At 72.2% G+C, this 114,916-nt stretch carries 99 protein-coding genes, 1 tRNA gene and 4 pseudogenes (2 of these 104 only partly in view); 65 read left to right on the plus strand and 39 right to left on the minus strand.

Going from position 1 to position 114,916, the window contains the following annotated elements; all coding sequences use genetic code 11:
- From ACLGIH_RS25450 to ACLGIH_RS25465, 4 genes are all read right to left on the minus strand, one after another.
- Nucleotides 1–119, minus strand: the 5' end (the start) of a protein-coding gene (locus ACLGIH_RS25450; protein WP_416527606.1) for a transglutaminase TgpA family protein. It extends 2,272 nt beyond the left edge of the window; the window shows 119 of its 2,391 coding nt (coding positions 1–119); the start codon lies at nt 117–119; its stop codon lies beyond the left edge, outside the window.
- The gene (locus ACLGIH_RS25455; RefSeq protein WP_416527607.1) at nt 119–1,480 is read right to left on the minus strand and encodes a DUF58 domain-containing protein; all 1,362 of its coding nucleotides are present in this window, start codon (nt 1,478–1,480) and stop codon (nt 119–121) included. Before ACLGIH_RS25455 ends, ACLGIH_RS25450 begins: the two co-directional genes overlap by 1 nt.
- Nucleotides 1,480–2,553: an AAA family ATPase gene (locus ACLGIH_RS25460; RefSeq protein WP_416527608.1), complete on the minus strand. Its 1,074-nt coding sequence runs from the start codon at nt 2,551–2,553 to the stop codon at nt 1,480–1,482. Before ACLGIH_RS25460 ends, ACLGIH_RS25455 begins: the two co-directional genes overlap by 1 nt.
- Nucleotides 2,554–2,796: 243 nt before the next feature.
- Nucleotides 2,797–3,351 (minus strand): beta-class carbonic anhydrase, encoded by a 555-nt coding sequence (locus ACLGIH_RS25465; RefSeq protein WP_416527609.1) that lies wholly within the window; start codon nt 3,349–3,351, stop codon nt 2,797–2,799.
- A gap of 501 nt (nt 3,352–3,852) precedes the next feature.
- Between ACLGIH_RS25465 and rsmH the strand changes: the two genes are divergently transcribed.
- From rsmH to ACLGIH_RS25545, 16 genes are all read left to right on the plus strand, one after another.
- Entirely contained in the window at nt 3,853–4,809 is a 957-nt protein-coding gene (gene rsmH / locus ACLGIH_RS25470; protein ID WP_416527610.1) for a 16S rRNA (cytosine(1402)-N(4))-methyltransferase RsmH, read from the plus strand.
- A gap of 262 nt (nt 4,810–5,071) precedes the next feature.
- Nucleotides 5,072–5,587, plus strand: a complete 516-nt coding sequence (gene ftsL / locus ACLGIH_RS25475; RefSeq protein ID WP_416527611.1) for a cell division protein FtsL — start codon at nt 5,072–5,074, stop codon at nt 5,585–5,587.
- A 5-nt stretch (nt 5,588–5,592) separates the two neighbouring features.
- Nucleotides 5,593–7,560 (plus strand): peptidoglycan D,D-transpeptidase FtsI family protein, encoded by a 1,968-nt coding sequence (locus ACLGIH_RS25480; protein WP_416529470.1) that lies wholly within the window; start codon nt 5,593–5,595, stop codon nt 7,558–7,560.
- 194 nt (nt 7,561–7,754) lie between these two features.
- Nucleotides 7,755–9,275 carry a UDP-N-acetylmuramoyl-L-alanyl-D-glutamate--2,6-diaminopimelate ligase gene (locus ACLGIH_RS25485; protein ID WP_416527612.1) on the plus strand — a complete coding sequence of 507 codons (1,521 nt, stop codon included), beginning with the start codon at nt 7,755–7,757 and terminating at the stop codon, nt 9,273–9,275.
- A 52-nt stretch (nt 9,276–9,327) separates the two neighbouring features.
- On the plus strand, nt 9,328–10,734 hold the full coding sequence (locus ACLGIH_RS25490; RefSeq protein WP_416527613.1) for a UDP-N-acetylmuramoyl-tripeptide--D-alanyl-D-alanine ligase: 1,407 nt from the start codon (nt 9,328–9,330) through the stop codon (nt 10,732–10,734).
- On the plus strand, nt 10,734–11,825 hold the full coding sequence (mraY, locus tag ACLGIH_RS25495; RefSeq protein WP_416529471.1) for a phospho-N-acetylmuramoyl-pentapeptide-transferase: 1,092 nt from the start codon (nt 10,734–10,736) through the stop codon (nt 11,823–11,825). The genes ACLGIH_RS25490 and mraY overlap by 1 nt, the downstream gene beginning before the upstream one ends.
- On the plus strand, nt 11,807–13,237 hold the full coding sequence (gene murD / locus ACLGIH_RS25500; protein ID WP_416527614.1) for a UDP-N-acetylmuramoyl-L-alanine--D-glutamate ligase: 1,431 nt from the start codon (nt 11,807–11,809) through the stop codon (nt 13,235–13,237). Before mraY ends, murD begins: the two co-directional genes overlap by 19 nt.
- A gap of 69 nt (nt 13,238–13,306) precedes the next feature.
- Nucleotides 13,307–14,668 (plus strand): putative lipid II flippase FtsW, encoded by a 1,362-nt coding sequence (gene ftsW, locus ACLGIH_RS25505; protein WP_416527615.1) that lies wholly within the window; start codon nt 13,307–13,309, stop codon nt 14,666–14,668.
- Nucleotides 14,669–14,674: 6 nt separating this feature from the next.
- Nucleotides 14,675–15,772, plus strand: coding sequence for an undecaprenyldiphospho-muramoylpentapeptide beta-N-acetylglucosaminyltransferase (gene murG, locus ACLGIH_RS25510; RefSeq protein WP_416527616.1), 1,098 nt, complete (start codon nt 14,675–14,677; stop codon nt 15,770–15,772).
- 24 nt (nt 15,773–15,796) lie between these two features.
- Nucleotides 15,797–16,594, plus strand: coding sequence for a cell division protein FtsQ/DivIB (locus tag ACLGIH_RS25515; RefSeq protein ID WP_416527617.1), 798 nt, complete (start codon nt 15,797–15,799; stop codon nt 16,592–16,594).
- A 286-nt stretch (nt 16,595–16,880) separates the two neighbouring features.
- Nucleotides 16,881–18,083: a cell division protein FtsZ gene (gene ftsZ, locus ACLGIH_RS25520; protein ID WP_416527618.1), complete on the plus strand. Its 1,203-nt coding sequence runs from the start codon at nt 16,881–16,883 to the stop codon at nt 18,081–18,083.
- Entirely contained in the window at nt 18,080–18,808 is a 729-nt protein-coding gene (gene pgeF / locus ACLGIH_RS25525; protein WP_416527619.1) for a peptidoglycan editing factor PgeF, read from the plus strand. The genes ftsZ and pgeF overlap by 4 nt, the downstream gene beginning before the upstream one ends.
- 6 nt (nt 18,809–18,814) lie before the next feature.
- Nucleotides 18,815–19,534 (plus strand): YggS family pyridoxal phosphate-dependent enzyme, encoded by a 720-nt coding sequence (locus tag ACLGIH_RS25530; RefSeq protein WP_416527620.1) that lies wholly within the window; start codon nt 18,815–18,817, stop codon nt 19,532–19,534.
- 128 nt (nt 19,535–19,662) lie between these two features.
- Nucleotides 19,663–20,313 carry a cell division protein SepF gene (locus tag ACLGIH_RS25535; protein ID WP_416527621.1) on the plus strand — a complete coding sequence of 217 codons (651 nt, stop codon included), beginning with the start codon at nt 19,663–19,665 and terminating at the stop codon, nt 20,311–20,313.
- A gap of 83 nt (nt 20,314–20,396) precedes the next feature.
- Nucleotides 20,397–20,681, plus strand: a complete 285-nt coding sequence (locus ACLGIH_RS25540; RefSeq protein ID WP_416527622.1) for a YggT family protein — start codon at nt 20,397–20,399, stop codon at nt 20,679–20,681.
- Nucleotides 20,682–20,736: 55 nt separating this feature from the next.
- Nucleotides 20,737–21,903, plus strand: a complete 1,167-nt coding sequence (locus tag ACLGIH_RS25545) for a DivIVA domain-containing protein (protein WP_416527623.1) — start codon at nt 20,737–20,739, stop codon at nt 21,901–21,903.
- Nucleotides 21,904–22,109: 206 nt separating this feature from the next.
- Here the strand turns inward: ACLGIH_RS25545 and ileS are convergent, their stop codons facing one another.
- The gene (ileS, locus tag ACLGIH_RS25550) at nt 22,110–25,250 is read right to left on the minus strand and encodes an isoleucine--tRNA ligase (RefSeq protein WP_416527624.1); all 3,141 of its coding nucleotides are present in this window, start codon (nt 25,248–25,250) and stop codon (nt 22,110–22,112) included.
- A 549-nt stretch (nt 25,251–25,799) separates the two neighbouring features.
- Nucleotides 25,800–26,093, minus strand: a complete 294-nt coding sequence (locus tag ACLGIH_RS25555; protein ID WP_416527625.1) for a hypothetical protein — start codon at nt 26,091–26,093, stop codon at nt 25,800–25,802.
- On the opposite strand from ACLGIH_RS25555, the gene ACLGIH_RS25560 reads away from it, so the two are divergent.
- The 5 genes from ACLGIH_RS25560 to ACLGIH_RS25580 all read left to right on the plus strand — a co-directional run bounded on the left by ACLGIH_RS25560 (nt 26,080) and on the right by ACLGIH_RS25580 (nt 30,722).
- Nucleotides 26,080–26,790 carry a TraR/DksA family transcriptional regulator gene (locus tag ACLGIH_RS25560; RefSeq protein WP_416527626.1) on the plus strand — a complete coding sequence of 237 codons (711 nt, stop codon included), beginning with the start codon at nt 26,080–26,082 and terminating at the stop codon, nt 26,788–26,790. The genes ACLGIH_RS25555 and ACLGIH_RS25560 overlap by 14 nt on opposite strands.
- Before the next feature lie 94 nt (nt 26,791–26,884).
- Nucleotides 26,885–27,583: a signal peptidase II gene (gene lspA, locus ACLGIH_RS25565; protein ID WP_416527627.1), complete on the plus strand. Its 699-nt coding sequence runs from the start codon at nt 26,885–26,887 to the stop codon at nt 27,581–27,583.
- Nucleotides 27,584–27,631: 48 nt separating this feature from the next.
- Nucleotides 27,632–28,576, plus strand: a complete 945-nt coding sequence (locus ACLGIH_RS25570) for an RluA family pseudouridine synthase (protein ID WP_416527628.1) — start codon at nt 27,632–27,634, stop codon at nt 28,574–28,576.
- Entirely contained in the window at nt 28,573–29,043 is a 471-nt protein-coding gene (locus ACLGIH_RS25575; RefSeq protein WP_416527629.1) for a GNAT family N-acetyltransferase, read from the plus strand. The genes ACLGIH_RS25570 and ACLGIH_RS25575 overlap by 4 nt, the downstream gene beginning before the upstream one ends.
- Nucleotides 29,044–29,135: 92 nt before the next feature.
- Nucleotides 29,136–30,722: a Na+/H+ antiporter gene (locus ACLGIH_RS25580; protein WP_416527630.1), complete on the plus strand. Its 1,587-nt coding sequence runs from the start codon at nt 29,136–29,138 to the stop codon at nt 30,720–30,722.
- A gap of 267 nt (nt 30,723–30,989) precedes the next feature.
- On the opposite strand, the gene ACLGIH_RS25585 is transcribed toward ACLGIH_RS25580, so the two are convergent.
- Complete coding sequence (locus ACLGIH_RS25585) at nt 30,990–32,111, minus strand: mechanosensitive ion channel family protein (RefSeq protein WP_416527631.1); 1,122 nt, start codon at nt 32,109–32,111, stop codon at nt 30,990–30,992.
- 105 nt (nt 32,112–32,216) lie between these two features.
- Here ACLGIH_RS25585 and ACLGIH_RS25590 point away from each other — a divergent pair, with 105 nt between their 5' ends.
- Nucleotides 32,217–32,795, plus strand: a complete 579-nt coding sequence (locus ACLGIH_RS25590) for a dienelactone hydrolase family protein (RefSeq protein WP_416527632.1) — start codon at nt 32,217–32,219, stop codon at nt 32,793–32,795.
- 12 nt (nt 32,796–32,807) lie between these two features.
- Here the strand turns inward: ACLGIH_RS25590 and ACLGIH_RS25595 are convergent, their stop codons facing one another.
- From ACLGIH_RS25595 to ACLGIH_RS25610, 4 genes and pseudogenes are all read right to left on the minus strand, one after another.
- Nucleotides 32,808–34,478: an alkaline phosphatase D family protein gene (locus ACLGIH_RS25595; RefSeq protein ID WP_416527633.1), complete on the minus strand. Its 1,671-nt coding sequence runs from the start codon at nt 34,476–34,478 to the stop codon at nt 32,808–32,810.
- 137 nt (nt 34,479–34,615) lie between these two features.
- A complete protein-coding gene (locus ACLGIH_RS25600; protein WP_416527634.1) occupies nt 34,616–35,416 on the minus strand; it encodes a DsbA family protein in 801 nt (266 codons plus the stop codon).
- 87 nt (nt 35,417–35,503) lie between these two features.
- Nucleotides 35,504–36,207: pseudogene (locus ACLGIH_RS25605) on the minus strand (hypothetical protein).
- Nucleotides 36,208–36,274: 67 nt separating this feature from the next.
- Nucleotides 36,275–37,600 (minus strand): DUF2252 domain-containing protein, encoded by a 1,326-nt coding sequence (locus ACLGIH_RS25610; protein ID WP_416527635.1) that lies wholly within the window; start codon nt 37,598–37,600, stop codon nt 36,275–36,277.
- Between the two features lie 209 nt (nt 37,601–37,809).
- Here ACLGIH_RS25610 and dnaE point away from each other — a divergent pair, with 209 nt between their 5' ends.
- Nucleotides 37,810–41,349: a DNA polymerase III subunit alpha gene (gene dnaE, locus ACLGIH_RS25615; protein WP_416527636.1), complete on the plus strand. Its 3,540-nt coding sequence runs from the start codon at nt 37,810–37,812 to the stop codon at nt 41,347–41,349.
- Between the two features lie 85 nt (nt 41,350–41,434).
- Here dnaE and ACLGIH_RS25620 read toward each other — a convergent pair whose 3' ends face one another.
- A complete protein-coding gene (locus tag ACLGIH_RS25620) occupies nt 41,435–41,596 on the minus strand; it encodes a hypothetical protein (RefSeq protein ID WP_416527637.1) in 162 nt (53 codons plus the stop codon).
- 224 nt (nt 41,597–41,820) lie between these two features.
- Here ACLGIH_RS25620 and ACLGIH_RS25625 point away from each other — a divergent pair, with 224 nt between their 5' ends.
- The 4 genes from ACLGIH_RS25625 (at nt 41,821) to ACLGIH_RS25640 (ending at nt 45,826) form a co-directional block, all read left to right on the plus strand.
- A complete protein-coding gene (locus ACLGIH_RS25625) occupies nt 41,821–43,035 on the plus strand; it encodes an NYN domain-containing protein (RefSeq protein ID WP_416527638.1) in 1,215 nt (404 codons plus the stop codon).
- Between the two features lie 121 nt (nt 43,036–43,156).
- Nucleotides 43,157–44,131 (plus strand): ABC transporter ATP-binding protein, encoded by a 975-nt coding sequence (locus ACLGIH_RS25630; RefSeq protein ID WP_416529472.1) that lies wholly within the window; start codon nt 43,157–43,159, stop codon nt 44,129–44,131.
- Between the two features lie 134 nt (nt 44,132–44,265).
- The gene (locus ACLGIH_RS25635) at nt 44,266–45,087 is read left to right on the plus strand and encodes an ABC transporter permease (RefSeq protein WP_416527639.1); all 822 of its coding nucleotides are present in this window, start codon (nt 44,266–44,268) and stop codon (nt 45,085–45,087) included.
- 34 nt (nt 45,088–45,121) lie between these two features.
- The gene (locus ACLGIH_RS25640; RefSeq protein WP_416527640.1) at nt 45,122–45,826 is read left to right on the plus strand and encodes an AAA family ATPase; all 705 of its coding nucleotides are present in this window, start codon (nt 45,122–45,124) and stop codon (nt 45,824–45,826) included.
- Between the two features lie 39 nt (nt 45,827–45,865).
- Here ACLGIH_RS25640 and ybaK read toward each other — a convergent pair whose 3' ends face one another.
- From ybaK to ACLGIH_RS25660, 4 genes are all read right to left on the minus strand, one after another.
- Entirely contained in the window at nt 45,866–46,366 is a 501-nt protein-coding gene (gene ybaK / locus ACLGIH_RS25645; RefSeq protein ID WP_416527641.1) for a Cys-tRNA(Pro) deacylase, read from the minus strand.
- 57 nt (nt 46,367–46,423) lie between these two features.
- Entirely contained in the window at nt 46,424–47,164 is a 741-nt protein-coding gene (locus ACLGIH_RS25650) for an LON peptidase substrate-binding domain-containing protein (RefSeq protein ID WP_416527642.1), read from the minus strand.
- A gap of 11 nt (nt 47,165–47,175) precedes the next feature.
- On the minus strand, nt 47,176–48,219 hold the full coding sequence (locus tag ACLGIH_RS25655; protein ID WP_416527643.1) for a hypothetical protein: 1,044 nt from the start codon (nt 48,217–48,219) through the stop codon (nt 47,176–47,178).
- Nucleotides 48,220–48,468: 249 nt separating this feature from the next.
- Nucleotides 48,469–50,046, minus strand: a complete 1,578-nt coding sequence (locus tag ACLGIH_RS25660; protein WP_416527644.1) for an oxidoreductase — start codon at nt 50,044–50,046, stop codon at nt 48,469–48,471.
- A gap of 179 nt (nt 50,047–50,225) precedes the next feature.
- Between ACLGIH_RS25660 and hisD the strand changes: the two genes are divergently transcribed.
- The 9 genes from hisD (at nt 50,226) to ACLGIH_RS25705 (ending at nt 57,420) form a co-directional block, all read left to right on the plus strand.
- Nucleotides 50,226–51,551, plus strand: coding sequence for a histidinol dehydrogenase (gene hisD / locus ACLGIH_RS25665; RefSeq protein WP_416527645.1), 1,326 nt, complete (start codon nt 50,226–50,228; stop codon nt 51,549–51,551).
- On the plus strand, nt 51,548–52,663 hold the full coding sequence (locus ACLGIH_RS25670) for a histidinol-phosphate transaminase (protein ID WP_416527646.1): 1,116 nt from the start codon (nt 51,548–51,550) through the stop codon (nt 52,661–52,663). Before hisD ends, ACLGIH_RS25670 begins: the two co-directional genes overlap by 4 nt.
- Nucleotides 52,660–53,253: an imidazoleglycerol-phosphate dehydratase HisB gene (hisB, locus tag ACLGIH_RS25675; protein ID WP_019328035.1), complete on the plus strand. Its 594-nt coding sequence runs from the start codon at nt 52,660–52,662 to the stop codon at nt 53,251–53,253. Before ACLGIH_RS25670 ends, hisB begins: the two co-directional genes overlap by 4 nt.
- A 4-nt stretch (nt 53,254–53,257) precedes the next feature.
- The gene (locus ACLGIH_RS25680; RefSeq protein ID WP_416527647.1) at nt 53,258–53,422 is read left to right on the plus strand and encodes a hypothetical protein; all 165 of its coding nucleotides are present in this window, start codon (nt 53,258–53,260) and stop codon (nt 53,420–53,422) included.
- Nucleotides 53,413–54,057, plus strand: coding sequence for an imidazole glycerol phosphate synthase subunit HisH (hisH, locus tag ACLGIH_RS25685; RefSeq protein ID WP_416527648.1), 645 nt, complete (start codon nt 53,413–53,415; stop codon nt 54,055–54,057). Before ACLGIH_RS25680 ends, hisH begins: the two co-directional genes overlap by 10 nt.
- A gap of 2 nt (nt 54,058–54,059) precedes the next feature.
- On the plus strand, nt 54,060–54,785 hold the full coding sequence (priA, locus tag ACLGIH_RS25690) for a bifunctional 1-(5-phosphoribosyl)-5-((5-phosphoribosylamino)methylideneamino)imidazole-4-carboxamide isomerase/phosphoribosylanthranilate isomerase PriA (protein ID WP_416527649.1): 726 nt from the start codon (nt 54,060–54,062) through the stop codon (nt 54,783–54,785).
- Nucleotides 54,782–55,186, plus strand: coding sequence for a Rid family hydrolase (locus ACLGIH_RS25695; RefSeq protein ID WP_416527650.1), 405 nt, complete (start codon nt 54,782–54,784; stop codon nt 55,184–55,186). The genes priA and ACLGIH_RS25695 overlap by 4 nt, the downstream gene beginning before the upstream one ends.
- A 4-nt stretch (nt 55,187–55,190) precedes the next feature.
- A complete protein-coding gene (gene hisF, locus ACLGIH_RS25700; RefSeq protein WP_416527651.1) occupies nt 55,191–55,946 on the plus strand; it encodes an imidazole glycerol phosphate synthase subunit HisF in 756 nt (251 codons plus the stop codon).
- Nucleotides 55,947–56,151: 205 nt separating this feature from the next.
- Nucleotides 56,152–57,420 (plus strand): MFS transporter, encoded by a 1,269-nt coding sequence (locus ACLGIH_RS25705; RefSeq protein WP_416527652.1) that lies wholly within the window; start codon nt 56,152–56,154, stop codon nt 57,418–57,420.
- A gap of 20 nt (nt 57,421–57,440) precedes the next feature.
- Here the strand turns inward: ACLGIH_RS25705 and ACLGIH_RS25710 are convergent, their stop codons facing one another.
- A complete protein-coding gene (locus tag ACLGIH_RS25710; protein ID WP_416527653.1) occupies nt 57,441–58,076 on the minus strand; it encodes a TIGR03085 family metal-binding protein in 636 nt (211 codons plus the stop codon).
- A gap of 82 nt (nt 58,077–58,158) precedes the next feature.
- Between ACLGIH_RS25710 and hisI the strand changes: the two genes are divergently transcribed.
- The 11 genes from hisI (at nt 58,159) to lgt (ending at nt 67,031) form a co-directional block, all read left to right on the plus strand.
- Nucleotides 58,159–58,566, plus strand: coding sequence for a phosphoribosyl-AMP cyclohydrolase (gene hisI, locus ACLGIH_RS25715; protein WP_416527654.1), 408 nt, complete (start codon nt 58,159–58,161; stop codon nt 58,564–58,566).
- An 11-nt stretch (nt 58,567–58,577) separates the two neighbouring features.
- Nucleotides 58,578–60,068: an anthranilate synthase component I gene (locus tag ACLGIH_RS25720; protein ID WP_416527655.1), complete on the plus strand. Its 1,491-nt coding sequence runs from the start codon at nt 58,578–58,580 to the stop codon at nt 60,066–60,068.
- 61 nt (nt 60,069–60,129) lie between these two features.
- Nucleotides 60,130–60,771 (plus strand): TIGR02234 family membrane protein, encoded by a 642-nt coding sequence (locus tag ACLGIH_RS25725; RefSeq protein ID WP_416527656.1) that lies wholly within the window; start codon nt 60,130–60,132, stop codon nt 60,769–60,771.
- Between the two features lie 141 nt (nt 60,772–60,912).
- The gene (locus ACLGIH_RS25730) at nt 60,913–61,164 is read left to right on the plus strand and encodes an HGxxPAAW family protein (RefSeq protein WP_416527657.1); all 252 of its coding nucleotides are present in this window, start codon (nt 60,913–60,915) and stop codon (nt 61,162–61,164) included.
- 112 nt (nt 61,165–61,276) lie between these two features.
- Nucleotides 61,277–61,711 carry a DUF2752 domain-containing protein gene (locus tag ACLGIH_RS25735; protein WP_416529473.1) on the plus strand — a complete coding sequence of 145 codons (435 nt, stop codon included), beginning with the start codon at nt 61,277–61,279 and terminating at the stop codon, nt 61,709–61,711.
- A 117-nt stretch (nt 61,712–61,828) separates the two neighbouring features.
- Nucleotides 61,829–62,638, plus strand: coding sequence for an indole-3-glycerol phosphate synthase TrpC (gene trpC / locus ACLGIH_RS25740; RefSeq protein ID WP_416527658.1), 810 nt, complete (start codon nt 61,829–61,831; stop codon nt 62,636–62,638).
- Nucleotides 62,639–62,668: 30 nt separating this feature from the next.
- On the plus strand, nt 62,669–62,842 hold the full coding sequence (gene trpM / locus ACLGIH_RS25745) for a tryptophan biosynthesis modulator TrpM (protein WP_416527659.1): 174 nt from the start codon (nt 62,669–62,671) through the stop codon (nt 62,840–62,842).
- Between the two features lie 107 nt (nt 62,843–62,949).
- Nucleotides 62,950–64,233, plus strand: coding sequence for a tryptophan synthase subunit beta (gene trpB / locus ACLGIH_RS25750; RefSeq protein WP_416527660.1), 1,284 nt, complete (start codon nt 62,950–62,952; stop codon nt 64,231–64,233).
- Nucleotides 64,230–65,045: a tryptophan synthase subunit alpha gene (gene trpA / locus ACLGIH_RS25755; RefSeq protein ID WP_416527661.1), complete on the plus strand. Its 816-nt coding sequence runs from the start codon at nt 64,230–64,232 to the stop codon at nt 65,043–65,045. Before trpB ends, trpA begins: the two co-directional genes overlap by 4 nt.
- 87 nt (nt 65,046–65,132) lie before the next feature.
- Nucleotides 65,133–65,903, plus strand: coding sequence for a DsbA family protein (locus tag ACLGIH_RS25760; RefSeq protein WP_416527662.1), 771 nt, complete (start codon nt 65,133–65,135; stop codon nt 65,901–65,903).
- A 96-nt stretch (nt 65,904–65,999) separates the two neighbouring features.
- Nucleotides 66,000–67,031 carry a prolipoprotein diacylglyceryl transferase gene (gene lgt, locus ACLGIH_RS25765; protein ID WP_416527663.1) on the plus strand — a complete coding sequence of 344 codons (1,032 nt, stop codon included), beginning with the start codon at nt 66,000–66,002 and terminating at the stop codon, nt 67,029–67,031.
- A 42-nt stretch (nt 67,032–67,073) separates the two neighbouring features.
- On the opposite strand, the gene ACLGIH_RS25770 is transcribed toward lgt, so the two are convergent.
- The 3 genes from ACLGIH_RS25770 to ACLGIH_RS25780 are packed head-to-tail and all read right to left on the minus strand — an operon-like array spanning nt 67,074 to nt 68,670.
- Nucleotides 67,074–67,892 carry an HpcH/HpaI aldolase/citrate lyase family protein gene (locus ACLGIH_RS25770; protein ID WP_416527664.1) on the minus strand — a complete coding sequence of 273 codons (819 nt, stop codon included), beginning with the start codon at nt 67,890–67,892 and terminating at the stop codon, nt 67,074–67,076.
- Entirely contained in the window at nt 67,889–68,512 is a 624-nt protein-coding gene (locus ACLGIH_RS25775; RefSeq protein WP_416527665.1) for a CoA transferase, read from the minus strand. Before ACLGIH_RS25775 ends, ACLGIH_RS25770 begins: the two co-directional genes overlap by 4 nt.
- Nucleotides 68,509–68,670: a hypothetical protein gene (locus tag ACLGIH_RS25780; protein WP_416527666.1), complete on the minus strand. Its 162-nt coding sequence runs from the start codon at nt 68,668–68,670 to the stop codon at nt 68,509–68,511. Before ACLGIH_RS25780 ends, ACLGIH_RS25775 begins: the two co-directional genes overlap by 4 nt.
- A 234-nt stretch (nt 68,671–68,904) precedes the next feature.
- Between ACLGIH_RS25780 and ACLGIH_RS25785 the strand changes: the two genes are divergently transcribed.
- The 3 genes from ACLGIH_RS25785 to ACLGIH_RS25795 all read left to right on the plus strand — a co-directional run bounded on the left by ACLGIH_RS25785 (nt 68,905) and on the right by ACLGIH_RS25795 (nt 76,073).
- Nucleotides 68,905–69,636, plus strand: coding sequence for a VIT1/CCC1 transporter family protein (locus ACLGIH_RS25785; RefSeq protein ID WP_416527667.1), 732 nt, complete (start codon nt 68,905–68,907; stop codon nt 69,634–69,636).
- Between the two features lie 376 nt (nt 69,637–70,012).
- Nucleotides 70,013–74,617 carry a glutamate synthase large subunit gene (gltB, locus tag ACLGIH_RS25790; protein WP_416527668.1) on the plus strand — a complete coding sequence of 1,535 codons (4,605 nt, stop codon included), beginning with the start codon at nt 70,013–70,015 and terminating at the stop codon, nt 74,615–74,617.
- Nucleotides 74,610–76,073, plus strand: coding sequence for a glutamate synthase subunit beta (locus ACLGIH_RS25795; RefSeq protein ID WP_416527669.1), 1,464 nt, complete (start codon nt 74,610–74,612; stop codon nt 76,071–76,073). Before gltB ends, ACLGIH_RS25795 begins: the two co-directional genes overlap by 8 nt.
- A 131-nt stretch (nt 76,074–76,204) precedes the next feature.
- Here ACLGIH_RS25795 and ACLGIH_RS25800 read toward each other — a convergent pair whose 3' ends face one another.
- Complete coding sequence (locus tag ACLGIH_RS25800) at nt 76,205–77,110, minus strand: chitosanase (protein WP_416527670.1); 906 nt, start codon at nt 77,108–77,110, stop codon at nt 76,205–76,207.
- Nucleotides 77,107–78,036: a rhomboid family intramembrane serine protease gene (locus ACLGIH_RS25805; protein ID WP_416527671.1), complete on the minus strand. Its 930-nt coding sequence runs from the start codon at nt 78,034–78,036 to the stop codon at nt 77,107–77,109. The genes ACLGIH_RS25800 and ACLGIH_RS25805 overlap by 4 nt, the downstream gene beginning before the upstream one ends.
- 167 nt (nt 78,037–78,203) lie before the next feature.
- Between ACLGIH_RS25805 and ACLGIH_RS25810 the strand changes: the two genes are divergently transcribed.
- Nucleotides 78,204–78,923 carry a vWA domain-containing protein gene (locus ACLGIH_RS25810; RefSeq protein ID WP_416527672.1) on the plus strand — a complete coding sequence of 240 codons (720 nt, stop codon included), beginning with the start codon at nt 78,204–78,206 and terminating at the stop codon, nt 78,921–78,923.
- A gap of 48 nt (nt 78,924–78,971) precedes the next feature.
- Here ACLGIH_RS25810 and ACLGIH_RS25815 read toward each other — a convergent pair whose 3' ends face one another.
- Nucleotides 78,972–79,868, minus strand: coding sequence for a hypothetical protein (locus ACLGIH_RS25815; RefSeq protein WP_416527673.1), 897 nt, complete (start codon nt 79,866–79,868; stop codon nt 78,972–78,974).
- Nucleotides 79,869–79,979: 111 nt separating this feature from the next.
- Between ACLGIH_RS25815 and ACLGIH_RS25820 the strand changes: the two genes are divergently transcribed.
- The 5 genes from ACLGIH_RS25820 (at nt 79,980) to ACLGIH_RS25840 (ending at nt 86,919) form a co-directional block, all read left to right on the plus strand.
- Nucleotides 79,980–80,438, plus strand: a complete 459-nt coding sequence (locus ACLGIH_RS25820) for a GNAT family N-acetyltransferase (protein WP_416527674.1) — start codon at nt 79,980–79,982, stop codon at nt 80,436–80,438.
- Between the two features lie 345 nt (nt 80,439–80,783).
- Complete coding sequence (locus tag ACLGIH_RS25825; RefSeq protein WP_416527675.1) at nt 80,784–81,140, plus strand: chorismate mutase; 357 nt, start codon at nt 80,784–80,786, stop codon at nt 81,138–81,140.
- Between the two features lie 164 nt (nt 81,141–81,304).
- Nucleotides 81,305–83,815: an aminopeptidase N gene (gene pepN, locus ACLGIH_RS25830; protein WP_416527676.1), complete on the plus strand. Its 2,511-nt coding sequence runs from the start codon at nt 81,305–81,307 to the stop codon at nt 83,813–83,815.
- 180 nt (nt 83,816–83,995) lie between these two features.
- Nucleotides 83,996–85,507 carry a pyridoxal phosphate-dependent decarboxylase family protein gene (locus ACLGIH_RS25835; RefSeq protein WP_416527677.1) on the plus strand — a complete coding sequence of 504 codons (1,512 nt, stop codon included), beginning with the start codon at nt 83,996–83,998 and terminating at the stop codon, nt 85,505–85,507.
- Complete coding sequence (locus ACLGIH_RS25840) at nt 85,504–86,919, plus strand: lysine N(6)-hydroxylase/L-ornithine N(5)-oxygenase family protein (RefSeq protein ID WP_416527678.1); 1,416 nt, start codon at nt 85,504–85,506, stop codon at nt 86,917–86,919. Before ACLGIH_RS25835 ends, ACLGIH_RS25840 begins: the two co-directional genes overlap by 4 nt.
- Before the next feature lie 74 nt (nt 86,920–86,993).
- Here the strand turns inward: ACLGIH_RS25840 and ACLGIH_RS25845 are convergent.
- Nucleotides 86,994–88,804 (minus strand): annotated as a pseudogene (locus ACLGIH_RS25845) (bifunctional metallophosphatase/5'-nucleotidase).
- A gap of 151 nt (nt 88,805–88,955) precedes the next feature.
- Here ACLGIH_RS25845 and ACLGIH_RS25850 point away from each other — a divergent pair.
- Together ACLGIH_RS25850 and pyk are read left to right on the plus strand one after the other, a co-directional pair.
- Nucleotides 88,956–89,669, plus strand: coding sequence for an SIMPL domain-containing protein (locus tag ACLGIH_RS25850; protein ID WP_416527679.1), 714 nt, complete (start codon nt 88,956–88,958; stop codon nt 89,667–89,669).
- Nucleotides 89,670–89,902: 233 nt separating this feature from the next.
- Nucleotides 89,903–91,327: a pyruvate kinase gene (pyk, locus tag ACLGIH_RS25855; RefSeq protein ID WP_416527680.1), complete on the plus strand. Its 1,425-nt coding sequence runs from the start codon at nt 89,903–89,905 to the stop codon at nt 91,325–91,327.
- 24 nt (nt 91,328–91,351) lie between these two features.
- On the opposite strand, the gene ACLGIH_RS25860 is transcribed toward pyk, so the two are convergent.
- Both ACLGIH_RS25860 and ACLGIH_RS25865 read right to left on the minus strand, forming a co-directional pair.
- Nucleotides 91,352–92,131, minus strand: coding sequence for a helix-turn-helix domain-containing protein (locus ACLGIH_RS25860; protein ID WP_416527681.1), 780 nt, complete (start codon nt 92,129–92,131; stop codon nt 91,352–91,354).
- 80 nt (nt 92,132–92,211) lie between these two features.
- A tRNA-Leu gene (locus ACLGIH_RS25865) sits at nt 92,212–92,294 on the minus strand.
- A gap of 97 nt (nt 92,295–92,391) precedes the next feature.
- Between ACLGIH_RS25865 and ACLGIH_RS25870 the strand changes: the two genes are divergently transcribed.
- From ACLGIH_RS25870 to ACLGIH_RS25885, 4 genes and pseudogenes are all read left to right on the plus strand, one after another.
- Nucleotides 92,392–93,048 (plus strand): ANTAR domain-containing response regulator, encoded by a 657-nt coding sequence (locus ACLGIH_RS25870; RefSeq protein ID WP_416527682.1) that lies wholly within the window; start codon nt 92,392–92,394, stop codon nt 93,046–93,048.
- Nucleotides 93,049–93,229: 181 nt separating this feature from the next.
- A pseudogene (locus ACLGIH_RS25875) lies at nt 93,230–93,307 on the plus strand (hypothetical protein); the annotation flags it as partial.
- 34 nt (nt 93,308–93,341) lie between these two features.
- Nucleotides 93,342–93,488, plus strand: coding sequence for a hypothetical protein (locus ACLGIH_RS25880; RefSeq protein WP_416527683.1), 147 nt, complete (start codon nt 93,342–93,344; stop codon nt 93,486–93,488).
- Between the two features lie 196 nt (nt 93,489–93,684).
- A complete protein-coding gene (locus ACLGIH_RS25885; protein WP_416527684.1) occupies nt 93,685–94,020 on the plus strand; it encodes a hypothetical protein in 336 nt (111 codons plus the stop codon).
- 71 nt (nt 94,021–94,091) lie between these two features.
- Here the strand turns inward: ACLGIH_RS25885 and ACLGIH_RS25890 are convergent, their stop codons facing one another.
- From ACLGIH_RS25890 to ACLGIH_RS25925, 8 genes are all read right to left on the minus strand, one after another.
- Complete coding sequence (locus ACLGIH_RS25890; protein WP_416527685.1) at nt 94,092–94,808, minus strand: ABC transporter ATP-binding protein; 717 nt, start codon at nt 94,806–94,808, stop codon at nt 94,092–94,094.
- Nucleotides 94,805–95,713, minus strand: coding sequence for an ABC transporter ATP-binding protein (locus ACLGIH_RS25895; protein ID WP_416527686.1), 909 nt, complete (start codon nt 95,711–95,713; stop codon nt 94,805–94,807). Before ACLGIH_RS25895 ends, ACLGIH_RS25890 begins: the two co-directional genes overlap by 4 nt.
- A gap of 5 nt (nt 95,714–95,718) precedes the next feature.
- A complete protein-coding gene (locus ACLGIH_RS25900) occupies nt 95,719–97,545 on the minus strand; it encodes a branched-chain amino acid ABC transporter permease (RefSeq protein WP_416527687.1) in 1,827 nt (608 codons plus the stop codon).
- 5 nt (nt 97,546–97,550) lie between these two features.
- On the minus strand, nt 97,551–98,483 hold the full coding sequence (locus tag ACLGIH_RS25905) for a branched-chain amino acid ABC transporter permease (RefSeq protein ID WP_416527688.1): 933 nt from the start codon (nt 98,481–98,483) through the stop codon (nt 97,551–97,553).
- A gap of 112 nt (nt 98,484–98,595) precedes the next feature.
- Nucleotides 98,596–99,834, minus strand: coding sequence for a branched-chain amino acid ABC transporter substrate-binding protein (locus tag ACLGIH_RS25910; protein WP_416527689.1), 1,239 nt, complete (start codon nt 99,832–99,834; stop codon nt 98,596–98,598).
- Between the two features lie 911 nt (nt 99,835–100,745).
- Nucleotides 100,746–101,084 carry a hypothetical protein gene (locus tag ACLGIH_RS25915; protein ID WP_416527690.1) on the minus strand — a complete coding sequence of 113 codons (339 nt, stop codon included), beginning with the start codon at nt 101,082–101,084 and terminating at the stop codon, nt 100,746–100,748.
- 135 nt (nt 101,085–101,219) lie between these two features.
- Nucleotides 101,220–101,708, minus strand: coding sequence for a hotdog fold thioesterase (locus ACLGIH_RS25920; RefSeq protein WP_416527691.1), 489 nt, complete (start codon nt 101,706–101,708; stop codon nt 101,220–101,222).
- Between the two features lie 78 nt (nt 101,709–101,786).
- Nucleotides 101,787–104,078, minus strand: a complete 2,292-nt coding sequence (locus tag ACLGIH_RS25925) for an FdhF/YdeP family oxidoreductase (protein ID WP_416527692.1) — start codon at nt 104,076–104,078, stop codon at nt 101,787–101,789.
- Between the two features lie 332 nt (nt 104,079–104,410).
- Between ACLGIH_RS25925 and polA the strand changes: the two genes are divergently transcribed.
- Nucleotides 104,411–107,137 (plus strand): DNA polymerase I, encoded by a 2,727-nt coding sequence (gene polA / locus ACLGIH_RS25930; protein ID WP_416527693.1) that lies wholly within the window; start codon nt 104,411–104,413, stop codon nt 107,135–107,137.
- A 419-nt stretch (nt 107,138–107,556) separates the two neighbouring features.
- On the plus strand, nt 107,557–107,976 hold the full coding sequence (locus ACLGIH_RS25935) for a hypothetical protein (protein ID WP_416527694.1): 420 nt from the start codon (nt 107,557–107,559) through the stop codon (nt 107,974–107,976).
- On the opposite strand, the gene ACLGIH_RS25940 is transcribed toward ACLGIH_RS25935, so the two are convergent.
- Nucleotides 107,897–108,754 (minus strand): DUF4184 family protein, encoded by an 858-nt coding sequence (locus ACLGIH_RS25940; RefSeq protein ID WP_416527695.1) that lies wholly within the window; start codon nt 108,752–108,754, stop codon nt 107,897–107,899. The genes ACLGIH_RS25935 and ACLGIH_RS25940 overlap by 80 nt on opposite strands.
- A gap of 292 nt (nt 108,755–109,046) precedes the next feature.
- Between ACLGIH_RS25940 and ACLGIH_RS25945 the strand changes: the two genes are divergently transcribed.
- Nucleotides 109,047–110,927: a lytic transglycosylase domain-containing protein gene (locus tag ACLGIH_RS25945; RefSeq protein WP_416527696.1), complete on the plus strand. Its 1,881-nt coding sequence runs from the start codon at nt 109,047–109,049 to the stop codon at nt 110,925–110,927.
- 242 nt (nt 110,928–111,169) lie between these two features.
- On the opposite strand, the gene ACLGIH_RS25950 is transcribed toward ACLGIH_RS25945, so the two are convergent.
- The 4 genes and pseudogenes from ACLGIH_RS25950 to ACLGIH_RS25965 form a co-directional block, all read right to left on the minus strand.
- Nucleotides 111,170–113,668: an ATP-dependent RNA helicase gene (locus ACLGIH_RS25950; RefSeq protein ID WP_416527697.1), complete on the minus strand. Its 2,499-nt coding sequence runs from the start codon at nt 113,666–113,668 to the stop codon at nt 111,170–111,172.
- Nucleotides 113,638–113,961 carry a hypothetical protein gene (locus ACLGIH_RS25955; protein WP_416527698.1) on the minus strand — a complete coding sequence of 108 codons (324 nt, stop codon included), beginning with the start codon at nt 113,959–113,961 and terminating at the stop codon, nt 113,638–113,640. The genes ACLGIH_RS25950 and ACLGIH_RS25955 overlap by 31 nt, the downstream gene beginning before the upstream one ends.
- A 4-nt stretch (nt 113,962–113,965) precedes the next feature.
- A pseudogene (locus ACLGIH_RS25960) lies at nt 113,966–114,187 on the minus strand (SAM-dependent methyltransferase); the annotation flags it as partial.
- A 58-nt stretch (nt 114,188–114,245) separates the two neighbouring features.
- Nucleotides 114,246–114,916, minus strand: the 3' portion of a protein-coding gene (locus ACLGIH_RS25965; protein ID WP_416529474.1) for a class I SAM-dependent methyltransferase. Its footprint extends 142 nt past the window's final position; only the last 671 of its 813 coding nucleotides appear in the window; the start codon falls outside the window, past its right edge — the gene reads right to left on this strand; it ends in the stop codon at nt 114,246–114,248.

The raw sequence follows: 114,916 nt of genomic DNA on the forward strand, positions 1-114,916 counted from the left end.
CCCAGCAGGAACGCGGCCTGGAAGATCCATGTGGCCGGCTCGACCAGCGGCAGCAGCGCGCACGCCGCCATCAACGTGGCCGCCCACGCGCACAGCGTCATGCGTGCCCGCCCGCTCATCACGCGCCCTCCCCACCGCTCGCCGCCGCGAGGCCCGAGCGCTCCCGGCCCGCCTGGCGCCACACCTCCTCCATGGAGGCGCTCCGTGGCACGCTCACGGCCGTCCAGCCGGCTTCGCGCAGCATCCGCAGCCGCCCTTCCCTCCCGTCCGACGGGCCGGGCACGTCGGCCGGTTCCCGCAGCCATCCGTCGCTGTCGAGCACGAAGGCGAGCGCGCCGGCGCTGCGCTGCCGCATCCTTGCGGCCACCGCCGCCTGCTCCTCGTCTAGGTCGCCGAAGAACGCCACCAGCAGCCCCTCACCGCCGCCGCGGAGCACGTCGTACGCCCGGGACAGTCCGAGGGCGTCGGAGTGGTCGATCACCGCGAGGGTGTCCATCATCAGCCCGGCCGCGTCCGCCGTCTGCTGGCCGGCGCCCGCGAAGCCGTCGGCGCCCTCGCCGGGCACCACGCTGCCGGTGTCCGTGAGCAGCCGCACCGAGAACCCCCGCTCCAGCATGTGCACCAGCACGGAGGCGGCGCCCGACACCGCCCACTCGAAGGCCGAGTCGGGGCCCGCGCCCGCGAAGGCGACGCCCCGGGTGTCCAGCAGCACCGTGCAGCGGGCGCGCTGCGGCTGCTCCTCGCGGCGCACCATCAGCTCGCCGTGGCGCGCGGTGGAGCGCCAGTGCACTCGGCGCAGGTCGTCGCCGTAGCGGTACCCGCGCGGGATCACGTCGTCCTCGCCCGCCAGGGCCGGCGAGCGCTGCCGCCCGTCGCCGTACCCCTTGGCCTCGCCGCCGAGGCGCACCGGCGGCAGCGGGTCGACGCGCGGGATCACGGTCAGCGTGTCGTAGGTCGAGAAGGACCGGGTCAGCTCGCACATGCCGAACGGGTCGGTCAGGCGCAGCTGCAACGGCCCCAGCGGGTAGCGGCCCCGCAGGTCGGAGCGGACCCGGTAGGACACCTCGCGCCGGCCGCCCGCCTCGACGCGGTCGAGCACGAAGCGGGGGCGCGGGCCGAGCACGTAGGGCACCCGGTCCTGGAGCATGAGCAGGCCGGTGGGCAGCCGCGAGACGTTCTCGATGCGCAGGTGCACCCGGGCCTCGCTGCCCGCGGGCACCCGCCCGGGGGAGAGCCGGCGGCTGCCCGCGACGCGGTGGCGCGTGCGGTGCAGGACGAGGACGCACACCAGCGGCAGCACCGCCAGCAGCAGTCCGACCCGGAGCAGATCGCTCTGCCCGAGCACATAGGCGCAGACCCCGGCGGCGATACCGGCGGCGAGGAAGGACCGCCCGCGGGTGGTCAGGCCGGCCAGGGCGGTGCGGACGCCGCTCTTGTCGCCCCGGTCGCCCTCCGCCTGCCCCGTCCCCCCGCCGGACATCACAGCCTCCGCGGTGGCTGCTGGCCGTACGCCGGGCCACCGCGGCCCAGCCCGATGGCACCGGCCTGCTGCGGGGCGGCGGGCACCGGGGTGCGCTGCAGGATGTCCTGGACGACCTGTTCGGCGGTGCGGCGGTTGAGCTGGGCCTGGGCCGTGGGCAGCAGGCGGTGGGCCAGGACGGCGACGGCGAGGGCCTGTACGTCGTCGGGCAGCACGTACTCCCGGCCGTTCAGGGCCGCGGACGCCTTCGCCGCGCGCAGCAGGTGCAGGGTGGCTCGCGGCGAGGCGCCGAGTCTGAGATCCGGGTGGCTGCGGGTGGCGGCGACCAGGTCCACCGCGTACCGCCGGACCGGCTCGGCGACGTGGACGCCCCGCACCGCCTCGATCAGCTTCAGGATCTCGTGCGCGTGGGCCACCGGCTGGAGGTCGTCCAGCGGGTTCACCCCGCCGTGCACGTCGAGCATTTGCAACTCGGCGTCCGGCGTGGGGTAGCCGATGGAGACGCGGGCCATGAAGCGGTCGCGCTGGGCCTCCGGGAGCGGGTAGGTGCCCTCCATCTCGACCGGGTTCTGCGTCGCCACCACCATGAACGGGCTGGGCAGTTCGTAGGTCTTGCCGTCGATGGTGACCTGGCGCTCCTCCATCGACTCCAGCAGCGCGGACTGCGTCTTCGGCGAGGCGCGGTTGATCTCGTCGCCGATCACCACCTGGGCGAAGATCGCGCCCGGCTTGAACTCGAAGTCCCGGCGCTGCTGGTCCCAGATGGACACGCCGGTGATGTCCGACGGCAGCAGGTCGGGCGTGAACTGGATGCGCCGCACGGAACAGTCGATGGACCGCGCCAGCGCCTTGGCCAGCATGGTCTTGCCGACCCCGGGGACGTCCTCGATCAGCAGGTGCCCCTCGGCGAGCAGCACGGTCAGCGAGAGCCGTACGACCTCGGGCTTGCCCTCGATCACGCCTTCCACCGAAGCGCGTACGCGCTCGACCACCGCGGTCAGGTCTTCCCCCACCCCCGAATACTCCCGGGTGGGGGAACCCCCGTGGTTGGCTCGATCGTCATAGGTCGTCACCCGGCCCTCCTCGGCCCTTCCCCATGCTTGCTGAGAAGCAAGGGGTTACCCCAACTTTCCGGACCGATGCCCCTGCGCTGCGGACCGGCCCACCCCGAAACACGGACACCACACGGGAAAAGTTCCGCGTGACGCCCCTCCCGCATTCTTGCCGCCGTTACCGATTCGTGTCACTCGCCTGTGGACAACTGGCCGCGTTTTGTCGGGTCTTACGACCTTTGCGGTGCTTGCCCGGAGGCGGGATCAGGCGGTGGCGGGATCGATCTCCCGCAGCAGACCCGTCTTCACGTCGTAGACGAAACCCCGCACGTCGTCGGTGTGCGGCAGGAAGGGCGAGGTCCGCACCCGCCGCATCGACTGCCGTACGTCCTGGTCCACGTCCCGGAACGACTCCACCGCCCAGGAGGGCCGCTGGCCGACCTCCGTCTCCAGCTCGCCGCGGAAGTCCTCGGTGAGGGTCTCCATCCCGCAGCCCGTGTGATGGACGAGGACCACGCTGCGGGTGCCCAGCTTCCGCTGGCTGATGGTCAGGGACCGGAGCACGTCGTCGGTGACCACGCCGCCCGCGTTGCGGATGACGTGCGCGTCGCCGTTGCGCAGGCCGAGCGCGGCGGTCACGTCGAGCCGGGCGTCCATGCAGGCCACGACGGCGACGTGGAGAGCGGGGCGCGCCTCCAGGTCCGCGTCGGCGAACTCGGCGGCGTACCGCGCGTTCGCCTCGACGAAGCGGTCGGTGACGGAGCCGGCGCCGGCTATGGCGGACTTGGGGCCTGCGGGAACCGATGCAGAAGTCGTCATACCCATGACGTTACTGGTCACCGGTGGCCGGGGCCCGCCGTGGGCGGGCCGGGGCCGGAGCGGGAGGGGCACAAAGAAGGGGACAAAGAAGGGGACAAGGGGCAACAGGGCGCGTCAGCGTGCGCCGGTGTGAGGTAACCCACGGGGGTGATACGCCTCCCCCCGTCCGAGTGAATCCCGTGCCCGGCCGCTTCGCGCCCGGGCCGGCCCGCGACGCGCAGGCCGGTTGATTGACCGGGAGACAGGGTGGACTAAAGTGGCGCGAAGCGGGAGGCGAGGCTCTCCCTGCTGGACTGAAACACCCGGAGACCTGGGCGACGTACCCCGGATCTCCCCACGTGCGCGGCGCGTACGTACGGCTCGGCCTCCTCCCGCTCACGGTCGGCTGACGCTTCCGGCGCCGGCAGGCCTCCCCTTCTCCGGGGACCCCCCGGCCTGCCGGGGGGAGGGCGGGGGCCCGGCGGTGCGTACCACCGCGCCGGACCTGAGAGGCCGTCCCCGTTGAGCCAGAGTCGACACGTCCCGGTGATGCTCCAGCGGTGCCTGGACCTGCTGGCGCCCGCCCTGGAGGAGCCGGGGGCCGTGGTCGTCGACTGCACGCTCGGTCTCGGCGGCCACAGCGAGGCGCTGCTGGAGCGGTTCCCCGAGGCCCGGCTGGTCGCCCTCGACCGCGACAAGGAGGCGCTGCGCCTGTCCGGCGAGCGGCTCGCGCGGTTCGGCGAGCGCGCCACCCTGGTGCACGCCGTGTACGACGAGCTGCCCGGCGTACTCGACCGGCTCGGCCTCCCGCGCGTCCAGGGCGTCCTGTTCGACCTCGGCGTCTCCTCCATGCAGCTCGACGAGGCCGGCCGCGGCTTCGCCTACGCCCACGACGCCCCGCTCGACATGCGCATGGACCAGACGACCGGCATCAGCGCCGCCGAGGTCCTCAACACCTACCCGCCGGGCGAACTCGTCCGCATCCTGCGCGCGTACGGCGAGGAGAAGCAGGCCAAGCGCATCGTGTCCGCCATCGTGCGCGAGCGCGAGAAGGAGCCGTTCACCACCAGCGCCCGGCTGGTGGAGCTGATCCGCGCCGCGCTGCCGCAGGCCGCCAAGCGCACCGGCGGCAACCCGGCCAAGCGCACCTTCCAGGCGCTGCGCATCGAGGTCAACGGCGAGCTGTCCGTGCTGGAGCGCGCGATCCCGGCCGCCGTCCGGACGCTCGCCGTGGGCGGGCGGATCGCCGTGCTCTCCTACCACTCGCTGGAGGACCGGTTGGTCAAACAGGTGTTCGCGGCGGGTGCCGCCAACACCGCGCCGCCCGGCCTCCCGGTGGTCCCCGAGCGCTACGCCCCCCGGCTCAAGCTGCTCACGCGCGGTGCCGAACTTCCCACCGAGGAAGAGATCGCCGAGAACCGGCGCGCGGCGCCGGCCCGGCTGCGCGGAGCCCAGCGCATCAGGGAGGACGTCGAGTGAGGCAGCCGAGCCGGGGACGGGTGCGGGAGGCGGCCCCCGGGCCCGTCGCGCAGGGCGCGCGTGCCGCGCGACGCCCGGCATGCTCCCCCGCAGGGGACACCCCGCCCGCCGCACCGAGCGGGAGCCGGGTGAGCCCGGTACGAGCCCTCGGCACGTCCGGTACGAGTGCTTCCGGGCGGCACACCGAGAGCACGCACCGGACGTCGCGCGGCCGCTCTCCGGGCGCCGCTTTCGTCACCGGCTCCGGCCGCGAGGAGGGCGAGTGAGCAGGAAACCCGAACTGAAGGGCAGGGCCGCGCGGCTCGCCCGGCTGCTCCCGGCGGGCCGGGCGCGGGCCGCCCGGACGCCCTTCGTGCTCCTCGTCGTCCTCCTGCTGGGCGGCGGCCTCATCGTGCTGCTGGTGCTCAACTCCGCGCTGAGCGAAGGCTCGTTCCAGCTCGGCGACCTGAAGGAGGAGACCAAGAGCCTCACCGACCAGGAGCAGGCCCTCCAGCGCGACGTCGACGCCTACTCCGCCCCGCAGGCCCTCCAGCGCCGGGCCCGCGAACTGGGCATGGTGCCCGGCGGCGACCCCGCCTTCCTCACCCCCGACGGCACCGTCAAGGGCTCCCCGGGCCCCGCCTCCGGCCCGGTCACCCCCCTCGTCATCGCCCCGGAGGCGCTCATCGAGCCGCCCGTCACCACGACACCGGGCACCGCCCCGACGCCGAGCACCGCCCCGACGCAGCCGCCGGCCACGACGCCCACCCCGACCCCGACCCCGACCTCCGGCAGGTGACCGAAGTGGATGGCGATTTCGGCAGGCAGAAGCGCGGCCGCCGGGTGCCCGGACCCGCCCGGCCCGCCCGCCCCGGCAACCAGCGGCGGCCCCGCCCCGGCGCCCGCCCGGCCCGCCGCTCCGGCCCGCCCCGGCCGCCCGCGCCGCGGACCATCCGGCTCGGCAGCCCGCGGCCCCGGCTGCGCCTGATCGGCCTGGCCCTGACCCTGGTGCTCATCGCCTTCACCGTACGGCTGCTCCAGGTGCAGGCCGTCGACGCGAGCACCTACGCCTCCCGGGCCGAGCAGAACCGCTACGTCGTGCACACCCTCCCCGCCGAGCGCGGCGGCATCACCGACCGCAACGGCGTGGCCCTCGCGACCACCGTGGACGCCTACGACATCACCGCCGACCCCACGATGTTCACCCGCGAGCAGCTGAAGGTCGGCGACGGCCCCGAGCAGGCCGCGGCGCTCCTCGCCCCCATCCTCGGCGCGGACCAGGAGGACCTGGCCGCCAAGCTCCGCCCGGAGAACAAGGAACTGCGCTACGTCCGCCTCGCCCGCAGCCGCACCCCGCAGGTCTGGAACCAGATCAAGGACCTGAAGACCGCCCTCGCCACGAAGTCGAAGACGGACAGGTCCACCGTCAACGTCCTGGCGGGCGTCTTCGCCGACCCCAGCAGCAAGCGCCTCTACCCCAACGGCACCCTCGCCGCCGGGGTCCTGGGCTGGGTCAACTCCGAGGGCAAGGGAAGCGGCGGCCTGGAGCGGAAGCTGGACAAGACGCTGGCCGGTGAGGACGGCAAGATCCGCTACGCCCAGTCCGGCGGCCTGCGGGTGCCCACCGTCGGCTCCACCGAGACCCCGGCCGTGCCCGGCAGCGACGTCGAGCTGACCATCGACCGGGACATCCAGTGGGCCGCCCAGCACGCGATCAGCGAGCAGGTGAAGAAGTCCGCGGCGGACGGCGGCTACGTCATCGTCCAGGACACCCGGACCGGCGAGATCCTCGCCATGGCCAACTCGCCCGGCTTCGACCCCGGCGACCTCGCCCACGCCGACCCCGAGGCCCTCGGCAACCCCGCCCTGCAGGACGCCTTCGAGCCCGGCTCCACCGCCAAGGTGATGTCGATGGCCGCCGTGCTGGAGGAGAACGTCGCCACACCCATGACCCACGTCACCGTGCCCAACCGGCTGCACCGCGGCGACCGGCTGTTCAAGGACGACGTCGACCACCCCACCTGGTACCTGACGCTCAACGGCGTACTCGCCAAGTCCAGCAACATCGGCACCATCCTGGCCACCGGCCAGCTGGGCGAGAACCAGGCGGAGTCCAACCGGGTGCTCCACTCCTACCTGCGCAAGTTCGGCCTCGGCGCGTACAGCGGGCTCGGCTTCCCCGGCGAGACCAAGGGCATCCTCGCGCCGCCCGACCAGTGGTCGACCTCGCAGCAGTACACGATTCCTTTCGGCCAGGGCGTGTCCGTCAACGCCCTCCAGGCGGCGTCCGTCTACTCGACGATCGCCAACGGCGGCGTCCGGATCGAACCCACGCTCGTACGCGGCACCAAGGGCCCGGACGGACGCTTCGCCGCCGCCCCGGAGCCCAAGAAGACCCGAGTGATCAGCGAGAAGACCGCGAAGACGCTCGCCCGCATGCTGGAGTCCGTCGTCGACGACGAGGAGGGCACCGGCACCAAGGCCCGCATCCCCGGCTACCGGGTCGCGGGCAAGACGGGCACCGCCAACCGAGTGGATCCGGCCACCGGCAAGTACAAGGGCTACACCTCGTCGTTCGCCGGGTTCGCGCCCGCCGACCAGCCCCGCGTCACCGTCTACTGCGCCATCCAGAACGCCACCAAGGGGAGCTACTTCGGCGGCCAGATCTGCGGACCCATCTACAAGCAGGTGATGGAGTTCGCCCTGAAGACCCTCCAGGTCCCGCCGACCGGGGCCGGCCCCGCCGCCATCCCGGTCACCTTCAAGCCCTGATCAGCACCGTGCAGTACCGAGCCACCCAGGAACCACCCGTGACGACGATCACCCCCGACCCCGGGAACCACAGCCGCCCCGGCACCGACCACGCTGCGCGTGGGCCCCTTTTTAGCCCGCAGGCGGGTGCGCCCGGTACGCTCACCGCCGTGCCACAGCCTGATCAGTCCCAAACCACCCAGAAGGGCCAACCCGTGACATACCCGGGACCGCCCCGGCCGACGCAGGTCTCCGCCACACCCCTCGCGGACCTTGCCGACCAGCTGGGTGTCACCGCCCCCGAGGGCACCGCCGAGGTCACGGGCATCACCCACGACTCGCGCGCCGTCCGCCCCGGCGACCTGTACGCCGCCCTGCCCGGCGCCCGCGCCCACGGCGCCGACTTCGTCACCCAGGCCGCCGGCCTCGGCGCCGCCGCCGTGCTGACCGACCCGTCCGGCGCCGAGCGCGTCGCCGAGACCGGTCTGCCGGCGCTCGTGGTCGACAACCCGCGCGCGCGGATGGGCGAACTGGCGACCACGATCTACGGCCACCCCGGCCGCGATCTGCTCCAGATCGGCATCACCGGCACCTCCGGCAAGACCACCACCGCCTACCTCATCGAGGGCGGCCTGCGGACGGCGAAGTCCACCGGCCTGATCGGCACGGTGGAGATGCGCATCGGCGACGAGCGCATCAAGTCCGAGCGCACCACGCCCGAGGCCACCGACCTCCAGGCCCTCTTCGCGGTCATGCGCGAACGCGGCACCGAGGCGGTCGCCATGGAGGTCTCCAGCCACGCCCTCGTGCTCGGCCGGGTCGACGGCTGCGTCTTCGACGTCGCGGTCTTCACCAACCTCAGCCCGGAGCACATGGACTTCCACTCCGGCATGGAGGACTACTTCCAGGCCAAGGCGCAGCTGTTCACACCGCTGCGCAGCAGGCTGGGCGTGGTCAACGTCGACGACGAGTACGGCCGCCGGCTCGCCAAGGAGGCCACCGTCCCGGTGATCACCTACTCCGCCGAGGGCCACCCCGACGCGGACTGGCGTGCCGAGGACGTCGAGGTCGGACCGCTGGACTCGACGTTCGTCGCCATCGGCCCCAAGGGCGAGCGGATCAACGCCAAGTCGCCGCTGGCCGGGCCCTTCAACGTGGCCAACACCCTCGCCGCCGTGGTCGCCCTGGCCGCCGCCGGCCTCGATGTGCAGTCCGCCGCCGACGGCGTCGCCGCGCTGCCGGGCGTGCCGGGCCGCCTGGAGCGGGTGGACGCCGGCCAGCCGTACCTCGCGGTGGTCGACTACGCCCACAAGACCGACGCGGTCGAGTCCGTCCTCAAGGCGCTGCGCAAGGTCACCGAGGGCAAGCTGCACGTCGTGCTGGGCTGCGGCGGCGACCGGGACACGACCAAGCGCGAGCCGATGGGCGCCGCCGCGGCCCGGCACGCCGACACCGCCGTGCTGACCTCCGACAACCCCCGCTCCGAGGATCCGCTCGCGATCCTCGCCACCATGCTCCAGGGCGCGGCGTCCGTGCCCACGTACGAGCGCGGCGAGGTGCAGGTCTTCGAGGACCGGGCCGCCGCCATCGCCGCCGCGGTCGCCCGCGCCGAACCCGGCGACACCGTGCTGGTCGCGGGCAAGGGCCACGAGCAGGGACAGAACATCGCCGGGGTGATCCGGCCCTTCGACGACCGCCAGGTGCTTCGCGAAGCCATCCAGAAGTCCCGGGGATGAGAACCCTCAACGACCCAGGGATGAAATTCCAGAAGATCCAGGGGATGAACTTGTGATCGCCCTCTCCCTCGCCGAGATCGCAGAAGTCGTCGGCGGGCAGATGCACGACATACCGGATCCGTCCGTCGAGGTCACCGGGCCGGTCGTCCGGGACTCCCGCGAGGCGGGGCCCGGCAGCCTCTTCGTCGCCTTCGTCGGCGAGCGCGTGGACGGCCACGACTTCGCCCCGGCGGTCGTCGAGGCCGGTGCGGTCGCCGTGCTCGGCTGCCGCCCGGTCGGCGTGCCCGCGATCGTGGTGGACGACGTGCAGTCCGCCCTCGGCGCCCTCGCCCGTCATGTCGTACGGCGCCTGGGGGCCACCCTCGTGGCCCTCACCGGCTCCGCCGGCAAGACCAGCACCAAGGACCTCATCGCACAGGTGCTGAGCCGCAAGGCGCCCACGGTGTTCACGCCGGGCTCGCTCAACAACGAGATCGGGCTGCCGCTCACCGCCCTCAGCGCCACCGGGGAGACCCGGTTCCTGGTGCTGGAGATGGGCGCCCGCGGCATCGGCCACATCCGGTACCTCACCGAACTGACCCCGCCGCGCGTCGGTCTGGTCCTCAACGTCGGCTCCGCGCACATCGGCGAGTTCGGCGGCCGGGAGCAGATCGCGCAGGCCAAGGGGGAGCTGGTGGAGGCCCTGCCGGAGGACGGGGCCGCGATCCTCAACGCGGACGACCCCTACGTACGGGCCATGGCCTCCCGGACGAGGGCGAAGGTGATCCTGTTCGGAGAGTCCGGCGAAGCGGACGTTCGCGCCGAGAACGTGCGACTCACGGACACCGGACAGCCGGCCTTCAGGCTTCACACACCCTCCGGTGCAAGTGATGTGACCATGCGCCTGTACGGTGAGCACCACGTGTCGAACGCGCTCGCCGCGGCCGCCGTCGCCCACGAGTTGGGCATGTCCGCAGACGAGATCGCCCACGCGCTCTCCGAGGCGGGCTCCCTCTCCCGCTGGCGGATGGAGGTCACCGAGCGCCCGGACGGCGTGACGGTCGTCAACGACGCCTACAACGCGAACCCCGAGTCCATGAAGGCCGCCCTGCGCGCGCTGGCGGCCATCGGCAAGGGGCGCCGGACGTGGGCGGTGCTCGGCAAGATGGCCGAGCTCGGGGACGAGGCGCTCGCCGAGCACGACGCGGTCGGACGGCTCGCCGTCCGGCTCAACGTCAGCAAGCTCGTCGCAGTGGGGGGCCAGGAGGCCGCCTGGCTGCAACTGGGCGCATATAACGAGGGTTCGTGGGGTGAGGAGTCGGTGCACGTGTCCGACGCACAGGCGGCGGTCGACCTGCTGCGCAGCGAGTTGCGCCCGGGGGACGTCGTACTCGTGAAGGCGTCCCGTTCGGTGGGGCTGGAGAGCGTCGCGACGGCGCTGCTCGAGCCCGGCGCCGAGGGTGAGGTCGCCGCCCGATGATGAAGCAGATCCTGTTCGCAGGAGTCATTGGCCTCTTCCTCACCCTGATCAGCACCCCGCTGCTGATCAAGCTCCTGGCCCGCAAGGGCTACGGCCAGTACATCCGCGACGACGGACCGCGCGAGCACGCCAGCAAGCGCGGTACGCCGACGATGGGCGGCATCGCCTTCATCCTGGCGACGGTCGCCGCCTACTTCCTGGCCAAGGTGATCACCAGCTCGCTCGACCCCGAGGCGGACGCGGCGCCGACCTTCTCGGGTCTGCTGGTGCTCGGGCTGATGGTCGGCATGGGTCTGGTCGGCTTCCTCGACGACTACATCAAGATCGTCAAACGGCGTTCGCTGGGCCTGCGGGCCAAGGCCAAGATGGCCGGCCAGCTGATCGTCGGCATCGCCTTCGCCGTGCTCTCACTGCAGTTCGCGGACAACCGCGGCAACACCCCGGCCTCCACCAAGCTGTCGTTCATCACCGACTTCGGCTGGTCGATCGGGCCGGTGCTGTTCGTGGTCTGGGCGCTGTTCATGATCCTCGCGATGTCGAACGGCGTGAACCTCACCGACGGCCTCGACGGTCTGGCCACCGGCGCCTCCGTCCTGGTCTTCGGCGCCTACACCTTCATCGGCGTCTGGCAGTTCCAGGAGTCGTGCGCCAACGCGCAGACCCTGCCCAACCCCAACGCCTGCTACGAGGTGAGGGACCCCCTCGACCTGGCGGTGGTCGCCTCCGCGCTCATGGGCGCCTGCCTCGGCTTCCTGTGGTGGAACACCTCACCGGCCAAGATCTTCATGGGCGACACCGGTTCGCTCGCGCTCGGCGGTGTGCTCGCGGGTCTGGCGATCTGCTCCCGCACCGAGCTGCTGCTCGCCATCCTCGGCGGTCTGTTCGTCCTGATCACCATGTCCGTGGTGATCCAGGTCGGCTCCTTCCGCCTCACCGGAAAGCGGGTCTTCCGGATGGCGCCACTCCAGCACCACTTCGAACTCAAAGGCTGGTCCGAAGTCCTTGTCGTGGTCCGGTTCTGGATCATCCAGGGCATCTGTGTGATTGTCGGACTGGGTCTCTTCTACGCGGGATGGGCAGCGCACAAGTGACCAACTGGCAGGGAAAGCACGTCACCGTCGCCGGGCTCGGCGTCTCCGGCGTCCCGGCGGCCAAGGTGCTGCACGGGCTCGGCGCGATCGTCACGGTCGTCAACGACGGCGACGACGAGCGCGCCCGGGCCCAGGCGGACGAACTGGAGACCCTCGGCGTCACCGTGCGCCTGGGCGACGGCGACACCCTGCCCGACGGCACCGAGCTGATCGTCACCGCACCCGGCTGGAAGCCGGACAAGCCGCTGTTCGCGGCGGCCGAGGCGGCCGGCGTCCCGGTCTGGGGCGATGTCGAGCTGGCCTGGCGCCTGCGCGGCCGAGACGGCAGGAAGGCCGCCCCCTGGCTCGCGGTCACCGGCACCAACGGCAAGACCACCACCGTCCAGATGTTGGCGTCGATCCTGAAGGCGGCCGGCCTGCGCACGGCCGCCGTCGGCAACATCGGCGTCTCGCTGCTGGACGCGGTCACCGGCGACGAGGAGTACGACGTCCTCGCGGTGGAGCTGTCCAGCTACCAGCTCCACTGGGCGCCCTCCCTGCGCGCCGACTCCGCGGCGGTGCTCAACCTCGCCCCCGACCACCTCGACTGGCACGGCTCCATGGAGGCGTACGCCCGCGACAAGGGCCGTGTCTACGAGGGCAATCGCGTCGCCTGTGTCTACAACGTGGCCGACAAGGCCACCGAGGACCTGGTCCGCGAGGCCGACGTCGAGGAGGGCTGCCGGGCCGTCGGCTTCACCCTCGGCACCCCGGCGCCCTCCCAACTCGGCGTCGTGGAGGGCATCCTGGTCGACCGCGCCTTCGTCGCGGACCGGCACAAGAACGCCCAGGAGCTGGCCGAGGTGTCCGACGTCCGCCCGCCCGCCCCGCACAACATCGCCAACGCCCTCGCCGCCGCCGCCCTCGCCCGCGCCTTCGGCGTGCCGGCCGCGGCCGTACGGGACGGGCTGCGGGCCTTCACCCCCGACGCCCACCGCATCGCGCACGTCGCGGACGTGGACGGGGTGGCGTACGTCGACGACTCCAAGGCCACCAACACTCACGCGGCCGAGGCGTCCTTGGCGGCGTACGACTCGATCGTCTGGATCGCCGGCGGACTCGCCAAGGGCGCGACCTTCGACGAGCTGGTCGCGGGCGCCGCGAAGCGGCTGCGTGGCGCCGTGCTCATCGGCGCCGACCGCGCGCTGATCCGCGAAGCCCTGGCGCGACACGCCCCCGAGGTACCCGTCGTCGACCTCGAGCGGACCGACACTGGGGCGATGCTCCAGGCCGTCCAGGAGGCGCGGCGGCTCGCGAAGCCCGGCGACACGGTGCTGCTCGCCCCGGCCTGTGCCTCCATGGACATGTTCACCAACTACAACACGCGCGGCGACGCGTTCGCCCGGGCCGTTCGCGAACTCGGCGCGCGGTAGACCCGGCCGCCTGCGCCGGGCGACCTCGGGAGGGACGCGTGGGACGCGCGAGTGACAGCGGAGGCGCCGATGCCCGTTAGCCGCACCGGTCGGCCGCCCGTGCAGCGGGCACCCCGCCGCCCCGCCGCCCCGCCGCCCCCGGGCGAGAACCCCGTCGTACGCCTGCACACGCGCGTGCGCCGCGCCTGGGACCGGCCGCTCACCGCGTACTACGTGATCCTCGGCGGCAGCTCGCTGATCACCGTGCTGGGCCTGGTGATGGTCTACTCGGCCTCCCAGATCACCGCGCTCCAGCTGTCGCTGCCGGGCTCGTACTTCTTCCGCAAGCAGTTCCTGGCCGCCCTGATCGGCGCCGGGCTGCTGCTGCTCGCCATGCGGATGCCGGTGAAGCTGCACCGGGCGCTGGCCTATCCGATCCTGGCCGGTGCCGTGTTCCTGATGGCCCTGGTGCAGGTGCCGGGGATAGGGATGGCGGTCAACGGCAACCAGAACTGGATCTCGATCGGAGGACCCTTCCAGCTCCAGCCCAGCGAGTTCGGCAAGCTCGCCCTGGTGCTGTGGGGCGCCGACCTGCTCGCCCGCAAGCAGGACAAGCGGCTGCTGACGCAGTGGAAGCACATGCTGGTGCCGCTGGTGCCGGTCGCCTTCCTGCTGCTCGGGCTGATCATGCTCGGCGGCGACATGGGTACGGCGATCATCCTGACGGCGATCCTGTTCGGCCTGCTGTGGCTGGCCGGCGCCCCGACCCGGCTGTTCGCCGGGGTGCTGGCCGTCGCGGCGCTGCTCGGTGCGATCCTGATCAAGACCAGCCCCAACCGTATGGCCCGGCTCGCCTGCATCGGCGCCACCGACCCCGGACCCGACGACTCCTGCTGGCAGGCCGTGCACGGCATCTACGCCCTGGCCTCCGGCGGACTGTTCGGTTCCGGGCTCGGCGCCAGTGTGGAAAAATGGGGCCAACTCCCCGAAGCACACACCGACTTCATCTTCGCCGTCACCGGTGAGGAACTGGGCCTGGCGGGGACGCTGTCGGTGCTCGCCCTGTTCGCGGCTCTAGGCTATGCGGGTATCCGCGTGGCCGGACGCACGGAGGACCCCTTCGTGAGGTATGCCGCGGGAGGCGTGACCACCTGGATCACGGCCCAGGCCGTGATCAACATGGGTGCGGTGCTCGGTCTGCTGCCGATCGCCGGCGTCCCGCTCCCGCTGTTCTCCTACGGAGGATCCGCCCTGCTGCCGACCATGTTCGCCATCGGGCTGCTGATCGCCTTCGCGCGCGACGAGCCTGCTGCGCGGGCGGCGCTCGCGGTGCGGCAACCTCGCGTTGGTAGAAAGCGGGGGACCGGGGGCACCGGGTCCAAGCGGAACCCCCGGAGTTGGAACACGATGCGACGGCGTGCCTCGGCGGCGCGCTCGTCCGGAGAGCGGTGAATTTCGGTGCATGTCGTACTCGCCGGCGGAGGAACCGCGGGCCACATCGAGCCCGCGCTCGCCCTCGCGGACGCCCTGCGCAGGCAGGATCCGACCGTGGGCATCACGGCCCTGGGCACGGAGCGCGGCCTGGAGACCCGCCTGGTGCCCGAACGCGGCTACGAACTGGCGTTGATCCCGGCCGTGCCGCTGCCGCGCAAGCCCACCCCCGAGCTGATCACCGTCCCGGGCCGGCTGCGCGGCACGATCAAGGCCGCCGAGCAGATCCTGGAGCGCACCAAGGCCGACGCCGTGGTCGGCTTCGGCGGCTATGTGGCGCTGCCCGGCTACCTCGCCGCCAAGCGGCTCGGTGTGCCGATCATCATCCATGAGGCCAACGCCCGCCCGGGCCTGGCCAACAAGATCGGCTCGCGCTACGCCTCGCAGGTCGCCGTCGCCACCCCGGACAGCAAGCTGCGGAACGCGCGCTACATCGGCATTCCGCTGCGCCACTCCATCGCCACCCTCGACCGGGCCGCCGCCCGCCCCGAGGCCCGCGCGATGTTCGGGCTCGACCCCAACCTGCCGACGCTGCTGGTCTCCGGCGGCTCGCAGGGCGCCCGCCGCCTCAACGAGGTCGTCCAGCAGGTCGCGCCCTGGCTGCAGCAGGCCGGTATCCAGATCCTGCACGCGGTCGGCCCGAAGAACGAACTGCCGCAGGTGCAGCAGATGCCGGGAATGCCCCCGTACATCCCGGTAAGTTACCTGGACCGGATGGACCTCGCGTACGCCGCGGCCGACATGATGCTCTGCCGCGCGGGCGCGATGACCGTCGCCGAACTCTCCGCCGTCGGCCTCCCGGCCGCCTACGTCCCGCTGCCCATCGGCAACGGCGAACAGCGGCTGAACGCCCAGCCGGTGGTCAAGGCCGGCGGCGGACTGCTGGTCGACGACGCGGAACTGACGCCCGAGTGGGTGCAGCAGAACGTCCTGCCCGTGCTCGCCGATCCGCACCGGCTGTACGAGATGTCCCGCGCCGCCGCCGAGTTCGGCCGCCGGGACGCCGACGACCTGCTCGTCGGCATGGTGTACGAGGCGATCAACGCCCACCGTGCACACCGCTAGGGCCCTGTGACGGAAGGCAGGAATGTGGCCGGACCGACGACCGCGGAGCGCGGTGAACGCCAGCAGGACTCGTCGTCCGGCCCGCCTCCCGCGCGCCGCTTCCGGCTCCCCCGTCTTCGTACGATCGTCGTCCTGGCTCTCGCCGTGGTGCTCCTCGCCTCCGGGTCGATCTGGGTGCTCTACGGCTCGAACTGGCTGCGCGTGGAACGTGTCTCGGTCTCGGGTACCCGCGTCCTGACGCCCGCACAGGTGCGCGAGGCCGCCGACGTCCCGGTCGGGGAGCCGCTGATTTCCGTCGACACCGAGGCGATCGCGGCCCGACTGTCCCGGAAATTGCCCCGAATTGACGCCGTTGACGTCGTCCGCTCCTGGCCCCACGGAATCGACCTGAAAGTGACCGAGCGCACTCCGGTCCTCATTGTGCAAAAGGGCGAAAAGTACGTCGAAGTGGACGATGAGGGTGTCCGATATGCCACGGTTTCCCGCGCCCCCAAAGGCGTCCCCGCGCTGAAATTGACGCTGTCCCGCAAGGGTTCCGCCGCCGCGAGCCTGCGTCGCTTCGGCGAGGACCGCCTGGTCCGCGAGGCGGTACGGGTCGCCGCCCGGATTCCGGCCGCGGTCGCGCGCGAGACACGGACCGTCAAGGTCCGTTCGTACGACGACGTCACGCTGGAGCTGAGCGGGGGCCGCACCGTGGCCTGGGGCAGTAGCGAGAAGGGCCGCGACAAGGCCCGCGCGCTCACCGCGCTGAGGAAAGCCGCGCCCGATGCGCGGCACTTCGACGTAAGTGTCCCCAGCGCGCCCGCGTCATCGGGGAGTTGACGCACATCCGCGCAGGCCAGCACCCTGGTTGGGCAGCGCTACGGCTGATCACATAGGGTGAAAAGAAAAACGGGAGGTTCGGCGTGTTCGTTGAACGCGCGCCACGTGTCGACTTAGTGTCCTGTTCAGAAGACTTCAGGGAACAGACACACTGGTAACCCTAAACTTCAGCGTTAGGGTTCGGGTCGGCGCTACGGACCGTCCCATTCGGCATCAGTCGTCGGTCGCGGGGCACCAGTGCCTCGATGAATCGACGACACGTAACTCGAGGCGAGAGGCCTTCGACGTGGCAGCACCGCAGAACTACCTCGCAGTCATCAAAGTCATCGGTGTCGGCGGCGGTGGTGTCAATGCCATCAACCGGATGATCGAGGTCGGTCTCAAGGGTGTCGAGTTCATCGCCATCAACACGGACGCACAGGCGCTGTTGATGAGCGACGCCGACGTCAAGCTGGACGTCGGCCGCGAACTCACCCGCGGACTCGGCGCCGGAGCCAACCCGGCCGTCGGCCGCAAGGCCGCCGAGGACCACCGCGAGGAGATCGAGGAGGTCCTCAAGGGGGCCGACATGGTCTTCGTGACAGCCGGTGAAGGCGGCGGCACCGGCACCGGCGGCGCGCCCGTCGTGGCCAACATCGCACGCTCGCTCGGTGCCCTCACCATCGGCGTGGTCACGCGCCCGTTCACCTTCGAGGGACGGCGCCGCGCCAACCAGGCCGAGGACGGCATCGCCGAGCTGCGCGAAGAGGTCGACACCCTCATCGTCATCCCCAACGACCGGCTCCTGTCCATCTCGGACCGCCAGGTCAGCGTGCTCGACGCGTTCAAGTCCGCCGACCAGGTCCTGCTGTCCGGTGTGCAGGGCATCACCGACCTCATCACCACGCCGGGCCTGATCAACCTGGACTTCGCCGACGTCAAGTCGGTCATGTCCGAGGCCGGTTCGGCCCTCATGGGCATCGGCTCCGCCCGCGGCGACGACCGCGCGGTCGCCGCGGCCGAGATGGCGATCTCCTCGCCGCTGCTGGAGGCGTCCATCGACGGCGCCCGGGGCGTGCTGCTCTCCATCTCCGGCGGCTCCGACCTCGGTCTGTTCGAGATCAACGAGGCCGCCCAGCTGGTCAGCGAGGCCGCCCACCCCGAAGCCAACATCATCTTCGGCGCGGTCATCGACGACGCCCTCGGCGACGAGGTCCGGGTCACCGTGATCGCGGCCGGCTTCGACGGGGGCCAGCCGCCCGCCAAGCGGGACAACGTCCTCGGCTCCTCCTCGGCCAAGCGCGAGGAGCCCGCCCCGGCACGGCAGACCGAGAGCCGCCCCTCCTTCGGCTCGCTCGGCAGCGTCAAGCCGAAGGAGGAGCCCGAGCCGGCCGCGCCGGAGCCGGCCGCCGACCTGCCGCCGGTCGCCCCGCCGCCCCCGGTCCCGCCGTCGCGGAGCTACTCGGACAGTGCGGCCGAGGAACTGGATGTGCCGGACTTCCTGAAGTGATAGGACAGCGCGACACCGTGGACGGCGCGCACTTCGCCTTCACCGACAGGTGGGGCGGGGTGAGCGCCGTTCCGTACGAAGAGCTCAATCTCGGCGGCGCGGTCGGCGACGACCCCGCCGCCGTCACGTCCAACCGCGAACTGGCCGCGAAGTCGCTCGGCATCGACCCGGCCCGCGTGGTCTGGATGAACCAGGTGCACGGAGCGGACGTCGCCGTGGTCGACGGTCCCTGGGGCGAGAGCCCGGTACCGCAGGTCGACGCGGTCGTCACCGCCCGGCGCGGTCTGGCCCTCGCCGTCCTCACCGCCGACTGCGTGCCCGTCCTGCTCGCCGACCCCGTCGCCGGCATCGCCGCCGCGGCCCACGCGGGCCGGCCCGGCATGGTCACCGGCGTGGTCCCCGCCGCCGTACGCGCCATGACGGAACTCGGCGCCGAGCCCGGCCGGATCGTCGCCCGCACCGGACCCGCCGTGTGCGGCCGGTGCTACGAGGTGCCCGAGCGGATGCGCGCCGAGGTGGCCGCCGTCGAGCCGGCGGCGCACACCGAAACGAGCTGGGGCACTCCGGCGGTCGATGTGACCGCCGGAGTGCACGCTCAACTGGTGCGCCTCGGGGTGCGCGACCGGGCGCAGTCGCCGGTGTGCACCCGGGAGTCGCAGGACCACTTCTCGTACCGTCGCGACCGCACCACCGGGCGGCTCGCGGGCTATGTCTGGCTGGACTGATGAGGCATGACGGACCGTAAGGACGAACTCGCCGGAAACCTGGCGAAGGTGGAGGAGCGCATCGCCGCCGCGTGTACGGCGGCCGGGCGCCCCCGCGAGGACGTGACCCTGATCGTGGTCACCAAGACCTACCCGGCGAGCGATGTGCGGGTCCTCGCCGAACTCGGTGTGCGGCACGTCGCCGAGAACCGGGACCAGGACGCGGCGCCCAAGGCCGCCGACTGTGCGGATCTGCCGCTCAGCTGGCACTTCGTCGGTCAGTTGCAGACCAACAAGGTGCGCAGTGTGGTCGGCTATGCCGATTTCGTGCAGTCCGTGGATCGTCCCAAGCTCGTCACGGCTCTGTCGAAGGAGGCCGTGCGGGCCGGCCGCGAGGTCGGGTGCCTGATCCAGGTCGCCCTCGACGCGGGGGAGAGCGGGCGCGGGGAGCGGGGCGGCGTCGCGCCCCGGGGAATCGAAGAGTTGGCCGATCTCGTCGCCGGTTCGCCGGGGCTCCGGCTGGGCGGGCTGATGACCGTCGCCCCGCTGACCGGGGAGTACGCCGGGCGCCAACGTGCGGCGTTCGAGCGCCTCATGGATTTGTCGACTGACCTGCGCCGCGCTCATCCGGCTGCGAACATGGTCTCCGCAGGGATGAGTGCGGATCTCGAAGAGGCCGTTGCCGCCGGAGCGACACATGTGCGCGTCGGCACTGCGGTACTCGGAGTCCGCCCCAGGCTCGGGTAACGTCGCCAAGAAGTCGGACCACAGCAGAAAATATGGTCATTACCGTCGAAAGGCGGACGAACGACCTCGTGGATCGCAGGCACTTGGCAGTCGTCAGCCGATCCACCACAGAGCGGAGGACTCAGAGCATGGCCGGCGCGATGCGCAAGATGGCGGTCTACCTCGGCCTCGTGGAGGACGATGGGTACGACGGCCGGGGGTTCGACCCCGACGACGACTTCGAACCGGAACTGGACCCGGAGCCCGAGCGGGACCACCGGAGGCACGAGCCGTCGCACCAGTCCCATGGTTCGCACGGTTCACACCAGTCCCAAAGGGACGAAGAGGTACGAGTCGTACAGCCGCCCGCGCCGCGCGAGCCGGTCTCCCGTTCCGCTTCGCTGGCCGCGGAATCCGGGCGTCCGGCGCGCATCGCGCCCGTGGCATCCATCACACAAGAACGCGCAAGCCTGGAAAAGAGCGCACCGGTCATCATGCCCAAGGTCGTGTCCGAACGAGAGCCCTACCGGATCACCACGCTTCACCCCCGGACCTACAACGAGGCCCGTACCATCGGGGAACACTTCCGTGAGGGCACACCTGTGATCATGAATCTCACTGAGATGGATGACACAGATGCGAAGCGACTTGTCGACTTTGCGGCCGGTTTGGTGTTTGGTCTTCACGGCAGTATCGAGCGGGTGACGCAGAAGGTGTTCCTGTTGTCGCCTGCTAACGTCGATGTCACGGCGGAGGACAAGGCCCGCATCGCAGAGGGCGGGTTCTTCAACCAGAGCTGAGACGCACCACCGGTGAGAGCACGGATCGGGGAACGGATCCAAGCGATGAAAGCGATGGATCAGGGGAGAGGGAAGCACAGGTCATGAGCGTGTTTCTGGATGTCGTGTACATCGCGCTGATGTGCTTCCTCATCGTGCTCATCTTCCGGTTGGTCATGGACTACGTCTTCCAGTTCGCCCGCTCGTGGCAACCCGGCAAGGCGATGGTGGTCGTTCTGGAGGCCACCTACACTGTCACCGATCCACCGCTGAAGCTTCTGCGGCGGTTCATTCCGCCGCTGCGTCTCGGGGGCGTGGCGCTCGACCTGTCCTTCTTCGTACTACTGATCATCGTCTACATCCTGATCTCGATCGTGAGCCGGCTGTGAGCGATGAGAGAACTACGGGCTTGCCGAATGCCGACGACAACGTTGAGGTGAAGAGATGCCGTTGACCCCCGAGGACGTGCGGAACAAGCAGTTCACGACCGTCCGCCTCCGAGAAGGCTATGACGAGGACGAGGTCGATGCCTTCCTCGACGAGGTCGAAGCCGAACTGACCCGCCTGCTCCGTGAGAACGAGGACCTGCGTGCCAAGCTGGCCGCGGCCACGCGTGCGGCCGCGCAGAACCAGCAGAACATGCGCAAGGGCCCCCCGGAGCAGCAGCAGGACGGTCAGCAGGGCGGCATGCCTCAGCAGGGCATGCGAGGTCCCGGCGCTCCGGTGCCCGCCGGCATATCGGGCCCGCCGCAGCAGCAGCAGATGGGCGGCCCCATGGGCGGCCCGCCCCAGCTGCCGAGCGGTGCCCCGCAGCTGCCCGCCGGTCCCGGCGGTCAGGGTGGCCCCCAGGGTCCCGGCCCGATGGGTCAGGGTCCGGGGCCGATGGGCCAGGGCCCGGGTCCGATGCAGGGCCAGATGGGCCACGGTCCGATGGGCGGCCCCATGGGCGGCCCGCAGGGTCACGGTGGCCCGGGCGGCCCCGGCCTGCCCGGCCAGGGCGGTCCCGGTGGCGACAGCGCCGCGCGCGTTCTGTCGCTGGCCCAGCAGACCGCCGACCAGGCGATCGCCGAGGCCCGGTCCGAGGCCAACAAGATCGTCGGTGAGGCGCGTTCGCGTGCCGAGGGTCTCGAGCGCGACGCCCGTGCCAAGGCCGACGCCCTGGAGCGGGACGCGCAGGAGAAGCACCGCGTCGCGATGGGCTCCCTGGAGTCCGCCCGCGCCACGCTGGAGCGCAAGGTCGAGGACCTGCGCGGCTTCGAGCGCGAGTACCGTACGCGGCTGAAGTCGTACCTGGAGTCGCAGCTGCGTCAGCTGGAGACCCAGGCCGACGACTCGCTGGCCCCGCCGCGCACGCCCGCGACGGCGTCCCTCCCGCCGTCCCCGGCGCCCTCGATGGCTCCGGCCGGCGCGAGCTCCCCGTCGTACGGCGGCAACCAGTCGATGGGCAGCGGGCCGAACCAGTCGTCGTCCGGGCCGTCCTACGGCGGTCAGCAGCAGATGTCGCCGGCGATGACCCAGCCGATGGCGCCGGTGCGCCCGCAGGGGCCGTCGCCGATGGGACAGGCGCCTTCGCCGATGCGCGGGTTCCTGATCGACGAGGACGACAACTGACGGCGGGTGCCGGTCTGTGACGACCGGTAGTACGGCGCTGTAGTCGGCAGCGTTCAGGGCGGGCCCCGGGTTTCTGACCCGGGGCCCGCCCTTTTGCTGTGCGGGTCGGGGGAGGGGATGCTCCCCCCAGAAGGTGTGGGCTCGGTGGGCCGTACGTACGCCAGGGCCCGGCTTCCCATGCGGAAGCCGGGCCCTGGTGGGTCGGGTTACGCCTTGCGCAGGCGGAACGTCAGGGTCAGGGGCTCGTCCGTGAACGGGGCCCCGTACGTGTCGTCCGCCTCGCCCCGGGCGAAGTCCGTGGCGAGGACCTCGTCGGCGATCAGCGCCGAGTGGTCGGTCAGGGCGGCGATCACCGCTGGGTCCGTCGCCGTCCAGCGCAGGGCGATGCGGTCGGCGACGTCGAGGCCGCTGTTCTTGCGGGCCTCCTGGATCAGGCGGATCGCGTCACGGGCGAGGCCCGCGCGGCGCAGCTCCTCCGTGATCTCCAGGTCCAGGGCGACCGTGGCGCCCGAGTCGGAGGCGACCGACCAGCCCTCGCGCGGGGTCTCCGTGATGATGACCTCGTCCGGTGCCAGGGTGATCGTCTCGCCGTCGACCTCCACCGATGCCGTGCCTTCGCGCAGGGCGAGGGAGAGGGCGGCGGCGTCCGCGTTCGCGATGGCCTTGGCCACGTCCTGGACGCGCTTGCCGAACCGCTTGCCGAGCGCGCGGAAGTTGGCCTTGGCCGTGGTGTCGACCAGGCTGCCGCCGACCTCGCTCAGCGACGCGAGCGACTCGACGTTCAGCTCGTCCGTGATCTGCGTGTGCAGCTCGGGGGAGAGGGCGGCGAAGCCCGTCGCCGCGATGAGCGCGCGCTTCAGCGGCTGGCGGGTCTTGACGCCCGACTCCGCGCGCGTGGCACGGCCCAGCTCCACGAGCCGGCGGACCAGGACCATCTGCTGCGACAGCTCCGGGTCGATGGCGGACAGGTCCGCCTCCGGCCACGAGGACAGGTGGACCGACTCCGGCGCGCCGGGGGTGACCGGCACGACCAGGTCCTGCCAGACCCGCTCGGTGATGAACGGGGTCAGCGGGGCCATCAGCCTGGTGACCGTCTCGACGACCTCGTGCAGCGTGCGCAGCGCCGCCTTGTCGCCCTGCCAGAAGCGGCGGCGGGAGCGGCGGACGTACCAGTTCGACAGGTCGTCGACGAACACGGACAGCAGCTTGCCGGCGCGCTGGGTGTCGTAGCCGTCCAGGGCCTGGGTGACCTGGTCGGTCAGCGCGTGCAGCTCGGACAGCAGCCAGCGGTCCAGCACGGGGCGGTCGGCCGGGCCCGGGTCGGCCTCGCTCGGGGCCCAGCCCGCGGTGCGGGCGTACAGGGCCTGGAAGGCGACGGTGTTCCAGTACGTCAGGAGCGTCTTGCGGACGACCTCCTGGATGGTGCCGTGGCCGACGCGGCGGGCCGCCCAGGGGGAGCCGCCGGCCGCCATGAACCAGCGGACCGCGTCGGCGCCGTGCTGGTCCATGAGCGGGATCGGCTGGAGGATGTTGCCCAGGTGCTTGGACATCTTGCGGCCGTCCTCGGCGAGGATGTGGCCCAGGCAGACCACGTTCTCGTAGGACGACTTGCCGAAGACCAGCGTGCCGACCGCCATCAGCGTGTAGAACCAGCCGCGGGTCTGGTCGATGGCCTCGCTGATGAACTGCGCCGGGTAGCGGGACTCGAACAGTTCCTTGTTCTTGTACGGGTAGCCCCACTGCGCGAACGGCATGGAGCCCGAGTCGTACCAGGCGTCGATGACCTCCGGCACGCGTGTGGCCGTGTTCGCGCACTCGGGGCACGCGAAGGTCACGTCGTCGATGTACGGGCGGTGCGGGTCCAGGCCGGACTGGTCGGTGCCGGTCAGCCCGGTCAGCTCGGCGCGCGAGCCGACGCAGGTGAGGTGGCCCTCCTCGCAGCGCCAGATGGGCAGCGGGGTGCCCCAGTAGCGGTTGCGGGACAGCGCCCAGTCGATGTTGTTGTTCAGCCAGTCGCCGTACCGGCCGTGCTTGACGGTGTCGGGGAACCAGTTGGTCCGCTCGTTCTCCGCGAGCAGCTCGTCCTTGATCGCTGTGGTGCGGATGTACCAGGACGGCTGTGCGTAGTAGAGCAGCGCGGTGTGGCAGCGCCAGCAGTGCGGGTAGCTGTGCTCGTACGCGATGTGCCGGAAGAGCAGCCCGCGCTCGTCGAGGTCGGCCGTGAGCTTCTCGTCGGCCTTCTTGAAGAAGATGCCGCCGACCAGCGGGACGTCCTCCTCGAAGGTGCCGTCCGGGCGGACCGGGTTGACGACCGGCAGGCCGTAGGAGCGGCAGACCTTGAGGTCGTCCTCACCGAAGGCGGGGGACTGGTGGACCAGACCCGTGCCGTCCTCGGTGGTGACGTACTCGGCGTTCACCACGAAGTGCGCCGGCTCCGGGAACTCGATCAGCTCGAAGGGGCGCCGGTAGGTCCAGCGCTCCATCTCCGCGCCGGTGAAGGTCTGGCCGGTGGCCTCCCAGCCCTCGCCCAGGGCCTTGGCGAGCAGCGGCTCGGCGACGACGAGCTTCTCCGCGCCGTCGGTGGCGACGACGTAGGTGACCTCGGGGTGGGCCGCGACGGCGGTGTTCGACACCAGCGTCCAGGGCGTGGTCGTCCACACCAGGAGCGCGGCCTCACCGGCCAGCGGGCCGGAGGTCAGCGGGAAGCGGACGTAGACGGAGGGGTCGACGACCGTCTCGTAGCCCTGGGCCAGCTCGTGGTCGGACAGGCCGGTGCCGCAGCGGGGGCACCACGGGGCGACGCGGTGGTCCTGGACCAGCAGGCCCTTGTTGAAGATCTCCTTCAGTGACCACCAGACCGACTCGATGTACTCGGGCTCCATGGTCACGTACGCCTCGTCGAGGTCGACCCAGTAGCCCATGCGGGTGGTCAGCTCGGCGAAGGCGTCGGTGTGGCGGAGCACGGACTCGCGGCACTTGGCGTTGAACTCGGCGATGCCGTACGCCTCGATGTCCTTCTTGCCGGAGAAGCCCAGCTCCTTCTCCACCGCCAGCTCCACGGGCAGGCCGTGGCAGTCCCAGCCGGCCTTGCGGGCCACGTGGTAGCCGCGCATGGTGCGGAAGCGGGGGAAGACGTCCTTGAAGACCCGGGCCTCGATGTGGTGGGCACCGGGCATGCCGTTGGCCGTGGGCGGACCCTCGTAGAACACCCATTCGGGGCGGCCTGCGGACTGCTCCAGGCTCTTGGCGAAGATCTTCTGCTCGCGCCAGAAGTCGAGCACGGCGTGCTCGAGCGCGGGCAGGTCGACCTGGGCGGGTACCTGGCGGTACTGCGGCGGGGTATTCAACGGGCTTCCTCCGGCGGACGTGCTGCCTTCCGTCGGAGGGACGAGAGCAACGTGCTCCCGCGGTACCACCCTCCTTGGCTCCCGGTGCCTGGGGTGCGCCGGTGAGCCCCCTCATTGGGCTCGCGATGCCGGTTCTACTCGACGCGGAATCCGCTCCGCGGCTTTCTTCCGGCGGCTCCGGGGTGATCTTCACGTCGCGCTCGCCCCCGGGCTCCCACCGTCCCCGGGTCGCTCTGGGCTGCGTACGCCGCTACTCGTCCCCATCCACGCTTTTCGCTCCGCCCAGTGTACGGCGCCGGACGGACAGTGGCCGACCGGTTTTCCCTCCCGGCGGGGCCGGAGTGCCGTACGGCATGGCGTGCCCCGAATGGCGCGGTACGCAGAGGCGGAGTCCGGGCGGGGCGGTTGGGCGGAATACCCGGCGGGGAGCTGGGCACAACGGATGCAGGTTCGCCGAGCGGCATCCGCGAGGCGGGCGAATCGGGCGGTGTGCCCCGTTGCCGCGGGACTCGAGTCGATTTATCGTCCCAGCACGATTCGCGAGCAAGATCACAATATGTGAAGGGGCCGCGGCATGGTGGCGAAGAAGACGGCCGTACAGCAGTCGGCGTCCGGCGGGGCCACAGGTGCCAGTGCCTCCGGCGGTGCGGCCCATGGGTCCGGCGGAGGGAAGGGGGCGGGCGGGTCGAAGGCGACGGAGTCCTCGGCGGCGCCCGCCGAGGAGCCGACGGTCCGGAAGGCATCGGCGAAGGAGGCGTCGGCGAAGAGGACGACAGCGAGGAAGGCGACAGCCAGGAAGGCGACGGCGAAGAAGACGGCGGGCGGGACGGTGGCGGGGGACAAGGCCCCTGCCGGGAAGCCCCCGGCCGAGAAGCCCCCCGCCGAGAAGGCCCCCGCCAAGAGGGCGGCCGCCAAGAAGACGGCGGCGAAGAAGACGGCGGCGAAGAAGACGGCAGCCGAGAAGGCCGCCGCCGGGAAGACCGTCGCCAAGAAGGCGACGGCCCGCAAGAGCACGGCCAAGAAGGTGGGCGCGGCGCAGGCCGCGGAGCAGACGGGAGCCACGACGGTGGTTGCGAAGAAGACTCCTGGCACGGCCACGGCGGCCAAGACCGCCGTACCCAAGGCGCGAGGCGCGGCGGAGCCCGGCGACCTGGCGGTGCGCCCCGGTGAGGATCCCTGGACGCCGGAAGAGGTCGACGAGGCGCGCGGTGAGCTGCAGTCCGAGGAGGCCCGGCTGCGCGCCGAGATCGACTCCTCCGAGCGCTCCCTCGCCGGCCTGATGCGCGACTCCGGGGACGGCGCGGGCCACGACGAGGCGGACACCGGCAGCAAGAACATCACGCGCGAGCACGAACTGGCGCTCGCCGCCAACGCACGCGAGATGCTCACTCAGACCGAGCGCGCCCTGGAACGACTGGACGCGGGCACGTACGGACTGTGCGAGAACTGCGGCAACCCCATCGGCAAGGCCCGCATGCAGGCCTTCCCCCGGGCCACCCTGTGCGTGGAGTGCAAGCAGAAGCAGGAGCGCCGGTACTGACCGTCCCCGTCCCCGTATGCCTCCTGAGCGCGTGCGGGGCGCAGGGTGTGCCGTACCCTCGTCCTCAGTCAGGTACCTAGGTCGAGGGACTCACGTGGCAGAGGCGGAGCGCATCATCGGTACGCCGGACACCCCGGACGCGGCGGGGGACGGGCAGCAGCGGCCCGACGCCGAGCAGGCACGGCCCCCGGCCGCCGGTGACGGCACCCCCGCGACCGCCGGTGACGGCACCCCCGCGGCCGCCGGTGACGGCGTTCCCGCGGCGGGCGAGGGCGCGGCCGCCGGTGGCGCGGCCGGGCGGCCCCGCGGCAAGCGGCGGATCGCCGTGCTGTTCGCGGTGGCCGGTTTCGCGTACGCCCTGGACCTGATCAGCAAGATGATCGTGGTGGCCAAGCTGGAGCACCACGAGCCCATCGAGGTCATCGGGGACTGGCTGAGATTCGAGGCCATCCGCAACGCGGGCGCGGCCTTCGGCTTCGGCGAGGCGTTCACCGTGATCTTCACGGCGATCGCGGCCGTGGTGATCGTCGTGATCGCCCGGCTCGCCCGCAAGCTCTACAGCCTGCCCTGGGCGATCGCGCTGGGTCTGCTGCTCGGCGGCGCGCTCGGCAACCTCACCGACCGGATCTTCCGCTCGCCGGGCGTCTTCCAGGGCGCGGTCGTCGACTTCATCGCGCCCAAGCACTTCGCCGTCTTCAACCTGGCCGACTCGGCGATCGTCTGCGGCGGCATCCTGATCGTGCTGCTGTCCTTCAGGGGCCTCGACCCGGACGGCACCGTCCACAAGGACTGAGCCACCGCAGGTGAGGTGCTGTCGGACCCGTCCGGCATACTCGACGGGGTGAGCACCCTTCCCGAGATCCGTACCCTGCCCGTGCCCGACGGCCTGGAGGGCGAGCGCGTCGACGCCGCCATCTCCCGCATGTTCGGCTTCTCCCGTACCAAGGCCGCGGAGCTTGCCGCGGCGGGCAAGGTGCAGGTCGACGGCGCCGTGGTCGGCAAGTCCGAGCGGGTGAGCGGCGGCGCCTGGCTCGAGGTCGAGATGCCGCAGGCGCCCGCGCCGGTGCAGGTCGTCGCCGAGCCCGTCGAGGGCATGGAGATCGTGCACGACGACGAGGACGTGGTCGTGATCGACAAGCCGGTCGGCGTCGCCGCCCACCCGTCGCCGGGCTGGACCGGCCCGACCGTCATCGGCGGACTGGCCGCCGCCGGGTACCGGATCTCGACGTCCGGTGCCGCCGAGCGGCAGGGCATCGTGCACCGGCTGGACGTGGGCACGTCCGGTCTGATGGCGGTCGCCAAGTCGGAGCGGGCGTACACCTCGCTCAAGCGCCAGTTCAAGGAGCGCACGGTCGACAAGCGCTACCACACGCTGGTGCAGGGACACCCCGACCCGACCAGCGGCACCATCGACGCGCCCATCGGCCGGCATCCCACCCACGACTACAAGTGGGCGGTCACCGCCGACGGCAAGCCCTCCGTCACGCACTACGACCTGATCGAGGCCTTCCGCGCCGCCTCCCTGCTGGACGTGAAGCTGGAGACCGGCCGCACCCACCAGATCCGGGTCCACATGGCCGCCCACCGCCACCCCTGCGTCGGCGACCTGACCTACGGCGCCGACCCGACGCTCGCCAGGCGGCTGGGCATCACCCGCCAGTGGCTGCACGCCGTCCGGCTCGGCTTCGAGCACCCCGGCACCGGCGAGTGGGTGGAGTACGCCAGCCACTACCCCGAGGACCTCCAGCGGGCCCTGGACCAGGTCCGCGAGGAAACCTACGGATGAGCACCCCGGCCTACGACGTGCGCGTCGCCGAGGACCCCGCCGACCGCGAGGCGTGCTTCGCCGTCCGCAAGGACGTCTTCGTCGCCGAGCAGGGCGTCCCCGAGGACATCGAGTACGACGCACACGATGCCGACGCCGTGCACGTCCTGGCGGTCCGGGCGGACGGCGTGCCGCTCGGCACCGGGCGGCTGCTGCACGGCGCCGCCGCCGCGGCCAGGACCGGCGGCGGCCCGGCCGTCGGCTCCCTCGGGCGGCTCGCGGTGACCGCCGCCGCCCGCGGTCTCGGCATCGGCGCCGCGCTGGTGCGGGCGATCGAGGACGCGGCACGCGCGCGCGGGCTCACCGCGGTCGACCTGCACGCGCAGACCCACGCGCTCGGCTTCTACGAGCGGCTGGGCTACGAGGCGTACGGGCCGGAGTTCCCCGACGCGGGTATGCCGCACCGGGCGATGCGGCGCGCGCTGTGACTCCGAGGTGCCGAAGAGGCCGGCGGGGCGGGTGACGTGGCAGGCTTGACGCCTGGCCGCGTGCACGCCGAGACCCCACCGGAGCACTGACCGTGGATCAGTTGGCCCTGCTCTTCCTGCTGTTGCTCGGGGCCGTGATCAGCGTTCCGGTCGGCGACCGGCTCGGGCTGCCGGCGCCGGTGCTGATGACGGTCCTCGGCATCGTCCTGGCGCTGCTGGAGTTCGTGCCGAACGTCGACATCCCGCCGGACCTCATCCTCCCGCTGCTCCTGCCGCCGCTGCTGTACGCGGCGGTGCGGCGGACCTCCTGGCGGCAGTTCGCGGCCAATGTGCGGCCGATCCTGCTGCTGGCCGTGGCGCTGGTGTTCGTCACCATGCTCTGTGTCGCCGCCGTGGCGCACACCGTGGTGCCCGGCCTGCCGCTCGCCGCCGCCTTCGCCCTGGGGGCGCTGATCGCGCCGCCCGACCCGGTCGCGGCGACCGCCGTCGCGGGACAGCTGGGGCTGCCGCGCCGCCTGGTGTCCATCCTGGAGGGCGAGGGCCTGTTCAACGACGTGACGGCCATCGTGCTCTACCACGTCGCCATCGCCGCCGCGGTCAGCGGCACCTTCTCGCCCTGGCGGGCCGGGCTCGACCTGGTGCTGTCCGCCGTCGTCGCGCTCGCGGTGGGACTGGCGCTGGGCTGGGGCACCAACAAGCTGCTCGGCCTGCTGGGCGACGCCACGCTCCAGATCGGGCTGACGCTGCTGGTGCCGTACGCCGCCTACGTGCTCGCCGAGGAACTGCAGGGCTCCGGGGTGCTCGCCGTGCTGGTCACCGCGATGTTCCTGGCCGAGTACGCCACCGACGCCGACGACGTCATGACCCGGCTGGCCGGGCACACCGTGTGGGACGTCGTCGACACGCTCGTCACCGGCGTCGCGTTCGGGCTGATCGGGCTCGAACTGCACAACGCCGTCCGCACCGCCTCCGGACGCTGGGCCGAGCTGCTCGGCTGGTCGGCGGCGGTCGTCGGGGTGGTCGTCCTGGTCCGGCTGCTGTGGCTGCTCCCGGCGACCTGGCTGACCAAGCGGCTGCACGCCCGGCGCGACCAGGACGAGGACATCCCGACGAGCTGGCGGGAGACCGTCATCATGTGGTGGTCGGGGATGCGGGGCGTCGCCTCGGTCGCGCTGGCGCTCGCCATCCCGCTGGAGACGGACGCCGGGGCTCCGTTCCCGCACCGGGACGAGATCATCTTCATCGCGTTCGGCGTGATCCTGGCCACCCTGCTGGTGCAGGGGACGACCCTGCCGTGGCTGGTCAACCGGCTCGGGGTGCGGGCCGACACCGAGCGGGAGAAGAAGTACGAGAAGGAGCTGGCCCTGCGCGCGGCGAAGGCGGCCAAGCGGCGGCTGCGGGAGATCGAGGCGGTCGAGGAGCTGCCGGAGGAGGTGTCCGAGCAGATGCTGCGCCGGGCCTTCGACATCGGCGTGCGGATCAGCCCGGACATGGCTGACGAGGAGCGGCGGGAGGCCTACGAGCAGCGGGCCCGGCGGGCCGGGCGCATCCGGCGCATTCAGCAGGACATGCTGAGCGCCGCCCGGCACGAGGTGCTGGCGGCGCGCAGCGAGCCCGGCGCCGACCCGGAGATCGTGGACCGGGTCCTGCGGCATCTGGACGTACGCAGCCTGCGCTGAGCCAGGCGCCCCCGGCGGACCCGGCACCCCCGGCGGACCCGGCGCCCCTGGCGGGCGCGGGGACGTGGCGGAGCCCCTCGGCGGACCCGGCGGAGGCGGCCGACCCGACCGACGTGGGTCGTGGCCGGCCGCCCGGCGGCGGCCCGAGCGGGTCGCCGCCCTCCCGGGGCCTCGCGGGGAAGGCGCCCGGGGCCCGGCCGCCGCCGCTCCGGTGACCGCCGCCGCGTGCTGCCCCGGCCCACCGCGGGGCCCGGCCGCCCCGGCCGGTCACAGACCCTTGGCCGGATGCGGCGGGATGCGGCGCGCCGCACCGTCGCGCGAGTGCTGCCGGGGGAAGCCGTCGCGGCTCGGCGGCAGGGCCGCGTCCGCCGTGTTGACCCGCGGGAGGGCGTAGGGGTGCTCGGCCGTCAGCCAGCGCAGCATCTGCTCGCGCACCGTGACCCGGACCGTCCAGATGTCGTCCGCGTCCTTCGCCGTCACCAGGGCACGCACCTGCATGGTGGTCGGCGTGGTGTCGGTGACCGAGATGTTGTAGTCGCGGCCGTCCCAGGCGGGGCACTCGCGCAGGATGTCGCGGAGCCGCTCGCGCATCGCGTCCAGCGGCGCCGAGTGGTCGAGGTGCCAGAAGACGGTGCCGGTCATCTGCGGGCCGCCGCGCGACCAGTTCTCGAACGGCTGCGACGTGAAGTACGACACCGGCATGGTGATCCGGCGCTCGTCCCAGGTGCGTACGGTCAGGAACGTCAGCGTGATCTCCTCGACCGTGCCCCACTCGCCGTCCACCACCACGGTGTCGCCCATGCGCACCATGTCGCCGAACGCGATCTGGAACCCGGCGAACATGTTGCCGAGGGCCGACTGCGCGGCGATGCCGGCCACGATGCCGAGGACACCGGCCGAGGCCAGCAGCGAGGCACCCGCCGCCCGCATCTCCGGGAACGTCAGCAGCCCCGACGCCACGGCCACCACGCCGACCACCGCGGAGACCGCGCGCATGATCAGCGTCACCTGGGTGCGCACCCGCCGCACCCGGGCCGGGTCGCGCTGGGCGTGCGCCTGGGCGTAACGGGAGTACGACGCCTCGACGACCGCCGAGGCGATCCGGATGACCAGCCAGGCCGCCGAGGCGATCAGCACCAGGGTCAGGCTGTGGCCGATGCCGACCCGGTGGGACGGGAACAGCCGGGCCTCGACGTACGTCCCTCTCAGCAGTGCGGCGAAGAGGACGACCTGGTACGGGACGCGGGCCCGCCGCAGCAGCCCCCACAGGGGCGTCTCCGGGTGCCGGGCGTCGGCCTTGCGCAGCAGCAGGTCGGTGGCCCAGCCGATGAGCAGTGGCAGGACGACCGAGCCGCCGACCACGATCGACGGGCGGAGTATGTTCTCCATCCCTCGAACGTAACCGCCGCCGGGCGGAACTGAACATGTGACATTGAGGACATAGCGGGTTGAACGCGGGATCGTGTTGTCGTACCCGGCTGGCACCATGGCCTCATGAACATCCTGCTCTTTCACTCGACCTTCGGTCTGCGCCCCGCGGTGCGGCAGGCGGCGGACCGGCTGCGTGACGCCGGTCACCAGGTGTGGACGCCCGACCTCTTCGAGGGCCGGACGTTCGACACGGTGGAGGAGGGCATGGCACACCAGGAGGAGATCGGCCGGGAGGAGCTGCTGAAGCGGGCCGTGCTCGCCGCCGCCCCCTACTCGGAGCGCGGGCTGGTGTACGCCGGATTCTCGCTCGGCGCCTCGATCGCCCAGACCCTCGCCCTCGGCGACCACCGGGCGCGCGGCCTGCTGCTCCTGCACGGCACTTCGGACATCGCGCACAACGCCTCGGCGGACGATCTGCCGGTCCAGCTGCACGTGGCCGAGCCGGACCCGTTCGAGACCGACGACTGGCTCAGCGCCTGGTACCTCCAGATGGGCCGGGCCGGTGCCGACGTCGAGGTGCACAGATACGCCGGGGCCGGTCATCTGTACACCGACCCCGGCCTGCCGGACTACGACGCGGAGGCTGCCGAGGCCACCTGGCGGGTGGCGCTCGGCTTCCTCGACTCCCTGGACGAGTCCTGAGGGCTCCCCGGATCAGACCGGGTCGTAGGTGCGCTCGACCTTCTGCGTGCCGCTACGGGTGCGGTAGGAGCGGGCCCAGGACGCGGAGCTGTCCGGGTCCGTCTTGTCGGCCAGCACGTAGTAGTCCATCTGCGCGCGCTCGGCGGTGATGTCCAGCACGCCGTAGCCGTGGCGGTCGGTGTCGACCCAGTGGACGTGCCGGTTGGCGGCGCGGATGGCCGGCGAGGCGATCGCGGAGACGGTGCCCTCGGGGACCTTCACGAGGTCGTCGAGGTTGTCGGAGGTCACCGAGGTGACCACGAACTCCGTGGCGGCCGAGCGGGACAGCGGATAGGTGGCGGCCTTGTACGGCACGTCGTTGGCCCACGCCATGTGGATGTCGCCGGTCAGGAACACCGTGTTGCGGACGGAGTGCGCCCGCAGGTGGTCCAGCAGCTCACGTCGGTCGTCGGTGTAGCCGTCCCACTGGTCGGTGTTGAGGGCCAGGCCCCCCTTGGGCAGCCCCAGCAGCTCGGTCAGCGGCCCGAGCAGCTCGGCGGGGAGCGAGCCGACGGCGAACGGCGAGATCATCACCGAGTTGCCGACCAGCCGCCAGGTGGTGTCGGACGCCGCGAGACCGGCCTTGAGCCAGTCGAGCTGGGCCCGGCCGGTGAGCGTGCGGTCCGGGTCGTCGACGCCGCCGTTGCCGAGGGCGACCTGCTGGGAGCGGTAGGAGCGCAGGTCGAGCAGCGACAGGTCGGCGAGCCTGCCGAACCGCAGCCGGCGGTAGGTGGTGCCGGCGATGGCGGGCCGGACCGGCATCCACTCGAAGTACGCCTGCTTGGCGGCGGCCCGTCGGGCCGACCAGGTGCCCTCGGCGCCCTCGGTGTGGTTCTCGGCGCCGCCCGACCAGGCGTCGTTGGCTATCTCGTGGTCGTCCCAGATGGCGACGACGGGCGCCGCCGCGTGCAGCGCCTGGAGGTCCGGGTCGGTCTTGTAGTGGGCGTGCCGGACGCGGTAGTCGGCGAGGGTGAGGATCTCGTGGGCGGGCGTGGTCGGGCGGACGACCTTGCCGCGGGTGCCGTACCTGCCGTTGCCGTATTCGTAGATGTAGTCGCCCAGGTGCAGCCAGGCGTCCAGGTCGCCGCGGGCCGCGAGATGGCGGTACGCCGAGAAGTGCCCGGCCTCCCAGTTGGAGCAGGAGACCACGCCGAGGCGCAGGCCGGTGACGTTCGCGTCGGCGGCGGGCGCGGTACGGGCGCGGCCGGCGGGGGAGTCGGTGCCGCCGGCGGAGAAGCGGAACCAGTAGTCGGTGGCGGGGGCGAGGCCCCGGACGTCCGCCTTGACGGTGTGGTCCGCGGCGGCGGTCGCGGTGGTGGAGCCCTCGGCGACGACCTGGGTGAACTCCCGGTCGGTGGCGACGGTCCAGCTCACCGCGGTGTCCGGGCCGACGCCGGAGCCGGGTATCGCCTCGGGTGTCGGCGTCACCCGGGTCCACAGCAGGATGCCGTCGGGCAGCGGATCGCCGGAGGCGACGCCGTGCAGGAAGGCCGGGGCGGCGGTGGCGGCACCGGCGGGCAGCGCACCGGCGAGCGGCGCGGCCAGCACAGCGGTGGCCGCCGCGGCCTTGACGACCGTACGGCGGCTGGGGGCAAGGGAGTTGGCCGGGTGGGCGCTCTCGGATGATCTGTGTCGACTGGTCACGAGCGATCAGATTACTGATCGGTATGACCGGAGAGCGGGCGAACTCCCAAAAGTTCGCCCGCTCTTGTGCACGGCTTTCCTACGGCCTCATCCGCCTACGAGGGTCAGGATCCGCGTACGGGGCCGGGCCGACGGGGTCACTTGGTGACGCCCGCCTCCTTGAGCGCCTTCTCCCAGTCGGCGACGCTGCTCGGGTTGGGGACCACCTTGCCGTTGATCTTGATGGTCGGGGTCGAGGTGACGTCCTCGGCCTTCTGGAACGAATCGCCCATCTTCACCGCCCAGGCGTCGTAGGTGCCGTTCTTCACCGCGTCCTGGAACTTCTTGTTGTCTTTCAAGGCGTCCACCGTGTTCGCCACCTTGATCAGGTAGTCGTCCTTGGCGAACTCGTCGGCCGACTCCGACGGGTGGTACTCCGAGGAGTAGAGCGCCGTCTTGTAGTCGATGAACGCCTCGGGGCTGACGTCGAGCGCCGCGCCGAGCGCGCTGAGCGCGTTCTTCGAGCCCTCGCCCCCGGCGTTGTTGTCGATGAAGGTGCCGATCGTGAAGGAGAGCTTGTACTCGCCGTCCTCCATGCCCTTGTTGACGGCCTCGCCGACGGTCTGCTCGAAGGAGGCGCAGGCCGGGCAGCGCAGGTCCTCGTACAGGTGGACGACGTTGTCGGACTTGGAGTCCCCGATGGTGACCGTGGTGCCGTCCTTGCCGGAGGCGTTGGCCGGGGCCACCACCTTGGCCTCGGCGGCCTTCTCCCAGCCCGAGGGCTTGTTGGCCTGGACGACGGCGTAGCCGATGCCGCCGGCTATCGCCAGCACACCGACGATGGAGCCGGCGACGATGACCTGCCGCCTGACCTTGTCGCGCTTGGCCTGGCGCTCGCGCTCCTGGCGCAGCCGCTCACGGGCCGCCGTCTTCGCCGCCTGGCTGTTCCGCTTGCTCATGGTGAGGGATCTCCGTGGGGACGCGCACACGTGTGTGTGCGGGGATGGGTTTCGAGGGACTGCCGATGTCCGGCCGGGTCGCGTGGATCACGCGAGAGCGGCCGAGCACGGCGGTCCCCGCCGTCCCAGGGAGTGCGTGAGGATCCGGTCGCGGGCGGTGACACCGGCCCGGACCGGGGCGCCGGACGGCGCACCGCCGGGGCCGGGCCCACGGTGACCGCCGCCACGGCCAGCAGCAGCGGCCGGAACGTGGTCGCGGCGACCGCCCGCAGCAGCTGGGCCAGGGCCCGCTCGCCCCGGCGCAGCCAGGCCGCCGCGGCGAGGCCGACGCCGATGTGGGCGCCGAGCAGCAGCCAGGCGGTGGCGGGGTCGGACTGGGCGAGCAGCACGGCGAGCCGGTCGGTCTCGGCGCCGGTCATCCGGGCCAGCGGGGTGGTGACGCCCGCGTGGACGCCCGTGCCGTCGCCGCACAGCACGTCGAGGCCGACGGAGCGCAACGGGCCCGTGACCGGGCCGCCGGCCCGGCCGTAGCAGACGTGCTGGCCGGTGGTGAAGACCGTGTCGGCGGCCAGCTCCAGCGGGATCAGCAGGGCGGCGATCCGCCCGAAGGAGCGCTCCCGGCCCGCCAGGGCGTACGCCAGGACGAACACGGCGGCGCCGACCACGGCCACCGTGGCCAGCGGCAGCGGGACCCCGGACAGCAGCACGTGCGACGCGGTGCTGAGCGTCACGACCAGTGCCGTGAACAGCGCCGCGCGTACGGCTCTGAGTGGGGTCCGGGATATGTCCATACCGATAGGAGAGTGTGTCACGCGGGCCGGTAAAGGGCCCCTAAAGCGTTGCTGTGCGTGGTCGACGTTACAGACCCGGAATCCGTCCGTTGCGGAACAGGTCCACGAAGATCTGGTGGTCGGCACGCGCGCGTGCGCCGTAGCGGTGCGCGAAATCGACCAGAAGCGGGGCGAAGCCCTCCTCGTCGGCCGCGATCGCCGCGTCGATGGCCCGCTCGGTGGAGAACGGCACCAGGGACTCGCCGGAGGTGTCGTCGGCCGCCGCGTGCATCGCGGCCGTGGCCCGGCCCAGGTCGGCGACGACCTCGGCGATCTCCTCCGGGTCGTCGATGTCGCCCCAGTCCAGGTCGACCGCGTACGGCGACACCTCGGCGACCAGCTGGCCCGCGCCGTCCAGCTCGGTCCAGCCCAGCCACGGGTCGGCGTGCGCCTGGAGGGCGCGCTGGGAGATCACCGTGCGGTGCCCCTCGTGCTGGAAGTAGTCCCGGATCGCCGGGTCCGTGACGTGCCGGGAGACCGCCGGGGTCTGGGCCTGCTTGATGTAGATCACGACGTCGTTCTCCAGCGCGTCGCTGTTGCCCTCCAGCAGGATGTTGTACGACGGCAGCCCGGCCGAGCCGATGCCGATGCCCCGGCGCCCGACGACGTCCTTCACGCGGTAGGAGTCCGGGCGGGCCAGGGACGACTCCGGGAGCGTCTCCAGATAGCCGTCGAAGGCCGCGAGCACCTTGTAGCGGGTGGCCGCGTCCAGCTCGACGGAGCCGCCGCCGGGTGCGAAGCGGCGCTCGAAGTCACGGATCTCCGTCATCGACTCCAGCAGCCCGAACCGGGTCAGCGAACGGGCCATGCGCAGCGCGCCCAGCAGCGCGCCCTGGGCGGTGTCCAGGGTGAACGGCGGCACCTCGTCGCTCTTGGCGCCGGTGGCCAGGGCGTGGATGCGCTCGCGGTAGGCGCCGGCGTAGACGCTCACCAGCTCGGTGATCTGCTCGTCGCTGAGCGCCTTCCCGTACCCGATCAGGGCGACGGACGCGGCGAAGCGCTTCAGGTCCCAGGTGAAGGGGCCGACGTACGCCTCGTCGAAGTCGTTGACGTTGAAGATCAGGCGGCCGGTGGAGTCCATGTACGTGCCGAAGTTCTCGGCGTGCAGATCGCCGTGGACCCACACGCGCGAGGTGCGTTCGTCCAGATACGGTCCGTCGCGCCGTTCGGCCGCCAGGTCGTGGTAGAACAGGCAGGCCGTGCCCCGGTAGAAGGCGAAGGCCGAGGCCGCCATCTTCCGGAACTTCACGCGGAACGCGGCCGGGTCGGCGGCCAGGAGCTCGCCGAAGGCGGTGTCGAAGACGGCGAGGATCTCCTCGCCGCGGTGCTCGTCGCTGAGCTGCGGGACCGACATCGCTGGGTGCCTCCTGGTGCGGGTGGTACGTGACGGGTGGGCATGGCCTCCACCCGGATCAACGTTCGACGGGCCGCGGAAAGTGCCCGCGACCCTCTCAGGAAGGTACGCGGGGAAGTCCTCGGAGTGTCAGTGCCGAGGCATAGACTTCGGGGCTGTCCCCCCGGACTGACCGCCATCCGTCGCCAGCCCTTCCCAGGAGGCCGAACGTGTCGAAACCGCCGTTCACGCACCTGCACGTCCACACCCAGTACTCGCTGCTGGACGGTGCCGCGCGGCTGAAGGACATGTTCAACGCGTGCAACGAGATGGGCATGACACACATCGCCATGTCCGACCACGGCAACCTGCACGGGGCGTACGACTTCTTCCACTCCGCGCAGAAGGCCGGCGTCACCCCGATCATCGGGATCGAGGCCTACGTCGCCCCCGAGTCGCGGCGCAACAAGCGCAAGATCCAGTGGGGCCAGCCGCACCAGAAGCGGGACGACGTCTCCGGTTCGGGCGGTTACACCCACAAGACGATGTGGGCGGTGAACAGGACCGGGCTGCACAACCTCTTCCGGCTCTCCTCCGACGCGTACGCCGAGGGCTGGCTGCAGAAGTGGCCCCGGATGGACAAGGAGACCATCGCCCAGTGGTCCGAGGGCATCGTCGCCTCCACCGGCTGCCCCTCCGGCGAGGTGCAGACCCGGCTGCGGCTCGGGCACTTCGACGAGGCCCTCAAGGCCGCCGCCGACTACCAGGACATCTTCGGCAAGGACCGCTACTTCCTGGAGCTGATGGACCACGGCATCGAGATCGAGCGCCGGGTCCGCGACGGCCTGCTGGAGATCGGCCGGAAGCTCGGCATCCCGCCGCTGGTGACGAACGACTCGCACTACACGTACGCGCACGAGGCGCAGGCGCACGACGCCCTGCTGTGCATCCAGACCGGCAAGAACCTCTCCGACCCGGACCGCTTCAAATTCGACGGCACCGGCTACTACCTGAAGTCCACGGACGAGATGTACGCCATCGACTCCTCCGACGCCTGGCAGGAGGGCTGTGCCAACACCCGCCTGATCGCGGAGATGGTCGACACCACCGGCATGTTCGAAAAGCGCGACCTCATGCCGAAGTTCGACATCCCCGAGGGCTACACCGAGGTCACCTGGTTCCAGGAGGAGGTCCGCCGCGGCATGGAGCGCCGCTTCCCCGGCGGCGTCCCGGAGGACCGCCAGAAGCAGGCCGAGTACGAGATGGACGTCATCATCTCGATGGGCTTCCCGGGCTACTTCCTCGTGGTCGCCGACTTCATCATGTGGGCCAAGAAGCAGGGCATCGCCGTGGGTCCCGGCCGGGGCTCCGCGGCCGGCTCGATCGTCGCCTACGCCATGGGCATCACCGACCTCGACCCGATCCCGCACGGACTGATCTTCGAGCGGTTCCTCAACCCCGAGCGCGTCTCCATGCCCGATGTCGACATCGACTTCGACGAGCGCAGGCGCGTCGAGGTGATCCGGTACGTGACGGAGAAGTACGGCGCCGACAAGGTCGCCATGATCGGCACGTACGGCACCATCAAGGCCAAGAACGCGATCAAGGACTCCGCGCGCGTGCTGGGCTACCCGTACGCGATGGGCGACCGCATCACCAAGGCCATGCCCGCCGACGTCCTCGGCAAGGGCATCCCGCTGTCCGGCATCACCGACCCCGAGCACCCCCGCTACTCGGAGGCGGGCGAGGTCCGGTCGATGTACGAGAACGAGCCGGACGTGAAGAAGGTCATCGACACCGCCCGCGGTGTGGAGGGCCTGGTCCGGCAGATGGGCGTGCACGCGGCCGGCGTGATCATGTCCAGCGAGACCATCACCGAGCACGTCCCGGTCTGGGTCAGGCACACCGACGGCGTGACCATCACGCAGTGGGACTATCCGAGCTGCGAGTCGCTCGGCCTGCTGAAGATGGACTTCCTGGGCCTGCGCAACCTCACGATCATGGACGACGCCGTCAAGATGGTGAAGGCGAACAAGGGGATCGACATCGATCTCCTCAGCCTCCCGCTCGACGACCCCCAGACCTTCGAGCTGCTCCAGCGCGGCGACACCCTCGGCGTCTTCCAGTTCGACGGCGGCCCCATGCGCTCCCTGCTGCGCATGATGAAGCCCGACAACTTCGAGGACATCTCCGCCGTATCGGCCCTGTACCGGCCGGGCCCGATGGGCATGAACTCGCACATCAACTACGCCCTGCGCAAGAACGGCCAGCAGGAGATCACGCCGATCCACAAGGACCTGGAGGAACCCCTCAGGGAGGTCCTGGACGTCACCTACGGCCTGATCGTCTACCAGGAGCAGGTGCAGAAGGCCGCCCAGATCATCGCCGGGTACTCGCTCGGCGAGGCCGACATCCTGCGCCGGGTGATGGGCAAGAAGAAGCCCGAGGAGCTGGAGAAGAACTTCGTCATCTTCCAGGAGGGCGCCCGGAAGAACGGCTACAGCGACGAGGCGATCCAGGCGCTGTGGGACGTGCTGGTCCCGTTCGCCGGCTACGCGTTCAACAAGGCGCACTCGGCCGCGTACGGACTGGTCTCCTACTGGACGGCCTACCTCAAGGCCAACCACCCCGCCGAGTACATGGCCGCGCTGCTCACCTCGGTCAAGGACGACAAGGACAAGTCGGCGGTCTACCTCAACGAGTGCCGCCGCATGGGCATCCGCGTGCTCCCGCCCAACGTCAACGAGTCCGAGGCCAACTTCGCCGCCCAGGGCGACGACGTGATCCTCTTCGGCCTGTCCGCCGTGCGCAACGTCGGCACCAACGTCGTCGAGGCGATCATCCGGGGCCGCAAGACCAAGGGGAAGTACGCCTCGTTCCCCGACTACCTGGACAAGGTCGAGGCGGTCGCCTGCAACAAGCGGACGACGGAGTCGCTGATCAAGGCGGGCGCCTTCGACGAGATGGGCCACACCCGCAAGGGCCTCACCGCGCAGTACGAACCGATGATCGACAACGTGGTCGCGGTCAAGCGCAAGGAGGCCGAGGGGCAGTTCGACCTCTTCGGCGGGATGGGCGACGACAGCGGCGGCGAGCCGGGCTTCGGGATGGACGTGCAGTTCTCCGACGAGGAGTGGGACAAGACCTACCTCCTCGCCCAGGAGCGGGAGATGCTCGGTCTCTACGTCTCCGACCACCCGCTGTTCGGCCTGGAGCACGTCCTGGCCGACAAGGCCGACGCCGGCATCTCCCAGCTCACCGGCGGCGACTTCGGCGACGGCGCGGTCGTCACCATCGGCGGCATCATCTCCGGCCTGCAGCGGAAGATGACCAAGCAGGGCAACGCCTGGGCGATCGCCACCGTCGAGGACCTGGCCGGCTCCATCGAGTGCATGTTCTTCCCGGCGACGTACCAGCTGGTCTCCACCCAACTCGTCGAGGACGCCGTGGTGTTCGTCAAGGGCCGGCTCGACAAGCGCGAGGACGTGCCGCGACTGGTCGCGATGGAGCTGATGGTCCCCGACCTGTCGAACGCCGGCACCAACGCGCCCGTGGTCCTCACCATCCCGGCGACCAGGGTCACCCCGCCCATGGTCAGCCGCCTCGGCGAGATCCTCACCCACCACAAGGGCGACAGCGAGGTGCGGATCAAGCTCCAGGGCCCGACCAAGACGACGGTGCTGCGCCTGGACCGGCACCGGGTGAAGCCCGACCCGGCGCTGTTCGGCGACCTGAAGGTGCTGCTCGGCCCGTCCTGCCTGGCCGGCTGAGCGGCGGGAGGACGCGTCAGGGGCGCGCCCGGCTTCGGGCGCGCCCCTCGCATGTGCCCGGGCCCAACGGCCCTCCGGGCGGGTGTCAGTTGTGGCCGAAGCGCTTCTGGCGCTTGCGCGTGGCGACGTCGCCGGGCATCACCTGCGGGGCCTGCGGCTCGTCCTGCTCCATCGCGGACGGGCGGGCCGCCTGCGAGGCCCGCTCGGCCTGCGGCTGCTTACGGTCACGGTTCTTGTTCTTGGCCATGGTGATCTGCCTCCTGTGGGGGATCTAGGGGCCAGGGCCGGGATCAGATTCACACAGGCCGATAAAGAACGCATGTTGGACAATTACCGTCTGTGACAGGGTTCGTCGGGCCGTGCGGCCGGCAAACGCCACGCCGAAGATCGAGTTCCGACCGTTAACCCCCGCGCGGTCGGGCAGACTCGAAGGAAGCCCGAAGCAAACCTCCCGGAAAGAGGGTGGATCGCGTGGACCGCTGCATCGTCCTGGTGGACGCCGGGTATCTGCTGGGGGCCGCCGCCAGCCTCCTCGCCGGTGAGCCCTCGCGGTCCCGCATCCACGTCGACCACGCCGCCCTCATCCAGGGACTGCGCGAACGCGCCGAGGCCGACACGCAGCAGCCCCTGCTGCGCATCTACTGGTTCGACGGTGCCCCCGACCGCGTCCCGCAGCCCGAGCACCGCCGGCTGCGCGTCATGCCCCGGGTCACCGTCCGGCTCGGCGCGCTCACCCGCAGCGACGGCCGCTGGGCGCAGAAGGGCGTGGACGCGGCCATGCACGCGGAGCTGACCGAGCTGGCCCGCAACCGCGCCTGCTCCGACATCGTCCTGGTCACCGGTGACGGCGATCTGCTGCCCGGCATGATGGCCGCCAAGGAGCACGGCGTCGCGGTCCACCTGTGGGCCGTGCAGGCCGCCGACGGTGACTACAACCAGTCCGAGGACCTGGTCGCCGAGGCCGACGAACGACGCGTCCTGGACCGTACGTGGATCACCAAGGCCGTCCGCGCCAAGGAGCTGACCGGCGTGTGCGCACCGCCGCCCGTGCCCCGGCCCGAGATCGCCGCGATCCTGTCCGCGCCGCTGCCCGAGTCGGCGCTCTCCGCGGCGGCAGAACGGGCGGCCGAGGAGCAGCCGCACCCGCCCCCGGCCGCCACCGCCCGCAACGGCACCGAGGAACGCGGCACCACCGCCCGGGGCGTCCCCACCCCCAAGGACCTCGCCGCCCTGCGCGCCCAGGGCGCCCAGCCGGCGCAGCACCCCACGACCGCCACCCTGCGCTGGTCCTCCGACAAGGGGTGGGTCGACCGGCCCGTCGCCGAGTCCCCCGAGGCCGCCTCCCTGCCGACGCTCGCCCAGCTCACCACGGCCGAGCAGCGGTGGGCCGACCGGGAGGAGGACATCACCACCGTCGGCGGCGACCCCTACGAGGTGGGGCAGGTCTTCGCCCGCCGCTGGGTGGAACGTCTCGGCGACCAGAGCCACCTGCCCAGGCTGTCGGCCATGTACCCGCGCGTCCCGCACCGCATCGACGGCGAACTGCTGCGCTACGCCGCCCGCTTCGGCCTGCTGGCCCACAAGGACGACCAGATCGACGAGCACGACCGGTACGCGATCCGGGCCGGGTTCTGGCGGGAGATCGGCGTCACGACCACCACCGAACACACGTCCGCCGGAGAGTGAGGCTCCCCGCCGAATCGACGCATATGGGCCGACCCGAGGGCAGCGCCACGGGGCGGACCCCGTAGTCTCGTCCCTTGTGAGTAAGCGCGCGGCACAGACGTTTCGACACGGTGACGAGGTCGTGTGCGTCGTGCGCGGGCTGACCAAGACCTACCCGGCGGTGCGCGGCCGGCGCGGCACGCCGGGAACGCCCGAGGTCCGGGCCACCGACGAGGTGACGCTGACCGTCCGGCGCGGCGAGATCTTCGGGCTGCTCGGGCCCAACGGCGCCGGCAAGTCCACCCTCGTACGCCAGCTGACCGGGCTGATGCGGCCCGACGCCGGCAGTGTCGAGATCCTCGGCCACGACATCGTGCGCCACCCCGAGCGGGCCTCCCGCATCCTCGCCTACCTCGGGCAGGAGTCCACCGCGCTGGACGAGCTGACCGTGTCGCTCGCCGCCGAGACCACCGGACGGCTGCGCGGCCTGGACGCCCGCGTGGCTCGCGCCGAGCGGGACGCCGTCCTCGACGAACTCGGCCTCACACCGATCGCGGGACGCCCGCTGAAGAAGCTCTCCGGCGGGCAGCGGCGGCTCGCCTGCTTCGCCGCCGCGCTGGTGGGGGAGCGCCCGCTGCTGGTCCTCGACGAGCCGACCACCGGTATGGACCCCGTCGCCCGGCGGGCGGTGTGGGCGGCCGTCGACCGGCGCCGCGCCGAGCACGGCACCACCGTCCTGCTGGTCACCCACAACGTCATCGAGGCCGAGACCGTCCTCGACCGGGTCGCCGTCCTGGACCGCGGGCGGGTGATCGCCTGCGACACGCCTGCCGGGCTCAAGGAGCAGGTCGCCGGCGAGGTCCGCGTCGACCTGGTGTGGCGTGAGACGGCCCCGCTGCACGTTCCCGAGGTCGCCGCGCTGCGCGACCGCACCGTCGAGTCGGGCCGCCGCTGGACACTGCGGCTCGCCCCCGAGGAGGCCCGCGCGGTGGTCGCCACCGTCACCGGCGGTGCCGCCTTCGCCGCCCTGGACGACTTCACGCTGGCCACGCCCAGCCTGGAGGACGTGTACCTGGCCCTGGGCGGCGCCGCGCGCCAGGGGCTGGTGAGAACGTGAACCCGCCGGCCGTGAACACCCCTGGCCCGGCCGCCTCCGCCGCGAACGCCCCCGCCGTGAGCATGCCGGCCCCCGCATCCGTACCGAACAGCGCGACCGTCTCCGAGGATCCGAACGAAGGGGAGCAGCGCGACGTGAGTGTCGTACCCGCCGATGTCCTGCCGGGCGGTGCCCTGGCCGCCGAGGAGCGCACCGCCGGCGCCGCCGAGCTGGGGCCGCGGGCTCGGCTGTGGCCGTCGCTGGTGGCCGTCTACCGGGCGCAGCTGTCCCGGGCGCGGGTCGCGCGGATTCCGCTGCTGTTCGTGGCGACCTTCCAGTCCATCGGCATCATGATCCTGATGCGCGGGGTCGTGGACGGCGGCGGCGAGGCGCAGGCCGTGGTCGCCGGGTCCTCGGTGCTCGTCGTGGCGTTCGTCGCGCTGAACCTGCTCGCCCAGTACTTCGGCCAGCTGCGGGCCAGCGGCGGCCTCGACCACTACGCCACCCTGCCGGTGCCGCCGGCCGCGGTGGTGCTGGGCGCGGCGGGCGCCTACGCCTCCTTCACCGTGCCGGGCACGGTGGTGACGGCGGTGTTCGGCTGTGTGCTGTTCGGGCTGCCGCTCGCCCACCTGTGGGTGCTCATCGCGGTGATCCCGCTGGCCGGCGCCGCGCTCGCCGGGCTGGGCGCGGCCCTGGGCCTGCTCGCGCCCCGGCCCGAGCTGGCCACGCTGCTCGGGCAGCTGGGCATGTCGGCGGCGCTGCTGCTCGGGGTGCTGCCGGCCGACCGGATGCCGGAGGCGGTGCGGTTCACCCGCGATCTGCTGCCGTCGACGTACGGCGTGGAGGCCTTCGCGCGGACCTTCGGGGAGCGGCCCGACTGGGCCTTCGTCCTCGGCGACCTCGCGGTGTGCGGCGCGGTCGGCATGGTGTCGCTGGCCGTGGCCACCTGGGCGTACCGCCGGGCCGCCGTCCGGTGACGCGCCGTACGGGCGGGCCTGGCACGATGGCAGGGTGACCGCACCGCTGACTCCACCACCGCCACCGCACGAACACTCCTCGGCGCACGCGTCGCACGGAGCGGGGCCGGTGCCGCCGCCGGTCGGCGCCCATGCGGTGGGCACCGCGTACGACCGGCACGGCGAACAGGAGGGCCCCGCGTTGAGGACGGAACTGCGCGAGGCCGCCGTGACCGTGGTGGCGGTGGCGCTCTGCGGAGTACTGCTCGGGGGGCTGTGGTGGTGGCTGGCGCCACGGGTGCCGCTGGTCGGTGACGTGGTGGACGACAGCTGGGTGGTCTACCTCAAGGAGTCCGAGGGCGAGCACTCCGTCGGCGTCGACGGAACGTTTACGCTGCTCGCCCTGGCCTTCGGGGCGCTCACCGCACTGATCGTCTTCCTGCTGCGGCGGCGCGGGGGCGTGCCGCTGGTGGTCGCGCTGTGCGTCGGCGGACTGCTCGGGTCACTGCTGGCCTGGCGGTTCGGGGTGTGGCTCGGTCCCGCGCAGGACGTGATCGCCCACGCGCGGGAGGTGGGCAAGGGCGTGACCTTCGAGGCACCGCTCAAGCTCGGCGCCAAGGGCGCGCTGCTGGCGTGGTCGGTGACGGCACTCGTCGTCCACCTGGGCCTGACGGCGCTGTTCGGGCCACGGGACCCGGAACCGCAGTACCAGCAGTACCCCCAGCACCAGCCCGGGCCGTACGGGGGGAAGTCCGCCTAGCAGGGCTCCCCGGACGGCACACCTGGGCCGGCCGCGGGTTCACGCCCGCCCGATCGGGGCGAGCACCGCGTCCGTCAGCATGGCCAGGTCCTCCGGCGCCAGTTCCACCTCCAGGCCCCGCCGCCCGGCCGAGACGCAGATCGTGGCGTGCGCCGACGCCGAGGCGTCCAGCACCGTCGGGAGCCGCTTGCGCTGGCCGAGCGGGGAGATGCCGCCCCGGACGTAGCCCGTGGTGCGCTCGGCGAGCGCCGGGTCGGCCATCGTGGCACGCTTGCCGCCGGCCGCGGCCGCCAGCGCCTTCAGGTCCAGCTGGCCCGCGACCGGCACCACCGCGACGGTCAGCGTGCCGTCGACGTCCGCGACCAGCGTCTTGAACACCCGCTCCGGTGAGACCCCCATCGCCTCGGCCGCCTCCTCGCCGTACGAGGGGTGGGCGGGGTCGTGGTCGTAGGAGTGGACGGTGTACGTCACCCCGGCCGCCGTCAGCGCCACCGTCGCGGGCGTTCCGCCCGGCTGCTGCTTCTTCGCCTTCTTCGCCATCGAGCGCCGTTCTCCAGGTCGTACGTCGGCCGGGGCCGTCGGGCCGTCGGCCGTACGTCAGTTCAGACTCGTCGGGCCGTGCGTCAGGTCGGACGCCGGCAACGACGGCAGCGTACGGATGACGGCCGTCTCGGTGCGAAGGAGTTTCAGCTCGTCGCGCAGGCGCGAGGCGGTGTCCGGGGCCTGGAGCAGGCGCTGCTTGGCCGGCGTGTCCAGCATCATCGCGGCGGCGACCAGGTAGGAGACGACGCCCGGCTCGTCGGGCAGGTCGGTGCCGGTCGCCAGCGACCGCTCCCGCGCCCCCGCCAGCCGCTTCTGGTACTGCCTGAAGGCCCGCAGCACGCCCTCGGCCAGCGCCCCCGCCTCGTCGCCGGGCTCCTCGGGGAGCGGCTCCAGCTCGGCGGTGAGGAACGGGCCCGAGGCGTCCACCGACAGCAGCCGCATCCGGGTCGTGCCGGTCGCCAGCACCTCGAAGGTGCCGTCGGCCCGCTCCCGGACCGTGGCCGCGTCCGCCACGCAGCCCACCTTGTGGAACGCCTTGGCGGGGTCGGGGCCGAACCCGGCGGCGGGCCCGCGCTCGGGCACGGCGGTCGGGTCGGGCAGGCCGGGAGAGCTGGGCGCCACCTCGTGGCCGTCGCGGATCGCCACGACGGCGAACCGGCGCGGTTCGTCCTCGGGCGTTTTCAGCAACTCGCGCATCATGGCGCGATAGCGCTCCTCGAAGACATTGAGCGGGAGCACCAGCCCCGGGAACAGCACCGAGTTCAGGGGGAAGAGCGGGAGCCGGACGGTGGTCACGACGCAGAAGCCTAATGGTCGCCGGGGGTGGCGCGACCACCCTGCCCACGTGGTGGATGGCCGGAGCCCGTCCCCGGCACCCCGGCGGCCACCGTCGCCCGCACTCCCGCACGCACCCGGAGGAACCGGCCGAGCGGGTCCTCCGCGTCCCGGCCCCAGGGGAAGGACGTGACGTACGGGCCGGTCAGCCGCAGCTGCTCCAGGGCGTCCGGCCAGCGCTCCAGGCGCACGAGGACGTAGGCCAGCAGGTTGCGCAGCTCCGCCGGCCACGGGTCGGCCGCCGGCTGCGCGGCCGACAGCGCGACCGCCAGGTCGGCCGCCGCGTCCAGCCGTGCCCGCGGGACCGCCGCCGCGCCGTCGTCCCGCAGGCACGCGAACGCCGCCAGCAGGGGCAGCGCCCGGACCTCGGCACCCTCGGGGGCGTCCTGCGCGGCCGTCTCGGCGAAGTCCAGACACGCCGGGTGGGCGGCGGGCGAGGCGTCGGCCAGGTACTCCAGGGCGGCGACATGGCAGCCGTAGTGGTGCGGGGCGCGGCGCACCGCCTCGGCCCACAGCCGCTCGAAGTCGGTGTGCCCGGCCCGGGTGCCCCGCGCCGCGTCCAGCGCGATCCGCCAGGGCACCGGGTCCCGCCCGGCCTCCTCGGCCACCGCCAGGACCGGCGGGACCGCCGGGCGCAGCAGCTCGGCGCGGGCCGGCGAGTCCCAGTGGCGGTCCACGGCCAGCCGGGCGGCCACCAGCAGGGCGTCCGGGTCGGCGGGGGCGGCGGCCCGCCACCGCGTCAGCCACTCGGCGCGCGAGCGCGCGAAGGCCGCCAGCCGGGTCGCGTACCGGTCGCGGTGCTCCCACTCGGCGTTCTCCCGGGTGCCGGCCAGCAGTCCGGCCGCCGGTTCGTAGGCGCCGTGCGCCGCCGCGACCAGCGCGGGACCGAGGCGCTCGTCGGGTGCGTCGAGCAGCACCTCGTCACCGGGGCAGGGGGCGGCGGCCGGGCGCGGCGACGTCCCGCGCACCCGGGCCGTACGGAGGAGCACGCGGAGCCGAGCCATGGTGCCGACCATTGAAAGACCGCAGGTCGAGGGCGCGCCAGGGCGTACACAGAACCTCTGGAAAGTTGTACCCGGATCGGCAAAGCCGCGGTAAAACGTGAAGGAATTTCTCCTTCCGCGGCACGCCGGGCGGCCTCGGGCGCGGTCGGGCAGCGCCCGAGGGGCGTGGGGCCGCGGCGAGCCACGGCCCGGCCGCGGGAGCGACCGGCCGCGCCGCGCCCGCGGGCGGGCGAAGGCCGCGCCCGGCGCCACCCCGGCCCCTCAGCCGCGCCGCAGAATCCGCGTCGCCCCCGCCGCCACCGTCGTGGCCAGGACCCACCCCAGCAGAATCAGCGCCACCGCCAGCCACTGCCAGCCACCCCGCAACTGCCAGTGCCCGACCTGCCCCAGCTCGACCACCGGCAGCAGCAGGTCCAGGGCGAACAGCGCGGGGCTCCAGCCCGGATGCTCGCCGCGCTTCAGCGGCTCCAGCTCGGCCTGCGCGAAGACGAGCGATCCCGCCGCCCACAGCACCGCCATCCACACCGCGGCCCGCCCCGGCCGGTAGCCGTAGGCGACCGTCCAGTCCTGGGCGTACCCCCACAGCTTGGCGGCGATCGGCAGGCTCTCCCGGCGCCGGCGCTGCTTGGCGAGCAGCACCTCACGGGCGTCCTCGTCCTCGCCGCCGGACCGCAGCACGGTGGCGAGCAGTTCGTACGGCTCCGGGTTGTACTCGGCGGTCGCGGCGGCCACCCAGGCCAGCCGCTCGGTCAGCGGGAACGGCCCCCGGGGTACGAGGTTCTCGTAGGTGAAGCCGCCCATGTGCAGCCGGCCCGCCCCCGGCCAGCTGTCCGCCCGGTCCATCAGGTTGACCACCCGCGCCCCCGACAGCACCACCCGGCCCCGCTCCGGCCGCTCCCCGAGGAAGCGCAGCTCGGGCGTCTGCACCCGGCGCAGCGACAGCTCCTGCTCCTCGGTCATGGCGAACCGGGCCCGCTCGAAGTCGACCGCGTCGCCGAACCGCCCGTCGTCCAGCCGCATCCCGCCCCGGCACTCGAACCGCTGGATGCGCGTCCCCGCCGCCGGGGTCGTGCCCCGCAGCAACTGGCTGCCGACGCCCGCCGGGGTCAGGTACAGGGTGCGCTCGACGGTGAGCTGCGGGGCGTTCAGCGCCAGCCGGGCGTACGGATTGTGCAGCCGGGCCCCGCGCAGGCTCAGCGAGACGCCGACCGTGGCGCTGCGCAGGCTCAGCTCACCGTGCGTCTCCAGCATCTCCGCCTGTAAGTCCTGCCCGACCGTCAGCCCGTCCGCCGTGATGGCCCGCCCGCTGCGGTCCCGGTGCGCGACCGCCTGGTTGAGCAGCAGGTCGGTGCCGATCTGGGCGTCGGTCAGGCGCACGCCCCGGTGGAACCTGCAGCGCGGCAGATGCAGATCACCCTCGGTGTGCAGCCGGGCCGCCTCCAGGCGCGGCACCGAGCAGTTCACCAGCCGTGCGGTCGTGAAACGCGTCTCGGGCAGCAGGACCTCGTGTTCGAAACGGCAGCCGCGCAGCTCGACGTACGGCACCACCGTGCCGCCCGCGAGGTCCATCGTGCCGCTGACCTGCACTCCGACCAGCTTCAGCGACGAGACCCGCCCGGCGAGCGCGGGCGGCCCGTCGAGCAGCAGCCAGCACACGACGCGGGCCCGCACGGTCCGCTCCGGGCCCCACGGATGGCCGCCGTGCGGATCGTCGACGACGGTGTCCCCGCTGCTCAGGTCGTACACGGTGCCGTTGCGGAAGGCCTGCCACATGCCGGCCTCGGTCGCGGTCAGGTCCTCGGGCGGCTCCCCGGCCCGGCGGCCGGCCCCCTCGGTCACGGTTCTTCACTTCCTCCCCCGCTACTCGCCGGTCAGTACCTTCGTACACCTGTTCATGCCCGGTGGGTGACCAGCTGAACACTCAAGGTGACGGGGATCTTCCGCCGGGTCCGGCCGGCCTGTATCAGCCATTGATACGCGCGGACGATCCGCGACGCGGGTCTGAGAGAATTGGTTCCGTGATCTCCCGAATCGATCTGCGCGGCGACGCCCTTCCCGAGGGCCCCGCCCTGCGCGACCTGCTGCCCCGAGCCGACTTCGACGTTGCGGCCGCCCTGGAGAAGGTGCGTCCGATCTGCGAGGCCGTGCATCATCGGGGCGACGCGGCGCTGATCGACTTCGCCGAGCAGTTCGACGGCGTCAGGCTCGACCAGGTGCGGGTGCCGGCCGCGGCGCTCACCCGTGCCCTGGACGAGCTGGACCCGGCCGTCCGCGCGGCCCTGGAGGAGTCCGTCCGCCGCGCCCGCCTCGTCCACCGCGAGCAGCGCCGCACCACGCACACCACGCAGGTGGTACCCGGCGGCACGGTCACCGAGAAGTGGGTGCCGGTGGAGCGCGTCGGCCTCTACGCGCCCGGCGGCCGGTCGGTCTACCCGTCCTCCGTGGTCATGAACGTCGTGCCCGCCCAGGAGGCCGGCGTCGGCTCCATCGCGCTCGCCTCGCCCGCCCAGGCCGGGTTCGGCGGGCTCCCGCACCCGACGATCCTCGCCGCCTGCGCCCTGCTCGGCGTCGACGAGGTCTACGCGGCCGGCGGCGCCACCGCCGTCGCGATGTTCGCGTACGGCACCGAGTCCTGCCCGCCCGCCAACATGGTCACCGGCCCCGGCAACATCTGGGTCGCCGCGGCCAAGCGCTACTTCACCGGAAAGATCGGCATCGACGCCGAGGCCGGCCCGACCGAGATCGCCGTCCTCGCCGACGGCACCGCCGACCCGGTGCACGTCGCCTCCGACCTGATCAGCCAGGCCGAGCACGACCCGCTGGCGGCGGCCGTCCTGGTCACCGACTCCCCGGCACTCGCGGACGCGGTCGAGCGGGAGCTGGAGCCCCAGGTCGCGGCCACCAGGCACATCGACGACCGGATCGTCCCCGCCCTCAAGGGCCGCCAGTCCGCGATCGTGCTGGTCGACGGCATCGAGGAGGGCCTCCGCGTGGTCGACGCCTACGGCGCCGAGCACCTGGAGATCCAGACCGCCGACGCCGCCGCGGTCGCCGACCGCGTGCGGAACGCCGGCGCGATCTTCGTCGGCCCCTGGGCGCCGGTCTCCCTCGGCGACTACGCGGCCGGGTCCAACCACGTCCTGCCCACCGGCGGCTGCGCCTGCCACTCCTCGGGCCTGTCCGTCCAGTCCTTCCTGCGCGGCATCCACATCGTCGACTACACGCGCGACGCCCTCGCCGAGGTCGCGCACCACGTGGTGACGCTGGCGGAGGCGGAGGACCTGCCCGCGCACGGCGCGGCGATCAAGGCGAGGTTCGACTGGAAGGTGCCGGAGAGCAAGTGAACGTCCGGATCGACGATCTCCCCGTACGGGACGAGCTGCGCGGCAAGTCCCCCTACGGCGCGCCCCAGCTGGACGTGCCCGTACGGCTGAACACCAACGAGAACCCCTACCCGCTGCCCGAGCCGCTGGTCGAGCGGATCGCCGAGCGGGTCCGCGAGGCGGCCCGGAGCCTGAACCGCTACCCGGACCGCGACGCGGTCGAGCTGCGCACCAAGCTCGCCGAGTACCTGACGCAGACCTCCGGGTCCGCCGTCGACGTGCGCAACGTCTGGGCCGCCAACGGCTCCAACGAGGTCATCCAGCAGCTGCTGCAGACCTTCGGCGGCCCCGGCCGCACGGCGATCGGCTTCGAGCCGTCGTACTCGATGCACGGCCTGATCGCCCGCGGCACCGGCACCGGCTGGATCTCCGGCCCGCGCCACGAGGACTTCACCATCGACGTCCCCGCCGCCGAGCAGGCGATCGCCGAGCACCGCCCGGACGTCGTCTTCATCACCACCCCCAACAACCCCACGGGCAACGCGGTCCCGCCCGAGACGGTCCTCGCGCTCTACGAGGCCGCGCAGGTGGCGAAGCCGTCCATGGTGGTGGTGGACGAGGCCTACATCGAGTTCAGCCACGGCGACTCGCTGCTGCCGCTGCTCCAGGGACGCCCCCACCTGGTCGTCTCCCGCACGATGTCCAAGGCGTTCGGCGCGGCGGGCCTGCGCCTCGGTTACCTCGCCGCGCACCCGGCGGTCGTCGACGCCGTCCAGCTGGTACGGCTGCCGTACCACCTGTCGGCCGTCACCCAGGCGACCGCCCTGGCCGCCCTGGAGCACACCGGCACGCTGCTGAAGTACGTCGAGCAGCTCAAGGCCGAACGGGACCGGCTGGTCGCCGAGCTGCGCGCGATCGGCTACCGGGTGACCGAGTCCGACGCCAACTTCGTGCAGTTCGGGCACTTCCCCGACGCCCACGAGGCCTGGCGGAAGATCCTCGACCGGGGCGTCCTGGTCCGGGACAACGGCGTACCGGGATGGCTGCGGGTCACCGCGGGAACCCCGGCCGAGAACGACGCGTTCCTCGATGCGGTACGCGACTTGAAGAAGGAACAGGAGCAGAGCGGATGAGCCGCGTCGGGCGCGTGGAGCGCACCACCAAGGAGACCTCGGTCCTCGTCGAGATCGACCTCGACGGCACCGGCAAGACCGACATCGCCACCGGCGTCGGCTTCTACGACCACATGCTCGACCAGCTCGGCCGGCACGGTCTGTTCGACCTGACCGTGAAGACCGACGGCGACCTGCACATCGACTCCCACCACACCATCGAGGACACCGCCCTCGCGCTGGGCGCCGCCTTCAAGCAGGCCCTCGGCGACAAGGTGGGCATCTACCGCTTCGGCAACTGCACGGTCCCGCTGGACGAGTCCCTCGCCCAGGTCACCGTCGACCTCTCCGGCCGCCCCTACCTCGTGCACACCGAGCCCGAGAAGATGGCGCCGATGATCGGCGAGTACGACACCACGATGACCCGGCACATCCTGGAGTCCTTCGTCGCCCAGGCGCAGATCGCCCTGCACGTGCACGTGCCGTACGGGCGCAACGCGCACCACATCGTGGAGTGCCAGTTCAAGGCGCTGGCCCGGGCGCTGCGGTACGCATCCGAGCGGGACCCCCGCGCGGCGGGCATCCTGCCGTCCACGAAGGGCGCCCTGTAGAGCCATGACCGGCCTGTCTACTCTTCTGATCGTCGTCGGTCTCTTCCTGGTCGGCGGGATCATCTCCTTCGTCAAGCAGCAGATGCCCAAGGGGCTGATCGTGCTGCTCTCCATCGGCGCCGCGATGTGTCTCGTCGCGGGCGTCATGCGGCTGGAGGTGTGGAATTGAGCACCAAGAGCGTCGTCGTCTTCGACTACGGCTTCGGCAACGTCCGCTCCGCCGAGCGCGCCCTCGCCCGCGCGGGCGCCGACGTCGAGATCACACGTGACTTCGACAAGGCGATGAACGCCGACGGGCTGCTGGTGCCCGGCGTCGGCGCCTTCGCCGCCTGTATGAAGGGCCTGCGCGAGGCCCGCGGCGACTGGGTCGTCGACCGGCGGCTGTCCGGCGGACGCCCGGTGATGGGCATCTGCGTCGGCATGCAGATCCTGTTCGCGCGCGGCATCGAGCACGGCGTGGAGAGCGAGGGCCTCGACGAGTGGCCCGGCACGGTCGGCCCGCTCGAGGCCGACGTCGTGCCCCACATGGGCTGGAACACCGTCGAGGCACCGGACGGCTCACAGCTCTTCGCCGGCCTGGACGCGGACGCGCGGTTCTACTTCGTGCACTCCTACGCCGTCCACGACTGGAACCTGGAGACCCACAACCCGGCCTTCGCCGCCCCGAAGGTCACCTGGTCCACGCACGGCAAGCCCTTCGTGGCCGCCGTCGAGAACGGCGCCCTGTGGGCCACGCAGTTCCACCCCGAGAAGTCCGGCGACGCCGGAGCCCAGCTCCTCACCAACTGGATCGAGACCCTGTAGAGATGAGCAAGCTCGAACTCCTCCCCGCCGTCGACGTCCGCGACGGCCAGGCCGTCCGCCTGGTGCACGGCGAGTCCGGCACCGAGACCTCCTACGGCTCCCCGCTCGAGGCCGCCCTCGCCTGGCAGCGGTCCGGCGCCGAGTGGCTGCACCTGGTCGACCTCGACGCCGCCTTCGGCACCGGGAACAACCGCGAGCTGATCGCCGAGGTCGCGAAGGCCATGGACATCAAGGTGGAGCTGTCCGGCGGCATCCGCGACGACGACACCCTCGCCGCCGCGCTCGCCACCGGCTGCACCCGCGTCAACCTCGGCACGGCCGCGCTGGAGACCCCCGACTGGGTCGCCAAGGTCATCGCCGAGCACGGCGACAAGATCGCGGTCGGCCTGGACGTACGGGGCACGACCCTGCGCGGCCGGGGCTGGACCCGCGACGGCGGCGACCTCTACGAGACGCTGGAGCGCCTCAACCAGGAGGGCTGCGCCCGCTACGTCGTCACCGACATCGCCAAGGACGGAACCCTCCAGGGCCCCAACCTGGAGCTGCTGAAGAACGTCTGCGCGGCCACCGACCGCCCGGTGGTGGCCTCCGGTGGCGTGTCGTCCCTGGACGACCTGCGCGCCATCGCCGGACTGGTGCCGGCCGGTGTCGAGGGCGCCATCGTCGGGAAGGCCCTGTACGCGAAGGCGTTCACCCTGGAAGAGGCCTTGGAGGCTGTGTCGTCATGAGCGAAGCCGTGCGGCGTGTGCAGAGCGGAAGTCCCTGGGAAGACACCCTCGGTTGTGCACGCGCCGTCGCGGCGGGCGACCGCGTGCTGGTGGCGGGCACGACCTCCTTCAAGGGCGACGTCCTGTACGGCGAGGGCGACCCGTACGAGCAGGCCAGGACGGCCTTCGCCGGCGCGCTGGAGGCGATCGCGGAGTTCGGCCTCGGCGTGGAGTCGGTGATCCGCACCCGCGTCCACCTCGCCCACGCACGGGACGTCGACGCGGCGGGCCGGGCCCACAAGGAGCTGTTCGACTCGGTGCGCCCGGTGACCACGTTCCTGGTCGTCGACGGCTTCGTCGACTCACGCGTACTGGTCTCCGTGGAACTCGAAGCATTCAGAGGAATTACGAAGGAGCCGTGACTTCATGACCCTGGCGGTCCGAGTCATCCCCTGCCTGGACGTGGACAACGGCCGGGTCGTCAAGGGCGTCAACTTCCAGAACCTGCGCGACGCGGGTGACCCCGTCGAGATGGCCAAGGTGTACGACGCCGAGGGCGCCGACGAGCTGACCTTCCTGGACATCACCGCCTCGTCCGGCAACCGCGAGACCACCTACGACGTGGTGCGCCGCACCGCCGAGCAGGTGTTCATCCCGCTGACCGTCGGCGGCGGCGTGCGCAGCCCCGAGGACGTCGACCGGCTGCTGCGGGCGGGCGCGGACAAGGTCGGCGTCAACACGGCGGCGATCGCCCGTCCCGACCTGATCCGCGAGATCGCCGAGCGCTTCGGCCGCCAGGTGCTGGTCCTGTCGGTCGACGCCCGGCGCACCGACTCCGGTTCCTTCGAGGTGACCACCCACGGCGGCCGGCGCGGCACCGGCATCGACGCCGTCGAGTGGGCGCACCGGGCCGCGGAGCTGGGCGCCGGCGAGATCCTGCTGAACTCGATGGACGCGGACGGCACCAAGGACGGCTACGACCTGGAGATGATCGCGGCGGTCCGCAAGCACGTCACGGTCCCGGTCATCGCCTCCGGCGGCGCCGGCAAGCTCGCCGACTTCCCGCCGGCCGTCGACTCCGGCGCGGACGCCGTGCTGGCAGCCTCCGTCTTCCACTTCGGCGACCTGCGCATCGGGCAGGTGAAGGACACGCTGCGGGAGGCGGGGCACCCCGTCCGCTGAGGCCCGGTTGCGAAAGTGGCGCCGTCGCCCGGAGGGCGGCCGCGTGCCGGGCGTCGCGCGGCACGCGCCGACTTTCGCAACCGGCCCCGGCTCCGACCGTCCCACCGATCAGTGAGCGAGGCCGAACGGCTCGCGGATGTCCGCGGCGACCGGCCGGCCTCGCCGAGACCGCCCGTGCCCCCGCGCGACCGGGCCCGGTGACCCGATGACCGACACCTCCGGCACAGCCCCGGCGCCGCCGCGCCCCACCGCCGAGCGCCCGGCGCACCGCGACGGCAACGTCCTGCGCTGGGTGGCCGCGTACACCTTCTCGATGCTCGGCGACACGGTGTTCTTCCTCGCCCTGTCCTGGGCCGCCGTACAGGCCGGCAGCCCCGCGCAGGCCGGGCTCGTCACCGCCGTCAGCGCCGTGCCGCGCGCCCTGCTGATGCTCGGCGGGGGAGTGGTCGCCGACCGGCTCGGGCCGCGCCGGGTGGTCATCGGCAGCGACGCCGTGCGCTGCGCCGCCGTCCTGGCCGCCGCCGCGCTGCTGTTCGCCACCAGCCCCGGCCTGTGGCCGCTGGTGCTGCTCGCCCTGGTCTTCGGCGCCGTCGACGCCGTCTTCCTGCCCGCCGTGGGAGCCCTGCCGCCCCGGCTCACCGGCAAGGCCCAGCTCGCCCGCGTCCAGGGCATGCGGGGCCTGGCCATCCGCTTCGCGAGTGTGGTCGGGGCCCCGCTCGGGGGCCTCGGTGTCGCCGTCGGCGGACCGGCCGCCGCCTTCGCGCTCGCCGGCCTGCTGATCGCGGCCTCCGTGCCGCTGCTGGTGTCCGTACGGATGCGGGAGCTGCCCCCGGACGACGAGCACCCCCCGGCCGCCGGCACCACCACCGCCTGGCGGGACCTCGTCGACGGCCTCGGCCACATCCGCCGGCACCCTGTCCTGGCCCCGCTGCTGGTCGTCATCGCCCTCGGCGACCTCGGCTTCGTCGGCCCCCTGAACATCGGCCTGACCCTGCTCGCCGACCAGCGCGGCTGGGGAGCCTCCGGCGTGGGCTGGGTGCTGGGCGGGTTCGGCGCCGGCGCGGGCGTGGCGGCGCTGCTGCTGACGGTGCGCGGCCGGGTGCCGCACGCCGGGTACGCCGTCGGCGGCGCGATCATCCCCGGCGCCGCCGCGATCGGCGCGCTCGCCCACGTACCCGGCCTTGCCGCGGCGGTCGGCACGGCGGTGCTCGTCGGGCTGCTGACCGGGCTCAGCGGCGCGCTGTGCGGGGCACTGCTCCAGACCCAGGCGGCCCCCGCCTACCTGGGCCGGGTCAGCGCCGTCGCCGGCATCGTCAGCCTCGGCGTCACCCCGCTCAGCATGCCGCTGTCCGCCGCCGCCATCGGCGTCTGGGGCACGGGCCCCGTCTTCGCCGTCAGCGCCGTGGTCTGCGGACTCGGCGGCGCGGTCGCGCTGTGCGCACCGGCCCTGCGCAACGCCGAGCTGCCGAAGTAGCGCCCGGCCGCCCGAAGCCGTCAGATGCCGAGCTGCTTCGTCTCCCGCACCTTCGCGATCGCGTCCGCGTCGCCCTCCAGCTCCACCCCGGCCGCGCTCTGCCGGCCGTAGGCGAACAGCAGCAGCTCCGACGGCTCACCCGTCGCCGTGACCACCGGGGTGCCGCGGTGGGCGACCGCCGTCTGGCCGTTCGGACGGCGCAGCACCAGCCCGGTCGGGACACCGCGGCCCATCAGGCGGGCGGCGCGCTCCAGCCGGGACCACAGGGCGTCCTGGAAGACCGGGTCCAGCTCCCGCGGCGTCCACTCCGGCTGCGCACGGCGGACGTCCTCGGTGTGGACGTAGTACTCGACCGTGTTCGCCGCCTCGTCGACCTGCTTGAGCTGGAACGGTGAGAACCGCGGCGGGCCGGTGCGGATCAGCCGGATCAGCTCCTCGTACGGCTTCGCGGTGTACTCCTCCATCACCCGATCCAGCCGCGGTGCCAGCTGTTTGATCAGGGTCCCTCCGGCGGCGTCGGGCCGGCGCTCGCGGACCACCACGTGCGCGGCCAGGTCCCGGGTGCGCCAGCCCTCGCACAGAGTGGGGGCCTCCGGGCCCGCCGTCTCCAACAGGTCGGCGAGCAGAAGTCGTTCACGCTTGGCGAATGTCGACATGCAGTCAGCCTACGACCGCCGCCGCCGTCCGCACAGTGAACGCGGCCGGGCCACGCCGCCCGCGCGCGGCACAATGGTCGGCATGACCAGCACCTCCTCCCGGCCCAGCCGGCTCGACCCGGAGATCGCCGCCCGCCTCAGGCGCAGCCCCGACGGTCTCCTGCCCGCCATCGCCCAGCAGTACGACACCGGTGAGGTGCTGATGCTCGGCTGGATGGACGACGAGGCGCTGCACCGCACGCTGACCACCGGCCGCTGCACGTACTGGTCGCGCAGCCGCCGGGAGTACTGGGTCAAGGGCGACACCTCCGGCCACGTCCAGTGGGTGAAGTCCGTCGCCCTGGACTGCGACGCCGACACCGTCCTCGTCAAGGTCGACCAGGTCGGCGCCGCCTGCCACACCGGCGCCCGCACCTGCTTCGACGCCGACGTGCTGCTCAAGGACGGCGAGGGCGGCGGCGAGTCCGGCGCGCCCGCCGCGGATCAGTAAGGTCTGCCGCCATGGACCTCGAGACGTTCCGCAAGCTGGCCACCGACCGCCGGGTCATCCCGGTCACCCGCAAGCTGCTCGCCGACGGCGACACCCCGGTCGCGCTCTACCGCAAGCTCGCCGCCGAGCGACCGGGCACCTTCCTGCTGGAGTCCGCGGAGAACGGACGCTCCTGGTCCCGGTACTCCTTCGTCGGCGTCCGCTCCGCCGCCACCCTCACCGAGCAGGGCGGCCAGGCCCACTGGCTCGGGACCCCGCCCGTCGGCGTGCCCGCCGAGGGCGACCCGCTGACCGCCCTCCGCGCCACGGTCGAGGCCCTGCACACCCCGCGCGACCTCGCCCACGACCTGGGCCTGCCGCCCTTCACCGGCGGGATGGTCGGCTACCTCGGCTACGACATCGTGCGCCGCCTGGAGAAGATCGGCCCCGGGGAGCGCGACGACCTCCGGCTCCCCGAGCTGACCATGCTGCTCACCAGCGACCTCGCCGTCATGGACCACTGGGAGGGCGCGGTCTGGCTGATCGCCAACGCCATCAACCACAACGACCTCGCCACGGGCGTCGACGAGGCGTACGCCGACGCCGTCGCCCGCCTGGACGCCATGGAGGCGGACCTGACGCGCGCGGTCGCCCAGCCGCCGGCCGCGCTCCCGCCCTCGGAGCTGCCCGAGTACACCGCGCGGTGGGGCGGCACCGACTTCCAGGAGGCCGTGGAGGACATCAAGGAGCGCATCCGCGCGGGCGAGGCCTTCCAGGTCGTCCCCTCGCAGCGGTTCGAGACGCCGTGCACGGCGACCGCCCTCGACGTCTACCGGGTGCTGCGGGCCACGAACCCGTCCCCGTACATGTACCTGTTCCGCTTCGAGGGTTTCGACGTCGTCGGATCGTCCCCCGAGGCCCTGGTCAAGGTCGAGGACGGGCGGGCCATGCTGCACCCCATCGCCGGCACCCGGCACCGCGGCGCCACCCCGCAGGAGGACCAGGCCCTCGCCGACGCACTGCTCGCCGATCCCAAGGAGCGCGCCGAGCACCTGATGCTCGTCGACCTCGGCCGCAACGACCTCGGGCGGGTCTGCGAGCCCGGCTCGGTGGAGGTCGTCGACTTCATGTCCATCGAGCGGTACTCGCACGTCATGCACATCGTCTCCACGGTCACCGGACGGGTGGCGGCCGACCGCACCGCCTTCGACGTGCTCACCGCCTGCTTCCCGGCCGGCACCCTCTCCGGCGCCCCCAAGCCGCGGGCCATGCAGATCATCGACGAACTCGAACCGTCCCGCCGGGGCGTGTACGGCGGCTGCGTCGGCTACCTCGACTTCGCGGGCGACTCCGACACCGCCATCGCCATCCGCACGGCGCTGCTGCGCGACGGCACCGCCTACGTCCAGGCGGGCGCCGGCGTCGTCGCCGACTCCGACCCGGTCGCCGAGGACACCGAGTGCCGCAACAAGGCGGCGGCGGTCCTGCGGGCGGTGCACACCGCCAACCGGCTCGGAAAGTAGGGCGCTTCTCACGTCCCGCGGACGGCCCCCGGGTGACGCGTCACCCGGGGTTCGGGCGATAGTGGAGTACGTGACTGCTGTACCTCACCCCCGTTCCGAAGCCCCCCGCCCCGCGCGGGCCGGCCGCCGGAGTCTCGCCCTCGCACTGCTGTCCGGTGCGCTGGGCGCGGCCGTCGCCCTGCTGGCCACCCGCCGGCAGTGGGCGCAGGGCACCGCGACGGTGGCCGGCGGCGACTTCCCCCTGACCGCCAGAGGCAGCGACGTCACGGGCGTCCCCGCGGCGCTCGCCATAGTGGGCCTCGCCGCGCTCGTCGCCGTCTTCGCCGTCCGCCGCGCCGGGCGGCTCGCCGTCGCCGGACTGCTCGCGCTGTGCGGTGCCGGCACGGTCGTCGCGGCCCTGCGCGGCGCGTCCGACGGCTCCGCGCTCGACGAGCAGGCGGCACGCGCCGCCGGTGACACCTCGGCCACCGTCGACGTTCTCAGCCACACCGCGTGGCCGTACGTCGCGGCCGTGGGGGGCGCCCTGATCCTGCTGGCCGGACTGCTCGCCCTGCGCTACGGCCGGCTCTGGCCCGCGATGTCCGGCCGCTACGAGCGCGGTGGCGCGGCCCGCCCGCGCCGCGCCGCCCCGGCCGTCGACCCCGACCGCCCCGAGGACATCTGGAAGGCACTGGACCGCGGGGAGGACCCGACCGGCGCCTGACCGCCCGGCGCCGCCGGCGGCGCCGGGTTCGTCCAGATCGCGGTGGGCACCCGGTACCCCCGCTCACACCGCACGCGCGCGTGCGGGACAATGACCCCGAGCGTCCTGCTCACACAGGCACACAGCAACGAGGAGCAAGCAATGGCGGGCAGCAGCCACGGTCACACCCCGGCCGCCTGGACCGGTGTCATCATCGCCTTCATCGGTTTCTGCGTCTCGGGCGCGTTCATGGTGATGGCCCAGCCGCTCGGCTTCTGGGCCGGCCTGGTGGTCGTCCTCCTCGGCGGTGTCGTCGGCGGCATCATGCGCATGATGGGCCTGGGCCAGCCGAAGGACACCCACCCGGTGCACCGGACGGCGGACGAGCGCCGGACGGCGGGCGTCGAGGGCTGAACCCCGCGCACGGCCTCGGCGAGGGGCGGTCGGCACACCGGTGCGGACCGCCCCTCGCGCGTGTGCGGCCCGCGAGGGGCACAATGCAGGCGTGGACGCCGATCTTCGGAACATCGCACGAACCGCCGTGCCGGCACCGCGGGGCGGCCGGACGGCCCTGTCCCGGCTGGCCGCCCCGGCCGGGGTGCTGGCCGCCGTGGCCGGGGCCTTCGCGTACGTCGGGACGGTGGATCCCAACGAACCGGGCCACTACCCCGCCTGCCCCCTGCTCCAGTACACCGGCATCTACTGCCCCGGCTGCGGCGGACTGCGCAGCGCCCACGCCGTCGTGCACGGTGACCTGGCCGCGGCGCTCCAGGCCAACGCCCCGGCCGTGTTCGGCTATCTGGCCTTCACCGTGCTGTGGACCGTCTGGGTGGTCCGCGCGGCACGCGGCCGGCCGTCGGCCCTCGCGCCGCCCCCGGCGCTCCTGTGGACCCTGGGGGCGTTGCTGCTGGTCTTCACGGTTGTCCGGAACCTGCCGTTCGGCGGCTGGCTCCACCCTTGATCATCTGCCGAATGTCCAGGTAGTGGGACCGGCGTCAACCGGATGCGGGGCCTTCGCCCTGCTGCGGATACCATCGCAGTGACCACCGGTTTCACCGTCAGGAAGGGGGCCGCTCGCGTGAGTGTGCTCGACGAGATCATCGACGGAGTCCGTGCCGACCTCGCGGAGCGGCAGGCGCGCGTCAGCCTCGACGAGCTCAAGGAGCGCGCGGCCAAGGCACCCGCCGCCAAGGACGGAGTGGCCGCACTGCGCGGTGACGGAGTCAAGGTCATCTGCGAGGTGAAGCGCTCCAGCCCGTCCAAGGGCGCGCTGGCCGCCATCGCCGACCCGGCCGGGCTCGCCGCGGACTACGAGGCGGGCGGCGCGGCCGTCATCTCCGTCCTCACCGAGCAGCGCCGCTTCGGCGGCTCGCTGGCCGACCTGGAGGCGGTGCGCGCCCGGGTGGACATCCCGGTGCTGCGCAAGGACTTCATCGTCACCTCGTACCAGCTGTGGGAGGCCCGGGCCTACGGCGCCGACCTCGCGCTGCTGATCGTCGCCGCCCTGGAGCAGTCGGCCCTGGAGTCGCTGATCGAGCGCGCCGAGTCCATCGGCCTGACCCCGCTGGTCGAGGTGCACGACGAGGACGAGGTCGACCGCGCGGTGGACGCCGGCGCCAAGGTCATCGGCGTCAACGCCCGCAACCTGAAGACCCTGGAGGTCGACCGCGGCACCTTCGAGCGGGTCGCCCCGGAGATCCCCGACACCATCGTCAAGATCGCCGAGTCCGGCGTCCGCGGCCCGCACGACCTCATCGCCTACGCCAACGAGGGCGCCGACGCCGTCCTGGTCGGCGAGTCCCTGGTCACCGGCCGCGACCCGAAGGCGGCGGTGGCCGACCTGGTCGCCGCGGGCACCCACCCCGCCCTCCGCCACGGCAGAGGCTGACAGCCCTGACACCCGGTTAAGCTTGCCCCGATGACCCTTCCGATCACCCTGACGGCCCGGGACCCGTACGCCCGCCTCGCGCGCGGCTGCCGGCCCCGGGGCTGCCGCGCGCCCGCGCGCAGGGTGCACGGCCGGCGAGTGCGGTACGTGATCGGTGACGAGCCGGGACAGGTGAACGGCCGTCGATGGCAGCGCGCCCTTTAGGGGCGCGGGGAACAGCGCGACAAGCCACGGACGGCCGTCGGCCGCCGAACGAAGCCCCGCCCCCACGGCGAATCGTGTCCGAAGAACACTCACCGTGAGGTTTCCGCATGCCCAGCGACTACTTCATCCCCGACCCGGAGGGTCGGACCCCCAGCGCCGAAGGCTACTTCGGCGTGTTCGGCGGCAAGTTCATCCCGGAGGCCCTCGTCGCCGCCGTGGACCAGGTCGCCGTCGAGTACGACAAGGCCAAGCACGACCCCGAGTTCGCCCGGGAGCTCGACGACCTGCTCGTCAACTACACGGGCCGCCCTTCGGCCCTCACCGAGGTCTCTCGTTTCGCCGCGGAAGCGGGCGGCGCCCGGATCTTCCTCAAGCGCGAGGACCTCAACCACACCGGCTCACACAAGATCAACAACGTGCTCGGCCAGGCCCTGCTGACCAAGCGCATGGGCAAGACCCGTGTCATCGCCGAGACCGGCGCCGGCCAGCACGGCGTCGCCACGGCCACCGCCTGCGCGCTCTTCGGCCTGGACTGCACCATCTACATGGGCGAGATCGACACCAAGCGCCAGGCCCTCAACGTGGCCCGCATGCGCATGCTCGGCGCCGAGGTCATCGCCGTGAAGTCCGGCAGCCGCACCCTGAAGGACGCCATCAACGAGGCGTTCCGCGACTGGGTCGCCAACGTCGACCGCACCCACTACCTCTTCGGCACCGTCGCCGGCCCGCACCCCTTCCCGGCCATGGTGCGCGACTTCCACCGCGTCATCGGCGTCGAGACCCGCCGCCAGCTCCTGGAGCGCGCCGGACGCCTGCCCGACGCCGCGATCGCCTGCGTCGGCGGCGGCTCCAACGCCATCGGCCTCTTCCACGCCTTCATCCCGGACGAGGGCGTCCGCCTCATCGGCTGCGAGCCCGCGGGGCACGGCATCGAGACCGGCGAGCACGCGGCCACGCTGACCGCCGGCGAGCCCGGCATCCTGCACGGCTCCCGGTCCTACGTCCTCCAGGACGACGAGGGCCAGATCACCGAGCCGTACTCGATCTCGGCCGGCCTGGACTACCCGGGCATCGGCCCGGAGCACTCCTACCTCAAGGACTCCGGCCGGGGCGAGTACCGCGCCGTCACCGACGACGCCGCCATGCAGGCCCTGCGCCTGCTGTCGCGCACAGAGGGCATCATCCCGGCCATCGAGAGCGCCCACGCCCTGGCCGGAGCCCTGGAGGTCGGCAAGGAGCTGGGCAAGGACGGCCTGATCGTCGTCAACCTCTCCGGCCGCGGCGACAAGGACATGGACACCGCCGCCCGGTACTTCGGGCTGTACGACACCGACGCCCAGGTGGCCGAGGACGCCGCCGGCACCGCCGAGATCGAGGGAGACGCCAAGTGAGCGGGAACGCGCGGCTGCTGAGCGACACCCTCGCCGCGGCCAAGGCCGAGGGCCGCTCCGCCCTCATCGCCTACCTCCCGGCCGGGTTCCCGACCGTGGACGGCGGCATCGAGGCGGTCAAGGCGGTGCTGGAGAGCGGTGCCGACGTCGTCGAGGTCGGGCTTCCGCACAGCGACCCCGTCCTCGACGGCCCGGTCATCCAGACCGCCGACGACATCGCCCTGCGCGGTGGCGTGCGGATCGCGGACGTGATGCGCACGGTCCGCGAGGGGCACGCGGCCACCGGCAAGCCGATCCTCGTCATGACGTACTGGAACCCCATCGACCGCTACGGCGTCGAGCGCTTCACCGCCGAGCTGGCCGAGGCGGGCGGCGCCGGCTGCATCCTGCCCGACCTGCCGGTCCAGGAGTCGGCACTCTGGAAGGAGCACGCCGACAAGCACGGGCTCGCCACGGTCTTCGTGGTCGCGCCCAGCAGCAAGGACGAGCGGCTCGCCGAGATCACCGCGGCGGGCAGCGGCTTCGTCTACGCCGCCTCCCTGATGGGCGTCACCGGCACCCGGGAGACGGTCAGCTCGCAGGCCGAGGACCTGGTGCGGCGCACCCGCGCCACCACCGACCTGCCGGTCTGCGTCGGGCTCGGCGTCTCCAACGCCTCCCAGGCCGCCGAGGTCGCCGGCTTCGCCGACGGCGTGATCGTCGGCTCGGCCTTCGTCAAGCGGATGCTGGACGCGCCCGATGACGCGGCCGGTCTGGACGGCGTCCGCGCGCTCGCCGCCGATCTGGCGAAGGGCGTGCGCGGACAGGCGTAGGCACGGGCGAGTCGTCCGGGGTCCCTCGAACGGGTGGACCTGGGGCCGGGGAGGCGCTCCGCGCCTCCCCGGTTCGTTCTGCGGGGTGTGAGCGAGAAGAATCGTGAGGGAAAGCGCACCGCCCGGGAGCGGCTGGCGGTCGAGCGTGAGAAGCACAAGCGCGCGGAGAGGCGACGGCGCGGGCTGATCGTGGGCGCCACCGTGGTCGGTGTCCTGGGGCTCGCGGCGGTCATCGGCGTGATCGCCGCCAACGCCGGCAAGGACGACAGCGAGGCGTCCGGCCCGGTCGTCGCGCCCTCAGGAGCACAGGGCGAGGACAGTCTCGCGATCCCGGTCGGCAAGGAGAGCGCCAAGTCGACGCTCACCATCTGGGAGGACTTCCGCTGCCCGGCCTGCGCGGCCTTCGAGCAGGCGTACCGCCCGGTGATCCACGAACTGACCGACGCCGGACAGCTCAAGGTCGAGTACCACCTGGCCACGATCATCGACGGCAACATGGGCGGCACCGGTTCGGCCAACGCGGCCAACGCCGCTGCCTGCGCCCAGGACGCCGGCAAGTTCGTGCCGTACCACGACGTGCTCTTCGCCAACCAGCCGCCGGAGCCCGACGACGCCTTCGCCCAGGACGCCAAGCTGCTCGAGCTGGCGAACAAGGTCGACGGCCTCGACACGCAGGCGTTCCGCGAGTGCGTGGAGGAGGGCACCCACGACGCCTGGGTCGAGAAGTCCAACGCAGCCTTCCGCAACGGCGGCTTCAGCGGCACCCCGACGGTCCTGCTCGACGGCAAGAACCTCTACGAGGACCGCACCATGACCCCCGCCAAGTTCAAGCAACTGGTGCAGGAGGCCAACACATAGGACGCCCGGCGGCGGGCAGCGCCGCCCGCCCGTTATGGACCCGTAGCCGGGCTGCCCGACGCGGGTCCGGTCCGGCACGGTAGCGTCGACCCTGCCATGGAACTTGCCTACATTCCCAGCCCGTCGCGCGGGGTGCTGTATCTCGGCCCCGTTCCGCTGCGCGGCTACGCGTTCTGCATCATCATCGGCGTCTTCGTTGCCGTCTGGCTCGGCAACAAGCGCTGGATCGCCCGCGGCGGGCGGGCCGGCACGGTGGCCGACATCGCGGTCTGGGCCGTTCCGTTCGGCCTGGTCGGCGGCCGGCTCTACCACGTGATCACGGACTACCAGCTGTACTTCAGCGAGGGCCGTGACTGGGTCGACGCCTTCAAGATCTGGGAGGGCGGACTCGGCATCTGGGGCGCGATCGCCTTCGGCGCGCTCGGCGCCTGGATCGGCTGCCGCCGCCGCGGCATCCCGATGCCCGCGTACGCCGACGCGGTCGCCCCCGGCATCGCGATCGCCCAGGCCATCGGCCGCTGGGGCAACTGGTTCAACCAGGAGCTGTACGGGCGGCCCACCGACCTGCCCTGGGCGGTGGAGATCACCTCGTCGGCGGACGGCAGGATTCCGGGAACGTACCACCCGACGTTCCTCTACGAGTCCCTGTGGTGCATCGGTGTCGCGCTGCTCGTCGTCTGGGCCGACCGGCGTTTCAAACTCGGCCACGGCCGGGCGTTCGCCCTGTACGTGGCGGCGTACTGCGCGGGCCGCTTCTGGATCGAGTACCTGCGTGTCGACGACGCCCACCACATCCTCGGCCTCCGCCTGAACAACTGGACCGCGCTGCTGGTCTTCCTGCTGGCGGTGACCTACATCGTCGTGTCGGCGAAGAAGCGGCCGGGCCGGGAGGCCGCGGTCGAGCCGGCGGCGGCCTCCGGCGACGGCACCGAAGCGGACGCCGATCCGGCGGCCGGGGGCCCGACCGCCACCGGGAAGGACGGCGGCACCTCCTCCGACGACGCGGACGGCGAGCAGCCGGCCAAGGACGCGGCGAAGTCCGGCGAGGACACCGAGAAGTCCGACGGGGACGACGCCGCCTCCGGCGAGGACGTGAAGGACGGCGCCGACCCGGCCAAGAAGGGCTGAACGCCGGGCGGGGCCGCGCAGCCGCGTGCGGACTGGCGCGGGTCAGGCCCGGCGTGCCGCCAGGGACAGCGTGCGCTGGGCCGTCGCCACCACCGCCGCGTCGATGAAGCGCCCGTCCGGCAGCGCCTGGGCACCCGGCTGGACGGTGGCCGCCTTGATGACCGTCTCCGCTTCCTCCAGCTCCCGTTCGGTCGGCAGATAGGCCCGCTCGATGATCGGCAGCTGGCGCGGATGGATCGCGGCCCGGCCGAGGAAGCCCAGGGCGCGCCCGTGGGCGCAGGAGGCCGCCAGGCCCTCCAGGTCCCGGGTGTCCGCGTGCACGGACTGCGCGGGCGGGGCCAGGCCCGCCGCCCGCGCCGCCACCACCACGCGCGAGCGGCACCAGTCGAGCCCGCTGTCGTCCCGCACCCCCAGGTCGGCCCGGAGGTCCGCCTCGCCCAGCGCGATCCCGCGCAGGCACGGGTGCGCGGCGGCGACCGGATGGGCCCGCTCGATGCCCAGCGCCGATTCCAGCAGCGCGTACAACGGCGGGCCACCGGTGGTCTCGGCGACGTGGACGATCTGCTCGGGGGAGGTCACCTTGGGCAGCCGCAGCCCGTGGAGGCCGGGCAGCCGGGCCAGCGCCGCCAGGTCCGCCGCCGCGAGCGGTGTGTCCGGGGCGTTCACCCGGACGTGCACCGGCACCGGCTGCGGCTCGCCGAGCAGCTCGGCGGTGGCGGCGCGAGCGTACTTCTTGCGGTCCGGGGCGACCGCGTCCTCCAGGTCGATCACGACCACGTCGGCGCCCGCGGCCAGCGCCTTGGCGACCACGTGCGGACGGTCTCCGGGCGCGTACAGCCAGGTCAGCACGGGCGCGGTCATGCGGCGCCCGCCTCGCGCAGCGGCGTCGGGCCGCCCGGGGGCAGACCCGGCCCGGTGAGGACCTCCTCGGTGTCCGCGCCGTGCGGGCGCCCCGTCCGGCGGATCGCGCCGGGTGCGGCGGACAGCCGGAAGAGCACGTGCTGCATCCGCAGCGGCCCCGGCTCGGGGTCGTCGACGGTGGTGACGGCGTCCAGGGCCCGGTACCGGGGGCCGGTCATCACGTCCCGCACGTCCTGCACCGGGGCCACCGCCGCCTCGGCCTCCTCGAACGCGGCCGGCACCTCGGCGCGGCCGTGCCGGGCGGTCCGGCCGCCGACCGCGTCGTCGAGGACGTCGGCGGCCAGCCGCCGCAGCGTGTCCCGGCCGCCGGGCGTGGACAGGTTCGGGGTGATGGTGCGTTCGCTGCGGCCGAGCAGTTTCCAGCACTGGCCGACGCCGTCCTTCGACGGGCCGTGGCCCCGGGACGGGGCGGGGCGGTCGGGGTGCTCGGCCTTGACGGCCTCGGCGCCGAAGTCGCCGAGCACGGTGGCGGCGAACGGGCCGGCGAAGAGGGTCGCGAGGTCCAGGACGCGCAGTCCGGTCAGCGGCGCGGTGGGCGCTGCGGGGGCGGGTGTGCTCATGAGGCGTACCGCTCCTCGATCTCCGTCCGGTACGGCATCGACGCCGACGCCAGGGCGTCCCCGACGGCCGGGCCGAGCAGCGCGCCGCGTGCCCGGTGGCGGAGCTGCGCGGCGCCCCCGGACTCGGGGAGCGAGGGACTGCGGGCGGTCGATGCCATGCGGCTGCTCCTCTCCCTTTGCGGAACTGTCCCCGGTGCGGAGCGCACCGCAGCCTCACTGCCGCCGGCGTCACCCGGTCGGCACCGCGCGAGCGCCGTCACGGATGCGCGTCGACCGGTAAAAGCGCAGGTAAGCGCAGCCTTTCCTTGCTGGCGGGGCAGGCGGGAGCGGCGTACATTTGTTGGCGTCAAAAGTTGGACTACGTCCAAAGAGGCGGATTTCCAGGGGGAACCGTGGCCATCATCGAGACCGAAGCGGCACTGCACGAGGCGCACCGCGACAACCACACGCACCGCGACGTGAACGGCGGCTGGCTGCGCCCCGCCGTCTTCGGCGCGATGGACGGCCTGGTCTCCAACCTCGCCCTGATGACCGGTGTCGCGGGCGGTGCCGTCAGTCAGCAGACCGTCGTGCTCAGCGGCCTCGCGGGCCTGGCCGCCGGCGCCTTCTCCATGGCCGCAGGCGAGTACACCTCGGTCGCCTCGCAGCGGGAGCTGGTCGAGGCGGAGCTGGACGTGGAGCGCCGCGAGCTGAAGAAGCACCCCGCGGACGAGGAGGCCGAGCTGGCCGCCCTCTACCAGGCGCGCGGCGTCGAGCCCGGCCTCGCCCGCGAGGTCGCCCGGCAGCTCTCCCGCGACCCCGAGCAGGCGCTGGAGATACACGCCCGCGAGGAACTCGGCATCGACCCCGGAGACCTGCCCTCGCCGCTGGTCGCGGCCGTGTCGTCGTTCGGCTCGTTCGCGCTGGGCGCCCTGCTCCCCGTACTGCCGTATCTGCTCGGCGCGACCGCGCTGTGGCCGGCGGTGCTGCTGGCGCTCGCCGGGCTCTTCCTGTGCGGTGCCGTGGTGGCCAGGGTGACGGCGCGGAGCTGGTGGTACAGCGGGCTGCGGCAGCTCGCCCTCGGCGGCGCGGCGGCGGGTGTGACGTACGCCCTGGGCAGCCTGTTCGGTGCGGCCCTAGGATAGCCCGGCCCCGGTCTTATGCGTCGGGCCGCATAAGTTTGCCGTTACTCGCTGGTTTCGAGTGCGTGACCACCGGGCATGAGCCGTAAGCGCTGTGGGCAATGAGGCCCGCCCGCGCATCCGTGGGGCGAGCGACGAAGCCCGCCCCACGCCCCCGGGCCGACCGGACACCGACCTGTCCGTCCCGGCCCTCACAGCTTCCGCCGCCGGGCGCGGCACCCCGCCCGATCCCCGTGCGGTGTCCGCATGTTGGAACGGAGTATCCGGTTCCCGAGAACCGCTCCATCATGTAGCCTGCACGAAATTTTGCTGAAACGCAGAGGGCCAACGTCGTCCCTCGGCACCTTGCACATGCCACCTGACGACGACGGGAGAGCCGATGCGTACGCCGCGCCAGCCGTCCCAGCATTCCGCGAACGGCCGGGCCGCCAACTGGCTGCCGTTCATGGATGCTCGCCCTGCTGCGCAGGGTATGTACGACCCCCGCAACGAGCACGACGCCTGCGGCGTCGGCTTCGTCGCCACTCTCACCGGCGAGGCGTCCCACACCCTGGTGGACCAGGCCCTGACCGTCCTGCGCAACCTGGAGCACCGCGGCGCCACCGGCTCCGAGCCCGACTCGGGCGACGGCGCCGGCATCCTCTCCCAGGTTCCCGACGCGTTCTTCCGCGAGGTGGCCGGATTCGAGCTGCCCGAGGCGGGCGCGTACGCCGTCGGCATCGCCTTCCTGCCGGAGGACGGCGCCGCGGAAGCCGTCGCCGCCATCGACGCCATCGCCGCCGAGGAGGGGCTGACCGTCCTCGGCTGGCGCGAGGTGCCCGTCGCCCCCGAGCTGCTCGGCGCCACCGCCCGCTCGACCATGCCGGTCTTCCGCCAGATCTTCGTCACCGACGGGGCCTCCGAGGGCATCGCCCTGGACCGCAAGGCGTTCGCGCTGCGCAAGCGCGCCGAGCGCGAGGCGGGCGTCTACTTCCCGTCGCTGTCCGCGCGGACCATCGTCTACAAGGGCATGCTCACCACCGGCCAGCTGGAGCCGTTCTTCCCGGACCTGTCCGACCGCCGCTTCGCCTCCGCGATCGCGCTCGTGCACTCCCGGTTCTCCACCAACACCTTCCCGAGCTGGCCGCTGGCCCACCCGTACCGCTTCGTCGCGCACAACGGCGAGATCAACACGGTCAAGGGCAACCGCAACTGGATGGTCGCCCGCGAGTCCCAGCTCGTCTCCGACGTCTTCGGCTCGTCCTCGGACCTGGAGCGGCTCTTCCCGATCTGCACGCCCGACGCCTCGGACTCCGCCTCGTTCGACGAGGTCCTGGAACTGCTCCACCTGGGCGGGCGTTCGCTGCCGCACTCCGTGCTGATGATGATCCCCGAGGCGTGGGAGAACCACGACTCCATGGACCCGGCCCGGCGTGCCTTCTACCAGTACCACTCCACGATGATGGAGCCCTGGGACGGCCCGGCCTGCGTCACCTTCACCGACGGCACCCAGGTCGGCGCGGTCCTCGACCGCAACGGCCTGCGCCCCGGCCGCTACTGGGTCACCGACGACGGCCTCGTCGTCCTCGGCTCCGAGGTCGGCGTCCTGGACATCGACCCGGCCAAGGTCGTCCGCAAGGGCCGCCTCCAGCCCGGCCGCATGTTCCTCGTGGACACCGCCGAGCACCGCATCATCGAGGACGACGAGATCAAGGCGCAGCTCGCCGCCGAGCACCCCTACGCCGAGTGGGTCGAGGCCGGCGAGATCGAGCTGTCCGACCTGCCCGAGCGCGAGCACATCGTGCACACCCACGCCTCGGTCACCCGCCGCCAGCAGACCTTCGGCTACACCGAGGAGGAGCTGCGCGTCATCCTCGCGCCGATGGCCAAGTCCGGCGCCGAGCCGATCGGCTCCATGGGCACCGACTCGCCCATCGCCGCGCTCTCCGACCGCCCGCGGCTGCTCTTCGACTACTTCACCCAGCTGTTCGCGCAGGTCACCAACCCGCCGCTGGACGCCATCCGCGAGGAGCTCGTCACCTCCCTGCGCTCCTCGCTCGGCCCGCAGGGCAACCTGCTGGAGCCGTCGGCCGCGTCCTGCCGCAGCGTCCTGCTGCCCTTCCCGGTCATCGACAACGACGAGCTGGCCAAGCTCATCCACATCAACGCCGACGGCGACATGCCCGGCTTCAAGGCCGCGACCCTGTCCGGCCTGTACCGGGTGCACGGCGGCGGCGACGCGCTGGCCGCCCGGATCGAGGAGATCTGCGCCGAGGCCGACGCCGCCATCGAGAACGGCGCCCGCCTCATCGTCCTGTCGGACCGCCACTCCGACGCCGAGCACGCGCCGATCCCGTCGCTGCTGCTCACCGCGGCCGTCCACCACCACCTCATCCGCACCAAGCAGCGCACCCAGGTGGGCCTGCTGGTCGAGGCCGGCGACGTCCGCGAGGTCCACCACGTCGCCCTGCTCATCGGCTACGGCGCCGCCGCCGTCAACCCGTACCTGGCCATGGAGACCGTCGAGGACCTGGTCCGCGCCGGCACCTTCCTGCCCGGCATCGAACCCGAGCAGGCCATCCGCAACCTGATCTACGCCCTCGGCAAGGGCGTGCTGAAGGTCATGTCCAAGATGGGCATCTCCACCGTCGCCTCCTACCGCGGCGCCCAGGTCTTCGAGGCCGTCGGCCTGGACGAGGGCTTCGTCGAGAAGTACTTCAACGGCACCACCACCAAGATCGGCGGCGTCGGCATCGACGTCGTCGCCAAGGAGGTCGCCGCCCGGCACGCCAAGGCCTACCCGGCCTCCGGCATCGCCCCGGCGCACCGCGCCCTGGACATCGGCGGCGAGTACCAGTGGCGCCGCGAGGGCGAGCCGCACCTGTTCGACCCGGAGACGGTCTTCCGCCTCCAGCACTCCACCCGCGCCGGCAAGTACGACATCTTCAAGCAGTACACCGAGCGCGTGAACGAGCAGTCCGAGCGGCTGATGACGCTGCGCGGCCTGTTCGGCTTCAAGTCCGGCCGGGGCCCGATCCCGATCGACGACGTCGAGCCGGTCAGCGAGATCGTCAAGCGGTTCTCCACCGGCGCCATGTCGTACGGCTCCATCTCCCAGGAGGCGCACGAGACCCTCGCCATCGCCATGAACCAGCTGGGCGGCAAGTCCAACACCGGCGAGGGCGGCGAGGACCCGGAGCGCCTGTACGACCCGGCCCGCCGGTCGTCGATCAAGCAGGTCGCCTCCGGCCGCTTCGGCGTGACCAGCGAGTACCTGGTCAACTCCGACGACATCCAGATCAAGATGGCCCAGGGCGCCAAGCCCGGCGAGGGCGGCCAGCTGCCCGGCCACAAGGTGTACCCGTGGGTGGCCAAGACCCGGCACTCCACCCCGGGCGTCGGCCTGATCTCCCCGCCGCCGCACCACGACATCTACTCCATCGAGGACCTCGCCCAGCTGATCCACGACCTGAAGAACGCGAACCCGCAGGCGCGGATCCACGTCAAGCTGGTCTCCGAGGTCGGCGTCGGCACGGTCGCGGCGGGTGTGTCCAAGGCGCACGCGGACGTGGTGCTGATCTCCGGCCACGACGGCGGCACCGGCGCCTCCCCGCTGACGTCGCTCAAGCACGCCGGCGGCCCCTGGGAGCTGGGCCTGGCCGAGACCCAGCAGACGCTGCTGCTCAACGGCCTGCGCGACCGGATCGTCGTGCAGACCGACGGCCAGCTCAAGACCGGCCGCGACGTCGTCATCGCCGCGCTGCTCGGCGCCGAGGAGTTCGGTTTCGCGACCGCGCCGCTCGTCGTGTCCGGCTGCGTCATGATGCGCGTCTGCCACCTGGACACCTGCCCGGTCGGCATCGCCACCCAGAACCCGACCCTCCGGGACCGGTACTCCGGCAAGGCCGAGTACGTCGTGAACTTCTTCCGGTTCATCGCCCAGGAAGTCCGCGAACTCCTCGCCGAGCTGGGCTTCCGCTCCATCGACGAGGCCGTCGGCCACGCCGAGGTCCTCGACGTCACCCGCGCCGTCGACCACTGGAAGGCACAGGGCCTGGACCTGGAGCCGCTCCTGCACGTGCCCGAGCTGCCCGAGGGCGCGGTCCGCCACCGGCTGATCGAGCAGGACCACGGCCTGGAGAAGGCACTCGACAACGAGCTGATCAAGCTCGCCGCCGACGCGCTCTCCGCCTCCAGCGCCACCGACGCGGCGCCGGTGCGCGCCCAGGTCGCCATCCGCAACATCAACCGCACGGTCGGCACCATGCTCGGCCACGAGGTGACCAAGAAGTTCGGCGGCGCGGGCCTGCCCGACGACACCATCGACATCACCTTCACCGGCTCCGCCGGCCAGTCCTTCGGCGCCTTCGTCCCGCGCGGCATCACGCTGCGCCTGGAGGGCGACGCCAACGACTACGTCGGCAAGGGCCTGTCCGGCGGCCGGATCGTCGTCCGGCCCGACCGGGGCGCCGACCACCTCGCCGAGTACAGCGTCATCGCGGGCAACACCCTCGCCTACGGCGCCACCGGCGGCGAGATGTTCCTGCGCGGCAAGGTCGGCGAGCGGTTCTGCGTCCGCAACTCCGGCGCGCTGGTCGTCTCCGAGGGCGTGGGCGACCACGGCTGCGAGTACATGACCGGTGGTCACGCCGTCGTCCTCGGCGAGACCGGGCGCAACTTCGCGGCCGGCATGTCCGGCGGCGTCGCCTACGTCATCGACCTCGACCGGGACAACGTCAACGTCGGAAACCTGGACGCCGTCGAGGCCCTGGACGACACCGACCGGCAGTGGCTGCAGGACGTCGTGCGCCGGCACCACGAGGAGACGGGCTCCACCGTCGCCGAGAAGCTGCTCGCCGAGTGGGACACGGCCGTACAGCGCTTCAGCAAGATCATCCCCAGCACGTACAAGGCAGTGCTCGCCGCCAAGGACGCCGCCGAGCGAGCCGGTCTCTCCGAGTCCGAGACCCACGAGAAGATGATGGAGGCGGCGATCAATGGCTGACCCGAAGGGCTTTCTGAACCACGGCCGCGAGGTCGCCAAGTCCCGTCCGGTCGAGGAGCGCCTCAAGGACTGGAACGAGGTCTACGTCCCCGGCTCCCTGCTGCCGATCATCAGCAAGCAGGCCAGCCGGTGCATGGACTGCGGCATCCCGTTCTGCCACAACGGCTGCCCGCTCGGGAACCTGATCCCCGAGTGGAACGACTACGCCTACCGCGAGGACTGGGGCGCCGCCTCCGAGCGCCTGCACGCCACCAACAACTTCCCGGAGTTCACCGGCCGCCTGTGCCCGGCTCCGTGCGAGTCGGCGTGCGTGCTCGGCATCAACCAGCCGCCGGTCACCATCAAGAACGTCGAGGTCTCCATCATCGACAAGGCGTGGGAGACCGGGGACGTCGCCCCGCAGATCCCCGAGCGCCTGTCCGGCAAGACCGTCGCCGTCATCGGCTCCGGCCCGGCCGGCCTGGCCGCCGCCCAGCAGCTCACCCGGGCCGGCCACACGGTCGCCGTCTACGAGCGCGCGGACCGCGTCGGAGGCCTCCTCCGCTACGGCATCCCCGAGTTCAAGATGGAGAAGCGGCACATCAACCGCCGTATCGAGCAGATGCGCGCGGAGGGCACCCGCTTCCGCACCGGCATCGAGATCGGCCGCGACCTGAAGGCGACGGACCTGAAGAAGCGGTACGACGCCGTGGTCCTGGCCGTCGGCGCCACCACCGCCCGCGACCTGCCGGTCCCCGGCCGCGAGTTGAACGGCATCCACCAGGCGATGGAGTACCTGCCGCTGGCCAACAAGGTCCAGGAGGGCGACTACGTCGCCCCGCCCATCACGGCCGAGGGCAAGCACGTCGTCGTCATCGGCGGCGGCGACACCGGCGCCGACTGCGTGGGCACCGCCCACCGCCAGGGCGCGGCCTCCGTCACCCAGCTGGAGATCATGCCGCGGCCGGGCGACGAGCGGGACCCGCTGCGCCAGCCGTGGCCCACCTTCCCGATGCTCTACAAGGTCACCTCCGCGCACGAGGAGGGCGGCGAGCGGGTCTACTCCGTCTCGACCACCCACTTCGAGGGCGACGAGGACGGCAACGTGCAGTGGCTGCACCTGACCGAGGTCGAGTTCATCGACGGCAGGCTCACCCCGAAGCCGGGCACCGAGCGGAAGATCCCGGCCCAGCTGGTCACCCTCGCCATGGGCTTCACCGGCACCGACCGGGACAACGGCCTGGTGGACCAGTTCGGCCTGGAGCTGGACGAGCGCGGTAACATCGCCCGCGACGCCGACTTCCAGACCAACGTCCCGGGTGTCTTCGTCGCCGGTGACGCCGGCCGCGGCCAGTCGCTCATCGTGTGGGCGATCGCGGAGGGCCGCTCGGCCGCCCGCGGCGTCGACCGGTTCCTCACCGGCGCCAGCGACCTGCCGGCCCCGATCCGCCCGACCGACCGGGCACTGGCGGTCTGACCGCCGCGAGAGACGTCCCGTACAACGGCGTACGGAACACAGACGGCGCCTGCCCCGTCCCCGACCGGACACAGGGCAGGCGCCGTCGCTTTGCGCGGAAAGCCGCGAACGGCCGCCGTAGGCTGCGGCGCCTACGGCACCCGGAACGTCTCCCCGTACATCTGCCACACCAGCGGCGTGCTGAGCTTCAGGTTCCCCTCCCGCAGGAACCGCCGCTGCGCGGTGTCGACGCGGGAGGTGTCGGCACCCGGCCTGCGCTCCAGCATCGCCTCGCGGCGCACGTCCAGGAAGGCGTCCAGGTACGCCCGCTCGGAGCCGCCCGCGGCCGGGGTCTTGGCCTTCCTCATCGCCCGCTCGCGCAGCCCGTAGAAGCCGTCCGCGTCCGTGTCCGGCCCGTGGAAGACCATCGCGTCGTAGTACACGAACTGGCCCAGCGTGTTCAGGCCGTCGAGCTTGGCCAGCCGCACGGACGGCTCGAAGTAGACACGGTCACGCTCCCGCTCCTGCGCCCTGCGGAACTCCGGCAGCTTCGCCTCGGCCTGCCAGGCCGCCGTGAAGCCGGGGTCCAGCCCCTCGTGCGAGTCCGTGCCGTCCACCTTGCGCAAGGCGGGCAGATAGCGCTCCAGGCCGTTGCCGGGGTGCGCCTCGCTGTAGCGCTCCACCAGCATGAGGAGATCGTGGGTGCCGGTGCAGAAGCCGATGATGCCGGCGGTGTAGCCGTCGCCGTGCCCGAGATCCTCGATACTGCCGTAGAGGCTGCGCCAGTCCAGGGTGGAGTTCTCGGCGCTCGCCACCAGCCGCTGCGCCAGCTCCTTCTGCTCCGGCGCGGCCAGCCCCGGCGGCAGAGCGGCGATCAACGCGTCGTCCTCCGCCCGCTCCTGCTCGGCCCGGCTCTTCGCCTCCTCGCGGGAGCCGTCGGCCGAGGCGATGGGCGGCGCCGCCGGCGGGTCGTCGGAGCCCAGCGGCGCCACGAAGTACACCGCCGCCGTCGCGACCACCGGTACGGCGGCGAAGAACAGCACACCTTTGCGTTTCACAGGGCGACCCCTCCACCCGACAGCTCCGACACCTTGACCACCGCGGCGACCGCCAGCAGCACCAGCAGCGCACCGCAGGCCCCCGCCTGCACCCGCACCCGCCGCCGGTCCCGGGGAGCGTACGCGAACGCCAGCGCCACCGCGCCGCCCGCCAGCAGTCCGCCGACGTGGGCCTGCCAGGAGGTCAGCCCCGCGGAGAGCACCAGCCACACCAGGAGCAGCGCCATGAAACGGTTGACGGGACCCATGCGGGCGCCCACGCGGCGGGCCAGCACGTAGTACGCGGCACCCAGCCCGAAGATCCCGCCCGAGGCGCCGACCGTGGCGTCCCCCGGGCCGGCCAGCAGCAGCACCAGCACCGAGCCGCCGAGCACGGCCAGCAGGTACAGGGCGAGATACCGGACGCGGCCGAGCATCGGCTCCACCGTCCGGCCCAGCTGCCACAGCGCCACCATGTTCATCACCAGATGCGGCAGCCCGAACGTGCCCACGGCCGGCGGCATGTGCAGGAACGCGCCGGTCAGCAGCCGCTCCCACTCCCCGGCGACCAGGCCCTCGGCGTGGAATCCCGCCGGGACGTCGGCCTCGTGGACGTAGCGCAGGCCCTCGGGGCCCACCATCGCCGCGGCGAGCATCGCGAACCGGTCCACGATCTGCGGACGCGCCACCTCGGCCACGTAGACGAGGACGTTCAGCGCGATCAGCGCGTACGTCACCACCGGCGTCGCCGAGACCCGGCCGCCGACGATCGTCCGGGCCCGCCGGACGGACCTCGCCCCCTCCCTCGCACACTCCGGGCACTGGTGGCCCACGGCCGCCTCACACATGCAGTCGGGGCAGATGTACCGCTCGCAGCGGGTGCAGCGGACGCAGCACTCGACCTCGGGATGGCGACAGCAGGTCGTGAGAGTGGATTCGGAATCCACGGCCGGCTCCTCGGGTGACGGGACGGACGGTGAGCGAGCCGGTGGGGGGCGGCGACGAACAAAAATAGCGAACAGCTGTGCACAGGCGGCAAGGCGGGGTCCCGCCGTGCCGTACGCTCGGCACCGGCTCAGCCGTACGACGGGGGAAGCGACGGGGGGAAGTCCGCATGGCCGCGATCAGTCTCGAGAAGGTGCGGGAGACCGCGCCCGCGCTGGTCGACCTCTACAAGACCGCCGGGGTGTCGCTCACGAAGCACGGGCTGGACGGGCTGCGGGCCGCCGTCTACCTGGTGATCGACTACTCCGGTTCCATGCGGCCGTACTACAAGGACGGCAGCGTGCAGGCGCTCGCCGACCGCGTGCTGGGGCTGTCCGCCCACCTCGACGACGACGGGAGCGTGCCGGTCGTCTTCTTCTCCACCGAGGTCGACGCCGTCACCGACATCGCGCTCAGCGGCTACCAGGGCCGGATCGAACGGATCGTGGCCGGCCTCGGCCACATGGGCAGGACCGGCTACCACCTGGCCATGGACGCCGTCATCGACCACCACCTCGACAGCGGCTCCACCGACCCCGCGCTGGTCGTCTTCCAGACCGACGGCGGCCCGAGCGACAGGGGCGCCGCCGAGAAGTACCTGTGCAAGGCCGCCCGGCTCCCGCTGTTCTGGCAGTTCGTCGGCTTCGGCGACCCGCACAGCAAGCAGTTCGACTTCCTGCGCAGGCTGGACGAGCTGCCGGTGCCGGCGAAGCGGGTGGTCGACAACGCCGGGTTCTTCCACGCGGGGAAGGACCCGCGGAGGGTTTCCGACGCGGACCTGTACGACCGGTTGGTGGGCGAGTTCCCGAAGTGGCTGACCGAGGCACGGGCACAAGGAATCGTGGGGTAGGCGACCAGCCGCGACGAACCCGCGCCCGCCGCACCGCCGGAGAACCCCCTACGTGTCGCACTCCAGCACCGTCCGGCACAGCCCGCACCGCGCCCGCACCCGCCCCCGCACCGGCACCCGGATCCGCTGGTGACAGGTCGGGCAGGGAAACGCCACCCGCAGCGGCCCGTGCCCGTCCGGCGTGAAGGAGTACGGCACCCCCTCCCCGGCACCACCGGCGTGCCGGTCCTGCGCGTGACGCCGGTCCCGGGCGTACCGGCGTCGCCCCGCCCAGCCGGCCGCGGTGAGCGGCGGCTGCTGCCCGTCCCGGCGGGCCCGGGCCATGCCCTTGGTGTACGCCGTGTACGCCTGCGCGCTGGTGAACCACACCGACGGATCCTCGCCGAACACCAGCGCCCGCTTGGCCAGGACGTACCCGAACTCCTCCGGCGTCAGATACCCCAGCTTCTGCGACGACGCCGCGTCCTCCCGGTAGGCGTCCAGCAGCAGCCACCCCGCGCCCAGATACGTCGCCGCCGTGTCCGTGAGGATCTCGTTGTCGCGGGTGCCCGGGAACGACAGCCCCAGGCGGTGCAGGTACACGTGCATCACCTCGTGCGCGAGGGCCGCCCCGATGTCCCGGCGATGCCCGCGGAAGCGGTCGTTCAACTCGACGAAGTACTCCGGACCGGCGGCCAGTTCGACGTTCGCCGCGTGCGTCATCTCCCGGAAGGAGACGATCAGCCGGGCGTCGGGCAGCCGGTAGTGCCGCACCAGCTCGCGCGCCACCCGCTGCGCCCCCAGATACAGGTCGTCGGTGTCGCAGAACGCCACGTCGGCCGGGGCCACGCTGGCCGAGAACGTCTGGATGGTGTCGCAGGACAACCGTCTGTACAGCGCGGTGATGGCCTCCCGCACCGTCTCCAGGTGTGGATAGCCGTGCTCGACCGGCCCGCCGTTCGCCACGCCCGAACCCCCAAGACGCCCTGAACCCGACTCCCACTGTACGGCGAGCGCCGCGCCCCGGCCGGAAAAATCACGGGGCGCCCTGCCCCGCCCCCTGGCAGAATCCGGGCCGTGACCAGCGAACAGCACTCCGTCGCCACCGCCGCGCTGCGTGTGGGCGGCCAGGACGACGACCTGGAACAGCGCCTCGACGACGCACTCACCGCCTTCAACACCGCCGCCGCCGACGGCGCCCGCACCGAGGCCCTCACCGTCCGTGTCACCGACGAGGACGGCGACCTGGTCGGCGGGCTCACCGCCTGGACCTGGGGCACCCTGGCCTCCGTGGACATGCTGTGGGTCCGCGAGGACCAGCGGCACGCCGGCTGGGGGAGCCGGCTGATGCGGGCCGCGGAGGAGGAGGCCGCCCGGCGCGGCTGCACCGACATGATCGTCTCCACGTACAGCTTCCAGGCACCCGGCTTCTACCCGCGGCTCGGCTTCCGGGAGCGCGGCCGCATCGAGGGCGTGCCCGGGGGCCACGAGGACGTGTACTTCCACAAGCGCATCGGAGCCGCCGCCGAGGGGTGAGCCGTCACCCGTCGCCCGAGCCGTCGCCTGTCGCCGCAGCCGTCGCCGGAGCCGTCGCCTGTCGCCGCAGCCGTCGCCGGAGCCGTCGCCTGTCGCCGGAGCCGTCGCCTGTCGCCGCAGCCGTCGCCGGAGCCGTCGCCTGTCGCCGGAGCCGTCGCCTGTCGCCGGAGCCGTCGCCTGTCGCCGGAGCCGTCGCCTGTCGCCGGAGCCGTCGCCCGAGCCGTCGCCTGTCGCCCGAGCGTCGCCCGTCGGCCGAGCCCCGGGCGGCCGCTGGGCCGGGAGGCGTCCGACGCGTAGTGAGACGGCGTGCGGTCACCGGCCGCCCTGCCCATAGGGTGAGCCCCCATGACCACCAGCAACACCGGCACCGGAGCCGATGCCGTCGAGCCCGCCGTCCGCGAGGAGCTCGCCCGGCTGCGCGAGAGCATCGACAACATCGACGCGGCCGTCGTCCACATGCTCGCCGAGCGCTTCAAATGCACCCAGCAGGTCGGCCACCTCAAGGCCCGGCACCAGCTGCCCCCCGCCGACCCGGCCCGCGAGGCGTGCCAGATCGCCCGGCTCCGCGCGCTCGCCGAGAGCGCCAAGCTGGACCCGGCGTTCGCCGAGAAGTTCCTCACCTTCATCATCGGCGAGGTGATCCGCCACCATGAGCGGATCGCCGACGACAGCGGGAACGGCGCCCCGCCCGTCCCCGACTGACTTCACCACCGGGACGAGCCCCTCCCGCCACGGGCGTGCACGGCGCACGGCGCGCCGCGCACGCCCGCGCCGGGGCGCGCGAGCCCCTCCCGGCCGGGCCGGACATCGAGCGCGTACCGGACCGCCTCTGTGCCGTACCCACACCATCAGGCAGCATGGCGTTCATGTCCGTACTGACGCGCGACGAAGCGCAGACCCGTGCCCAGCTCCTCGACGTCCACCACTACACGATCGCCCTGGACCTGACCGGTGGGGACGAGACCTTCGACTCCCGGACCACCGTCCGGTTCACCGTCCGCGGCGACCAGAACGCCACGGACACCTTCGTCGAGGTCAAGCCCGCCGAGCTGCGCGCCGTCACCCTCGACGGACACCCCCTCGACCCGGTGACCCTGGACGGCAACCGGCTGCCGCTGAAGAACCTCACCCCCGGCGAGCACGAACTCCACGTCCACGCCGCCATGCGCTACTCCCGCACCGGCGAGGGCATGCACCGCTTCACCGACCCCAGCGACGGCGAGACCTACGTCTACACCCAGCTGTTCCTCGACGACGTCCAGCGCGTCTTCGCCGCCTTCGACCAGCCCGACCTCAAGGCCGTCTTCGACCTCACCGTCCGCGCCCCCGAGGGCTGGACCGTCCTCGCCAACGGCGTCACCGAGCACACCGGCGACGGCCTCTGGACGGCCGCCACCACCCCGCTGATCTCCACCTACCTCGTCGCCGTCGCCGCCGGCCCCTGGCACTCGGTGCGCACCGAGCACCGCGGCCTGCCCTTCGGCATCCACTGCCGCCGCTCCCTGGCCCCACACCTGGACGCCGACGCCGACGAGATCCTCGACGTCACCCGGTCCCTCTTCGACCGCTACCACGAGAAGTTCGCCGAGCCCTACCCCTTCGACTCCTACGACCAGGCCTTCGTGCCCGAGTTCAACGCCGGCGCCATGGAGAACCCGGGCCTGGTCACCTTCCGCGACGAGTTCGTCTTCCGCTCCGCGGTCACCGACACCGAGCGGCAGACGCGGGCCATGGTCATCGCCCACGAGATGGCCCACATGTGGTTCGGCGACCTCGTCACCCTCAAGTGGTGGGACGACATCTGGCTGAACGAGTCCTTCGCCGAGTACATGGGCTACCAGACCTGCGCCGAGGCCACCCGCTTCACCGACACCTGGACCGACTTCGGCGTCGCCCGCAAGGCCTGGGGCTACGACGCCGACCAGCGGCCCTCCACCCACCCCGTCGCCCCCGAGAACGTCCAGGACACCGCCTCCGCGCTGCTCAACTTCGACGGCATCTCCTACGCCAAGGGCGCCTCCGCGCTGCGGCAACTGGTCACCTGGCTCGGCGAGAAGGACTTCCTGGCCGGTATCAACACCCACTTCCAACGGCACAAGTTCGCCAACGCCGGCCTCGCCGACTTCATCGACTCCCTCGCCGCCGCCACCGACCGCGACGTCCACGCCTGGGCCGACGCATGGCTGCGCACGACGGGAGTCGACACCCTCACCCCCCGCGTCACCCCGGGGGAGAACGGCACCCGCGCCCTCACCGTCGAGCACACCGGCAGCCGGCCGCACCGCATCGCCGTCGGCCTCTACGACCACGACCTCACCGACGAGGGCCGCCTCACCCTGCGCGACCGCATCGACCTCGACGTCCCGCAGACCGAACCCCGGGCCATCGGCAAGCCCCCCGCCCTGCTCATCCCCAACGACGCCGACCTGACCTACGCCAAGGTCCGCTTCGACCCCGAGTCGTTCCAGGCCGTGCTCGCCCACCTCTCCGGGCTGCCCGACCCCCTGACCCGCGCCGTCGTCTGGAACGCCCTGCGCGACGCCGTCCGCGACGGCGAACTCGCCCCCACCGTCTACCTGGAGGCCGCCCGCACCCACCTCCCGCGCGAGACCGACCTCGCCGTCGTCCAGGGCGTCCTCGCCTTCGCCCACTCCCAGATCGCCGACCGCCACCTCACCCCCGAGCAGCGGCCAGCCGCCCTCGCCACCCTCACCGCCGTGTGCCGCGACCTCATCCGCCGCACCGAGGACGGCGACCACCCCGGGCTGCGCCTGATCGCGGTACGGCACCGCATCGACACCGCCGCCCAGCCCGACACCATCGCCGCCTGGCTCGCCGACGGCATCGTGCCCGGCGGCCCCGAACTCGACCCCGAGCTGCGCTGGCGCGTCCTCACCCGGCTCGCCGTCCTCGGCGCCACCGACGAGACCGCCATCGCCGCAGAACTCGACCGCGACCCCAGCGCCGCCGGCCAGGAGGGCGCCGCCCGCTGCCGCGCCGCACTGCCCGACCCCGCGGCCAAGGCCCGCGCCTGGGACGCCATGTTCGCCGCCGACGACCGTGCCGACCTGTCCAACTACCTGTTCACCGCCACCGCACAGGGCTTCTGGCAGCCCGAACAGGCCGACCTCGTACGGGACTACGTGCCCCGCTACTTCGCCGACGCGGTCGCCGTCGCCGCCCGCCGCGGCCCCGCCATCGCCGACGCCGCCGGGCGCTGGGCCTTCCCCGCCCACGCCGTCGACGCCGAGACCCTGCGCCTCGGCGAGGAGTGCCTCGCCGACGCCGACCCGATCCCCGCCCTGCGCCGCAAACTCGCCGACCAGCTCGACGACCTGGCCCGCGCGCTGCGGGTCCGCGAGGCCGGCGGCAACTGACGCGGACGCGCGGCCGGCCCCCGGCCCGCCCGAGCACCGGCCGCGCGCACCCGCTCCAACCTGCCGTCCCCGTACGGCAGTACACCCTTTCGGGTTCCGATCGACGGGCTTTCCGGCGCGAGCGGCCAACCGCGTGGAAGCTGGAGCGGCGACCACCTCCCCGCGCCCCGGAGCACGCCCATGAGCACGCCGCCGCCCCTCGCCTCGGGCCCCCCAGGCCCTGAAGGCCCTGGCTGCAAAGACTGTGAAGGCCTCGCAGGCCTCGCAGGCCTCGCAGGCCTCGCAGGCCTCGCAGGCCTCTCAGGCCTCGCAGGCCTCGCGGGCCCCGCAGGTCCGGAACGCCCCGACGGCCCCGAAGCCCCCGACGGCCCCGAAGCCCTCCGGCCGCTGCTCGACACCGTCCTCGACGCCCTGCGCACCGGAACACGAGCCCGCCGAGGCCCCTTCCCCACGGGCGGCCCCGACGCCGTCGCCACCCGGCTGCGCACCGCCGTCGGCGACGTCCTGCCCGACCACGGCGACCCCGACGCCCTGCGCACCCTCGTCACCGCCCTCGCCGCGGGCGCCGCCGACCCCGCCCACCCCCTGTGCGCCGCCCACCTGCACGGACCACCCCTCGCCGTCGCCACCGCCGCCGACCTCGCCGCCTCCGCCCTCAACCCCTCCCTCGACTCCTGGGACCAAGCCCCGGCCGCCGCCGAGCTGGAAGCCCTGGTCACCCACGCCCTCGCCCGCGCGGCCGGCGCCGCCGACGCCCTCGTCACCACCGGCGCCACCGAGTCCAACCAACTCGCCTTGCTGCTCGCCCGCGAGATCCACGGCCCCGACGTCCGCCTCGTCCACGGCACCAACGCCCACCACTCCCTGCCCCGCGCCGCCTGGCTCCTCGGCCTGCCCCGACCCGTCACCGTGCCCACCCCCACCGGCACCCTCGACCCCGCCGCCCTCGACACCGCCCTCACCGGCCTGCCCGGCCCCGTCGTCGTCGCCGCCACCGCCGGCACCACCGACGCCGGACTCATCGACCCGCTGCCCGAGATCGCCGACCGCTGCGCCGCGCACGGCGCCCGCCTCCACATCGACGCCGCCTACGGCGGCGGCCTGCTCTTCAGCGACCGGCACCGCACCAAGGTCACCGGCCTCGACCGCGCCCACACCATCGCCCTCGACCTGCACAAACTCGGCTGGCAACCGCTCCCCGCCGGCCTGTTCGCCGTCCGCGACCCGGCCGACCTCACCCCCCTGAACCAGCGCGCCGACTACCTCAACGCCGACGACGACACCGACGCCGGCCTGCCCGACCTGCTCGGCCGGTCACTGCGCACCAGCCGCCGCCCCGACGTCCTCAAGATCGCCGTCACCCTCAAGACCCTGGGCCGCCACGGGCTCGGCGCCCTCGTCGACCAGGTCTGCGCCCACGCCCGGCACCTGGCCGCCCTCGTCCAGGACCATCCGGGTCTCGAACTGCACGCCCCGCCCACCATCAGCACCGTCCTCTTCCGGCCCGCCGGCGCCACCGACGACACCGTCGCCGCCCTGCGCCGCACCCTCCTCACCGAAGGCCGGGCCGTCCTCGGCCGCGCCCGCCTCGACGGCCGCCTCTGGCTCAAGGCCACCCTCCTCAACCCGCGCACCCGCCCCGACGACCTGGCCGCCCTCCTCACCCACGTGGAAGGACACACCCACCGATGACCAGCGCACCCGAACCCGACGCCCCCCGCGACCTCGTCGGCATCGGCATCGGCCCCTTCAACCTCTCCCTCGCCGCCCTCGCCCACCCCCTCACCCACCTCGACACCGTCTTCTACGACCAGCGCCCCGACTTCCACTGGCACCCCGGCCTGCTCGTCGACGGCGCCCGCATCCAGGTCCCCTTCCTCGCCGACCTGGTCACCCTCGCCGACCCCGCCAGCCCCTGGAGCTTCCTCAACTACCTCAAGACCCGCGAACGGCTCTTCCCCTTCTACTTCGCCGAGCGCTTCCACATCCAGCGCGCCGAGTACGACGCCTACTGCCGCTGGGTCGCCGAGAGCCTCCCCGCGCTCCGCTTCGGCCACCAGGTCGACGCCGTCCGCTTCAACCCCGAACGCGACGTCTTCGAGGTCGACTACACCCAGCTCGACGCCGACGGAGAGGCCGAAGCCCTCGGCCGCACCCACACCCGCACCATCGTCCTCGGCATCGGCACCGAGCCCTACGTCCCCGAACCCCTGCGCCCCCTGACCGACACCCCCGGCGTCCCCGTCCTGCACGCCGCCGACTACCTCGACCACCGCGACGCGCTCCTCGCCGCCGAACACGTCACCGTCGTCGGCACCGGCCAGTCCGGCGCCGAGATCTTCCTCGACCTGCTGCGCAACCGGCCCACCGGACACGAACGACTCCACTGGCTCGGCCGCAGCGGGGCCTTCGCCCCCATGGAGTACTCCAAGCTCGGCCTGGAGCACTTCACCCCCGACTACACCCGTTACTTCCACGCCCTCGCCGAACCCGTCCGCGACCGCCTCGTCACCTCACAGTGGCAGCTCCACAAGGGCATCGACGCCGACACCCTCACCGCCATCCACGACGAGCTCTACCGCCGCACCCTGCACGGCGGCTGGCCCGACACCGTCCTCACCCCCGGCGTCCGCGTCCGCACCGCCGGCCGCATCGCCACCACCAAGATCGAACTCCACCTCGAACACACCGAGCAGAACACCCGCTCCCGCCTCACCACCGACGCCGTCGTCCTCGCCACCGGCTACCGCGAACGCCCCCTCGACCGCATCCTCGCCGGCCTCGACCCCTACCTCCGCCGCGACAGCCGCGAACGCCCCCGCATCGACGCCCACCACCGCCTCGTCCTCGACCCCTCCGTCACCGGCTCCGGCTGCCGCGTCTACGTCCAGAACGCCGAAACCCACACCCACGGCGTCGGCACCCCCGACCTCGGCCTCGCCGCCTGGCGCAGCGCCACCATCCTCAACGACCTGACCGGGAGCGAGCCCTACCCGCTGCCCCGGCGCACGGCGTTCACCACCTTCGGCCTGGAACAGCAGCGACCCCAGGTCCCGGCCGCACGCGAGGCGAGAGTGCTCACCCCGCTGGCGGACGGAATCTGAGGCCACACCACCACGGCACCGAACGACGGCACCGAACGACGGCACCGAACCGCAGTGCCGAACCGCGGCACCGACTAGAACACCGGCACACCGTCCCGCGTCAGCCGCCAGTCCACCGACGCGAAGTCCCTCGGGTCCAGCACGCCCTTGGCGGTCACCCACTCCGCGATCCGCGTCCGGATCTCCGTCGACTCCGACCACAGCTCCCTGGCCGACGCCACATGCGGGAACGCGCCACCGCCGTTCGCCCGATAGTTGTTCACCGCCAGCACGAACCGCTGCCCGTCGTCCAGCGGAGCACCGCCGTAGGACAGGTTCCTGATCCGCGAACCGGCCGGCCGCGCGATGTCGACGTCGTACGTCAGACCCGAGACGTAGTCGTAGTTGTAGTCGGGCCGCCCGTTCGCGTTCGTCAGCCTCGCCACATCGACCGGCGCACCGGCCGGCGTCTGCACGTAGTACTCCGCCGAGAACTCCAGGTACGCCCTCACCTGCGCACCCGTCAGCAACTTCGCCACCAGCGTGTTGTCGTACACGTACAGACTCGACAGATCCCGGATCGTCACCTCCCCGGCCGGGATCTCCGACGTCCGCGAGAACGGCGACGCCTGCGCCAGCACCGGCAGCGAAGCGAACTCCGTGCCCGCCAACGCCTCCTTGACCACGTCCTCCTGCACCTTCGTGATCAGATCGATGATCGGCGCGTCCTTGTACCGGGCCTCCACCGTCGTCAGCGTCTCGGTCGCCGTGCCCACGACCTGGTTGACGTACGCCACCACCTTCGCGTGCTCGTCCGTCAGCAGCTCACTGATCCGCAGATCGTCCGCCACGGTGTTCGCATTCCGCAGCGAGGCCCGCACCGACTCCACCTGCCACCGGCCCCGCTCGAAGACCAGCTCGAAGTCGAACAGCGTCAGCCGCTCGGCATAGCACAACGGCTCCGACAGCACGACCGTCCTGCCGGTCTCCTCGTTGACGACCTTCAGCTCGGGGATCTCCACGTGCGCATGACCGACCAGAATCGCATCGATCCCGGGCACCTGACGCGCCACGTTCGCGGCGGCGTTCTCCACATACGGCAACTGGTCACCGTACGACGACGTACCCGAGGAACCGGAATGCGCCGACACCACCACCACGTCCGCACCCATCGACCGCAGCCTCGGCACCCACTTCGCCGCCTGCTCCTCAAGACCCGGGAACGCCAGCTTCCCCTGCACATACGCCTTGTCCCAGATCGCGATCCCCGGGTTCGTCAGCCCCAGCACCGCCACCTTCACCGGCGGCGCGCCCTTCACCCGGAACGTCTTCATGAAGTACGGCGGAAAGGCCGGCTTCAGCGTCTTCGCGTCCACCGCGTTCGCACCGAGCAGCGGGAAATCACACTGCTCCTCGAACTTCCGCAGCGTCTCGATGCCGTAGTTGAACTCGTGGTTGCCGAGCGCCACCGCGTCGTACCCGATCGCGTTCATCGCCTGCGCCATCGGATGCACCGGGCCGCCCTCGGCGGTGATCGGGTCCACCTTCGCGTAGTAGTACGTCAGCGGCGTGCCCTGGATCGTGTCACCCGCGTCCAGCAGCAGCGTGTTCCCCCGGCCCTTCTCCTCCCGGACCTGGTTCACCAGCGTCGAGATCCGCGCCAGACCCTGGGCGTTGCCCTTGGCATCGCTGTACTCGGCGTCCTTGAAATAGTCCCAGTTGAAGACGTGCCCGTGCAGATCGGTCGTCCCCATCACCGTCAGCGCAAACCGCTTCCGGCCGTGCCGCCCACCGCCCGCGGGGGAGACCTCGGCCGCCGTCGCCGTCGCCGTCGCCGAGCCGGTCAGGGCCACCCCGCCCCCGTCACAGCGGACCTCTGCAGAAACTTCCGGCGGTTCAGCGGCATGGCGGCTCTCCTGACGTACGGAACGGCAACAACGCGCGTAGATAACGCGCGTAGATTCTGACCGCTCAACGGCGCCCGCAACAGACCCGAGGAGTTGCGATCTGATGACTCGCAGGTTCCGGGACCGGCCAGAAGTGACACAGTGGGGCGTATGACCACGCCGCCCCCACCAGCCGAACCGGTGCCCCACGGCACACCCGACGCCCCCCGCATCACCGTCCGCGGCGAGGCCCGCCTGGAGGTCGACCCCGAGATCGCCCGCATCGGCATCACGGTGGGCGCCCGCGGCCGCGACCGCCGCACCGCCCTGGACGACCTCACCCGCCGCAACACCACCGCCCTCGACCTGCTCAGGTCCTACGGCGACGCGGTGGAACACGTGGAGACCGGCACCTTCTCCCTCACCCCCGAACTCACCAGACACGGCCGCGGCGAACGCGTCCGCACCTACCACGGCAGCGTCCACATCACCGCCGAACTCACCGACTTCACCACCCTCGGCGAACTCACCACCCGACTCGCCGACCTCGACCTCACCCGCGTCGACGGCCCCTGGTGGAGCCTGCGCCCCGACTCGCCCGCCCACCGGCGCGCCCGGCAGCAGGCGGTCCGGGAAGCCGTGCAGCGGGCCGGGGAATACGCGGAAGCGCTGGGCACCACCCTGGCGGCCCTCGTGGAACTGGCCGACCTCGGCACGGAGAACGCCGCCGCCCACCCGCCGCCGCCCGGCCGCATGCGCCGCGTCTCCTTCGCCGGTGAGCCGGCCGAGGAGACGGCCGCCGCCCCGCTCGACCTCGAACCCCAGCGCCAGCACGTGTACGCCGCGGTCACCGCACGCTTCACGATGGCGCCGCCGGCGCTGTAGGACCGGTAGCCGGGAAAGGGTGACCGGATATCGAAAATCGAAAACACTGCCGAGAACGCCCGTGGAGCGAGTGCGGAACGGACACGGTAAGGGGTGTGGAATGGGCGGGGGGAATGCTCATCAGAGCGCCCGGCCGCACAATTCAACACTTGTCAATAACCCTTCACTCAACGGTCGTTGAGTAGTCATGCGTGGCCAATTCCTTACCGGTCGGTAACTCATAGGCTCGACTCATGCGCCGAGCAAAGATCGTCTGCACTCTTGGACCCGCCACCGATTCGTACGACCAGATCAAGGCACTGGTCGACGCCGGAATGGACGTCGCCCGCTTCAACCTCAGCCACGGCACCCACGCCGAGCACGAGGAGCGCTACCAGCGCGTCCGCAAGGCCTCCGACGAGACCGGCCGCAGCGTCGGCATCCTCGCCGACCTTCAGGGCCCGAAGATCAGGCTCGGCCGCTTCACCGAAGGCCCCGTACTCCTTGAACGCGGCGACAGCTTCACCATCACCGTGGAAGAAGGCGTCGAGGGCGACCGCGACCAGTGCGGCACCACCTACGCCGGCCTCGCCGCCGACGTCACCGCCGGCGAGCGCATCCTCGTGGACGACGGCAAGGTCTGCCTGGAGGTCACCGAGGTCGACGGCCCCCGAGTCCGCACCCGCGTCGTCGAGGGCGGCATGGTCTCCGACCACAAGGGCCTCAACCTCCCCGGCGTCGCCGTCTCCGTCCCCGCGCTCTCCAAGAAGGACCAGGACGACCTGCGCTGGGCCCTGCGCACCGGCTTTGACGTCATCGCCCTCTCCTTCGTCCGCACCGGCCGCGACATCGAGGACGTCCACCGCATCATGGACGAGGAGGGCCGCCGCCTCCCCGTCATCGCCAAGGTCGAAAAACCCCAGGCGGTACAGAACATCGACGACATCGTCGCCGCCTTCGACGGCATCATGGTCGCGCGAGGAGACCTCGGCGTCGAAATGCCCCTCGAACAGGTGCCCATCGTCCAGAAGCGGGCGATCAAGCTCGCCAAACGGAACGCCAAGCCGGTCATCGTCGCCACCCAGATGCTCGACTCCATGATCGACAACTCCCGCCCCACGCGCGCCGAGGTCTCCGACGTCGCCAACGCGGTGCTCGACGGCACCGACGCGGTGATGCTCTCCGGCGAGACGAGCGTGGGCAAACACGCCGTCGGCACCGTGCGCACGATGGCCCGCATCGTGGCCGCGGCGGAGAAGGACCTGCTCGCCGCGGGCCTGCCCCCGCTCACCGAACGCAACAAGCCCCGCACCCAGGGCGGCGCCGTCGCCCGCGCGGCGGCGGAGATCGGCGACTTCCTCGGCGCGCGGTTCCTGGTCGCCTTCACCCAGTCCGGCGACACAGCCCGCCGCCTGTCCCGCTACCGCTCACCCATCCCGCTCCTCGCCTTCACCCCGGAGCCAGCGACCCGCTCCCAGCTCAACCTGACCTGGGGCGTGGAGACCTTCCTGGGCCCGCACGTCGACTCGACCGACGCCATGGTCCGCCAGGTCGACGAACTGCTGACGCGCTACGGCCGCTGCGAGAAGGGCGACGTAGTGATCATCACGGCCGGCTCACCGCCCGGCGTGTCGGGCACGACCAACCTCGTCCACGTCCACCACATCGGCGAGGGCTGAGGGGAGGAGCCTCGGGCCCCCGGATCAGTACTTGGGGCCCACATGGGCGTCCATGAGAGCGACGGAAGCCCTGCGGGCGACGGAGATGTTGTACGGGTCGCCGTTCCGGGTGCACTCCGTCCACTCGACGCCGAGCCGGTCGAGAGTGCCGGTGAACAGGCGCCGGATGTCCGCCGACACGTTGGTGAAGAAGTACCGGGGGTATTCGTAGCGCTTGCGCTCACCGCCTACGAGCCGCGTCGTCCAGTTGGTGATGCGGCAGCCGTCGGAGTGGATGAGCCCGCGCACGAACTCCCAGGGGTGGGCGTCGGTGATCGTCTGCTGCCAGGGGGCGAGAGCGATGGTCCGCTCGTGCTTCTTGCCGGGGCCGTGCTGGGGGAACATGCACACCCAGTGCTTGGTGTACGACTTCACCTCGACGCAGCCCGGCTTGTCCCGTCGGCTGGTTTTTGGCATGGGCATCACCTTGCGCATGGCCTCTTCGGCTGCCGTGATCAACCCGATCTGGGTGGCGTTGCAGAAGGTGGACAAGTGGTGCTGCTTGTGCTTCGAGATGATGTGGCCATCGCCTAAGTAGAGCCCGAGCAGGTAGCCGTACGCGGCTGCGTCAAATGTGCGGCCGGTACATCTGGGGCAGTCTGTCGGCTGCTGGTACGCCTCGCCGCGTGCTTTGCGGTCCTCGCTGAGCCACCACCCGATGGTGCCCCGAGGCACGCTGAACTCCTCAGCGACGACGCGATTGGGTACCCCTTGGCGCATCAGCGCGATAGCGCGTGCGCGAATCGAAGGGCTGTGCTGGTCCATGTGCACACTCTGCGTCACCGATGGTGGTCCGGTGCAGCAAAAAGCGGAGGAACCACGCGAACGTGATCCTCCGCTTGGGGTGCCGGGTGCGGGATTCGAACCCGCACGCCCTTTCAGGCAATCGCTTTTGAGGCGATCATGTCTTCCCTTCCATCAACCCGGCATCAGCGCTGCTCGGAGTGTACCGGTTCCTTGCGCCGAGCCGCAGCTAGGTACCCTGCTGGAAGCAGTGCCGCCTGCCCCGGAACAAGGAGCGCCACGTGACCGCCCCCGAGTCGCCCCAGCCCGTAGACGTGCCCGATGACGACCAGTCGCACGTGCCTCCGCTGACGACCCGTGTCGTCATCGCCGAGGACGAGGCGCTCATCCGGCTCGACCTGAAGGAGATGCTGGAGGAGGAGGGGTACACCGTCGTCGGTGAGGCCGGGGACGGTGAGCGGGCCGTGGAGCTGGCCCGGGAGCACAACCCCGACCTGGTCATCCTGGATGTGAAGATGCCCAAGCTCGACGGCATCTCCGCGGCGGAGAAGATCGCCGAGGAGCGTATCGCCCCGGTGCTGATGCTGACGGCGTTCTCGCAGCGGGACCTGGTGGAGCGGGCCCGGGACGCGGGTGCCATGGCGTACCTGGTGAAGCCGTTCAGCAAGAGTGACGTCGTTCCGGCGATCGAGATGGCCGTCTCGCGGTTCACGGAGCTGAAGGAGCTGGAGAAGGAGGTCGCGGACCTCTCCCAGCGGCTGGAGACGCGCAAGCTCGTGGATCGTGCCAAGTCGATCCTGCAGACCGAGTACGGACTGACCGAGCCGGCCGCGTTCCGGTGGATCCAGAAGACGTCGATGGACCGCCGGATGTCGATGCAGCAGGTGGCGCAGGCGGTCATCGACGACGCCGAGGAGAAGAAGGCGTCCAAGGACTGATACCTCGGTCTCGCGTCCGGTGGCTCCGGTCACCGGGCGTGGTTTTTTGTATCCGCTTCCTCGCCACTCCCGCACGAGAACCGGCTGCTCCGCGGTGTGCGTCCTGTCCCAGGGTGTGTCGGCGGAGACGCTGCGGACCGTGGTGGGTGGCCAGCCGCCCAGGTGATTCACGGGTGCCGATGCCTGCGAGGAGGCGGCTGCCGCTCTGGAGGCCTCCGCGGGGACGGTCGAGTGGGCGCAGGGGCAGGCCCAGGCGTAAGGGCGAGGGCCAGGATCTCAAGCGGTCGGCCCTGGTGGGCGAGGACCAGTGGCATTTCAACATGGGCCACGGCTACGACCGCGCCCACACCGGCCCGGTTGGTGTGCAGAACGATCTCCGGACGACCGATCTCCATCCCGACCGGATCGAGCAGGCGATCGTCTCGGATGTGTACCGGTAGATGGACAACGGCGGGACCGTGTCCACTCCGGGGCCGGGGTTCACCGGGCCGCTGGAGCGGTCGGTGCGGATCGACGGGCGCGATGTGGGGTATCGCGTCATCCAGCGGCCGGACGGGGCCTGTCAGCTGTCCACCTACTGGCTGAACCGAGAACGGAACCGAGAACCGAACCGAGAACCGAACCGAGAAGGAAGCAATGTCCGATGTGGCGTCCGCGGCCAGGGGCCTGGGCCAGGCGATCGATGAGGCCGGTGCCGAGAGCCGGCGGGTGCGGGATGCCGTGCGGGACTTCGTGGAGAAGGTCACCTTCGCGTCCGCCGACGAGATCCGCGGGATGCTGCGGGAGGTCCTGGCCGAGGACTGGATGGCGCTGCCTCCGTGGGCCCGTAACCTGGCCTACCGGCTGGCCTGCCTCCGGCGTCCGGACGATCCCGGGTTGTTGCGCGAGGCGGCTGCGGATCTGCTGTGCTTCGGCCCCGACTGGGACGAGCAGGCCGAGGAGCTGAAGCGGCGCGCCGCGGAGCTGGAGTAGCCGCGCACGGGACGACCGCCACCCCCCGGCGGGAGGTGGCGGTCGGGTGCCGGGCCGGGTCCGCGAGGGTGTCAGTCCTCGCCGAGGTAGGCCTTGCGGACCGATTCGTCGTGCAGCAGGTTCTGGCCGGTGCCGGACAGGACGATGTTGCCGACCTCCATGACGTGTCCGTGGTCGGCGAGCGAGAGGGCCGCCTGGGCGTTCTGCTCGACGAGCAGGATGGTGGTGCCTTGGGACTTCAGCTCGGCGATGGTCGCCATGATCTTCTGCATCATGATCGGTGACAGGCCCATGGAGGGTTCGTCGAGCATGAGCAGTTTGGGCTGGGACATCAGGGCGCGGCCCATGGCGAGCATCTGCTGTTCGCCGCCGGACAGGGTGCCCGCGGCCTGCTTGCGCCGCTCGCCCAGGATGGGGAAGAGGTCGTAGGCGCGCTTGATGTCCTTGTCGATGCCGGGCTTGTCGTTGCGCAGGAACGCTCCGAGGCGGAGGTTGTCCTCGATGGTCATGCGCGGGAAGATGTGCCGCCCTTCGGGGGAGTGGGCGAGGCCCAGCGACACGATCTGGTGGGCGGGGATCTTCTTCAGGGACTTGCCGTTGAACCTGATCTGGCCGCCGACCGGCTTCAGCAGGCCGGAGAGGGTGCGCAGGGTCGTGGTCTTGCCGGCGCCGTTGGTGCCGATGAGGGTGACGACCTCGCCGGCGTCGACGGTGAAGGAGATGCCCTTGACGGCTTCGATCTTGCCGTAGGCGACGCGGAGGTCCTCGACCTCGAGCAGGGCGGTCATCGGTCGGCCTCCTTGCCGGGCGTGGCGTCCGAGGTGGTCTCGGCCGCGGTTTCGGCGGCTTCGACCTCGGCTGCTTCCTCGGTACCGGGGTCGTCGGCGAGGGGTTCGCCGAGGTAGGCGGCGACGACGCGTTCGTCGCCCTGGACGGTGGCGGCGTCGCCTTCGACGAGTTTCTCGCCCTGGACGAGGACGGCGACGCGGTCGCAGAGGTTGAAGATGAACCGCATGTCGTGCTCGATGACGAGGATGGCGATGCCCTTGTCGCGGATGGCGAAGACGAGTTCTTCGGTGGCGCGGGTTTCCTGCGGGTTCATGCCGGCGGTCGGCTCGTCGAGGAGCAGCAGGCCGGGTTCGCTGGCCAGGGCGCGGGCGATCTCGAGCTTGCGCTGTTCGCCGTAGGGGAGGTTGCGGGCGAGGTGTTCGGCCTTGCCGGCGAGTCCGACGAACTCGAGGAGTTCCATGGCGCGTTCGCGGGAGGCGGCTTCGGCTCTGTGGAAGCCGGGGCCGCGGAGCAGTGCCGACCAGAGGCCCTCCTTGGTCCGGGTGTGCCGGCCGACGAGGACGTTTTCCAGGACGGTCATGTTGGCGAAGAGTCGGATGTTCTGGAAGGTGCGGGCGATGCCGGCCGCGGTGACCTTGAAGGAGGTGGATGGCAGGAGGCGGCCTTTGTAGCGGACTTCGCCTTCGGTGGGGGTGTAGAGGCCGGTGAGGCAGTTGAAGAAGGTGGTCTTGCCGGCGCCGTTGGGGCCGATGAGGCCGACGATCTCACCGCTGTTGACGGTGAGGTCGACGCCGCTGACGGCGGTGAGGCCGCCGAAGCGCATGGTCACGCCGCGGGCGTCGAGGACGGGCTCGCCGGGGGTGGCGCCGGTGGGGGCGCTCTTGGTGGTGGTGTCGGTAGTCATCGTGGTCAGGCCCCTGCCTTGCTGAGGACTGTGGGCGCTTCGGCCTCTTCGTGGAATTCGAGCCGGCGGCGCCGGTTGGGGATGAGGCCTTCCGGACGGAAGCGCATCAGGAGGACGAGCGCGAGGCCGAAGGCGAAGAGCTGGTAGTCGCCGAGGAACTGGAGCTTGGCGGGGATGAGGTAGAGCAGGGCGGCGCCGACGAGGGGTCCGCTGATGGTGCCCATGCCGCCGAGGACGACCGCGGCGAGCAGGAAGGCGCTGTTGGGCGGGACGACGTGGGCGAACTGGTACTGCTCGGGGGTGACGGTGTAGGTGACGTGGGCCTGGACGGTGCCGGCGAGCCCGGCGAGGGTGGCGCCGAGGGCGAAGGCGATGAGTTTGACGCGGAAGCCGTTGATGCCCATCGCTCGGGCGGCCGTCTCGTCCTCGCGGATGGCGACCCAGGCGCGGCCGATGCGGGAGTCGCTGCTGCGCCGGAAGACGATCACGACGACGAGGGTGATGAGGAGCATCAGCAGGAAGTAGTTGGCGAAGCGGCCGATGGTGAACCCGGCGATGGTGTGTTCCTGGCCGAAGTCGAATCCGAGGATGCTGAGGTTGGGGACCGAGGAGATGCCGTTGGAGCCGTTGGTGATGTCGGGTCCGGAGGTTCCGTCCATGTTCAGCACGGCGATGCGGAAGATCTCTCCGAAGCCGAGGGTGACGATGGCGAGGTAGTCGCCGCGCAGTCGCAGGGTGGGGGCGCCGATGAGGACGCCGAAGACCATGGCGACGGCTGCGCCGAGGAGGGCGGAGGCCCAGAAGGGCAGCTGGATGTCGAAGGGGCTGGAGGGGGAGCCGGAGACCATGGCGGCGGTGTAGGCGCCGACGCCGAGGAAGGCGACGTATCCCAGGTCGAGGAGTCCGGCGAGGCCGACGACGACGTTCAGTCCGAGGGCGACGGTGGCGAAGATGAGGATGTAGACGCCGATGGTGGCGTACTGGTCGTCGGACTGGGTGAAGGGGAAGGCGGCGGCTGCGACGAACGCGCCGATCATGGTGATGTTGCGGTGTCTGGCGGTGATGGCGGAGACGCGGCCGACGAGTCCTGCCTTGGCGACGGCGGCGAAGCCGAAGCCGGCGGTGATGAGGAAGCCGATGAACAGTTCGTCGTACTCGGTGCCGATGCCGTAGGTGAAGACGGTGAGGCCGACGGCGAGGGCGGCGACGACGATGAGGATCTCGACGTAGGAGGGGAGGCTGGGGGCGGGGGCCGGGGTGCGGGTGGCCAGGGCGGACTTCATGAGTGCGCCCGTGTGGCGGCCGATGCGGCGCAGTCGCTCCTGGGTGGTTTCGTCGGGGTCGACGGGTTCGGCGTCCGGCCGTTCGACCGGCAGGGAGAGCGCGCCGAGGACGGCGGTGAGGGTGGCGATGCCTGCGATCCAGCCACCGGGTTCGAGGTTGACGACTCCGCCGAGCTTGGCGCTGATGGCGATGATCGTGTACCAGGTGGTGGCGAAGGTGCCGAGTGCGGCGAGGATGAGGGCGGCGTCGGTGCCTGCGGGGGTGAGGGCGCGCAGGCCCTTGACGCCGTAGGAGGCGAGGCCGAAGAGGGTGGTGAGGGCGCCGCCGATGAGGACGAGGACCTGGAGGCCGCCGGGGTAGGCGTAGACGGTGAGGTCACCGGGGAACCGGGAGGTCCAGGTCCAGGCGAGGAAGGTGGAGACGACGGCGAGGGCGCCGCCGCCGGTGGCGAGGGCGCGGCCGATGTTCTCCGGGATGCCGGTGAGGCCCTTGGGGGCGTCGGCGGCGGGGGTGCCGGGGGTCTGTGCTGTGGTGGTCTGTGTGGTCATCGGTGTCACGCCCTGTCCGCGACGCGCTCGCCGAGCAGGCCCTGCGGCCTGAAGAGGAGCACGAGGATGAGGAGTACGAACGCCCAGACGTCGGCCCAGGACTGGCTGCCGAACTGGTCCATGCCGGGGATGTCGGAGATGTAGGCGGTGGACAGGGCTTCGGCCACGCCGAGGACGATGCCGCCGAGCATGGCGCCGTAGATGTTGCCGATACCGCCGAGGACGGCCGCGGTGAACGCCTTGAGCCCGAGGATGAAGCCCATGCGGAAGTCGATCTGGCCGTATTTGAGGCCGTAGGCGACGCCGCCGACCGCGGCGAAGACGGCGCCGAGGGCGAAGGCGACCACGATGATGCGGTCGGTGTTGACGCCCATGAGCTTGGCGGTGTCGGGGTCCTGGGCGGTGGCCTGCATGCCGCGTCCGGTGCGGGTGCGCATCACGAAGTAGGCGAGGATCGCCATGCTGATGGGGGCGGCGCAGAAGAGGAAGACGTCGCCGGTCTGGATGGTGACCGAGCCGATCTCGAAGGGGCCGCCGGGGATGCCGGGGAAGGTGCGGGCCGATTTGGCCTCGGGGTACCAGGCCCATACCGCCTGCTGGAGGGCGAGGGAGAGGCCGATGGCGGTGATCAGGGGGGCGAGGCGGGGTGCGCCGCGCAGCGGCCGGTAGGCGAATCGTTCCGCTCCGACGGCCACGGTGGTGGCGACGAGCATGGCCCCGATGAGCATCAGGGGCAGGGCGATCAGCATGGAGGTGCCGTCGGGCAGGATGTACACGTAGACCGTGAGCGCGCCGAAGGCGCCGGTCATGAAGATCTCGCCGTGGGCGAAGTTGATGAGCTGGACGATGCCATAGACCATCGTGTAGCCGATGGCGACCAGCCCGTACATGGATCCCAGTAGCAGGCCGTTGACCAGCTGCTGCGGCAGTTCGTTCACCGCATGTCCTCCGAGACGTCCGGAAATGTTCGACGGATGGGGCCGGATGCGAGTCCGCGCGGGGCGCCTGTGGTGCAGCGCCCCGCGCGGCTCGTGGTGGTGCGGGTGGGGGTCAGCCGGTGTAGGTGCCGGACTTCACGTCCTTCCAGGCACCGTTCTCGACGGCGTAGACGGTGAGCTGCTTGTTGGTGGCGTCACCGAACTCGTCGAAGGAGACCTTGCCGGTGACTCCGTCGAAGGAGACGTTCTGCATGGCCGCGGTGACCTTCTCGCGGGCGTCGTCGGGGAGCTTGCCGTCGTTGTCCTCGACGACCTTCTTCACCGCTTCGATGATCGCCCAGGCCGAGTCGTAGGAGTAACCGCCGTAGGCCTCGTAGTCCTCCTTGTAGCCCTCGGCCTTGTAGTTGGCGACGAACTCCTTGGCGGAGGGCAGTTCCTCGACCGGGGCACCGACGGAGGTGGCGAGGTCGCCGGTGCCGCTGGGGCCGGCGAGCTTGATGAAGTCGGCGCTGTAGATGCCGTCACCGCCGACGAGCGGGACCTTGGCGCCGGCCGCCTTGATCTGCTTGCTGAGCGGGCCGGCCTGCGGGTACTCGCCGCCGTAGTAGACGACGTCGGCGCCGGAGTTCTTGACCTTGGTGGCGACCGCGGAGAAGTCCTTGGTGTCCGGGTTGATGTGTTCCGTGCCGACGACCTTGCCGCCGAGCTTCTTGAACTCGTCGGTGAAGGTGGCGGCGAGGCCGGCGCCGTAGGTCTTCTTGTCGTCGATGACGAAGACCTTGCGCTTCTTGGAGTCGTTGTAGAGGTACTGGGCGGCGAACGGGCCCTGGACGGCGTCCGTGGTGGCGGTGCGGAAGTAGGACTTGTACGGGCGGACCTTGTTCTTCCGCCAGTCCGTGCCCTGGGTGAGGGCCGGGTTGGTGTTGGCGGGCGAGACCTGGACGAGCTTGGCGTCGTCGAAGACCTTCTGCATGGACTCGGCGACGGAGGAGTTGAGCGGGCCGACGACGCCGAGGACGTCGTCGTTGGCGACCAGCTTGGTGGCGTTCTGCTGGCCGGAGGAGGGCTGTGCCTGGTCGTCGAGGGCTTCGATCTTGAAGGTGACGCCGTCGACGTACTTCTCCTTGTTGGCGACCTTGGCCGCGAGGTCGACGGAGTTCTTGATCCCGAGGCCGAGCGCGGACAGGTCGCCGGTCAGCGGGGCGTCGACGCCGATGACCACGGTGGTGCCGCCGCCGTTCCCGGGGTCGGAGCCGCCGCCGCCGTTGTCGTCGCGCGAGCCGCAGGCGGTGAGGGTGAGCGCTCCGGCCGCCAGAGCGGCGGTGATGGCGATGAGCGAACGTTGACGCACGATCAGTCCTTTCCCTGGCACAGCCGTTTCCCCGTGGAGACGGCCGAGTCGAGCGCTGGGCGGGTATGACAATCCGACGGGCGCGGTGACTGGCCGTGACTCTAAGCGTGTGTGGGGAACGTGGAGGAGAGTCTGACCGAGGCTGTGACGCTCTTGTTATGACACGGGGTAATGCAGAGCGGTACTCCGTGGGAAGAAGGGCGGAATTCCGGCCGATTCGCCCGGTCCACATGCTGAGAACCCGCAGGACGTCCGAGGCGCGTTCAGGCGTCTCAAGCGTTTTGGTGATTACTTGGAATCGTTGCCGCAAGCGACGCTCAGAGCCCTGGACAGGTGTTGCGCATAGCGGCGTCCGAGGATGAAAATGTGAACTTCCATTGCGCGCGTATTACGCAGAGTTACGTCCAGGAAAGGGAGCCCGACGTTCCGCGGCACTTTTCCGCATTCCGTCACGCGCATGGTGATCGTGACCTCGCGGGGTGAATCTCGTTTCGTCCGGAATGGCGCGGCTGGCGCCGAGGTCACCGAAAGACCGGGATACGGCTGGGCGAAACGGGTCACGGTGACGGGCGGACCGGCCCGGACCTCCAGCCGCAGCGTGAAGGCGAAGGTGCGGGGCGGCGCCCCGGGAGGTACGGGCGCCGCCCTCAGGTAGGCGATGCCGACGGCCTGGGACGGGTGCGGGGGGTACGGGGGGCGGGGAGGCGGCGTCGGCTGCGGCCGGGTCGCGTGCAGGTAGCCGCTGCCCGCCAGGAGGGCGGCGGTCGCCGTGGTCGCGAGGACGGCCCGGCGGTGCCGGTGGAAGTGGCGCGCGAGGCGTCCGCGGGGCGGAGCGGGGGGCGGGGAGCCCTCTGTGTCCGGGGTGTCCCACGCGTGCGTGCCCTCGCCCGGTTCGACGGGACCGGTGCCGCTCACCGCCACGGGCCGCCGGTGCTCGGGCCGCCGTCGCGGTGGGCGCGGGCGCACTCCTCGCGCGTTCTGCGGTCGATCAACTCCTCGGCCGCCCCGACTCCCTGACGTCCTTTCACGGGCCGGGCGGCGTCGAGGACCTCGCGCAGGATGTCGTACTGACGGTTGGACAGCCCCATGGACTGGTAGTCGCCGTAGGAGTCGCCGTCGAGCAGCTCACGCGACCAGTGGCCGACGATCGTCACGCACAGGCCGACGGGGGGTGTGGGCGGCGGGGTGGTGCCGGCGGGTGCGGAACCGGGGGCGCCGCTTCCGGAGTTGCCGCAGCCGGTCGCCGACACCCCGGTCAGCAGGGCCAGTCCGGCCCGAGCGTGGTCACCCCCGGCCAGGGGGCCCTGAGCCGTCCCATGCCCCGACGCTAAGACGCCGGGGGCCGGGGGGCAATGGCCGCGTCGCGGGCTGCTGCCGGTGCCGGCTCAGCCCGCGGCGCCGGCCTGGGCGGCGTCACCGGGGTCCACGTCCCGCAGCAGACAGGTCAGCCGGGCGCTGCACACCCGCCGGTCCTGCTCGTCGCTGATCACGATCTCGTACGTCGCCGTCGACCGGCCCCGGTGCACCGGCGTGGCCACGCCGGTCACCAGGCCGGAGCGGACCCCGCGGTGATGGGTGCAGTTCAGGTCGACACCGACGGCGATCTTGGAGCTGCCGCCGTGCAGCATCGAGCCCACCGAGCCGAGCGTCTCGGCCAGCACCGCGGAGGCGCCGCCGTGCAGCAGCCCGTACGGCTGGGTGTTCCCTTCCACCGGCATGGTGCCGACGACGCGCTCGGCCGACGCCTCCAGGATCTGCACGCCCATGCGCGTGCCGAGGTGGCCGGCGGAGAACAGGGCGGGCAGGTCCACGCCGAGCGCCGCGTACTCGTCGATGACCTCCTGCGGGAACTTCACGCTCTGCTGCTCGCCCATGGGCTCCGGCTCCGTTCGTCGATCGTGGTGCGTCGTGCGGGTGGGCCGATGTCGTCTCGACCTCCTCTGAGCGAACGCTCAGTCGGTCGCCGATTGTTCCAGACGCACGACGACGGACTTGCTGGCCGGGGTGTTGCTGGTGTCCGCGGTGGCGTCCAGCGGCACGAGCACGTTGGTCTCCGGGTAGTACGCGGCGGCACAGCCCCGGGCCGTCGGATAGGCGACGACCCGGAAGCCGGGGGCCCGCCGCTCCACGCCGTCCCGCCACTCGCCGACCAGGTCGACGTAGGAGCCGTCCCGGACACCGAGCCTGCGGGCGTCCTCCGGGTTCACCAGGACCACCCGGCGGCCGTTCGTGATGCCGCGGTAGCGGTCGTCCAGGCCGTAGATCGTGGTGTTGTACTGATCGTGCGAGCGCAGCGTCTGCAGCAGCAGCCGGCCCTCGGGCAGCTTCGGGTACTCCACCGGGGCGGCGGTGAAATGGGCCTTGCCGGTGGCGGTCGGGAAACGGCGCTCGTCGCGCGGGGCGTGCGGGAGGGCGAAGCCGCCGGGGCGGCCGGCGGAACCGGTCACACGGGCGTTGAAGTCCTCGAAACCCGGGACCACGCGCGCGATGCGGTCGCGGATCGCCGCGTAGTCCCGCTCGAACTCCTCCCAGGGCGTGGAACTGCTCTCGCCCAGCACCCGGCGGGCCAGGCGGCACACGATGGCCGGCTCGGACAGCAGGTGCGGGCTCGCCGGCTCCAGGCGCCCGCGGGAGGCGTGCACCATGCCCATGGAGTCCTCGACGGTGACGAACTGCTCGCCGCTCGCCTGGAGGTCGCGTTCGGTGCGGCCGAGGGTCGGCAGGATCAGCGCACGCGCGCCCGTGACGGCGTGCGAGCGGTTCAGCTTCGTCGACACGTGCACCGTCAGTCGGGCGCGGCGCATCGCCGCCTCGGTGACCTCCGTGTCGGGGGAGGCGGAGACGAAGTTGCCGCCCATGGCGAAGAAGACCTTCGCCGCGCCGTCGCGCAGCGCCCGGATGGCCCGCACGACGTCGTAGCCGTGCTCGCGCGGAGGCGTGAAGCCGAACTCCTTCTCCAGGGCGTCCAGGAAGGCGGCCGCGGGCCGTTCGACGATGCCCATCGTGCGGTCGCCCTGCACGTTGGAGTGGCCGCGCACCGGGCACACGCCCGCGCCCGGGCGGCCGATGCTGCCCCGCAGCAGGAGGAAGTTGACCACCTCGCGGATGGTGGGCACCGAGTGCTTGTGCTGGGTGAGGCCCATCGCCCAGCACACGATGGTGCGCCGGGAGGCGAGGACCATGCGCAGCGCCTCGTCGATCTCCGCGCGCGTGAGGCCGGTCGCCGTGAGGGTCTCGTCCCAGTCGGCGGCCCGGGCGGCCTGCGCGAACTCCTCGAAGCCGTGCGTGTGCTCGCGGACGAACGCCTCGTCCACGGCGCCTTCGGTCTCCAGGATCAGCTTGTTGAGGAGCCGGAACAGGGCCTGGTCGCCGCCGATGCGGATCTGCAGGAACAGGTCGGTGAGCGCGGCACCGGCGGTGAGGCCCCTGGCGGTCTGCGGGTTCTTGAAGCGCTCCAGACCGGCCTCGGGCAGCGGGTTCACGCTGATGATCCTCGCGCCGTTCGCCTTGGCCTTCTCCAGCGCGGAGAGCATGCGCGGGTGGTTCGTGCCGGGGTTCTGCCCGGCGACGACGATCAGGTCCGCCTGGTACAGGTCCTCCAGCAGGACGCTGCCCTTGCCGACGCCGATCGTTTCGGAGAGCGCCGAGCCGGACGACTCGTGGCACATGTTGGAGCAGTCCGGCAGGTTGTTGGTGCCCAGCTCACGCGCGAACAGCTGGTAGAGGAAGGCGGCCTCGTTGCTGGTGCGCCCCGAGGTGTAGAAGACGGCCTCGTCGGGGGAGGAGAGGGCCGCGATCTCCTCGGCGACGATGCCGAAGGCGCGCTCCCAGGTGACCGGCTCGTAGTGCGTACCGCCCTCCGGCAGGTACACGGGGTGGGTGAGCCGGCCCTGCTGGCCCAGCCAGTAACCGCTGCGGGTGGCGAGGTCGGCGACGGAGTGCGCCGCGAAGAACTCCGGCGTGACCCGGCGCAGCGTGGCCTCCTCGGCGACCGCCTTCGCGCCGTTCTCGCAGAACTCCGCCGCGTGCCGGTGGTCCGGCTCCGGCCAGGCGCAGCCGGGGCAGTCGAAGCCGTCCTTCTGGTTGACGTTCAGCAGGGTCAGCGCGGTGCGCTTCACGCCCATCTGCCGCTGGGCGATGCGCAGCGTGTGGCCGATGGCCGGCAGGCCCGCCGCCGCGTGCTTCGGCTCGGCGACCCGGGGCGCGTCCTGGACCGGGTCACTCTTGGGCGGCTTGGCGGCCATCGCGCACTCCTCTTCGCGTACACGTGTGAGGTACGTCTCCGATCCTCGCACGCGCCGCCGGCATCGAGACCGGCCGGGCCCGGCGGCGCTAACCGTGCCCTCGGCATCGAGACCGGCCGGACCCGCCGGCCGGTGCGGACCCGCCCCGCGCCGGGCGACTCCCGGGTGCGTGACGGTGCGTGAGCGGTCCGGCACCAGGGGTCCGGTCCCGGCCCGTACCGGCGTGGGAGTGCGGGGGCGGCGTGGGCGCGGGGCCGGCCGAACACGAGCGCGGGGCCCGCCGAGCGTCGGCGCGGGGCCGGCTGTCAGTGGCTCGTGGCAGGATCGGGGGCGTGGCAGAGACAGCATCGAAGAAGACCGACACCCCCTCCGGCGGCAGCCGTCCGCGCCTGATGCTCATGGACGGGCACTCGCTGGCCTATCGCGCGTTCTTCGCGCTGCCCGCGGAGAATTTCACGACCGCGACCGGCCAGCCGACCAACGCCATCTACGGCTTCGCCTCGATGCTGGCCAATACTTTGCGTGACGAGGCGCCCACACACTTCGCGGTGGCGTTCGACGTCTCCCGCAAGACCTGGCGGTCCGAGCGGTTCACGGAGTACAAGGCGAACCGCTCCAAGACCCCGGACGAGTTCAAGGGCCAGGTCGAGCTGATCTGCGAGCTGCTCGACGCGATGCACGTCTCCCGCTTCGCCGTGGAGGGGTACGAGGCTGACGACGTCATCGCCACCCTCGCCACCCAGGCCGAGGCCGAGGGCTTCGAGGTGCTGATCGTCACCGGCGACCGGGACTCCTTCCAGCTGGTCAGCGAGCACACCACGGTGCTGTATCCGACGAAGGGCGTCTCGGAGCTGACCCGGTTCACCCCGGAGAAGGTCCTCGAGAAGTACGGGCTGACCCCCGCCCAGTACCCCGACTTCGCGGCGCTGCGCGGCGACCCGTCCGACAACCTGCCGGGCATCCCCGGCGTCGGCGAGAAGACCGCCGCGAAGTGGATCAACCAGTTCGGGTCCTTCGCCCAGCTGGTCGAGCGCGCCGACGAGGTCAAGGGCAAGGCGGGGCAGAACCTCCGTGACCACCTGGAGTCCGTCAAGCTCAACCGCCTGCTGACCGAGCTGGAGCGGCGGGTCGAGCTGCCGAGGACGGTCACCGACCTGGAGCGGACGGCGTACGACCGCAAGGGCGTCGCGATGGTCCTCGACACCCTGGAGATCCGCAACCCCTCGCTGCGCGAGCGGCTGTTCGCCGTCGACCCCGGCGCGGAGGAGGCCGAGGCGACACCGGTCGTCACGGCCGGCGTGGAGCTGGACGGCTCGGTGCTCGGCACCGGCGAGCTGGCGGGCTGGCTCGCCGAGCACGGCACGCAGGTCCTCGGCGTCGCCACCGTCGGCGCCTGGGCGCTGGGCGCGGGCTCGGTCGCCGAGGTCGCGCTCGCCGCGCCCGACGGCAGGGCCGCCTGGTTCGACCCGTCCCAGCTGGACGAGGCCGACGAGTCGGCGTGGACGTCCTGGCTGGCCGACGCGGACCGGCCGAAGATCTTCCACAACGCCAAGGGCGCGATGCGCGTCTTCGCCGAGCACGGCTGGAGCATCGACGGCGTCACCATGGACACGGCCCTCGCCGCCTACCTGGTCAAGCCGGGCCGCCGCTCCTTCGACCTGGACGCACTGTCCCTGGAGTACCTGCACCGCGAGCTGGGCCCGGCCGCCGCGGCCGACGGTCAGCTCGCCCTGGGCGCGGACGACGGTGCCGAGGCGGAGGCGCTGATGATGCAGGCCCGCGCGGTCCTCGATCTGGGCGAGGCCTTCGAGGGCCGGCTCCAGGAGGTCGGCGCCGCGGACCTGCTGCGGGACATGGAGCTGCCGACGTCGGCGCTGCTGGCCCGCATGGAGCGGCACGGCATCGCGGCCGACCGGGAACACCTCCAGGCCATGGAGCAGATGTTCGCCGGCGCCGTGCAGCAGGCGATGAAGGAGGCGCACGCGGCGGCCGGCCGGGAGTTCAACCTGGGCTCGCCCAAGCAGCTCCAGGAGGTCCTCTTCGGCGAGCTGAACCTGCCCAAGACGAAGAAGACGAAGACCGGCTACACCACGGACGCCGACGCCCTGGCGTGGCTGGCGACCCAGACGGACAACGAGCTGCCGGTGATCATGCTCCGGCACCGTGAGCAGGCCAAGCTCCGTGTCACCGTCGAGGGCCTGATCAAGACGATCGCCGCGGACGGCCGCATCCACACCACGTTCAACCAGACGGTCGCCGCGACGGGCCGCCTGTCCTCCACCGATCCCAACCTGCAGAACATCCCGGTCCGTACCGACGAGGGCCGGGCGATCCGCCGCGGATTCGTGGTCGGCGAGGGCTTCGAGTCCCTGATGACGGCGGACTACAGCCAGATCGAGCTGCGTGTGATGGCCCACCTGTCCGAGGACGAGGGCCTGATCGAGGCGTTCACCTCCGGCGAGGACCTGCACACCACCGCCGCCGCGCAGGTGTTCTCCGTCGAGCCCGGCCAGGTCGACGCGGAGATGCGCCGCAAGATCAAGGCCATGTCCTACGGCCTGGCGTACGGCCTGTCGGCCTTCGGCCTCTCCCAGCAGCTGAACATCGAGGCGGCCGAGGCCCGCGCCCTGATGGACGCCTACTTCGAGCGGTTCGGCGGCGTCCGGGACTATCTGCGCCGGGTGGTGGACGAGGCGCGGGCGACGGGGTACACGGCGACGCTCTTCGGGCGCCGTCGCTACCTCCCCGACCTCAACAGCGACAACCGGCAGCGCCGCGAGGCGGCGGAGCGGATGGCCCTGAACGCGCCCATCCAGGGCACCGCCGCGGACATCGTGAAGATCGCGATGCTCAACGTGGACAAGGCGCTCCGCGAAAGCGGTCTCACCTCCCGCATGCTCCTGCAGGTCCACGACGAAATCGTCCTGGAGATCGCCCCCGGCGAGCGGGCGGCGGCCGAGGAACTGGTCCGCCGCGAGATGGCGTCCGCGGTGGAACTCAGGGTCCCCCTGGGCGTGTCGGTGGGATCGGGCCCGGACTGGGAGTCGGCGGCACACTAGCCTCCGGCGGTCGCAGAGCGCGGGGCGGGCGGTGGACGAGGCCCACCGCCCGCCTTCGGCACGGCTCGGGCGCTGAGCAACCACGACGGCGTGCAACCGCGACGGCGTGCAACCGCGACGGCGTGCAACCGCGACGGCGTGCAACCGCGACGGCGTGCAACCGCGACGGCGTGCAACCGCGACGGCGTGCAACCGCGTCGGTGTACCCGGCGCCGGCGCCCCGGCGCACCCGACGGCGCCGATCCCCCCGCACCCCGGAGGCCGGCCCACCACTCCAAGCCGCCCGACTCACCCGGCCCCACCCGATCCACCCGTCCCGGAAAACGCGCCCCGCCCGGGCCCAACCCCCCGGAGGGACCCGTCACCCGCGTGGCCCCCGCCCAAAAGCCCCCGCCGCCGTCTGCCGTGAGGATGCGGGCATGGGTATACGCATGCTCCACCACCGGACGGCACCGCCGCGGGCCGGCGGAGACGGACCCGCCTGCGTGCCACTTCCGCCCGTCCCGGCCTTCGCGCTGGGCGCAAGTACCGCCCGCATCCCCGCCACCCTGGCGACGGCCGTGCGCCAGGTGACGGCCGACCTCCGCCGCAGACTCGCCCGCCGGGACGGGGCCGCCGCCGCATCGGGCAGCGGCGGGGCACCCGTCTGGCGGCTCTGGGCCGACCTGGCCCGCAGCTACCTGGCGCTCGCCCTCACACTGCTGCCACAGCCACGCCCGGCGCGCACGTTCACCGTGTTCGTCGCCGCCGCCGACACCGTCAGCGCGCGACCCGCCGGCCCGGCTCCGCACCGACGCCGTCGGCGCCGCCCGGCAGCCGGACCGGACGCCACACCCTGACCCCGACGGCGTACAGCAGCAGCCCGGGGACGAGTCCCGCGCCCGCCCCGAAGCACACGGTCGGGATCAGCTCCCACGGCTTCGCGACCGGCCCCCAGTAGTCCCACCAGCGCGTCGCCCGGTGCACCGCTCCCGCCGCCGCGCAACCGCCGAGCACCGCACCGGCCCACCACCGGTCCCGTGCTGACAGCGCCGGGATCCCCACCGGGTGGGCCTCGCGGGGCATCCGCCGCAGCGCCCGTACCACGAACACGGCGATCACGACCGCGGCCACCGCCGAACCGCCGTACTGGAGGTACCAGTAGAGCGGCGAGCCGGCGATCTCCCGGCCCAGCGCGGGAAACATCCGCGTCCCCCACCGGTCGAGGTGTGTGAACGCGTCCCACACGACGTGCGTCAGCGCGCCCAGCGCCGCCGACACGTACCACCAGCCCGCCATGGAGGGCCGCACGCGCGCGCGGGGCACACCGCACCGCAGCAGCGCCGCCGTCCGCCCCTGCCGCCCCCGCGGCAGCAGCGCCACCAGCGGCTCGCGCACCAGCAGCCACAACCCCACCAGCGCCCAGGCCACCAGCACGTCGACGGTGAACACGCCCGGGAAGGAGTGCGTGACGTCCCCGAACTCCATCGCCCCGGACACCGCGCTCGCCGCGTAATAGGTCATGTCGGGCGCGAAGGAGCCCGCCACGAGCGCGGCCGGCACCAGGCGCCCGCGGCCGGTGCCGTCCGCGCGGACGGCGGGGAGCACGGCAGCCGCATGGCAGAAAGTGAAGGGCATGAGGGGTTCCTCCTGGCGTGCGCCGACCGGTCCGGCGACTCAACGTGGCCAATCGGTGAAAATCGGGCAGGAACGTCTGCCGGTGCAAAGGAAGTTGTCGTAGGGTCGCCTGCGGCACCGTATCGGGCCGGTCGTCACACCTCGGCGAGCACGGCCCGGTGAGCACGGCACGACGAGCACGACACGGTGAGCGCGGCACGACGGGCACGACGGGCACGACGGGCACGAGCACGACGTGACGGGCACGAGGGACAGAGACGGACGCGTGGCGTCCACGGGAGGGGTTCGGTCTATGGCGGCGCAATTCGGCAGGAGACTGCGCAAGGGCGCGGTTACCACCACCGTGGCGGCGGTCGCGGTCGCGGCCCTGTCCGCGTCCCAGGCTCCCGACGTGACGGCCGACACCAACGGCAGACGGACCACCGCCGACGCGGTGCCCTCGCCCGACACCGACCCCGAGGCCAGCGCCACCGGCAACTCGCCCTACTACACGGACCTGCCGCCGCTCGACAGCCCGAAGCCCTCGCCGACCATCGGCACCCCGGTCTCCAAGGGCCCCGCCGAGGCGGGCATCCCGGCGACCGTCCTCGACGCCTACAAGAAGGCCGAGGCCGCGCTGCGCTCGGCCAAGCCGAGCTGCAACCTGCCCTGGCAACTGCTCGCCGCCATCGGCAAGGTGGAGTCCGGGCACGCCCGCGGCGGCCGGGTGGACGCCGACGGCACCACCCCCAGCCCCATCATCGGCCCCCAGCTCGACGGCAACGGCTTCGCCCTCATCAAGGACACCGACGACGGTGTGTACGACGGCAACAGCAGCTACGACAACGCCGTCGGCCCCATGCAGTTCATCCCGTCCACCTGGGCGTGGTCCGCCCGCGACGGCAACGGTGACGGCAAGGAGGACCCCAACAACGTCTACGACGCCGCGCTCGCCGCCGGCCACTACCTGTGCCGCAACGGCTGGGACCTGTCCGTCCAGGCCGACCTCAAGCGCGCGATCCTCAGCTACAACAACTCCCAGGACTATCTGCACACGGTCCTGTCCTGGCTCGACTACTACCGCAGGGGCAGCCACGAGATCCCCGACGGCACCGGTTCGCTGCCCGTGGGCCGCAGCGACACCGGCAGTGGCAGTGGCAGTGGCACCGGTACCGGTACCGGCGTCGACCGGACCGAGCCGTCCCCCAAGCCGTCGCCCGACCGGTCGAAGCCCACGCCGCCGAAGGGGACCACCTCGCCGGGCACCGGCGGGGGCGACGGCGGCGGAAGCGGCACCGGTTCGCCGAGCCCCAAGCCGCCCACCACGCCCACGCCCACACCTCCCCAAACGACCCCGCCGCCCACCGGGACGCCCACCCCCACCGACACGGTGGACCACCTGGAGAACGCCGGCACCGGCAAGCTCACCGCCATGGCGGGCGACGCGTTCGCCGAGCGGATCAGCGCCCGCGCCGAGACGAAGGCCGGCAAGGGCGTCGGCAAGGTGCGCGTCCGCTTCACCGTCGTCGGCGACACGGACACCACGTTCGCCGGCGGCGAGAGTGTCGCCACGGTCGTCACCAACAGCTCCGGCGTGGCCCTCGCACCCGCGCTGCGGGCCGGCGAGAAGACCGGCGGCTTCACCGTCCGCGCCACCGTCGTCGGCCGCGCGACCGTCCCCGCCCTCGTCTACCGGGGCACCGTCACCGAGCGCGTCGCCGACGCCGTCACCCGTACCGGCGACACCCCGCTCGTCTGCGCCCCGGGCGGCGAGTTCACCGAGCAGGTCCGGCTGAAGGCCACGTACCGGGGCGCCGTCGCCGACCGCGTCGCGGTCACCGCCACGCTCGTCAAGTCGGTGCTCGACCCGACGGTGAACGACAAGGGCCCCTACTTCAAGGACGCCGACGGCAGGCCCGTGCGCACCCTCACGGGCCTGCGGACCGACGCCGAGGGCCGGCTGACGCTGCCCAAGCTGTACGCGGACGGCACCAGCGGCGCGTTCACGCTCCGCGTCACCACCGCGGGCGGCGCGACGCTCAACGTCCCGCTGACCGTGGAGGCGCAGGAGCCGGAGTCGGCCTCGCCCGGCCCGTCGACGTCCCCCGCCCCCTCCACGTCGCCGAGCGGGTCGCCCTCCGGTGAGGCGACGGCCGATTCCTCGCCCAGCGCCTCGACCGGCTCCGGCGCGTAGATCCGGGCACCGTCCCGCGGACGACGACGGCGGCGCTCCTCCACCGGGAGGGGCGCCGCCGTCTCGTACGTGACCTGCTCACCTCCCGGCCTCCCGTTACCGGCGTGCCCGGACCTGGTGACCCGTCACCTCAGCGCACGTCAGTTCTGCCGGATGCCGTCCGCCGGGGGCCCGCATGCGTGCGCGTCCGGTCGAGGTCCCGGCACCACCGGCACCCGCCCACGACACCGACGACGCGCCGGTCACCGCCCGAGCCGGGCGTTGGTGTGCCGCGTCGGCTCGGCGGCCGCCGGATCCTCGGGCCACGGATGTTTCGGATAGCGGCCGCGCAGTTCCGCCCGCACGCCCCGGTAGCCCTCCCGCCAGAAGGAGGCCAGATCCGCGGTGACGGCGGCCGGGCGTCCGGCGGGGGAGAGGAGATGGACGAGCAGCGGCACCCCGGCGATCTCCGGCGACCGCTGCAGCCCGAACATCTCCTGCAGTTTCACCGCGAGAACCGGCTGCTCCGGGTCGGTGTAGTCGATCCGGATCCTGGACCCGCTGGGCACGGTGATCCGCTCGGGGGCGAGTTCGTCGAGCCGTGCCGCGTCCCCGGTGGACCAGGGCAGCAGCCGTGCCAGCGCCTGACCGGCGTCGATCCGCGCCAGGTCGGCGCGCCGCCGCGCCCGCCCCAGCTCGGGCTCCAGCCACTCGTCCACGCGCGCGTGGAGCGCGTCCTCGGACACGTCCGGCCAGGGGTCGCCGAGGTGCAGCCGCAGGAAGGCGAGCCGCTGCCGCAGTACGGCCGCCTCGGCCGACCAGCGCAGCAGCCCGAACCCCTCCCGGCGCAGCCCCTCCAGCAGCGCGTCCCGTACGAGGCCGGGATCGGCGTCGGCCAGGGGCCGCGCCGCCAGCTCCACGGCCCCCAGCCGCTCCACCCGCCGGGCCACCACGTCACCGTCGGCCCAGCGGACTTCCGCCGCCTCCGCCAGCAGGGTCCCCGCCGCGAGCCGCGCGACCTCCTCGTCGACGACCGCCCCGAGCCGTACGCGCGCGTTCCCCTTGCCGATCGGCCGGTCCGCCACGGCCACGGCGATCCACGGCGCCCCGCGCAGCGCCGACCCGTCCGGCAGCTCCGCGCGCGTGCCGGACACCATGAGGTACGAGCCGCCATCGACCCGCGCGAGCCGCTCGGGAAAGGCGAGGGCGGCCACGAGCCCGGCCACCCGGTCCTCGGCCCCGCCGCCCTCCCCGCCGCCGAGACCCCGGCCGTTCCCACGGCCACCCGTCCCCGCGCCGCGCGCAGACCGCTCCGTCCCTTCCCTGCCCGCACGGCCACCTGCCACCGGCCCCCGCACCGGCCGGTCCCCGGGCCCGCCACCCGCACGGCCGCCGTTTCCGGGCTCCTGCGTGCGCGGCTCCGTCTGCGTGTCGTCCCGTGTGTCGCCCGCACCACCGTCCGCGGGCCCGCCCTCCGGGCGCTCGCGAGGGTCCGGTGCGCCCTTCGGGCGCTCGCCCGGGGCAGGGGCTGCCTCCGCGCGGGCGGGCGGGGCCGTGCGCTCGCCGGTCGCGGACCGGAGCCTGCGCACTTCGGCCCGCCACCGGCCCGCGTAGGCGTCACCCCCGCGCCGGGCGGCGCGCAGCGCGCCGGCGAGATCGTCCCCGTACTCGCGCGGTGGCTCCTCGCTGAGCAGCGCGACCACCTCGGCACCGCCGCCGGAGGCGCCCGCGTCCAGCAGTGCCCGCCCCAGCCGCGGGTGGACCCCGAGCCGCGCCAGCCGTGCCCCGCGCTCCGTGGCCCGCCCGGCGGCGTCCACCGCGCCGATCGCGGACAGCACCTCGCGCGCCGCCGCCATCGCCCCGCCCGGCGGCGGGTCCAGCAACGCCAGCCCGGAGGCGTCCGGATCGCCCCAGCAGGCCGCCTGGAGCGCGAACGCCGTCAGGTCGGCCACCTTGATCTCCGGCGCCGGGAAACGCGGCAGACGGACGTCCTCGGCCTCCGTCCAGCAGCGGTAGACCGTGCCCGGCGCCTCCCGCCCGGCCCGCCCCGCCCGCTGCCGCGCCGCCGCCTGCGAGGCCCGCACCGTCGCCAGCGCACTCAGCCCGCGCGCGTGATCCACCCGCGGCTCCCGCGCCAGCCCCGAGTCCACGACCACCCGCACGCCGGGAACCGTCAGCGACGACTCCGCCACCGACGTCGCCAGCACCACCCGGCGCCGCGCCCCGGGCGCCAGTACCGCGTCCTGCACCGCCGCCGGCGCCCGCCCGTGCACCTGGAGCACGTCCACCCCGTCCAGTCCGCCGAGCTGCCCGGCGACCCGGGCGATCTCGCCCACCCCGGGCAGGAAGCACAGCACGTCCCCCGACCGCTCGGCCAGCGCCCGCCGCAGCACCGACGCCACGTGCGTCAGCAGCGCCGGGTCCACCCGCATCCCGTGCGGCGGCCGCACCGGACGCGCCGGCGGCGCCCACACCACCTCCACCGGATGCGACGCCCCGCGCGCCTCGACCACCGGCGCCCCGCCCAGCAGCCGCGCCCAGCCCTCCGCGTCCGTGGTCGCCGACGCGGCCACCAGCCGCAGTTCCGGCCGCAGGGTCTGGCGCACGTCCCAGAGGAACGCCGCCGCCGTGTCCGCGTCCAGATGCCGCTCGTGGCACTCGTCGAGCACCACCGCGTCGACGCCGGCCAGTTCCTGGTCGCGCTGGAGCCGCTGCAACAGCACACCGGTGGTCACGACCTCCACGCGCGTGTGCCGCCCCACGACCCGTTCCCCGCGGACCGTGTGGCCGACGCTCCCGCCGGGCCGCTCACCCAGCAGCCACGCCATCCGCCGGGCCGCCGCCCGCGCGGCGATCCGCCGCGGCTCGGCCACGACCACACGCCGCGCGGGGCGCCCGCGCCGACCAGCCCGGCCAGCTCCAGCGGCACCAGCGTCGTCTTGCCGGTGCCGGGCGGGGCGACCAGCACCGCGGTGCCGTGTCCCTCCAGGGCGTCGTGCAGGGCGGGCAGGGCACCGCGTACGGGCAGGGCGTCCAGGGCGTCGTAACGGATCACGCACTCAGTCTCGTACGCACACGAAGATCGCCGTCCCCGGGATCAGGTTCCCGCGCAGCGGCGACCAGCCGCCCCACTCGGAGGTGTTCCAGGCCGGCCACTCCGGCTCCACCAGGTCCACCAGCCGGAAGCCCGACGCGACGACGTCCCGGACCCGGTCCCCGAGGGTGCGGTGGTGCTCGACGTACACCGCGCGGCCCTCGTCGTCCTGCTCGACGTACGGGGTGGCGGGCAGGGCACCGCGTACGGGCAGGGCGTCCAGGGCGTCGTAACGGATCACGCACTCAGTCTCGTACGCACACGAAGATCGCCGTCCCCGGGATCAGGTTCCCGCGCAGCGGCGACCAGCCGCCCCACTCGGAGGTGTTCCAGGCCGGCCACTCCGGCTCCACCAGGTCCACCAGCCGGAAGCCCGACGCGACGACGTCCCGGACCCGGTCCCCGAGGGTGCGGTGGTGCTCGACGTACACCGCGCGGCCCTCGTCGTCCTGCTCGACGTACGGGGTGCGGTCGAAGTACGACCCGGACACGCTCAGCCCCTCGGGCCCCGGCTCGTCCGGGAACGCCCAGCGGATCGGGTGCGACACCGAGAACACGAACCGCCCGCCCGGGCGCAGCACCCGGCGCACCTCCCGCAGCACCAGCCGCGGGTCGGCGACGAACGGCAGCGCCCCGTACGCCGAGCAGGCCAGGTCGAAGGAGCCGTCCGCGAAGGGCAGCGCCCCGGCGTCCGCGCAGACCAGGGGGAACGCCCCGCCGATCCGCAGCGCGTGCTGGAGCTGCCGGTGGGAGAGGTCCAGGGCGACCGGACGGGCCCCCTGGGCGGCCAGCCAGCGCGCGCACTGGGCCGCGCCGGCACCGATCTCCAGGACGTCCCGGCCCTTCAGCTCCTCCGGCGGGCCGAGCAGCTCGGCCTCCACCTCGTCGAGCCCCTCGGGTCCCCACACGAAGCGGT

It is taken from the genome of Streptomyces hamibioticus, assembly GCF_047946815.1.
Taxonomy (GTDB): domain Bacteria; phylum Actinomycetota; class Actinomycetes; order Streptomycetales; family Streptomycetaceae; genus Streptomyces.

What these genes read in the sequence shown, in the direction of transcription:
- ACLGIH_RS25455 (WP_416527607.1), bottom strand. Translation starts at nt 1,480, where the DNA reads ATGTCCGGCGGGGGGACGGGGCAGGCGGAGGGCGACCGGGGCGACAAG.
- ACLGIH_RS25465 (WP_416527609.1), bottom strand. Translation starts at nt 3,351, where the DNA reads ATGACGACTTCTGCATCGGTTCCCGCAGGCCCCAAGTCCGCCATAGCC.
- mraY (WP_416529471.1), top strand. Translation starts at nt 10,734, where the DNA reads ATGAAGCAGATCCTGTTCGCAGGAGTCATTGGCCTCTTCCTCACCCTG.
- murD (WP_416527614.1), top strand. Translation starts at nt 11,807, where the DNA reads ATGGGCAGCGCACAAGTGACCAACTGGCAGGGAAAGCACGTCACCGTC.
- ftsW (WP_416527615.1), top strand. Translation starts at nt 13,307, where the DNA reads ATGCCCGTTAGCCGCACCGGTCGGCCGCCCGTGCAGCGGGCACCCCGC.
- ACLGIH_RS25530 (WP_416527620.1), top strand. Translation starts at nt 18,815, where the DNA reads ATGACGGACCGTAAGGACGAACTCGCCGGAAACCTGGCGAAGGTGGAG.
- ACLGIH_RS25535 (WP_416527621.1), top strand. Translation starts at nt 19,663, where the DNA reads ATGGCCGGCGCGATGCGCAAGATGGCGGTCTACCTCGGCCTCGTGGAG.
- ACLGIH_RS25540 (WP_416527622.1), top strand. Translation starts at nt 20,397, where the DNA reads ATGAGCGTGTTTCTGGATGTCGTGTACATCGCGCTGATGTGCTTCCTC.
- ACLGIH_RS25545 (WP_416527623.1), top strand. Translation starts at nt 20,737, where the DNA reads ATGCCGTTGACCCCCGAGGACGTGCGGAACAAGCAGTTCACGACCGTC.
- ACLGIH_RS25575 (WP_416527629.1), top strand. Translation starts at nt 28,573, where the DNA reads ATGAGCACCCCGGCCTACGACGTGCGCGTCGCCGAGGACCCCGCCGAC.
- ACLGIH_RS25585 (WP_416527631.1), bottom strand. Translation starts at nt 32,111, where the DNA reads ATGGAGAACATACTCCGCCCGTCGATCGTGGTCGGCGGCTCGGTCGTC.
- ACLGIH_RS25590 (WP_416527632.1), top strand. Translation starts at nt 32,217, where the DNA reads ATGAACATCCTGCTCTTTCACTCGACCTTCGGTCTGCGCCCCGCGGTG.
- ACLGIH_RS25600 (WP_416527634.1), bottom strand. Translation starts at nt 35,416, where the DNA reads ATGAGCAAGCGGAACAGCCAGGCGGCGAAGACGGCGGCCCGTGAGCGG.
- ACLGIH_RS25610 (WP_416527635.1), bottom strand. Translation starts at nt 37,600, where the DNA reads ATGTCGGTCCCGCAGCTCAGCGACGAGCACCGCGGCGAGGAGATCCTC.
- ACLGIH_RS25620 (WP_416527637.1), bottom strand. Translation starts at nt 41,596, where the DNA reads ATGGCCAAGAACAAGAACCGTGACCGTAAGCAGCCGCAGGCCGAGCGG.
- ybaK (WP_416527641.1), bottom strand. Translation starts at nt 46,366, where the DNA reads ATGGCGAAGAAGGCGAAGAAGCAGCAGCCGGGCGGAACGCCCGCGACG.
- ACLGIH_RS25655 (WP_416527643.1), bottom strand. Translation starts at nt 48,219, where the DNA reads ATGGTCGGCACCATGGCTCGGCTCCGCGTGCTCCTCCGTACGGCCCGG.
- hisB (WP_019328035.1), top strand. Translation starts at nt 52,660, where the DNA reads ATGAGCCGCGTCGGGCGCGTGGAGCGCACCACCAAGGAGACCTCGGTC.
- ACLGIH_RS25680 (WP_416527647.1), top strand. Translation starts at nt 53,258, where the DNA reads ATGACCGGCCTGTCTACTCTTCTGATCGTCGTCGGTCTCTTCCTGGTC.
- priA (WP_416527649.1), top strand. Translation starts at nt 54,060, where the DNA reads ATGAGCAAGCTCGAACTCCTCCCCGCCGTCGACGTCCGCGACGGCCAG.
- ACLGIH_RS25695 (WP_416527650.1), top strand. Translation starts at nt 54,782, where the DNA reads ATGAGCGAAGCCGTGCGGCGTGTGCAGAGCGGAAGTCCCTGGGAAGAC.
- hisF (WP_416527651.1), top strand. Translation starts at nt 55,191, where the DNA reads ATGACCCTGGCGGTCCGAGTCATCCCCTGCCTGGACGTGGACAACGGC.
- ACLGIH_RS25705 (WP_416527652.1), top strand. Translation starts at nt 56,152, where the DNA reads ATGACCGACACCTCCGGCACAGCCCCGGCGCCGCCGCGCCCCACCGCC.
- ACLGIH_RS25710 (WP_416527653.1), bottom strand. Translation starts at nt 58,076, where the DNA reads ATGTCGACATTCGCCAAGCGTGAACGACTTCTGCTCGCCGACCTGTTG.
- hisI (WP_416527654.1), top strand. Translation starts at nt 58,159, where the DNA reads ATGACCAGCACCTCCTCCCGGCCCAGCCGGCTCGACCCGGAGATCGCC.
- ACLGIH_RS25720 (WP_416527655.1), top strand. Translation starts at nt 58,578, where the DNA reads ATGGACCTCGAGACGTTCCGCAAGCTGGCCACCGACCGCCGGGTCATC.
- ACLGIH_RS25730 (WP_416527657.1), top strand. Translation starts at nt 60,913, where the DNA reads ATGGCGGGCAGCAGCCACGGTCACACCCCGGCCGCCTGGACCGGTGTC.
- trpM (WP_416527659.1), top strand. Translation starts at nt 62,669, where the DNA reads ATGACCCTTCCGATCACCCTGACGGCCCGGGACCCGTACGCCCGCCTC.
- trpB (WP_416527660.1), top strand. Translation starts at nt 62,950, where the DNA reads ATGCCCAGCGACTACTTCATCCCCGACCCGGAGGGTCGGACCCCCAGC.
- lgt (WP_416527663.1), top strand. Translation starts at nt 66,000, where the DNA reads ATGGAACTTGCCTACATTCCCAGCCCGTCGCGCGGGGTGCTGTATCTC.
- ACLGIH_RS25770 (WP_416527664.1), bottom strand. Translation starts at nt 67,892, where the DNA reads ATGACCGCGCCCGTGCTGACCTGGCTGTACGCGCCCGGAGACCGTCCG.
- ACLGIH_RS25775 (WP_416527665.1), bottom strand. Translation starts at nt 68,512, where the DNA reads ATGAGCACACCCGCCCCCGCAGCGCCCACCGCGCCGCTGACCGGACTG.
- ACLGIH_RS25780 (WP_416527666.1), bottom strand. Translation starts at nt 68,670, where the DNA reads ATGGCATCGACCGCCCGCAGTCCCTCGCTCCCCGAGTCCGGGGGCGCC.
- gltB (WP_416527668.1), top strand. Translation starts at nt 70,013, where the DNA reads ATGCGTACGCCGCGCCAGCCGTCCCAGCATTCCGCGAACGGCCGGGCC.
- ACLGIH_RS25795 (WP_416527669.1), top strand. Translation starts at nt 74,610, where the DNA reads ATGGCTGACCCGAAGGGCTTTCTGAACCACGGCCGCGAGGTCGCCAAG.
- ACLGIH_RS25810 (WP_416527672.1), top strand. Translation starts at nt 78,204, where the DNA reads ATGGCCGCGATCAGTCTCGAGAAGGTGCGGGAGACCGCGCCCGCGCTG.
- ACLGIH_RS25825 (WP_416527675.1), top strand. Translation starts at nt 80,784, where the DNA reads ATGACCACCAGCAACACCGGCACCGGAGCCGATGCCGTCGAGCCCGCC.
- pepN (WP_416527676.1), top strand. Translation starts at nt 81,305, where the DNA reads ATGTCCGTACTGACGCGCGACGAAGCGCAGACCCGTGCCCAGCTCCTC.
- ACLGIH_RS25835 (WP_416527677.1), top strand. Translation starts at nt 83,996, where the DNA reads ATGAGCACGCCGCCGCCCCTCGCCTCGGGCCCCCCAGGCCCTGAAGGC.
- ACLGIH_RS25840 (WP_416527678.1), top strand. Translation starts at nt 85,504, where the DNA reads ATGACCAGCGCACCCGAACCCGACGCCCCCCGCGACCTCGTCGGCATC.
- ACLGIH_RS25850 (WP_416527679.1), top strand. Translation starts at nt 88,956, where the DNA reads ATGACCACGCCGCCCCCACCAGCCGAACCGGTGCCCCACGGCACACCC.
- pyk (WP_416527680.1), top strand. Translation starts at nt 89,903, where the DNA reads ATGCGCCGAGCAAAGATCGTCTGCACTCTTGGACCCGCCACCGATTCG.
- ACLGIH_RS25860 (WP_416527681.1), bottom strand. Translation starts at nt 92,131, where the DNA reads ATGGACCAGCACAGCCCTTCGATTCGCGCACGCGCTATCGCGCTGATG.
- ACLGIH_RS25885 (WP_416527684.1), top strand. Translation starts at nt 93,685, where the DNA reads ATGTCCGATGTGGCGTCCGCGGCCAGGGGCCTGGGCCAGGCGATCGAT.
- ACLGIH_RS25890 (WP_416527685.1), bottom strand. Translation starts at nt 94,808, where the DNA reads ATGACCGCCCTGCTCGAGGTCGAGGACCTCCGCGTCGCCTACGGCAAG.
- ACLGIH_RS25895 (WP_416527686.1), bottom strand. Translation starts at nt 95,713, where the DNA reads ATGACTACCGACACCACCACCAAGAGCGCCCCCACCGGCGCCACCCCC.
- ACLGIH_RS25900 (WP_416527687.1), bottom strand. Translation starts at nt 97,545, where the DNA reads ATGACCACACAGACCACCACAGCACAGACCCCCGGCACCCCCGCCGCC.
- ACLGIH_RS25920 (WP_416527691.1), bottom strand. Translation starts at nt 101,708, where the DNA reads ATGGGCGAGCAGCAGAGCGTGAAGTTCCCGCAGGAGGTCATCGACGAG.
- ACLGIH_RS25925 (WP_416527692.1), bottom strand. Translation starts at nt 104,078, where the DNA reads ATGGCCGCCAAGCCGCCCAAGAGTGACCCGGTCCAGGACGCGCCCCGG.
- ACLGIH_RS25935 (WP_416527694.1), top strand. Translation starts at nt 107,557, where the DNA reads ATGGGTATACGCATGCTCCACCACCGGACGGCACCGCCGCGGGCCGGC.
- ACLGIH_RS25940 (WP_416527695.1), bottom strand. Translation starts at nt 108,754, where the DNA reads ATGCCCTTCACTTTCTGCCATGCGGCTGCCGTGCTCCCCGCCGTCCGC.
- ACLGIH_RS25945 (WP_416527696.1), top strand. Translation starts at nt 109,047, where the DNA reads ATGGCGGCGCAATTCGGCAGGAGACTGCGCAAGGGCGCGGTTACCACC.